Below are 115,343 nucleotides of genomic sequence, written 5' to 3'. Positions count from 1 at the left end.
GGTTTGTTAATAATAAAATACATTGATGGTATTAACTCTCGCTAAAAACAGGGAATTCCCTTTGGTCTAAATGTTTCACTTTACTTGGAAAATTAATGATAAAAAGATCGGTTTACGCCATAGTAATCATTAGCACTTTACTCGTTTTAATACTTACTTTAACTGCAATCAATCAACTTTATAGCAGTAAATTAGTAACTTTAGATAGTAAGCTTAAAGAGATTTCTGGTATTGAAGTCGACAAGGCTGGTAACTTGTGGGGCATTAATGATGGTGGTAATTTAGCGCAAATACATCGTATACAAAGCGATGGTAAAGTGAACAAAACAATCACTATTACTAATGCAAGGAATTTGGACTGGGAAGATATGACCCAAGATGACTTTGGCCATTTTTTCATTGGTGATTTTGGTAATAATGACAACATACGTAAGTGGTTAACTATTTATAAAATTGAAAACCCCATCGATATTAAGGGCACAGAAACTCAAGCAGAAATAATTAAATTCACTTTTCCAGAGCAGTTACACTTCCCACCGAAAGCTTCAGAAAAAAACTTTGATTTAGAGGCCTTTGTTTTTTATAAAAAACACTTATATCTGTTTTCAAAAAATCGTACCGAGCCTTTTGATGGTGATACCAACTTATACAAGATTGGCGACCATGCTGATAATTATCAAGCTGGTTTTATTAGTAATTTTAATACCTGTACCACCCATGAGAAACTCTGCTGGATAACGTCTGCCGCGTTAAGCCCAGATAGAACAAAGTTAGTGTTATTAGATTCAGAGCGATTATGGTTGTTCGAAAACTGGCAAGACGATGATTTCTTCTCTGGTGATGCCTATAAAATTGATTTAGGTATAGTCACTCAAAAAGAAGCCGTAACCTTTTCTGACAATAATACCATCATCTTTACCGATGAAGAATTTAGTGGCATAGGTCGAAACTCTTATATGATTAAACTCGACCAGGTAACTAAAAAGAAAATAACTAAAGAGCGCACAACAAAACGAGCCACAGATAGCAAGCTTAAAGATGTGCCTATAAACTAGCTATATTCTAAGTCTATCCTAACTATGTAGTAAATATTAGGTAGAAAAATACGTTCAGTGACAAGGGATGTAATAGCTTAGTACTATCCCACCCCTTATGTTACTAAGCTACACTTGGTTATTTAGAAATAGTAGCCAACGTTGATGTTAAGACGGGTGTTCCAATCATCATTGTCATTAGCCATTGAACCACCTATAAAAGGTTGATTCTTAGCGGTAATAAGATCGATGTAGCTATAAATCCCTCCAGCACTAACAGCAACACCAACAACGTTCATAACGGTGTCATTATCGTAATCACCCGATTTGTCTGTCATTAAATTAAAGTCATTGTAGAATTTAAGATTAGTTACAGGGCCCATGTCCACATCCATCGAGTATGATAGATTTAAATTATATAGTTTGGCTTCTGCAGGAATGTTGTCACTAAAGCTGTATGCTCCTACTGACACTGTTTCGCTACCATCATCTAAATCATATTCATAATCTGAGAATTGAAACATAACTCCAATATTTTCGATTTGGCTTTTAACATGAACAGCATAAGCGCTGTGACTGCCCAACGAGTCATTTTTACCAGCAAGATCACCATGTTGTAATGAAATACCTACTTCAGTATTGCTAAAGTTGTAAGCATAACGGGCATTGAAAGTATTGCTTTCAGCCATTTCTTCACCATCTGTAATGCCGATAACATCATAAGAATAACGGTCGGTTCTATCACCTACATAACCATCAATGCCGCCTTGTTCATCATTTTTGAAGAAAGCAAGTCGTAAGTCATGATTCCCTGATTTTCTGATAAAAGAAATACCCGCATCAAAATCATCTTCTAAACCGACATAGTAACCTGAGCTAAAGAAAAAGCTATTTGAGTTGTAGTCAAGCACACCAAAAGGTACTTGTGTGATACCTAGCTGTCCCTGCCACTCTTCATCGAATTTGTAGCCAACGTAAGCATGGTGAATAACGTCCATATATTGATACCAACGATATTGGGCTGATACTGATACGTCGCCAATACTGCCATTAACATCAAGGCGAAACACATCAAAATCTAAATCACCAACACGATCTCTATTTTCTTCATTGTAATCTTCATAACTATATTGGAAACGAACAGCCCCACCAATTTTAATATTTGGTTCTGCTGCTTTTTCTGTTTCTTCTTGTGTTTTAACTTGAGTTTTAACTTGAGTTTTTAGCTCAATTAACTGTTGCTCTAATTGAGTGATACGTTGGTTGGTTGCATCATGAGTGTCGGCAAAAACAGCTGGAGAGATGGCAAATAGTAAGCTAGATAATGTTATTGAATATTTCATATTGATACTTAATTTTATTTAATATTAGTTATTAGCTGTCAGAAGGAAAAATTAATCCCGTTTGCAGCTAATGAGAATCGTCGTTTGGATAAATTTTAGCGTCTGACCAACCTTAAGTTACTCGTATGGTTGGTCAGTGCTGAAGGTGTATTATTCTTGTGCGAGCGTATTTTCTACTCGATCAATAAGGTCTGTGATTTTACTTGATGGTGCTTTTGTTAGCAGACTAACCGTTACAATAGTGACACTGGCAAAGACAAAACCAGGGACAATTTCGAACAAGTCGAAAATGCCGCCGCTAAGCTCTTTCCAAATAACAACGGTAATGCCACCAACTAAAATACCTGCAAGAGCGCCATTGCGATTCATACGTTTCCAATAAAGAGAAAGTATTAATGCAGGTCCAAAGGCGGCACCAAATCCAGCCCATGCATAAGATACAAGTCCTAAAACAGAGCTTTCAGGGTTAAAGGCCAATACCAGTGCAATAATTGATAATAAAACTACGCCTATTCGGCCAACCAGCACAACTTCTTCTGGGCTTGCATCAGGACGGTAAAGTTGTTTGTAGAAATCCTCGGCAAGTGCAGATGATGACACAAGCAATTGAGAGTCTGCAGTGCTCATTACAGCAGCTAAAATCGCGGCGAGTAAGATACCTGCAATAACAGGATGGAAAATAGCATTAACTAATAACATGAAGATTGTTTCGCTATCAGCCAATTTTCCACCTAAGTGTTCATCCACATACATCATGCCGACTAGGCCAACTAAAATGGCACCAATCATAGAAATAGTGGTCCAAATAACAGCGATGCGACGAGCTGTTGTTAGGTCTTTGTTTGAACGTGACGCATTAAAACGCGCTAAGATATGAGGCTGACCAAAATAGCCTAAACCCCAAGCTACTAAAGAGATAATAGCAATAATTCCCATGGGCTCACCCGCAGCAGTAGTAAACATATCAAGTAATTCAGGGTTTTTTGAGCCCACTGAATTTGAAAGATCAGCAAAACTACCTTCCATCGCGGCTAATGGCACAAATGCTAGCGCAGCAGCCATTAATAATCCTTGTACTAAGTCAGTCCATGATACCGCCAAAAAGCCACCAAAAAGAGTATAAGAAACCACACAGACTGTTCCAAGAATGACAGCTAGTTCATAATCGAGACCGAATACTGTCTCAAATAACTTACCACCCGCAACTAAACCTGCACTGGTATAAAATAGGAAGAACATAAGAATAAACAAGGCTGAAATAGTTTGTAGTAATTTTGATTTATCGTTGAAACGGCGTGCAAAATATTCTGGTAGGGTCAGTGCATTATCTGCTTCGATACTGAAAGTACGAAGACGCTTTGCACATACTAACCAGTTTAGCCAAGTACCCAAAAGTAGTCCACCGGCTAACCAAAGAGATGAAGCACCAGAGGTGAAGGCAAACCCAGGTAAGCCCAACAATAACCAACCACTCATATCTGAAGCACCAGCTGAAATTGCTGTAGGCCAAGGTCCTAAAGTACGGCCACCGAGGAAATAATCCGTAGAATCTACTGTTCGTTTATAGGCGTAATAACCTATACCCATCATTAAAAGTAAATAAGCGATAAAAGTAGCGCTTATGGTGATGTTATTTTCTATCATGTTTTGTTCACTCCAATCTTAAAAATCAATTTGCCTTAGCAAAATTACGAAGAACCTAACAACTTGCATGGATTTATTTCTTATAGTGTTGAGAATGCAATACGCTGTAGGTAGTCGTTTTGTTATGTTTCTTAACTAATAATCACGTCAATCTGACGGTAAAAAAGTCTATAGAAGTTGTAGCAGAATGTGCTGATGAAATTCCGATAAAAACGAAATTTTATATGGTCAAATAACAGTTATTCCGCATAAAAGAGTAAAATAATAGCAAAAGCTATTTATTTAATACCTAAAAAAAATCTGTACGAATATTATTTTCAAGACAAATGTTGTTTATTAATAATTCACAATTACTCATTAATAATTCATTTAACTAGTGATACCCTGCACCTTAAGTACTTTATTTATGAAAAATTATTCAGTTAAAAAAGCTTCAAAAATAAAAAACGAGCCTATTAGCTCGTTTTTTATTTGTGAAATTTACATAATTTCGATATTAGATAGGCAAAAATAATAGTGAGTCAACAACCTATCATCGATCTAATATAAGTTATTTTATCGGCGCTAATTGATAGAGTATTCATTCATAAAACCCTATTGTGTAGTTCAACAAATTGCTGTGTCACTTGTCTTAGCCGTTCTTGTTCACTCGAAGAAACAAAGCTGGCTTCAATGGCGTTAAAAGTAAATTGAGCAATTTCAGCTTTATTCATCGGGTGTGCATTATTTACCGCTACAAAATTATCTGTCATATAACCACCAAAATAGGCCGGGTCGTCAGAATTAATTGTGACACAAACCCCTTGACGCAGTAGCGTCACAATATTGTGCTGTTCCATACGGTCAAAAACTTTTAGTTTAATATTAGATAGTGGGCAAACGGTAAGAGGAATACGTTCACTGACAAGCTGCTTTACTAGGCTCGCATCTTCTGAACAACGCACGCCATGATCAATGCGAGTAATTTTCAGTAAGCTTAATGCCTCGCTAATATTATCTGCAGGCCCTTCTTCACCGGCGTGAGCGACAGTTAAAAAACCTTGTTCAAGGGCTTGTTTAAAAACTCGTTCAAACTTACTCGCGGGGTTGCCAATTTCTGTGGAGTCTAAACCTACTCCGATAATTTTATCTTTATGCTCTTGTGCTTGCGTTAACGTTTTAAACGCAGATTCTTCATCTAAATGACGTAAGAAACACATAATTAACTTACTGGTGATCCCTAAGTCACTGACACCTTTATTAAGTGCACGATGAATACCATTGACTACCGTATCAAATAAGATGTCGCGTTCTGTGTGTGCTTGGGGGTCAAAAAATATCTCTGTGTGCAGCACATTATCTTCTTGGCAGCGGAGTAAATAAGCCCAGGTCAGATCAAAAAAGTCTTGCTCATGGACCAGTACATCTGCCCCTTGGAAGTAAATATCTAAAAATGATTGTAGATTATGGAAATTGTAAGCATCTCTTATTTCTTCAACTGAATTGAAAGGAATATTTATACTATTGCGCTGTGCTAATTCAAGCATTAATTCAGGCTCAAGCGTTCCTTCAATATGGAGGTGGAGTTCTACTTTAGGTAAAGACTGGATAAATTTATTCATGATGAAGTTCCCAATAATTATAAAAGTTCATTCAGTGCTTTCTTTTGAATGAAAATTATTCGTACAAAGAGAAAGCACTAAAGCACTAAACTCTTCGTAATCAGGATTTATTGGTTCCTGGTAGAGACCCCCAATCCATATCACTGGGGTTATACGAAGTGACGCTAGTTACTGCCATTAAAACAATAATAAGCTATATATTTGATACTGCCTTATTTGATTTAACAAGTCTATAGAATCGACCGACATTATTTGGCTTAACCCTAACGGTTATAACAAGTCCATTAAGTTATTTCCCACTCAGCGAGAACTTAATGGAATTGGTATTAGGCCTTATAACGCGCTAAAAACATTAACACGGTATCATCAGCAATTATTTGCTGCTGTTCAGGTGATGGAAACGTTTGATTCATAAATAATTGTGGCCAAAAAGCACTGGCCTTAATCAAACCTAAAAATTGCTGAGCAGCAAAGTTAGCATCCGATTTTTTGAGTCGACCGTCATTCATCGCCTCATTAATCCAAACATGTAAGCCATCTTTTTGTTGGCCTAGGTGCTCTAAAGTACTCGACGCTAATTCTGGGGAGCGAATACATTCAGAAATAGTTATACGGTTCAAGTTACGAAAGCATTCAGACGCTAACAGTTCAATTTCATTCATAGCAGCAATATGCAACTGCTCATCAAGTGGTTTCTTCGATTCGTATCGAATATTTACCGCTTGGCTAAAGGAGTCACAAAGTTCTTTAACAATATTGTGAAACAAAATTTCTTTACTAGGAAAATGATTATATACGGTACGTTTTGATACTTCGGCTCTTTTGGCCAATGAATCCATGCTAGCGCCGAGAAAACCTTTTTCTTTAAACTCATCTTGTGCAGCCGCTAAAATGTCTAAACGCTTTTTTTCCGTTAGGGTTAATGCTTTTTCCATACTACTTAATTATAAAAAATCGGACCATAGGTAAATACTACACTGTTTAGTTTACTTTTCAATAAAAATAGGTAAACTGCACCGAGTAGTTTACATTTTGTATTATTTTGTACTAAATATGTAATTCTAAGGGTCTGTTGATCCTTCGAGATTATTTTTGCAGCTTTATGTTGAATATTTATACAAGGCAGAGCCTTTGTCATGTGGTTGTTCCACATAAAAAGGCGATAACGCCGTAAAAATGACCAACAAACGCTGTCCGAAGGATTCGACTAAAAGCGTTTTACTCATTGTTGAGTAGTGTGTAGCTTAGAATGACTAAGCTACACACTACTCGCCTCGACTAAAATGCTTTTATCTCGAACAAAATTTAACCGCGAAAGTTCAACAGACCCTAATGTTATTATGTATTTGGTCATTTCCTTATAGGTTTTTTATGTCAACATTTCGTTTTATGTTAAATGGTCAACTAAAGCCATTTTTTAGTCGCCTCTTATTGGTATCATCCAGCGTACTCCTTGCTACAGCACTTACCGGCTGTGAACAAGCACAACAGTCTGCCCCTAAAGGTATGCAACCTGCAGCAGTGTCTGTGATGAGTATGACAACCCAATCAGTTCCTTTTAGTATTGAATTACCTGCCACGTTATCTGGCGCTAAAGAAGTGGAAATTCGTGCTCAAGTATCCGGTATTTTACAAACCCGCAACTTTAGTGAGGGTGATAAAGTCACAGCAGGACAATCATTATTTAGCTTAGACGCTAAAACTTATGCCGCTGAAATGGCCAAAAGCAAAGCAGATTTGAATGCTGCGACGGTCCGTCTAGAACAAGCCCAACGTGAAGTTAATCGCATAAGGCCATTACGTGAGAAAAATTCAATTTCACAACGCGAGTTAGACAATGCCATTTCAAGTGCTGACATTAATTTAGCTGATGTTAAATCAATGCAGGCGGACTTAGAACAAGCGAAATTACGCTTAGATTATACCAAGGTAATATCTCCTGTTACCGGTATTGTTGGTCGTGAATTAGTATCTGAAGGGACTTATGTCTCAGGCCCTGAAGTATTGTTAACACAATTAACCCAAATTGATCCTATTCGTGTGCGTTTTGGCTTATCTGAACGTGAGCAATTACAAATGCGTAATGATGAAGCTGCAGGCTTACTTACTTTGCCAGAAGAAGGCCATTGGAACACCAGAATTAAATTGTTTGATGGTTCACTCCACCCTCAAGTTGGGCAAGTTAACTTCAGCGACATCCGGATAAATAGTCAAACAGGCACAAGTGAATTACAGGCAATTACACCAAATCCAAACTTCTCATTAAGACCCGGACAATTTGTTCGCATCATTTTAGAAGGTGCTGTACGTGAAAATGCCTATGTTGTACCGCAAAGAGCCGTTTTGGATAATGGTCTTGGAAAATTTGTTTATGTTATGGCTAAAAATGACAAAGGTGTGACTGTCGCATTACCTGCTCCCGTTGTTGTCGGCGAATGGGTAACTGAGGTTGCAGGTATAGAAAATGGCTGGATAATTCGTGAAGGTTTAAAAACAGGTGACCAAGTCATTATTGATGGCATGGCGCGTATTTTCTTTCCAGGTATGCCGATACGTTTAGCTGATGATCAGTTACCGTCTGCCGCACAACAATAAGGGGCAGATTAATGTTTTCTCGTTATTTTATTGATCGACCTATCTTTGCTTTTGTCATTTCTATTTTTATTGTTTTGGCTGGGTTGGCTGCTATGCGCAGTTTATCTATCGCACAATATCCAGAAATGTCGCCACCCGTTGTACAAGTTACCGCTGTGTATCCTGGTGCATCTGCTGAAGTATTAGAACAAACCGTTGCTACGCCTTTAGAAAATGCAATTACAGGCGTTGAAGGCATGATGTATATGTCCTCAACATCAACCAGTGCTGGTGCAACAACCATCACGGTTACCTTTGAAATAGGTACAGACCCAGACCAAGCTTCCGTTAATGTTAACAACCGTGTTAAACAAGTAGAAGCACGTTTACCTGAAGAAACACGCCGTCAAGGTGTTGTGGTTGCTAAAGGCTCATCAAGCTTTTTACATGTACATGCTTTTTACTCACCTGATGATAGCCGCGAAGCATTATGGACTTCTAATTATGTAACGTTAAACATTATTGATAAAATCAAACGTATTCCTGGCACGACTAGCGTACAAATTTTTGGCGCAAAAGATTATGCCATGCGTATTTGGTTACGTCCTGATGTGATGAGCCAGCTTGGCGTTACTGTTGAAGAGATTAGCAGTGCAGTACGTGAACAAAACTCTCAATACGCTGCCGGTAGAATTGGTGCGACACCGACTTCCGTGAGTCCACAATCATTGGTATACAGTGTAAAAGTACAAGGGCGATTAAGCACGGCAAAAGAGTTTGAAGATATCATTATTCGGGCAAATAACGATGGTAGTTCGCTGCGTTTGAAAGATATTGCGCGCGTCGAATTAGGCTCAAAAGATTATGACTTTGATGGCCGTATCAACGGTAAAAAAGCAGTACTACTGGGTATATTCTTACAACCCGGTGCTAATGCCCTTGATGTTGCCGACGAAGTTAATGCCACCATTGCTGAATTAGAGACCCGTTTCCCTACTGGGCTCGAGCATTTATTGCCATACGACACCACTCGCTTTGTAAAAGTCTCTATTCGAGAAGTATTGAAAACCCTTGGCGAAGCTATGCTACTGGTATTCTTAGTGGTTTTTATCTTTTTACAAAATTGGCGTGCTACCTTAATTCCTATTATGGCCGTACCAGTTTCTTTGTTAGGCACCTTTGCTGGCCTGTATATGCTGGGTTATTCCATTAATACATTGACCTTGTTTGGTATGGTGTTATCCATTGGTATTGTTGTTGATGATGCAATCGTTGTACTTGAAAACGTAGAACGCATTATGCATGAAGAAGATGTCTCAGTTCGTGATGCAGCTATCAAAGCGATGAAAGAAGTGAGCGGTCCAGTCGTTGCCATCGTATTGGTGTTATGTTCTGTCTTTGTACCTATCGCCTTTTTAGGTGGCTTAACCGGTGAATTATTTCGTCAATTTGCTATCACGATATCTATCTCGGTAAGTTTATCAGGCTTGGTGGCCTTAACCATGACACCTGCCCTATGTGTTTTAGTATTGAAACATGAAGACAAAAAAACCAACTTCTTTTTTAACGGTTTTAATCGCTTTTTCAATAAAGTGACTGGGCACTATGTCACGGGTGTAAGCTTCTTCCTTCGCCGTGGTTTATTAGCCTTGATGCTTGTGCTTGGCATGGTCGTGATCACAGCAAATATGTGGTTAAAAACGCCCAGCTCTTTAGTACCTGATGAAGACCAAGGTTTTTACATTTCTGCGGTATTTTTACCTGATGGTGCCTCATTACAAAGAACCAAAAAAGTAGTCGATGAAGTTATAGCAGCAATAGAGTCAAACCCCGCTAATGAAAATGTTATTTCCTTTACTGGTTTTGACTTTCTAGGTGGTGGTTATAAAAATAATGCTGCCACTATTTTTGTCACCCAAAAACATTGGGATGATAGAGAAATAAGCACTCAACAATTGGTAGGTGAGTTGTTTATGAAAACCGCTAATATCAATGAAGCCTTAGTATTAGCTTTTAATCCACCAGCGATACCTGGTTTAGGTAATACCGGTGGTTTTGAGTTCTATCTGCAGAACCGTGGTGACGGTGGTGTCGCTAAGTTAAAACAAAGTATGCAAGCGATGATGGGCGCTGCTCAGCAAAGTCCAATACTTGCTGGGGTGCAAACATTATGGCGTTCAGACTCACCACAGCTGACGGTAGAAATAGATCGTGAACAAGCGCGCGCTATGGATATTCCTATTAACAATGCTTTTAATGCCTTGGCTGGAACCATGGGAACTTATTATCTAAATGACTTCAATAAATTCGGTCGAACATGGCAGGTACTGATGTCGGCAGAGCCCGAGTTTAGAATGAGTCCTAAAGATATATCGCGTATTTACGTTAAAAGTAATGGCGGTGAAATGGTACCTATCTCTGCCTTTGCCGAAATTAATTACAGCAGTGGTCCTGATAGTTTAGACAGATACAATAACTTGTCTGCGGTGAAATTATTAGGTAGTGCAGCGCCAGGGTATAGCTCAGGCCAAGCGATTGCCGAAATAGAGCGGATTGCCAACGAAGTATTACCATCAGACATGAGTTATGAATGGACTGGGACTGCTTACCAAGAAAAAAGAAGTTCTGGCTCTACCGCCATTGCATTAGGCATGGCCGTGATTATGGTATTTTTGATTCTAGCTGCTCTTTATGAGCGTTGGTCTCTGCCGTTATCAGTGCTGTTGGCTTTACCTTTTGGTATATTTGGTGCGTTAGTTTCTGTTTGGATTGCCGGCATGACCAGTGATGTCTATTTCCAAATTGGCTTAGTCACCTTACTTGGTTTAGCCAGTAAAAATGCCATTTTAATTGTTGAATATGCCTTAATGAAAAAACAAGAAGGCTGGACGACTGGTGCTGCGGCATTAGAAGCCGCCCGCTTACGTTTTAGACCCATAATTATGACATCGCTTGCCTTTATTTTAGGTGTTGTTCCCTTAGCGTTAAGCTCAGGTGCCGGTGCAGGTGCTCGTCATAGTGTTGGTACAGGTGTGATGGGTGGCATGATAGCGGCAACATTTTTAGCCATCTTCTTTGTGCCGTTATTCTTTTATTGGTTAACCGAACGTAAGATATCTGAAAATAGAAAACAGCAAGCCATTACCGATGAAATAGCTCAGCACCATGAACATGAGCTAAATTCTAAGTAATAGTTCTTTGACCTGAAGTAGCGCTAAAGCTGAAACTAAAGTAACCGACAAAAAAAGCCCAAAATCCTTAAGAATTTTGGGCTTTTTATTAACTAACTAAATTTATTTAAATGCTGCTAATACCTCATTAAAGCATTTCGACGGTCGCATTATTTCAATAATCTTTTTAGCATCTGCTTTGTAATAACCACCAATATCAACGGAATGCCATTGATCTGTTGTTAAGTCACTGACGATAGCGGCTTCATTTTCAGTTAATGATTGAGCTAATGGTGCAAAGTGGTATTGAAGTTCAGTATCCTCAGTTTGCTCTGCCAACGCTTTTGCCCAGTAAAGTGCTAAGTAGAAGTGACTGCCACGATTATCAAGCTCTCCGGTTTTACGAGACGGAGATTTGCCATTTTCCAATAGCTCAGCAGTTGCTTGGTCTAATGTTTTTGCCAGTAGTTTTGCTTTAGCGCTGTCTTGTTTGATACCTAAATCTTCAAGAGAAGCACTTATCGCCAAAAATTCACCAAGAGAATCCCATCGTAAATGATTTTCTTCTATTAGCTGCTTAACATGCTTAGGTGCTGATCCGCCTGCCCCTGTTTCAAATAAACCGCCACCCGCCATTAATGGCACTATGGATAACATTTTGGCACTTGTGCCTAACTCTAAGATCGGAAATAAATCGGTTAAGTAATCACGCAGAATATTACCCGTAACAGAGATGGTATCCCCACCACGTAAAATACGCTCTAGCGTATAACGCATCGCTCTAGTTTGTGACATTATTTGAATATCTAATCCGGTCAAATCATGATCTTTCAGGTACAGTTTAACTTTTTTAATCAATTCAGCTTCATGTGGACGGTATTCATCTAACCAGAATACCGCTGGGGTATCAGACAACTTTGCACGGGCAACGGCTAATTTGACCCAATCTTGTATCGGTGCATCTTTTACTTGGCACATCCGCCAAATATCACCCTCTTCAACATCCATGGTTAATAACGTTTTTCCTTCGTCATCAACAATGCGAATACAGCCATCACCCTGTACTTCGAATGTCTTATCATGTGAACCATATTCTTCTGCTTTTTGAGCCATTAATCCTACGTTTGGCACGGTTCCCATGGTTGTAGGATCAAATGCCCCGTGAGTTTTACAAAAGTTAATGATTTCCTGGTAAATTCTTGCAAAAGTACTCTCTGGCATCACCGCCTTAGTATCTTTCAATTTACCATCAGGCCCCCACATTTTTCCGCCCGCTCTAATCATCGCAGGCATTGATGCATCGACAATAACCTCATTTGGGGTATGTAAGTTTGAAATACCTTTAGCTGAGTCGACCATTGCTAATTCAGGACGTTTTTCATAACAAGCATGTAAGTCGGCCAATATTTCTTCACGCCAAGATTCAGGCAGTTGTTTTACTTTTTCATAGATACTACTGACACCATCATTGGCATTAACACCTAACTTTTCAAAGGTTTCAGCGTGCTTAGCAAACAAATCTTTATAATAAACTTTAACCGCGTGGCCAAAAACAATAGGATGCGATACTTTCATCATGGTCGCTTTGACATGGAAAGAGAACATCACCCCGGTTTCTCTCGCATCTTCCATTTCTTGCTCTAAGAATTCACAGAGGATCTTTTTACTCATAAACATACTGTCAATGATTTCACCCGCCTGAAGTGAGGTTTTTTCTTTTAATACCGTCACCGCACCATCATCTTTAGCGACAAACTCAATTTTTACATCACAGGCTTTATCCATAGTCATACACTTTTCACTGGCATAAAAATCGCCTGAATGCATGTGAGATACATGGGTTCTTGATGCTTGGCTCCACTTACCCATAGAATGTGGATTTTTTCTGGCAAAAGCTTTCACCGACGGTGGAGCACGGCGGTCAGAATTACCCTCACGAAGTACTGGATTTACCGCACTGCCTAAGGTTTTTGAATATTTAGCTTCATTTGATCTATCTTCATCTGTTTTTGGCGATTCTGGATAATCAGGAATAGCGTAACCTTGTGCTTGTAATTCACTGATAACGTCTTTTAGTTGAGGAATTGAAGCACTGATATTGGGGAGTTTGATGATATTAGTATCAGGGTGGTGAGTTAAGGCACCTAGTTCGGCTAATGTATCAGGTACTTGTTGATCTGCAGGTAAAATATCGGAGAAGGCAGATAAAACCCTAGACGCAAGAGATATATCTTTTAGTTCAATATCTATGTCTGCAGATGCTGCAAAAGTTTTAATAATCGGCAGTAACGAGCAGGTCGCTAGCAGTGGTGCTTCATCGGTATAGGTGTAAATTATTTTTGAACTCATATTTGTAGCATCCTTTTTATTTAAATTAATTCCAACCGCAACAGTGTTATAACCTACGAAAAAATAATGCTTTTCCAATCAATCAGAAAAGGTCCATTATGATAAAGCGAGGCTAAACTTTTACTCTAGAAAAACGTTATAAGAAAATGTATTTTAGAAGACTTATTAAAATCAACTTGAGGTAATGAGTGCCGCATAAATCTCGTTTTAGCCTGATTTTTTAGTGCACAACAATATTAAGAGAAAGTTAGAACCTCAATGTACTACTGTATAGGGTAACGTCGCGTGTTCAAATTAGACAAAAGTCCATTTTTTGTACTATTTTTTTTCGAGGTTAGTTCAGTGGAGATTATATTAGTTGAGTTAGTACGTACTGAGGTTTTATCTTCATCACACTAAAAGCTTGGTGTACGCAACGTGAAATACAGTGATAATACGATGTATCAGCCAAGCTAATCAGACATTTAGGAATTCAATCATAAGGAAGCCCTTAAAATAAGGTATTGAATTAACCTTAATACAAGAACTAGATATGCTCAAATGACAATAAATACGCTAGTTATTTATTTTTACCCTATCCCCTAGTTTGAGGTTTCCTTGAGTAATTTGAACATTAATATATTGCGATTTGCTAAACCCATTAACAAAAACTTCACCTACTTCTTGGTATGAATACAAAGGGTCACCTTCAAGCACACTATTTGTTGCTCGCAATCTATTGATCTGCAGCAGCTGGCCTTTCACAATAGAATTAGCTGTACCGACGTAAACTTTGGCAGTTTTTCCTTCAAGCTTTACAATTTCCCCTTGTTTAAGATCACTGGCTGAAACAGAAGCGACGCTCATAACAGAAGCGACGCTCATAACAGAAAATAAACCCAAAGCGGCTGCTTTTAACGTTTTATTAAACATATTTTTCTCACTATTTATAAAAATTTAATACTAAACGCCGAAAAATCAGTGTTTTCAAGATAGCCTGACAAAGTACTGCTATTGGAAATTTTTTATTTTCACTCGGTAGGTATTAAGTATTTTTAACTAAAAAGGTTATTACATCTATCGAAGGCAATAACTCGTAAATGTACCGGTTGGTACAAGAGGATGCGGAATGTAGCAATCAGTATATTAATGTTCAAGGGGAAACTTTGGCTTTAAAAGAGGTGAAAAAAAATAAAATAGTATGAAAGAATAATCAGCTTTTTTTTCAGTTTAACTCATTGAATAGCAATAACATGAGCTTTTATATTTTTTGGTAAGATTAGATTTAAATAATATTTTATCAATACTTTTAGTATAAGTAACAGAATGTTACTTATACGTTATGAGATTATAAAATGAAGAAATCAGCTATTGCTGTTTACAATAGCTTCCTCCGTCGTAGGTGATTTGTAGAGAGTAAACTGATAGGGGATGTTGCCATTAGGCTTTAACGTTTAGCTTTTATAAGTTATCAATATTCAAGCTTTGACACCATTCGCTAGCTTTTAAGAACTCTTCCTGTACCACCGTTTGGTCGAGTGAATATTGTTGTAAACTTTCATTTAAATTACCATTCGTCGTTAAGTTTTCATGGCCTAATATATAACTAGTCGTCAGATCCAGTAATTGACCAAGTAACCCAGCATGTTTAACTAACGCACTCTCAATTGGCTGAGCTAATGGCATTGTTTTAACTATTTCAGCCATAGGCATTGACAGCATTACTTCGATTGCACTTAACAACCCAGTGATAAAGGCAAAATCGCTCACTGATTTAAATACGCCTTTATCACTTAAAGCAAACATCATTTTTCCTGTGATAAGTGCTTGTTTACATACTTCATCTGTCGTATCAGACGTAAGTTTAGATAGCGCTAAAATAGATACAAACTGCCTTAACTTATCTTCACCTAAATATGCTGCAGCTTGTTTTAATGAGGTTATTTCTACTCTTGTACCTGTTGCAACATTATTAACCATTTTTAATAAACCAACGGTTAAATTGACATCGTGACTTATTATTTCAGCCACCGTTTCATAATTAAGCGGATAATTAAATGTTTCGCTTAATAGTTGTAACATCTGTGTTTTTACTGGAGCCAGTGCTTGTCCTGCTATGATTTCAGGCTGATGATAAAAATAGCCTTGAAAATAGTTAAATCCAACTTCCACCAGTGTTTGTTTTTGGTGTTTTGTTTCTACTTTTTCAGCAGCTATAGCGACATTAAATAGTTTCATTCGAGTGACAGCAGGCAATAAACGCTTGGTGTTTATTTTGCCTATATCGACTTTCACTATATCAATGTAAGGAAACAATACATCCCAATGTGGTGCTAAGTCATATTCAGTTAACGCAATTTTATAACCCTTGTGGTAATAAAACTTTATTATTTTTAACAATTTCTTAGTAGGTTTTTCATGCCCTACCAATTCAATGACGATAGTGTCTTTATCAAACATTAATGGAAATTTATGAATTAAAGAATTTTCAGTGAAATTAATAAAAGCTAATTTGCCCATACTAATTTTTTGAATATCACCATGAATATGGTTTTGAATAATTAACTTTGAGCTAGCGACATCTTGCTCAATATCAGGAAATTTATTATCCAGACTATCTCTAAATAATAATTCATAGCCTATGGTTTCTAGTTTTTCATTTAAGATAGCTTGTCTAGCTATGTAAGTATTTTTCATTTTATTTTTTATTTTGATAAATTACTTTATAGCCAGATTAGCATTATCGAGTAAAAAAGCTAGCCCAATTTCCCCTTTCGACCTTGTAACTAACTATAGTCCGAGTACATGCTAATACTGATTTACACTTATTCTTTGATTTAGTAATAACAAATATTCTGCGACTAACAAAGTCTAGTAATTTTATTGATTAGCCTAGGATATAATTTGAACACTACTTGTCTAACAAGGACGTCCGTAAAGGACGTAGTTATGTATCATTGAATAGTAATTGAAATAAAAATTTACATTTACACTCTTGATATAATAAATTTATCACTCAATATAGATATGACTAGTCATTTATTTTTGAGGAACGCGTGTACAAATTCATTTTTGCAATACTTATGTTTTTTGCAACCTACTCACATGCTGAGTCGGTCTATAGTATTGCCGATGAAATAAGCTCTAATACCTCAAACCACTTAATATTTGATGCGTTAACTGAAGTCGAAATTGATTCAGAACTAGAATATGATTTATCAATTGCCAACATTGATCATAATAATCGAATTCTCCAACTAACCTATTTATCTAAGTATTCACTTAACAATAACTTCCCATTATTAAATAATAAATTTAAATACTTACGCCCTAGAGCCCCTCCTTTTTTCATCATCTAAATTTCACAACTATAATTACATCAGTCCAAGTATCGATTTCGATGTAATGTCGCCAATTTTTCGTGGAGATTTACTTATGATGGTTACAACCACTTTTCGTCATAAAACTCAGGATTATCAATTGAAATCCTATGTTAATAAAATTGTAGAAAACCTGACTTTTTATACTGATTTGATTAACTGTATACAAGTAACGTTTGAAACTGATAGCTGTAGAAAAGGCAATGCTAAATATGGTTGCCATATATCAATACACTTACTTGGTAAAAAAAACATCGATATAAAAGTAATTTCTAACTATGCAAGAGATGCATTCGATCTGGCATTTAATCAATTAAGTAACAGGTTAAAAAACTCAGTCCGGCATAAAAAAATCGCTGACCATTCGTAGTCATTTTTCCGTTAAAAAAGGTAAACTTTTAAAATTATCAGAGGTTATTATGAAAAATTTACAATTATTTGATTTAGATTTAATAGACAACATTATCTCACCAGAAGATTTTAACCAGACTTCTTTGATGTCCCCAGCAACCGATATTTTTACAGACTTTAAAAAACATAAGGCGTTAATTATTGAAGATGAAACCCCCGCAGGTGAAGCATTAAAATTGATGGTAAAGACTCACGTTCGAATGAAAATTGTGATGTCAAAAGACAATGATTTTATGGGGATAATTAGCACTAAAGAATTAAACGAGCAGACAATAGTTACTGCTATTGCCAAAGGAAGTGAACGACATGAAGTATTGGTGAGTGATTTAATGGTGTTAAGAAGTGACTTACATGCATTTGATTTTAATGAGCTAGAAAATGCAACGGTTAATGATGTTGTTAATGTATTAGAAAATTATGGATTACGTCATTGCTTAGTTTTAGACAGAGAACACCACCATATTCGAGGTGTGATCTCTTCTAGTGATATTGCGAGAAAGTTACATTTACCTATAGATATTTATTCAAAAACGTCATTCAGCCACGTGTTTAAAGTGATTCATGGATAGGTATTATTGAAACTAGTTTGCTGACTTTATCCCAAGAAACATTAGCATTCAAAGTGTGGTGTTTAAGTTGGAATCAACATCATTTTTAGTAAAAATAATCAAAGCATAGTCATTCTATGCTTTGATTATCTAAGATAATAGAAAGTCATTTATAATCACATAAAAGCTGTTTGCACTTTCATCGAGTTCATTCTGTTCTCCACCTCATCCTAGCTAGCCTATTAATTACTCATAATTATTCACAGGCCGTTATTGTTATTCATCCATAAATTCCGTTAATTAGGCGTATTTTCATACCCCAATATTGATAACCTTGCTATGGTGAGTTATAAATTATAATACAAGGAAAATCATGAAATCTTTAATGAAAGTATCTACGCTTATTGGGCTTACCCTCTCCACTTTAGTATCAACTCAACTATCAGCAAAAACCCAAGTAATTCATGCGGGTGAAGTGTTAACAGTGCCTGGACAAGCGCCATTAACTGAACAAACTATTGTCATTAAAGATGGCGTTATCACCTCACTGAAATCAGGCTTTATTCCAGTCAATAAAATAGATAAACAAGCACAGTTAATTGATTTATCTAAGAGCTTTGTTATGCCCGGCCTTATGGATATGCATGTGCATTTACAAGGTGAATTAGGTCCTAAAAATGACAGTGAAAAACTCAGGATGTCAGATGCTGACAAGTTAGTGAAAAGTGCCTACTTTGCTAATAAAACCCTACTGGCTGGCTTTACTACCGTTAGAGATTTAGGTGGCAGCCCAGAGCAAAGCTATGCGTTACGCGATGGTATTGCTAAAGGTTACTTACAAGGCCCAAGAATAATAGCCGCAGGGAGTAATGTTGCCGTAACAGGCGGTCATGGCGATGTTGATGGCATGAACCCCGCGTTGTTAGAAATGCATACGGCTAAAACGGTCTGTGATGGTCCTTACGATTGTCGCCGAGCTACCCGCCGTGCGATAAAATTTGGTGCAGATGTTATTAAAATAACCTCTACAGGCGGTGTCTTATCAGACACTGATACTGGTACAGGTCAACAAATGGCGGATGATGAACTAAGAGAAGTCATTGATTCTGCCCATGCATTAGGTAGAAAAGTAGCCAGTCATGCCCATGCTGCAGCAGGCATAAACGCAGCATTAAGAGCCGGTGTTGATAGCATTGAACATGGCAGTTACGCCAATGAAGAAAGCATTAAACTGTTCAAGAGAACAGGTGCTTACTTAGTACCTACCTTGATGGCTGGCGATACTGTGGTAGCCTTAGCTAAAAATACTAACTTTATGTCGCCAGCGATCAGCGCCAAGGCCATTCGCGTAGGTGGCGATATGATCGAAAACTTTAAACGTTCATACAAGTCAGGTGTAAAAATTGCCTATGGCACTGACAGTGGTGTATCTAAACATGGTGATAATGGTAAAGAAGCAGTACTCATGTTTAACGCCGGTATGACCGCTCAAGATATTTTAAAGTCAGCTACCGTTAATGCTGCTGACTTAATTGGTAAATCTGAGTCGTTAGGCACCATAGAAGCAGGTAAAATCGCCGATATTATTGCCATGGATAACAGTCCATTAAAAGATATGAAAGAATTGCTTGATGTTGATTTTGTTATGAAATCTGGTGTTATCGTTAAACAGCAATAAATTTATTAGCACTTGATTGTTCTAGGGTGAAGTCACCAAATTAAATAATACTAAAGGCATAAAATAGTAAATAGAAAAGCCAGTAACTCTCAACGAATTACTGGCTTTTTATTATAAATGAAGGCGTAAAAACACTTTCAATTTAGCATTTATATTTGATAACTAAAGGTCAGTTTAGCATTACGTTCTTCGCCAGGCATACCACCCAAGAACATTGCTTTGTTATAGTAAACTTCATCGAACAGGTTATTAATGTTCAATTGTAGCTTCCAACTTTCCGCCTGATAACTTACAGCAGAATCAACCACAGTATAACTTTGCACGTAACCATCAGGAATACCAAAGGAGCTAGTATTGGTACTACGATCATCAACATATTTAACCCCCAAACTGAGATCTATTGGGCTAGCAAGTGAAAATAAATCTGCGCTATAAGTTACCCAAGTACTGGCCGTTACATAAGGAACGCCCTTTTGACGAGTATCATAACTACTTCGGTTTGGATCTTTCTTATCGCGAGCATCTTGATAAACACCATTGATATTGATCATCCAACGCTCATTCAGATGAGCATTCATATCTAACTCAACACCGGTCGTTTCTTCTTTACCGTCAAAAAAGTTTTTCGGCACATTTTCCGATGAAACACCGTCCTCATAATCAGGGTTTGAATACTGCAAGTTTGTACGAGAACTTTTGAAGAAAACGATAGAGGTTAACATTTGATCATCAAAGGCTTTAATACGCATACCTAAATCATCACTCATCGATTCAGAGTCTAATCGGTCTGAGCCATCACCTTTCACACCACCTAACATACTGTATGCAGTTCGCCCTTTTGAGTGATTAATGAAAAAAGAGAGGTCGTCGGTAGGCATATAAGTCACACCTAAATTGTAGGTAATACCATCATCATTAGTATCTGCTTCAGATGTCGGCGCTGCGGCACTAGCACGATAGCGTGCATCAACACCAAAATGTTCATAGCTTTGTTTAATTTCGTTAAATGCCACGCCTACGCGGGTAGAGAAACCATAACCAAAGTAACCCACATGTTGAACTCCAACACCCCATGCACTAACTTTTTTATTATAGTTACTGGTCATCAAGGGATCATGATCTTCAAATGAACCTTCAGCCCAATTAGGATTACGAATGTCGTAAATATAAGGTAAAGTGCCTTGGTAAGTCACGTCACCCGCTTTATTTGTAAGTACCTTATCGGCATCATATATTGAATGTTGTTTAAAACGGATATCTCTATCTTCATAGTTGGCGTTTAACAATAATTCATTGTCGATGCCAGCAAACTCGAAGTCATAGCGTAAATCTGCAAAATACTGCCAAGACGTTTCATCCGCTTCAACTTTTCGATATTCTTGTCGGCGAGCAGCAAAGGGATAAAGTACATCATCTTCAACTAAAGGTGCGCGAGGATTGGCATTGATAGTGCCACCACGGTTCCAATAAACATAATTATAAGCACCGGTTTGACGCGCAAAGCCTGAAGTATAATCGCGGTACTGTAATTGCTGATTTAAAAAAAGGTTATCGTTGAAAAAGTAATTATGAGTTAACTTAAACCTTAACTCTTCACCTTCATTATCTTTAGCCATAGGTGAAATGATGCCATTATGACCGAATTCATACGGAGTTAAACCATCACTATCAGCTAAAGACCCCGCTAATTGCTGTCGCTGAGCATCACTAAGTTGAATGCCTTTACCTTCAGGGTCGTTAATCAAATCTTGCCAACTTACTTCGCCAGCAGTTTTACCACCCACCGACTCGGCATTATAAATACGAATAGGATGACCAACAGAATCAACGGCAATAGCATCTTTTATATACGAAGCAGATAACATTAAATCTTGGCGTTCATCAAAAACATATTTGAGTGAACTGTAAATCTCATCACGGTCTGTGCCAATATCGCGATAACCATCACTGCGTGCAGACTTTGCTACAATACGATAAGCCAATTTATCCGTTAATCCGCCAGTGCTATCAATACTTAATGCAAATGTATCCCATTGTCCTAGCTCAGCGGTGATCTCATGGCTGCTAATAAACTCAGGTTTTTTTTCAATTAAATTAATGACACCACCGGCACTACCCATGCCATACAAGCCAGTCGCAGGGCCTTTAAGTACCTCGACAGATTCAACATTAGTTAACGAGCGCGTTGGGTTAAAGGTATTGCCAAGCCCTGCTCCACCGTACATACCATCATAAGTATAGTTAGCACCAAGCCCTCGAATAACTATGTTATCACCAATGCCATAGTTGTTTCCCGCTTGAGTAACACCACTAATATTACGCACTAAGTCTTGTAGGTTATTAACACCTTGCGCGTTAATTAGCTCTTCATCTACGATCACCACAGCCGCTGGTGTTTCCATTAACGACATATTTGACTTGGTTGCTAAGCCTGAATTCATAACCACTTGGTTTTGTCTTCCATAGACAGTGATAAGTTCTACATCCTTGTTTTTCAATTTTTTTTCTTGCACTGCTTCCGCTGATTTATTTTGCTCGTTAGCAGAAATAAAACCAGAAAAAAGTGCTGATGCACATGCGACAGCAAGTAGTGAAAAACGAAATTGTTGCACCTTTGTAACCCTCATTAGTATAATTGCCAGAACTATAAACGTAATGATAATGATTATCAATAACAAATAAAGGCAAGTTTTTACATCTTCATACTAAATCTTCAGCGGTGTAACAAAATTTACACTAACTCTCTCAGCATTTTTGCGGTCAGTTACTGCATTTATTCTTTATCTTTGTCGGCTTTGACAACATTGATCACCATAATAATTGTTCGGGTAATTACACTTAAGCGCCACTTTTCTATAGCCCGTTAAGTGTAAAAGTACTTTTATCGTTTTTATAATATTTTTCATTTTTATTCACCCCATCCATTAAGATAATACAAGTGTGCGCTCAGCTAGTAGTTCAGTAAATCAAATAAAACTGAATAGTTAATTCTATAAAAATGAAGCACAATCGGTATTACTAAGCATAAACATTCGATGGCTAAGCTAAAATAGTTAAGCCAAGCCACACTTTTTAGTCAATTGCTGACTGAAGATATCTTTTAGCAGGGTTAATTCATTAGTCCTGACATAATTAGGCCTAATCACTAAGGCAATCGTTCGATGTGGGCCTGGCTCATTTAAATGAACAGCCCTAAGTTCAGATTCATTATAGGTCAATTGATCTAATGCCATTTGTGGTACAAGAGTGGTGCCAAGCTTACCTGCAACCATTTGAACTAAGGTATGTAGACTCGCTGAATCAAAATCAGAATCTTGTTTTTTATTTTGTAAACTACATGCTGCTAGTGCGTGTTCTTTTAAGCAATGCCCCTCTTTTAACAACATCAACTTATCAATTTCTAGTTCTTCACTGGTAATTTCTTGCAACTTTTTCGGGCACTCATCTTTATGACACACCCAATAAAAGTCCTCTTGCCAAAAATTAAAACTCATCAAACCTTCTATAGGAAAAGGTAAGGCAAGTATCGCGGCATCAATTTCTCCCGTTCGTACCTTTTCAACTAAAATGTGTGATTGTTCTTCAATAATTTTCAATTTAAAACTCGAAAATTGTTTTCTCACCTCAGGTAAGACTTTAGGCAAAAGGTATGGACCAATTGTCGGGATCACCCCGATAGACATAGGGCTATAAAAAGGTTGTTTATTGGTTTGCGCTATCAGTAAAAGCTCATCTAATTCCAACTTAACCCTTTTAGCTTTATCGAGTATCAGCTGACCATTATTGGTGATTAAGACCTGTTTATTATTACGTTCAAAAACGGTAACCCCTAACTGTTTTTCAAGTTCAGTTATCGCGGTACTTAATGCCGATTGAGACACATTGCACGCCTCTGCAGCTTTCTTAAAGTGTAATGTTTTTTCAATGGCCAATGCATAGTGCAGTTGTTTTAAAGAGATCATATTTTAATGATTAATTTTATTGAACGTTAAGTTGATTTTAATCAGAAATACTAAATTAGTCATTATCAAAAAATAGAACGTTATCTTCTAGGTAATCAATTATTCAACCGGCCTTCTTTTTTCTATGCTTTATATGAGATTTTTATCACTAAAAGGGTCTGTTGACCTTTCGAGATTATTTTTGCAGCGGTTTGTTGCGTATTTATACAAGGCAGAGCCTTTGTCATGTGGTTGTTCCACATAAAAAGGCGATAACGCCGTAAAAATGTCCAACAAATGCTGTCCAAAGGATTAGGATAAAAGCGTCTTACTCATTGTTGAGTAGTATTTGCTTAGAGTGACTAGGCTACACACTACTCGCCGCGATTAAAACGCTTTTATCTCTAACAAAATTTAACAGCGAAAGATCAGCACCCCCTAAAATAAGGAATATATAATGTTTAAGAGCACACTCCCTATTGCAGCGGCGATTTCAGTCGCCTTAACTTCAATGGTATTGCCGGCAAAAGCGTTAGCTGCCAATGAAGCAAAAACCAATCAATTTTGGTGGCCAGATCAATTGAGCCTCAGTCCACTGCGTCAACATGGTGCAGAATCTAATCCTTACGGCGAACAATTTAATTATGCCAAAGAATTCGCTAGCCTCGACTTAGCAATACTTAAGAAAGATATTCAAACCACACTGACAGATTCAAAAAGTTGGTGGCCTGCTGATTGGGGGCATTATGGTCCATTAATGATACGCATGGCGTGGCATAGTGCAGGTGTTTACCGTGTTCATGATGGTCGTGGTGGTGCATCTGGCGGTCAACAACGTTTCGCGCCACTTAATAGTTGGCCTGATAATGTTAATTTAGATAAAGCGCGCCGCTTATTATGGCCGGTTAAACAAAAATACGGTCGTAAGATTTCTTGGGCGGATTTAATGGTACTTTCAGGCAATGTTGCCCTTGAATCAATGGGCTTTAAAACCTTCGGTTTTGCCGGAGGTAGAACTGATGACTGGGAACCAGATTTAGTTTATTGGGGACCAGAGACTGCGATGCTGTCCGACAAACGTCGCGACAAAAAGGGCAAATTAAAAGGCCCACTTGCCGCCGTAGAAATGGGGTTGATTTATGTTAATCCTGAAGGTCCACACGGCAAACCTGATCCATTATTAGCAGCAAACGATATCAGAATGTCATTTGGCCGTATGGCAATGAACGACGAAGAGATTGTTGCATTACTTGCCGGTGGTCATACGTTAGGTAAAGCTCATGGTGCAAAAAAACCTAACGGCTGTGTTGGTGCAGAGCCCGCAGCAGCTGACATTGAAGCACAAGGACTTGGCTGGAAGAACAAATGTGGTACTGGTGTTGGTGCTGACACAATCAGCAGTGGTTTGGAAGGTGCTTGGACAGTTACACCAACCCAGTGGTCTTCTAATTACCTAGATAATTTAATGAACTTTAATTGGGTATTAACTAAAAGTCCTGCAGGCGCAAAACAGTGGATCCCTGATAATAAAGCCGCGGCTAATTTAGTGCCTGACGCGCATATTCCAAACAAACGTCATGCGCCTATTATGTTCACCACTGATATTGCATTGAAGGAAGATCCTCAGTTTCGCAAAATTGTCGAGCGTTTTAGAGCAGATCCTACACAATTCGATCTCGCTTTTGCAAAAGCTTGGTTTAAGTTAACTCATAGAGATATGGGACCTCGTGCAAGATATGTTGGCGCGGAAGTGCCAAGTGAAGTGCTGATGTGGCAAGACCCTATACCAGCAATAAATTACCAACTAATTACCGAAAAAGATATCAAACAACTTAAAAAGCAGATTACTAACTCTGGCTTAACCACCTCTGAATTAGTAAGAACAGCTTGGGCAGCGGCTTCGAGTCATCGAGTAACTGATATGCGCGGCGGTGCCAATGGTGCTCGTATCAACCTTGAACCACAAAATAGCTGGGCGGTAAATAACCCCAAAGAATTGGGTAAAGTACTGACTAAACTTGAGGGCATTCAAGCAACATTTAATAAAAAATCGGCTAAAACAAAAGTATCACTCGCTGATGTCATTGTTCTAGGCGGCGCAACCGCAATAGAAAATGCGGCAGCAAAAGCGGGTAATAGAATCGCAGTGCCTTTTTCACCTGGTCGTGCTGATGCTAGCCAAGCGCAAACTAACGTTAAGTCATTTAATTACTTAAAACCAAAAGCAGATGGTTTCCGTAACTTTTACACCGATGATAGCTATAGCTCACCTGCAGAAATGTTAGTGGATAAAGCGAACTCTCTTGGTTTAAACGTTCCTGAAATGACCGTACTTATTGGTGGTATGCGAGCGCTTGATGCTAACTATGATGCCTCTTCCTACGGTGTTCTCACCAACAACCCCGGTGTGTTAACTAATGATTTCTTTGTTAACTTACTGGATATGAAGACGGTATGGAGTAAAGATAAGTCAAATGCCGGAATATATATAGGTCATGACCGCGCTTCAGGTACAGAAAAGTGGCAAGCAACACCTGTTGATTTAATTTTTGGCTCTAGCTCTGAATTAAGAGCCATTGCAGAAGTATATGCCTCAGACGATGCTGATAAAAAGTTCGTTAATGACTTTACTAAAGCATGGGTCAAAGTCATGCAATTAGACCGTTTTGATTTGAAGTGAGATTGAATTAAGTAACTAACATTTAGCTAGTGCTAGTTAATTTTAGTTACTAAAATCTAGCTTAACGTAAGTAACTAATACGCCTAGAGGTGTATTAGTTACTTTATACTTAACTGCCTACATTACGTATTTATAGCCAACTAATGATTAAACCTTTTCTTTCAACGATGCTGACATTGTTATGCTTTATTGGCTTTAGTCAAGGTTATACGCAGCCCTCAACACAGGACATTGTGCTATCGTTCTTTGAACCGCTTCCCCATGTTATGCAAGGAGCTGAACAAGATACCTCAGCATTGATTAGTTTAGGTAAAAAATTATACTTTGAAACCGCGCTATCAATAAACCATTCTCAATCATGTAACTCCTGCCATAACCTCAATAGTGATGCCGCAGGTGTTGATCACTTGAAGGTATCTATAGGTGCATTGGGAAGTATCGGTGAACGTAATGCTCCCACAACATGGAACGCTGGTTTACATGTCGCTCAATTTTGGGATGGGCGAGCGAAAACGTTAGCGCAACAAGCTAAGTTTCCTATTTTCAATGTAAAAGAAATGGCAATGACCTCTGAAAGTCAGGTAATAGAACGCCTTAACAGTAAAGGTTATTTAGCTGATTTTAACAGTGGCTTTCCACAACAATTATCGCCAATAAACCTAGAAAATATTGCCCAAGCACTTGCCGCATTTCAGCGAACATTAATCTCCAAAGATCGGTTTGATGATTACTTAGCAGGTGATAAAGGCGCAATCAATCAAAGTGAAAAAGCAGGTTTACGGGTGTTTATAGAGAAAGGCTGTGTTGCTTGTCACAATGGCGCAGTCCTTGGTGGTCAGCTCTTTATGAAAATGGGTATAGTGCATCCATATCCAAATAAGATAGATAAAGGTAAAGCGCAGGTAACGGGGAATCCCGCTGACAATTATTTTTTTAAAGTACCTTCTTTGCGAAACATACTCAACACCGCCCCCTATTTTCATGACGGTGCCGCGGCAACTATAGAGCAAGCAATTGAAGATACCGGTTGGCATCAACTAGGTATTAAACTCAACGAACAAGAAGTTAAATCGATTAAAATCTTTTTTAAGACCCTTAACAATCAAAAATTATTTAACCGCGTCATTTTGCTAGATGATTAAATTAGTAATAAAAAAAAGCGAACCGAAGTTCGCTTTTTATTTTTTAAATCGACTAATTACCTAACCTTATGAAGTATCGCTACCATCAAGGATAAGTCAATTAAGCAGATAAATTACCTATCGTCTGGCATTAAATAAGCGAGGTCATCTTCATCGTCTGCATGAAAATCATAACCACCCTCAAAATCACCATGTAATTCATTCGCAACAGTAATTGGAAGTTCTAATATTTCTTGAATATGAATGGCAACATCAATTTGTTGATTAATGATGCCTTTAAACTCATAGAAATTTAATAAATCTATTTCTTGTAAGTAACTCTTAGTCAGTATCGACAACTGGCCTGTTAGCTTTAAGATACAAAGTTCTAACTTTTCAAGTAAGTCATCTTTACTGGTGCTAGCAAGGAAAGTATTGAATGTTTGATATAACGAACTGGTAAACACTTTTTTATCAGAGTCGATCATTAATAAAGCAATCGCAGTATTAAGAAATCGTTGCAACTCAAACAACAATATATCTTCATCGTTATCAACTAGGATGGAACTGGCACAATAGCTGGCTGCAATGTTTTTATAAACATCTAATAGCTTCGCACTTTTATAACCTTCTTTGAGTAAACTATCATGCATTACTCTAATATCAGAGGTGTCATTAATTGCTATACCATAGCTGGTGATTGAAATGCTTTCAAAGTATGAAGGAGATATTTTCTTCAATTGCGCATATTTAGCCCAACCCGCTCTAAAGCAATAAACAATACCTTGAGTTTTTATAATCTCTTTTGCTTTAACTTCATCTTTATCACAAAGATCTAATAAACCTAAATTGGTGATGCCCAGAACAATTTCACAGCCTTTATTAATTTGATCTGCATAGATAATAGATAAATTATCAGAGGCTATCCTCAAAGACATATCAACTAGTTGTTGTTTGATTTTATGCACTAACTCCGGAGAAAAATAGCCTTCGCTTTCCCCGTCTTTTAAGACCAAAAGTAGAAACGGATGGTTTCTTAACTCTGCAATTCTCATTAATGAATCCTAATTATATAAAACTGTCATAAAGGCTATAGAAAATTACAGCGGTGCAAACATGTCATCGGTATCAATTTCTACCGAAGTCACTCTTTGTTTATTAGCATTATCTTTCAACGCTTTTTCAACATTTTCTAATGTACCATTGCTGCTTACCACCATAACTTCACGATAGGCTTCTTCATCTAATGTTTTAATTTTCATTAACAGTTCTTCAATACTGCCTGATGTTTGTTCTTCATCTTCTTCTATTTCAGAAAAGTCATGGCCGACAAACGGTAGAGACAAATATAATAAGCCAAAATCATCTTCTACAATGGCTTTTAAAACTTCTAACTGTTTTTCTTCATCATCAGAGGAAAGAAAAATTTGTGACAATAAACTATGTGCTTCTGTTTGTGCGCAAAATACGTGGTCTTCATCCATATTTTGCCAATAAGAAGGTTCAACATTTAGTAACTGTTTAATTGATTCGGCATCCATTAACCAGGTAGCGATTGAAGGAATGGTGGCATCATGTTCTCGAACAATTTTAGCGACGGTCAAAATATCCATCTCAGTTAATACAGCTAACATTGTTTCATCACCTTGCTCAGAAGCGATTGCCTCTAACGAAGTGCCTGCGCGTCTACCGCTTTGTTGTGCTATTTCGATAATATCAGTAGCCAAAATGAGTGCGTTTTTCGTCACGTTTATTCCTTAAAAGTATTTATACCATGTGAAAAAAATAGACTTGCTAATGCGGTCCACAGTAATTCAATTGTTATTATATTTTCCAATAGAAGATCCAATTTAATCAATTAGGACAATCCAGTTGAAAAGCGAGTGTTGAAAGCTAGTAGTTCTCATCAAAGTCGTCAGAGGCATAGTCATCAGCTTGATCAAAATCGTCTGCTTCTGCTTTTAACGGTGTCGCATCATAGCGATTATAAAAATGAATAATTAACACGGCAGTTTTTAAATCCTGCTCTGCATGCTGCATCAATTCGGTGATACAGGCTCTAGCATCCGCATGTACACCAACGAATGGTTTAACATCCGCCCATGACGGCTCTTCTGCTAAATCGATTAAAGCCAAATTTTTACTATCAATTCGAATTTTTGTCGTTATAGCCATGGCTAATTGATCAACCATCCCTGAAAATAACAATGGGGTAGCTTTTAACTGTTCAAATAAATTAGTTAAGTATATTGATAATAATTCAGGGTTTTCTGGATCAGTTAACGAGTCCATATTTTCTAAATACATAGAAAAATCATCGGTTAAATAATCAGGTATATTTTTGTCAGATTGCAAAGATTTTTCCCTAAGTGCGTCTTTTCAAATTAAGAGTATGGAGTATTTTCCAATTGAAATTTTTCTGATTGAACCTTTACTGGTTGAATCTGGTTATTGACGTCTAGCTCAACGCATTGCGCCAAAAAGAATCAGCAACCTCTCGGGGATCAGTAATTACGGTATAGTTACTTTTCAAATATAAAGCGCGCTTTTTAGGATCTAAAATAGCATCGTAAGCTTCTTTAATTAATTGAAATTTTTCTTCAACTTCACTACCACTGTTTTTATCTGGGTGATATTTATTAGCGAGTTTTCGATAGGCTTTTTTGATATCGATGGTGGTCGCATCTCTACTCAAACCTAACTGTTCAAAATGATCCATATAAACAACTACCTCGTGTCGCAGTTTTACCTTAACGACATCATTAAATTTACTTATGGAACTAACTAATATCAATCGTACTAATTTATTGATCCGATTGGTATAAGGAGGGGTAACGTTAAACGTATTTTAAGCTAATCAAAACATTCTTGCTACTTTTTTCAGTTAGTAAGAATGTTCGCTATCGCTGCTTACACGTATGAAAAAAGGAACGAGCATTCCCCTTTTCCATATCAAACTAATTCAAATTAGCTCAATCTAACGCGCAATCACTTATTATTCGTTTATTGCCGCTGCCATTGATTGCTCGGCAACTTGCTCTAACCAGTTAAGATCAACTGTTTGGTGAGCCTCACAAATAAACCAAGGTTCACGTGAGTCTGGCTCTAACATAACGCCATTTTCGATCAAATTAAGGGCAAATTGAGTGTAAAGATCACTATTGGTTTGTTTCCAATCGCGATAATTTTGCGGTACTTTACTACCAAAATGTACACCAAACATGGCATCAGGGCCGGCAAAACAATGCTCAACGCCAAACTTAGTAAACACCCGTGAAAGTAATGCTTGAATTTTTTGACCTACATTCGCGATAGTTTCAAGGGCATCCGTTTCTTTAAGTACGGTTAACGTGGCTTTGGCTGCACTTAAGGCAACCATGTTTGCTGTATAAGTACCGCCGTGTGTCACGCCATCTTTAGCAAAAGAAATGGTATCCATCACTTCAGCTCGCCCACCAAAAGCAGCAACAGGGTAACCGTTACCCATGGCTTTAGCATAGGTGGTTAAATCGGCGAAAATACCATATAGTGCTTGGGCGCCGCCTTTGGCAACACGAAAACCAGTTTTCACTTCATCCATGATCAACAATGAACCGTTGTTATCACAAACGTCACGTAATTTTTGCATATAGGCTTGTGTTGAAGCAATAGAGCCACAGTTGCCCATGATAGGTTCAATTAATATTGCAGCAATGTCATCGCCATATTGCGTAAATACAGCATCTATCGCATCAAAATTATTCAATGGTACGCTTACTTGATGTTCACGAGTACTTTGTGGAATTCCTCCACCAAAAGGTACGATATCAGGCACTTGTTGCGTATTCACATCCCAATTATCAACATCTGACTTCCACATAACTTCATCGTGCAAACCATGAAAACCGCCTTCAACGACAACAATTTTATTTCGTTTGGTAAAACCACGTGCGGTACGGACTGCCCCAATAACGGCCTCTGTTCCTGAGTTGGAAAAACGCATTTTATCGATATTAGGACAAAGTGATTTCACTAATTCAACCACATCAGAATCAAGACCAGTCGAAAAACCAGAAATTGTACCTACCGTAGTAATGGCGCTAATAACTTCGTTATCAATTCGTTCATCACGATAACCTAGAATAATTGGACCATAAGCTAAGCGAAAATCAACGAAGGTTTGCTCGTCACAGTCAGTAATCGTGCAACCTTTCATACTACTTAAAAATACGGTATTTTCTTCCCCCCAATAACGGTAGCTATCAGCCACGCCTAACGGCATATTATCAATGGCTCTTGTAAACATAGCGTTGCTATTAGGTTTGTTTTTCTTGCTCATGGGGTTCTCCATCTTAATAAAGTGTTTTTAACAATGTCTGTAAATTAAAGTACGTGGGCTATAAATTTAATAGCAGTGGCTTAATTGGCGCAGATAATACAGCGCTAGTGCGATGACAGGAAGTGCTATGGGTGTTTTTTTGGGGGTATAGTGACTAAAAACAATCAATTTTGTCTGAATTACACAAAAGTTCACCGTCGGTGAACTAGAGTAATCAACTTTTTCGAAGGTTATAATAAAAGGTTATTACTGCCCTTCTTGGATTTGTCCAACTACCAGTACTGGTGCAGCATCAAGTTCTTCTGCATCCATCATAGAAGCAATTCGCTCAACAGAGGATAATAGCTGACTTTGCTCCCAAGATTCTAGTGCTTGATAACGTTTGATGAAATGTTCTTGCAGTGGTTTTGGCGCACCTTGCAGTAGCGTTTCTCCCGCCAAAGAAAGGTATAGCTCGACTTTGCGCTTATCTAACTGACTACGCTTACGCATAACCAATTCTTTTGCTTCCAAGCGATCAATGATGCTGGTGACCGTTGCTGGGCTCAAATTAATTTCGTTAGCAACTTGTTTTGCCATTGGTGCATCTAACTGAGCAATCTTGGTCATTACCATGAGCTGAGGCCCGGTTAACCCTGATTTTTTATTCAGTTGTTTAGAGTGTATTCCAATCGCCCGGATAACTTGACGTAATGAAATTAAAAGCTGATCGTATTTTTCCATATTTATCTACTCATTTAGCCCCTGAACATTCAGGGACTATCTAAATCGATTATAAACTAAATGTGCGAGAAATTGAAAACACTACACGAGCATCAGCCGTATCAATATCCATATTGGTGTTTTCAAAGGCTAGGTCAAAATCAAATCCTTTCCAATTTGTCATGTATTCAACACGGTAATGATTGTAAGCATCTGTGCCATCCCAAGCCCAAATAGCTTCATCAGCAGATGTTGAGCGGTCAAAACTCACTTTAATGTTATGTCCAGGTGCCACTTCTACTGTGTGAGCAACCATAGCGATGTAATGACTTACATCTAAACCAAAATAATCCCAGCTGTACCAGAAGTTTAATTCACTATCTCCCATAGATGAGCTGTAACCTAATTTTGCATAAGCTTCTGGGTAATTGTAAGTATCAGACGCAGAGTCACCATGATAGGTGTAATACGCAATACCGGTATCTAGCCCAAATTTGTCATTAAGCTGAAAGTATTGTCCAACATAAGCATCCCATTCGATATTGGTGTCTTCACCAGAACCAAAATCAACGTTTGACGCCCAAGTACCTGCATAAAATCCGCTATCATCAGCATAATCCAAGCTGCCTTGTAGCGCTGGATCATTATCTGTTTGGCTAACACCGTTAAAAGTGTAATCTGAAGCTAGGTTAACCGTTGCAGATACATCTGCTAAAGCAGAGGCAGAAAAAGTTAGTAGACCAGTTGTTACCGCTGCAATTATAATTTTATTCATTATTATTTTTCTCATTAAATTTTTTGATATCTGAAACTAATTTATTAGTTCAATTTTATTAAAATCGATTTTATTTTCTTTCGGTGAACACTCTATCTCGCTGACCACTTTAAATTTGGTCAATAAAATATAACCAAAACAAGTGAAGAACAGTCCAATAACTACGGCGCCAACCCATTGGATTTGTAAGAAATCCAACTTGAATAACAACGTAAGTAAGCTCAGCACAATGATATTGCCCAAAAAGTATTTAACTTTGCCCACGCGGTTGACACTCAAATTCAAATTATCGGTATATAAACGAATCAATGAATCGAGAGAGTTGATCACAAAAGTAACGCCGACAATTGCCATCATAATGTTGTAGAAACCAGCGGTTTCAAGACCGTTAGCACTGTAGTAATACAACACAGTGAACCATATCGCGATTGGAATAGATGGGAATATCAACATAGCGCCCAACACTTGATAAGTACGTAAACCACCAACAAAACGGGCAGTAAACTGACCAATCATAATGCTCCATGCAAACCACCAGTAAAGGTAGAACTCATGATAATCATTTAATGGCAGAACGAATTCGTGAATATTGCCAAAGTAGCCGCCAAGTAAGGCAATCGTACTGGCAAATTCACCGATACTTGAACCTTCTGAAAGAAAAGCACCACCCCACATAAGAGCAATCAAGCCAATAAATAACCAAGTAGTCGCGAGGCTTAGCAAACGTACATAACGTATGCTGGTACTAGAATAGACAGCTGCAGCGATAACTAAGAAAACAATCAGATAGAAACTACCAATAATTGATTCACCATCGCCAAGTTCAGGTACATACCACGGCAAGTTAGTTAGCAATAAATACGCAGTAAAAGCACAGGTTCCTATGATGACAACATTGTTAATCAGCTTAATTAAAGGCAATTGAAAAAATTGCACGCGCGGCTCAATAACACAGAAGTAAAAACAAGTTAGAAAGTAAAAACCCCAGATAAGAAACGCCCAAAAGCCAAATTCAATAGACAAAGCGTTAGTGAAGCTATACTCAGGACTTGCTACTAAATCAGCATAACCTGCAAATTCCGTTAACGGGAACATGATAAGTCCAACATCAAGACCTGATGTGAACAAAATAGCGATAAAGGTAAATGTTTTAACGGGTGTTACACCCACACAACGAATATTTCCCCAGCGATATAACACAAAGGCAATGGCAGCAAAGGTAAATAAGATCCCTGCAGATAACCAAGCGGTCATAACGACCTCCCCATAATGGTTTTAATAGATGTAAACACGTATTACTCCTCTTCTTTTTATAGTTAGAGTACTCGGTATCGCCCACGTAAGACTAAGCGAATAGAGTTATTCACTTAGTCTTACCTAGGTTTCAAATGTCAATTGTCGCAGCCATGATTAGTATCTTGACGGCGATAATTAATGCCTGATGGAGTACTCACGATTAAACTTTTATTGGTTTATTTTTATTAGTTTATTGTTATATTTTTCTTTTTGGCTCGTTAGCACGCTGTTGTTGCTGCCAGTTAGGCGCAATCTTTACGGCAGCCTGAGAAGGCGCTAGTGTTTCACGGCCTCGAATAAGATCAGCGGCACGTTCTGCAACCATTATCGTTGGTGCATTAAGATTACCATTTGGAATGGTTGGGAAAATAGACGAGTCAACAACGCGTAATCCCTCAATACCATGTACGCGAGTTTCTGAGTCAACAACGGCTAATTCATCTGTACCCATTTTGCATGAGCACGAAGGATGGTAAGCACTTTCAACAAATTGACGAACAAAGGCATCAATTTCTTCATCACTTTGCACATTGATACCTGGCTGAATTTCTTCACCACGATACTCATCAAGCGCACTTTGGTTGATAATTTCTCGAGTTAAACGCACACAAGCACGGAAACCTTCACGGTCTTCTTCGTGTTCAAGATAATTAAAACGTATTTGTGGATGTGCTTTAGGATCGTTTGATATCGCTTTAATAGAACCGCGACTTTTCGGTTTGTTATGACCTATATGAACTTGAAACCCATGTCCTGCAAAGGCTTCTTTACCATCGTAACGCATTGCTGCAGGTAGAAAATGGTATTGTAAATCTGGCCATTCAACATTAGCTTTAGAACGAATAAAACCACAAGATTCAAAATGATTAGTAGCGCCCAGTCCTTTTTTGGTGAAAAACCAACGGCTGCCAATTAAAAATTTGTTCCACAAGCCAAGTTGGCCATTGAGTGATATTGGTTTTTTACATTTGAACTGGAAGTAAAATTCTAAATGATCTTGTAAGTTTTGACCTACGCCGGGCAAATCATGTTGCACTTCAATACCAGCTTCTTCCAAGTCTTTTTTAGCGCCGATACCAGAGAGTTGTAAAAGGTGTGGTGAACCAACAGGCCCCGCCGATAAAATCACCTCTTTCTCAACACTCACATCGAAAACTTGCCCTTTGCGTTCATAACGTACGCCAACAGTTTTTTTACCGTCTAATAATACTTTATGGACTAACGCATGAGTGATTACCGTTAAATTACTACGCGCCATTGCTGGGCGAAGGTAAGCATTTGCAGTAGAACAGCGCACACCGTTCTTAACGGTCATGTGCATTGGGCCAAACCCTTCCTGTGCTGCAGCGTTATAATCATCCGTTGCAAAATAACCGGCTTCAACACCTGCATCAACAAACGCTTGATACAGCGGGTTTTTCATTTCATTACCGTTATTAACCCCTAATGGTCCGCTTTTACCACGGTATTCGTTACCATCAAATGCCCAAGTTTCAGCTTTTTTAAAATATGGTAAACAATGAGCATAATCCCAGTTTTGGGCACCACTTTGCTGCCATTCATCAAAATCTCTAGCATGTCCGCGAACATAAACCATGCCGTTAATTGATGATGAGCCACCTAATACTTTGCCTCGTGGGCAATGCATACGACGTTCATCAAGAAATGGCTCAGGTTGGGTTTCAAACTGCCAAGCGTATTTTTTGGTATTCATCGGAATTGACAGTGCGGTTGGCATCTGAATAAAAATACTCTTATCACTACCACCGGTTTCAAGTAACAATACGCGATTATTACTGTCTTCACTTAAACGGTTAGCCAGTACACAGCCTGCAGAGCCTGCACCAACAATAATGTAATCAAATTTTTCGCTTTTCATGTAAAACTCTTATTTGTAACTTATTTGCCACTTATCAAACACTTACATTGATATTTTTCTTACTATCAATACAGATTTCGAAACGACTTAGGGTTTCGAAAGTGTCTCTCACGAACGAACGAGTCCCTTTTAAAAAGGACTATCAAGTGGCTGAAGACCAACATAAACGGATTTAATTTGAGTGTAATGGTTTAGTGTAACCAGACCATTTTCACGTCCAATACCTGACTGTTTATAACCACCTACAGGCATTTGCGCAGGTGATGCACCAAAGCTGTTTATCCAGCAAATTCCAGCTTCCATTTTATGGATAACACGGTGAGCACAATTAATATCTTGTGTGAATACCGCCGCTGCCAGCCCATAATCGGTAGCATTGGCTCTAGCAACCACTTCATCTTCATCAATAAATATTAATACTGACATTACTGGCCCAAAAATCTCTTCTCGGCAAATTGTCATGCCATCAGTACAATCGGTAAAAATAGTTGGCGCAATAAAATAGCCATTGGGTGCATTGTCTGGCTGCAGTGATGTGCCGCCATGAAGTAGCGTAGCGCCTTCTTTAATACCGACTTTGATATAATCTGATACCAAATCAAAATGCTTTTTCGAGATGAGAGCACCAAAATTTGTCTCGGGATCCATTGGATCTCCAACGATAATGTTTTGGCGAGTACGTTGCAGTAATTTCTCAATAAATTTCGGGTATGCTGATTCTTGTACGAATACGCGCGTACCATTGGTGCAAACTTCACCTTGCGTATAAAAATTACCTAACATGGCAGCAGAAACAGCATTGTCGATATCTGCATCATCAAAAATAATCAATGGTGATTTTCCACCAAGTTCCATGGTGACATCTTTAAGCGTCGTGGCAGCACCTGCCATGACTTTCTTGCCGGTACCAACTTCACCAGTAAAAGAAACTTTCGCGATATCTGGGTGATGACTTAACCAAGAACCCACTTCACCAGCACCTTGAACAACATTAAATACGCCATCTGGAATGCCTGCTTCAGTGAAAATCTCAGCGAGTTTTAATGCGCCTAATGGTGTTTCTTCTGATGGTTTAAAAATCATCGAGTTACCACACGCCAATGCAGGTGCAGCTTTCCAACAAGCTATCTGTAATGGGTAATTCCACGCACCAATACCGGCGCAAATACCTAATGCTTCACGACGAGTGTAATAAAAATCACCATCGACTTGCTGCTGATTACCTTCAATTCCAGGAGCCAAGCCCGCAAAAAACTCGATAGAATCAGCACCTGACTCAACATCAACGACTGAAGCTTCTTGCCATGGTTTACCGGTATCAAGTACTTCAATCTCTGCCAGTTCATCATTACGCTCGCGTAACAAAGCTACCGCTTTGAGTAGAATTCGACTGCGCTGTATAGCGCTCATTGCCGACCAAGTAGCAAAACCACGCTGAGCACTAGTTATTGCTTCTTGTTTAATTTTTCCATCGGCGACTTCAACTTGATAAATTACTTTTCCCGTAGCTGGGTTAATCACATCGAATGTTTCACCACTGTCGTTTGCCATGTAGGCACCATCGACAAAATTTCTATAACGTACTAACGACAATTGATATCTCCGTACTGCTTAAGCAGATCGTCTATAAACTTTTTACATAATTGTTCGGCCTGTTTAAATTCTTCTTCAGGCCTAGGACTTAAAGCGCTTCGCAACCAAAAACCATCAATCATCGCAGCGGTCTGTTTAGAGGCTATAACTGCGAGGTCATCAGTTAATAACTGACGAAAAGAAAAAAGTAGGTTGCTGTATAAGCGCTTGCTGTTGATATGTTGCAGGCGAGCCAATCCAGGCTGATGCATTGACTGCGCCCAGAAGCTAAGCCAGGTTTTTGTTGCCGGCGCTGAACGTTGTAATTGGGTAAAGTTTGCCTCAATGATCATTCTAAGTCGTTCGGTCGCACTTAGACTCTGCTGACCGATACGATCAAGCAGTGCTGATTTCAATTGATCCAGCAAATGTTTAACTGTTGCTTCAACCAATTCCTGCTTACCACCAAAATAATGACTAATGATCCCTGACGATAAGCCAGCAATTCTACTAATGGTAATAATCGTGGTGTTTTGTAAACCGTATTGCGCCACCGATTCTAAAGTAGCGTTGATTAATTGTTGTTTACGTACGGGTTTCATTCCAACTTTTGGCACAAACTTCTCAAAATTATTTTAATTGAACGTTCAATTAATTATAATTGTAATAGTTTGAACAGAAATGATCAACCCACTATTTAGTTAGTACTAAATTCGTACTAATCAGTGCTAAATTGATATTAATTGCGATTAGTTAATGAAAATTTAGACTTGTTAGCCTAAATCAGACAAAAAGTCATAAAATATATATACAATTTTAAATTCGTACACGAACTATATTCATTAAGTCGCTAAGCTTTAAAAGTACAGCAATAACTAATTTAGCTAAAATTAGCTACGATACGCTGTTGAGTAATCAACTGGGGGAACGCTAGAGTACTTTCTTAGTTTCAGTATCAATATGAAGAGTAAGATATAAAATTATTGGAGACAGATGTTATATTTCAACTACGTATTAAGTAGCTGTTAATGTTATAATTTAAGATAAAAACATTCTTGCTATTCATTTATTTCCACATGATAAATCTATTTAGGAGAATGGTTTGACTACGCTCATCAGAATCTGTTGTGCCATGTTCATTTTATGCGTTTAAATGTTTATGCATTGGCAGAAAAGAATGAGCAACCATTACTCCTCTTTTCAATGGTTATGGCAACCAATGAGCTAAATGAAACGTTAAATTTCGATGTGAGTCTTTGTGTTAAAAGAAGACATATCAATTGAATCGTATAAAAAGAATCTATTACTGATATAAATCAAGACATATAAGCTACTGCTGTGTTCAACTTCATCACACCATTTTAGTAAATTATTTTGTCTTTCAACTGAGACAATCAAGTGTGAAATTTTATGAATAAAACAGCAAAAATATTATTGTTAACCTTGGCCGCCTTCTTTTTATTTCTCGGTATAAAAAGTTCTCAACACTCAAAATCGTACGCTGAATTAACAGATATTCAAACAGTTAAAGGCACTATATTTCAATTACATTGCCCGCCAAAAGGCGCTGCTTCATTAAGCATTGCTGACTCTGATCTTACTTATAATTTATCGGTTAAATTTAGAACCGAATATTGTGATGAAAAAAAATCACCCGTACTTTTAGGTAAAGAAATCACCTTACAATCGGTGCAAGTGAATGGTAAATTCCATCAAGTTTATCAAATAGAAGACAATGGCCGCGTAATTCTTCGTCCTGATGATGTATTGTCAGATCAAACAAGTGCCACATTAGGTTTATTTTTCTTAGCCTTTTTAATCACGGCTTTAGTCCTTTATAAAAGTCGTCCCGTTAAAAATAAATAATTTTTGATAACTTATCTGACAATTACTTCGAGCTATACGCCTATTATGCCATCTCTATTAACGGCATAATAAGCGGTGTAAGAGTCTCTCTCTGTATAGGTGACTTTTCTTATTTACCACTAGAGTCTGTTATCTGATACTTGAGGTTTCATCGATAAGAGCTGATAACATTCAACAAATTGAATTAAAAACATAAGATATTTTATATGAATGCTATGAAAAAGATCATCGCTAGCCTTTTTTTAACAATGACACTAACCGCATGTTGTGGCAGTGATGATGTAGTAAAAAAAACAAATAAGTTTATTACTAAGCAAGCAATTGATAAAACAGATCCAGCTTGGAAGACCAAGTTAAGTCAGCCGCCATTACTTACTTTTGCCCCCGGTAAAGATTATTTTTGGGAGCTGCAAACAACCCAAGGTAATATCACCATTAAGCTGTTGGCCGATTCAGCACCTATGCATGTTTCTAGCACTATTTACTTAACTAAACTGGGTTTCTATGATGACTTGATTTTTCATCGTGTTATTCCTGGTTTTATGGCACAAGGCGGTGACCCTACAGGAACAGGTGCAGGTAACCCTGGTTATAAGTATGATGGAGAATTTGAAGGTGAAATAGGTCATAGCGAAGCGGGAACGTTAAGCATGGCAAATGCTGGTCCCGGCACTGATGGCAGCCAATTTTTCTTAACCTTTATCCCGACACCTTTTTTAGATGGTAAACATACTGTTTTTGGTAAAGTAGTTGCAGATCCAGAAAACAGCTTAGCTAAAATTGAAGCCTTAGGTACTCGCAATGGAAGAACCATGGAAGCGGTTAAAATTAATAAAGCTTCAATTCGTATAACCAACAAAAAATAGACTTGGTTAATCACATGGATGTGATTAGTATTCACCTGAGTATCAGCTCAATTTATACCCGTTACCATTCAAGATGCTTGTTTAAGAGTACTTGAGCAATTTCAATACAAGGCGCGACTTTGTAGTAATGGTTATTCAGGATAATATGCTCCTGCATTCTCTAATAACACCATCAATGTAGCGTCCTTATAAAGAGGTGCAACGATGTAGTGGTGTTGCTCAAGCGCTTCTTCGATGGGGTTAAAAGCGATTTAAGCGGCGTTATTCATTTGAACAAGGGAATAACCATTGTTTAAAATAAATGCCTTGCCTAAATCACTTTTAACTCCCACTTAAATCATGCACTTTGAAAGGTGACGGGTATGAACAGTTATCATCAGTTTTAGTTTACTGTCAAAATCTGCCGATATTCATCCATGAAAGCGGCAGTTCTACCATTGGTGCTGTAGTATCGAATAATCTAAATTCACTCACCCTTCCCAAGTATCAATAATTTCTTTAGCCGCTCTCATTGCTTCAATAGCGGCAGGAAATCCACAATAAACACTCGCATGCATAATCACCGCTCTAATCTCTTCTTTAGTTACCCCATTACGTAATGCACCACGAACATGACCTTTTAATTCATTCGGTGCTTTTAGGGCGATTAACATAGAGATAGTCACTAAACTTCGGGTATCTTTTGGTAAGTCATTTCTATTCCAAGTACTTCCCCACGCATTTTCCATGACTAAATCTTGTAAAGGTTGGTCAAATTCAGTGGCATTATTTAAAGCACGATCAACAAATTCATCTCCCATTACTTCACGACGAACTTGCTCACCATTTTTATAATTCTCGTTTTGTTTTTTACTGCTCATTTTTTATTTCCAATAACATCAAGATGCTTTAATAATAAAAAGAATGACAAACAATAAACAGATAAAAAAGTATATTGCTAACATAAGCAACCGTGATATTTGCTCATCTCTATTTCAAAGTATTATTTATTGCTTGTTAGTCAAAATATTTCACTGAATTAAGGCACATGTTTAGTTAACAGATTAGCGCAATTCCCCCCTGACAATGAATGACTCGGCAGAACACCTCTCTTTGTTAAGCAATATAAGAGATTGAAATAATAAATGAAAATATATATAGTGCACCGAAATTTAAAAGCAACTTTCTGTGTCTTATTCACTATCTTTGCCTAAATTATTTTCTTTTTCTAAAAATTCAATTTAGCCATCAACAATACGATTAAAAGTTTCAGAGCAATATATAAATCCTCGGTAACGGAGAACCACATGTTTTTTCTTAGTGATCACGACACGCTTATCAGCTCAATTGAGGCTATTGGCGCTAGTTTTGCTGTATTTGAGTTCGACCCTCAGTCGGTAGCTTTTGAACTGGTCAGTTGCAATAGTCGCTATGAGGATCTTATGGGATATTCAAGCGCAAAAGCACTTGGTCAGCCACTGACAACAATCTTCCCAAGATACATTCACAACCCCTTAAAAGAAGCATTCATTCATTGTAAAAATGAACGCATTGCTTTGGAAACTGAGATTGTGCTTGACTATAAAGGGCAAGAAAGATGTTGGCGTTCAATAGTATCTCCTATCGTAAACTCAGCCGATGCAAAATTTCGAATTATTCAAACCTGTGTTGAGATCACTGAAAAAAAGGTCTTAGAAAAACAGCTAAACCTCTCAATGAAACGATTCGAAGCGGTAGTTAATAACGCTTATGACGGTATAATTACCATTGATGAACAGCAAAATGTGAAACTTTTCAACGAAGCTGCCCAATCAATGTTTGGCTACAGTGAACAAGAAATAATGGGTCAGCCACTGACCAAGTTATTACCTGAAAAATACCAAACTAAACATCATGGTTATGTCGAAGGGTTCAAAAGATCACAAGTAGATTCTAGACCCATGCAAACTCGAGCAGCCGTGCAAGGCCTTAGAAAAGACGGCAGTGAGTTTGCCATTGAAGTGACCATATCAAAAATTCGTATTGCTGATAATGTTGAATTTACTGCGGTTATCAGAGACATTTCTGAAAAAAATCAATTACTAGAAGAGTTAATCTTATCCTCAAGAAGAGATCCTTTAACGGAACTGTACAACCGCCGATATTTTACCGAATTACTCCATTCAGAAATTACCCGTTCTAGAAGATTCAAACGAGGTTTCTCACTGTTAATGTTAGATATTGACCATTTTAAGTCAATCAACGATAGGTATGGACATGCCTGTGGAGACGCTGCTTTAATCGCCTTTTCAAAAGCTGTGACCAACAGCATTAGGGAAGTAGATACTATTTGCCGATGGGGTGGAGAAGAGTTTTTGGTACTCTTGCCAGAAATACCAAAAGTAACCGCCATGGTTGTCGCTGAGAAAATCAGAAAAAACATTGAAAACCTTGAAACCATCTATGAAGGTGATTTGATAAAAGTTACTGTATCTATTGGTTTAGAGTACTTTTCTGGCGACGCTATTGAAATGAGCAGCATGATCAATAAAGTAGATCAAATATTGTATAGAGCAAAGGACACCGGAAGAAATAAAATATCCACTGAAATTTAGCGCTTTATACTCGATGTCGTCACTACCCAACTCTTTATTGAAATACAACCCAGTGTGATTTCCTGATAACTTAACAATCAATAAATGTTAATCACACTTTGGCTGGTTGAATGAAACAGGCAGCCTAATACGGCGCGTGGCGACATAAGCGATAACAACACAAATTAGCCCCATGGTAATGAGTGTGAAGGGATATCCCATAGACTCGGTAAACACACCGAATAACAAGCCACCTAATGCTCCACCACCAATATTAATGGCGCCCCATAAACTCATGACCCTACCTCTAAAGGCACTTGTCACTGACACCTGGATTAGTGACTGGGTACCGACGCCGCAAACGGTGGCACAAAAACTTAATCCCCCTATGATCACTAAACCTAACTCAAAACTACGGGTATAACTAAAGATTACTAACAATAAACCGGAGCTAATGACTGCTATACGCATTGCTGGTAATAAGCGCCCAGCACTAAAAGATGACAGCAGTAAACCTGCGATAATAGCGCCGATCCCCGCCGCTGAATTCATCCAAGCTAATGCTTCCACGCCGCGCCCGTAAAGTACATCAACCGCTGCTGGTAAAATTTCTAACAATCCCCTACCGAACATAGCAGAGACAGCAATTAACATTAATAAACGCAGAATTAAGTCCGAACGCAGGGCGTAATTCAATCCCGCTTTTATATCCATAAAAAAAGTGAATTGCTTTGCCTCAGCAGTCCTCTGGCTCTCATCAAGTTTTAACAGCAATAATACGATAATTAACGGGATATAACAGGCAGCAACCACGGCAAATGCGACGGCATTGCCCTGATATTTAATCAGGAGTCCGGCAATAACCGGTCCAATAAAACGAGAGGTATTGTATAAAATAGCATTGATTGCCACCGCTTTAGGCATATTAACAGCGCTGACCAATTCAGGTACTAAAGACAGTCGTATCGACTGATAAGCACTATTGGCTATGCCTATTCCTAGGGCAAAAAATAACAACATCATCTCATCAGCTAACTGTTGCCATATCAATAATGACAATAGTAGTGATAACAGCCCCAGTATAATACTGGTAACAACCGCAGCCTGGCGACGGTTAATACGATCTACCATCACCCCAAACAAGGGACCTATAATGACCGATGGGAAGAACATTAAAAAGGCCAACATACCCAACCAGCTTTCAGAATGGGTTTGATCCCACATCATCCAGCCTAGTGTCATACGCTGAATCCAAATACCTTGAGTAGAAAATATACTGCCACACAAATAGGTCAGGTAATTACGTTCTGTAAATATAGAGCGCTGCACTGTCTGTTAATATCCCAATAAAATCGGGCATCATACAGTAAAACCTCTTAAGGAAATATCAAATTAATGTAGGCCTAAACGCGGTGCCTGAGCTGAACACAGCAGCTATATTGAGTCGTTGTGCTATTAAAAATTAAACTTATCAAACCATAAAAAATACTCATAACGAAGACGTCCTCCATGGCTTTACAGCTCTATGTAGTCTCAGTAGCATAGCGGTATGAACTGCACTTAACTGTCCAAGCTAGCAGTTAACTTCTACATAATAAAAGGCACCAACATCATGTCAGATAACATCAATTTAATGACTCAAAAAATTGAAAGTAAATTTAATGAAATAGAAAACGAGATATTTTATGGAAGTCTATTTTCTCAATGGCGAGGCTCCTTTGAAGTAAAAAAGGTCTACCTAAAAAAAGAAAATGACGATATTAAATGTGACCTCGATATTCGTTTAAAAAACTGGCCTGGAGGCGTTTCTATTAAAGTTTACAAACATAAAGCATTGGCAGTGCTTCCTTATGTAAAAGATCAACAAGTTTGCAAAGATCACTTAACGACCCAGCCTAGCCCGTGTAAGTATTGGAAAGATGCCTTCTACTTTTCCAACATGATAGACCTAGATCAAGACCGCTATGTGTTATTAGAAGGTAATGGTATGACTGATGAAGATGCCGATATTTGCTTGAGTAAGCTAAAAACACATATTGAAGAAATCAATGAAATTTTAGCGACCGATTAGCCAAAGAAATTTATACCGCATAAAGAAAACTATTGTTCACAGCTCAAGAGATACCAAAATGAGTAGAAAAAGCGAGACAACCTCCACTCTTTCTACTTTCTTTTTTGGAGGCTACCATCGCAACAAATACCTCCAAAGCAAGCTTACAATTCAAATAAAACATCCGTACGGATTATATACTTAACCCCATCAGTAATAGGTACTGAACTGTGTATACAATGCAATGGGTGCATACCGTGAGGGAAGCATAATATCCCGCCAGCCGGGGTTCGAACATCAACATTTTTAACATTGTCATTCGATGTTGCAGGCTTAGTAGGATCATCAGCATTCACTAAAAATCGCGTTTCACCTCCTTGGAAATCTTCGCTTAAAAATATTAAAAAAGTCATTTGGCTATAACGATCAGGATAAGCATTAGCAATCAACTCGTCATTAATAATGCGGCTACCCGGCCAAGAACCATCAGAATGGGGTTTGAAATAGTCATCGGGATTATAGCGATAGAAACGAAAACGCGCATTGATCCCCAACGCTTTACTGCCACCAAATATAGCCTGTCTATCATCCATTAAATGCGCAATTCTCTGCCAAATAATGCCATCCGTTTGTTCATCAACTATCCAAGTTAAGCTATCATTATGACGAACACTTCGTGGCAAAGAGACAGCGGCATCGGGTAAAAACTCCAACTGTTCACTAATACTAATTAGCTTTTCACACTCATCTTTTGTCAATACATTGAATAATTGAAATGCACCAGGGACCTGAGTCAATTCATGTCGTTCAATTTCACTGATATCAATAGTATCACTTAAGTTTGCAGGATTTACTTGGTGATTACCCCATGCAGGTAAAGCAGGATGCTCTGCTCCGGGCTCTAAAGCGGCGATAAAAAAGTCAGCGGTTTTATCTATTTTTTGATTCATATTTTACTCTATCATTTATACCAATCGGATCAATTTATTGATCCGATTGGTATTATTTATTTGTTAATAATTCGCAGCTGGGAAAATTGACGGTGACCCGCAGCAGTTCCATGAAAGCCGAAGCCACTTTGTTTAGCTCCAACCCAGGGTCCAAGACCGCCAGCACCTTGATTGATAGCCACCATGCCAGCTTCCATTTGCTCTGCAACGGCATTGGCTCCAGCACCACCAAATACTACGGCGCCTAAACCGTATGGACTGGCATTAGCGCGTTCAATTGCCTCAGATAGTTGCTCAAAACGACTGATAGCTACCACAGGACCGAAAGTTTCATCTCGCTCTAAAAGCATATCAGGTGTGATGCCGGTTACGACTGTAGGTTGTATATAAGGTAATGCATAATGGTGTTTTCCTAATAAGAATGAAGCACCTTTTGCTTGAGCATCTTCAAGTTGAGACAACACCTTAGCATGCTGTTTAGGATTAACAATCGGGCCAATATTGACATTATTCTGATCCCAAGCGCCCGCTTGATAGCGACTCGCTAACGCAACTACTTTCTGCTCAAATTCATCGGCTATACGTTCATCTACATAAATACGCTCAGTAGAAGTACACATCTGACCGGTATTTTCAAAAGAGCTAGCCACCGCAAACTGAACTGCTCTATCAATATCAGCGCTTGCCATAACGATAAGTGGATCATTGCCTCCCAACTCCATCACTAAGCGTTTAAGTCCTGACGCGGCACTTGCCATAATATGCTTTCCAGCAGCTAATGAACCAGTGAAAGCCACCATATTGATGTCGGCATTAACCAAAGCTTTACCGGTTTTTGCATCGCCATGTGCTATTTGTAGTACATTCTCAGGTAGCACTTGGTTTAATGTTTTAACAAAAAGATCAGCAACTAAGGGCGTTTCTTCTGATGGTTTTAACACTACACTATTACCTGCAATTAGCGCAGGCAGCAATAAGTTATTCGCCATCGCCAATGGATAATTCCAAGGAGAGATAACGGCGACTATGCCTAATGGCCGATATTGCATCTCAGCATTGCTTCCCATTGACTCCGCTTTTAAGGCTTGCGCTATTTCCTGAGTAAAATAGGCCGCATTTTGGACAGTGCCAGCCACCTCGTAACTTGCTCTACGATAATCTTTACCCATTTCTTTACTGATCAATAATGTTAGTTGCTCTTCTACCTCAGCAAGACGCTCGTAGGCCTTCATTACTTTTTGTTGGCGTTCATCAAGAGATAGAGCCAACCATGGCTTTTGTGCTTTTTTTGCACGCAAAACAAGCGCTGGCATGTCTACTGGCTCCGTAATAGGTACTTCACCCAAAGGCGCTCTATTAATTGGATCATAAGAAATGAGTGTTTGCATAAACTGGCTTCCTAAATTGCACTAAAGTGAATGTGAGCGTTAACTGTTAACGTTAATGCATCTTGATTGGTAACGGATAGTAGTATTATGCTATAGTGGTTAATTAAAGCAACCAGTATACTTTTAGTAACCACTAAGTTTAAAATAGAAATAAAATGAAAAATACAATTAAAACAAATAGTAATGTTAAAAAAATAAATTTAGAAAGTTGTGAAGAACCCTGTCTTATTGAGCGGGGCATGCGGGTTTTAGGGGGTAAATGGAAAGCGTCTATCCTCTGGCATCTAAAAGATGGTCCAGTTCGTTTTAACGAACTATCTCGCATGTTAGGTGGCGCAAGTAAGAAAATGGTCGATCAGCGCTTGAAAGAATTGGAATCACAAGGCCTAGTTACCCGTGAAGTGATCAGCGATCGCCCTATTGCCGTCGCTTATGAAATCACCGCTTTTGGCCGCACGGCATTAGATATTTTAGAAAAACTCAAAGATTGGACCGAAGACAACGGTCTTTAACCCTTAGATTTAGCATACGATATAACGATAAGGAGAATGGCTAATTCCCCTTATTTTCAATCAACAAACCGACTTACTTGGCTGATCAAACAACTTAACGATGACGGTGGACAAATTTCACTGGTTCATTGTTTGTCGTTTGTCCTTCACATACCGCCATCACTCTTGCTGGACCACCCGTGCCACCCACATGGTTTAATGCTCCAACCATCAATGAACAGTCACCTTGCTGTTGAGCTAATAATGAAAGATTTGTCAGATTTTCAACAATTAAGATGTCACGTTGATATAAACGAACATGTGCTGGCCACGCGTTGCTCCATTTGTCGTCACTGCCTTTCGCCCCCTGTCCAGAATCAGTACTAAAACTGTCAGCGGCAATACCCGATATCTTGACCTTTTTTTCTTCCATAATTTTGATAATTTCTTCAATAGCTTCTCTGGTAAACCCAGGGTGGTTTAGGCCATTAACATACTGCGACTTATTCCAGTCTTCGGTACCTGAAAAATAAAATTGTTCCCAACCAACACGACCGACTAACCACGCGCCATCGGTAATTTGATCGGCAACGGCTCGAATATCAGCGGCTCTGATTGTCGCTTGTGATTTATCAGAAAAATCGGTGATATTTAGATCTGTGCTTGGTTTACCATCATTTTTATCCAGTTCGGCTTTTACCCTATTAGATACATCAATTAGCACAATATTTCCGGTTAGTTGCTCGCTGTCCAATTGATGTGCTGCTTTACGATTACTAGCAGGAATTGCCCCTTTCTCTGTACTATTTACATCGTTTTGATAGTGATTAGGGGCATTAAAACTGGTGCCGTTATGCTCTTGAATTAAAATTGCCCGACTATTGAAATGGCCCTGGCTAGTTGCCCATTTATCGATAGGATAGAGTATGGCTTGTTGATAAAACCCCGCAATTGGTGTGCTGTCATCAAGAGGCTGATTTAGATCTGGCTTGGTCGCATCGCTTTTGCTTGGTGCAAATGTTGGGATTGGATGACTAAGATCGATAAACTCCAAACGGTTAGGTTGTGATACCGATGCGCAACCTACATTAAGTAACAGGGTGCAGCCAATAATTAATTTTTTCATTTTATTATTCCTTAAAACATTAAATTCTCTGGCAACATAGTAACCGTCCTTATGATGTGATTAAATATCACTAACTTCATATTACTTGTGACGAAACTTCACCTATGGATAAGTTAAGCTTGCTAAAGCTATTTGTTAACGCGGTTGATCATGGTGGTTTTGCGGCGGCTGCAAATCACTTAGGTTTGTCTGCATCGACCGTGAGTAAAGGAATGGCACGCCTTGAAGATAATCTTAGTATTAAACTATTCAACCGCTCTACCCGTCAGGTTCATTTAACTGATTCAGGTTCTCGTTATCTAATCACGGCAAGGCGAATAGTATTAGAGCTAGAACAATGTGAACAAGACTTAAAAAAAACCAATGATCTGCCATGTGGACAGGTTAAAGTAAACTTGCCAGTGTCTTATGGTCGGCTTTATGTGATGCCGTTATTACAGGAGTTTACTCAGTTATATCCAGACATCACCTTGGACGTTTCGTTTAATGATAGTTATGTTGATATTTTAGAACAGGGCATTGATTTAACCATTCGTACCGGTAAACTCGATGACCAACGGCTGGTTGCACGAATGCTGAGCCCAATTGATTTTATTCTTTGTGCCTCACCTGCCTATATTGCTGCTAATGACTTTCCTACCTGCGCCGCAGAATACTCTCAACATAGTTGGATTCGTTTCAAATACCCTCAGTCTGGACGTTTAATGCCCATCACGGTCGATGAAGGTCATGGGGTTGAGAGTTATGATCCTGGCAGTCAGTATATTGTTAATGATGGTGAAGCCCTGGCTGAGCTATGCGCCCAAGGGCTTGGTTTAACCCAACTACCCCATTTTATTGCCCGCGACTGGCTGAAATCGAAAAGCATTGTCCCTATTTCATCTTTTCTTCGTTCATCAGAAGGCGTTTATTGTGTTTATCCAAAACGCGAGTTTTTACCCACCAAAGTCAAAGTACTCATTGAATATTTACTCATGAAAATTGAACAAAATGGTGAGAATACTTATCACACTTGGGCTGAAACCTTACAACCGGTAGCACATGAAAAAAACGGTGATTAATGATTGTTATCAAGGTAAAATTTAATCATAGAATTGCTACTTATTCTAAACTTTCAGCTTTAGCCAAGGAATGCCCATTCATGCTCTCGTCAAATCGACTTATTAAAAACACACTCAATCTTTTTCATTTTAGAAAATTAATCATGCTATGCGCATTATTTCCTTTACTAGCGAATGCCACAATTGCCGATGAGGATTTTCTCCAGTGCAAAGTAAATTTAGCTAAACGCGCTGAAATCGCAGGGTTTTCATCCTATATAACCCAAACCGTTATTGATAATATTTCCCCCATTAAGCGAGTGATTGCTTTAGATAAAAAACAACCTGAATTTACCCAAACCTTTGAGCAATATATTAAAGCAAGAGTTACCGATTATCATGTGCGAGTGGGAAAAGAGAAACTAAAGAAAAATAAAAAACTGTTTGATACCTTAGAGAAAAAATACGGCGTGCCACGCCAATATTTAGTCTCTTTTTGGGGTTTAGAAACAGTCTTTGGCAAGCATAAAGGTAAAATGTCGGTACTTAACTCTTTAGCCACCTTAGCCTGTGATGAACGTCGTAGTGAGTTTTTTACCCTAGAATTATTAAACTTGTTCACCTTAATTGAAACCAAGCAAGTTGCTGTTGAACAACTGCAAGGCTCTTGGGCTGGTGCGATGGGCCATATGCAATTTATGCCTACTGCCTTCTTAAAATATGCCGTTGATGGTGATAATGATGGCAAAGTCGACATTTGGAAAAGCGAGGTTGATGCCTTAACAACGGCGGCCAATTACTTAAATAAAATCAGTTGGCAGCCTAAAGAACGCTGGGGCCGAGAAGTTAAATTACCAACAAACTTTGCCTTTGATAAAGTGGCTTTTGATCAATATTACCCACTTGATTATTTTAAAGAATTAGGCGTAAAAAAAACAAATAACCATTCATTATCAACTTATGACATTCAGGCTGAGCTATATCTACCTTCAGGCCATAAAGGACCTGCATTTTTACTCTACCCTAATTTTAATGTGATTATGACGTGGAACCTTTCGAAAAGTTATGCACTGTCAGTAGGCCTATTAGCTAATAAATTAGTTGGCGCTAAAGGCATTGAGTTTTCACACAAAGCGCAAACTAACGTGAAACCTTATAGTGTTGCACAGATGAAAAACCTACAAAGCCAACTCAATTCATTAGGCTTTGAAACAGGCGAGCCTGATGGTATCTGGGGACCTAAAAGTAGACAAGCCATTCGATCATTTCAGCTGCAGCATCAACTGATTGCTGATGGATATCCAAATAAAGAAGTTTTTGTCAAAATTAACTTAGTGACTAATAAAACCAAGGATAGTATGTCGAACATCAATCAAGAGAGTTGATTGATGTATGCGTTTACGGGGTTAAGTCATTAACTTTTATTGTGCGTTTAGCTACTCAACTAGGTATTAGAAAAAGGAGCATTAGCTAAATTTTGCGTGTATTTTGCTTCTTTTTCTAATGCTTCTAAATCTTTAATAATGAGTTGATTACGCTTTTTATCAATGACATCTTCTTTTTTCCAGTGTTGTAATTGTTTATTAATCACTTGTCTAACTGAACCAGTCATCCGTGCCAACGTTTCATCGTTTAACCCATTCACTAAATGATGCTGGTGCTCTTCTTCTTTAGTACCCGTATAAAACTTAATTTTATTAATATGCTCTAAAATAATACGGCTTAAACGTGTTGTTACATCGTGTAAAATTAGACTACTTGCCTGTTGTTCTTTTTCACGCATCTTTTTCGCTATGTAAGGCATGAATTGTTGGTTAAATTCAGGATAAGTCCACAGCCAATGTCGCATAGTTGACAGTTTTACTGACAGTAATTTTACCGTTGTTAAAGGTGAAATAATAACTTCATGGGGTTTATCATCTAATAGCACCATTAAATCAAAACAATCGCCAGCATAAAGCATATCTAACGTTGCTTCTCTGCCTGTCTCAGGGTTACTTTGTTTAATTTCTATATTACCTTCAATCACCACAAAAAAGCGTTGTGTTAAAATGTCAGAATTAATGTAATCGCCCTTATTCCATTGATTGAGCTGAAATTCTTGTTGAAAATCTTCAATTAATTTTGTCGGTAAATCGGCAAAAAGGTTAGCTTGTTTAACTAACGCGGGATTCGCTTTTTGAGGTAAATGAGTATCATCTTTATGCATAAATAAAGTAATTTTAGTTGTAACCTAACCAGATGTTTTTATTCTACCGAGTTATGACTATATAGCAAAAGTTAATATTAGCTTTAATCACCTCACACTCCCATCGCCTTAATACATTGATATTTAACTTTAAAAATTAAACATAGAAACTTACGCATACTGTCATATTTATGACAGAAGCACTTCCTTACCTTGAGTATCATAGCCTCATAAACCAAACATCTAACGGTAAACCATCAATCTTCGTCGGTTTATCTCGGATTGTTTTAGGGGCAAAATTACTTACAAGTAATTGCCATACGGTTCATTTTTTATGAACCCCTTTTTATTAGATTCTTTTATTAGATAACAGGTGATTATTATGACTAAGATTATTGGTATAGATTTAGGTACAACAAATTCATGTGTCGCGGTTATGGAAGGTGGCATTGCCAAAATTATTGAAAATGCAGAAGGTAGCCGCACAACCCCATCAATTGTTGCTTATGCAAATAATGAAACGTTAGCGGGTCAACCCGCAAAAAGACAGTCCGTGACCAATTCTACCAACACATTATTTGCGATTAAGCGATTGATTGGTCGTAAATTTGACGATAAAGAAGTGCAAAAAGACATTAAGTTAGCGCCTTATAAAATAGTAAAAGCGGACAACGGTGATGCGTGGGTTGAGGTCGATGGTAAAGCATTGTCTCCACAAGAGGTGTCAGCACAAATTTTACGTAAATTGAAAAAAGATGCTGAAGCCTATTTAGGTGAAACGGTGACAGATGCGGTTATTACCGTGCCGGCATACTTTAATGATTCGCAGCGTCAAGCAACCAAAGATGCAGGTAAAATTGCAGGACTTAATGTTAAACGTATTATTAATGAACCCACTGCCGCAGCATTAGCCTATGGCGTTGATAAAAATAGTAACGCTGATCAAAAAGTGGTGGTTTACGATTTAGGTGGCGGTACTTTTGATGTTTCAATTATTGAAATATCCAATGTAGACGGTGAAAAACAATTTGAAGTATTAGCAACCAATGGTGATACCTTTTTAGGGGGTGAAGATTTTGATTTACGCTTAATTAATTACCTTGCTGATGAATTCAAAAAAGAAAGTGGTATTGATATTCATCAAGATACTTTAGCGTTGCAACGCATTAAAGAAGCGGCTGAAAAAGCGAAGATCGAGTTATCATCGGCACTACAAACAGAGGTGAATTTACCGTACGTTACGGCTGATGCCAGTGGTCCTAAACACTTAAACGTAAAAGTTACTCGAGCAAAATTAGAATCATTAGTTGATGATTTAGTAAAAAGCACCATCGCACCGTGTGAACAAGCATTAAAAGATGCTGGTTTAAGTAAAGCTGATGTTAGCGAGGTAATTTTGGTGGGTGGTCAAACACGTATGCCAAAAGTGCAAGAAGCCGTTAAAACCTTCTTTTCTAAAGAACCACGAAAAGATGTGAACCCAGATGAAGCGGTTGCAATGGGTGCTGCAATTCAAGCGGGGGTGATGTCAGGCGCTGTAGATGATGTGTTATTACTTGATGTAGCACCACTATCACTCGGCATTGAAACGTTAGGTGGTGTAATGACTAAACTTATTGAAAAAAACACCACTATACCAACCCGCGCTTCTGAAACGTTCTCTACGGCTGAAGACAATCAAGCTGCGGTAACAGTACATGTGTTGCAAGGGCAACGTGAAATGGCAACAGATAATAAATCGTTGGGTCAATTTAACTTAACGGATATTAATCCAGGTCCACGAGGCTCAGTACAAGTTGAAGTTGCCTTTGATATTGATGTTAATGGTATTTTGAATGTGTCAGCGAAAGACAAAGCAACAGGCAAGGAGCAAAGCATTAAAATTACCGCCTCAAGTGGCTTAACGGAAGATGAAATTAATCGCATGGTGAAAGAGGCTGAACTGCACGCGAGTGAAGACAAACAAAAGCGTGAGTTAGTTGATCAACGTAACCAAGCAGATCAATTAATTCATACCGTGCAAACGTCAATGACGAGTTTAGCTCAAGATCAACAAACGGAGCTTAAAACATTAATTGAGCAACTGAAAATGGCAGTTAATGGCAGTGATAAAGCTGCAATTGAAATGCGTCAAAGTGCATTACAAGAAGCTTATAGTAAAACCATGCAAACTGAACAAGCGCAATCGCAACAAGCAGCTCAGCATCAAGGTAACGCTGCCAATGATGGCGCTAAGGATGAAGATATAATTGATGCTGATTTTGAAGACGTAAGCAACGGTTAATCATGAAGTGATTACTGATAAGTTAACTTTTAACAAATCTGGCTTATTAATATCATTCTTATAAAGAGTGAAAGTAAAACCCCTAACATTTATTGTTGGGGGTTTTTTATTACTTAACCTGAACTCTGGATAAGCAGCACTTGCTCAACATTCCTCTTCATCCAATTCTCAGCGTTAAAACGTCGATAAATAGCCAGCTATTCATAAGTAACAATCTAAGTTGTTGATTTTACTTAAACATCAAGCACTCATTATCCAGAGTTCAGGTTACTTAAAAAATCTACGCTTTAAAAACTAAATTTAATAACTCAGTTTTAATAAATAACAAAAATGCAACGTTCTCCGGTGAGATACATTCAGCACTGTTACTTTGAATGTACCTGAATATACTTGAATGGATTCTAAAGCGAGCAAAAGAATGTCGAGACAACAGAAAACTGCATTTTATCCTAGGTTACCTAAATGATTCTTTTGCATAAAAACCCATAAAATAGTAATATTTATCTACTTTTATATTATTAATAATTCTTTATGCCTGTCAATTTACCTGAAATAGTCCCTGCTTCACTTACGCCAATTCAAGGCATTCGCCTAGGTTGGGCTGAGTCAAATATTAAAACACAAAACCGTAAAGATTTACTCGTTATAGAAATCTGTGATGGTAGTGCAGTCTCTGGTGTTTTTACCCAAAACCGTTTTTGCGCTGCGCCAGTAACCTTGTGTAAAAAACATTTAGATGCAGTAAAAAATAATGCTATTACGGGAAGCAATGTATCAGGCATCAAGGCATTAGTCGTAAATACAGGCAATGCTAACGCAGGGACAGGCGAGCAAGGCATGTTAGATGCACTAACAACCTGTCAACATTTAGCTGAAATTATGGCTATCCCAGTAGAGTCCATATTACCTTTTTCAACAGGCGTAATTTTAGAACATCTGCCTATGGATAAGCTCTTAGCAGGTTTACCACTTGCGGTGACTAATTTAACTACTGACAACTGGGCTGATGCTGCTTCTGCAATTATGACCACGGACATTGCCCCTAAAGCTTATGCGACTCAGGTAAAGGTTGGTGGTGAAAGCATCAATATTACCGGAATATCCAAAGGCGCTGGCATGATCCATCCTAATATGGCGACCATGTTAGGTTATGTAGCAACCGACGCTAATATAACGCAATCGTTATTAGATAGTATGACTAAAGAAATTGCAGACTTATCATTTAACTGCATCTCTGTTGATGGCGATACTTCAACAAATGACTCCTTTATTGTTATTGCTACCGGGAAAAGTAATGCTGTGGCTATCACAAGCCCTAATGATAAAGGTTACCAAGAAGTTTTTGATGCCTTACTTGAAACCTCTCAGTACCTAGCTAAAGCCATCGTTCGTGACGGCGAAGGCGCAACTAAGTTTATAACGGTCACCGTTAAAGGTGCGTTATCTATTGATGAAGCAAAAACTATCGGTTTTTCTATTGGTAAAAGTCCCTTAGTAAAAACAGCAATGTTTGCTTCTGATCCTAATTTAGGCCGTGTACTTGCTGCTATTGGTTATGCTTCACGTGAGTGTGATTCATTAGCTGATTTAGATACCAACCAATTAGAACTTTATTTTGGTGGTTTATTAGTGGCTGAAAAAGGGGGACGTGCCGCAAGTTATAAGGAAGATGAAGGACAAGCGATAATGAACGAAGCAGAAATTGATATTACCGTGCAACTCCATCGAGGCAATGAAGAGTCAACTATTTGGACCTGTGATTTTAGTTATGATTACGTCAAAATTAATGCAGAGTATCGAACTTAACTGCATTGATAGAACAACATTTCACCACTAGTTATGTCGTGTTTTCTCTAACTGTTCAACGGTTAATATTGTCAACTAACTGTTGAACATGGTCATGGCATTCGCCGCATCGAGGGAATGTATCATTGTATTGCATGATTTCAGCATACTCTTCTTCGCCTTCATGAATAGCCTCTTCAATATTATCGATATATAGCTCATTGCAAGTGCACACTAGCGTTGGGTCTTGCAGTTTTCTTTTTTCATTCATAATAATTGGCTTTATCTGAGTAAAATATTTTTAGGTTAAATTTAACTTCAATGATTATACCTATAACCAAGCAAGATGCATGTTTCAGATTGTTGGAATTAAAATAACTGCGTCAGAATCAATTATCTTACCTGCCCCTTTAGCTTTGTGATCTAATACCAGATGAAATATACTTACTTATCTCAGTGTTTCCAAATTATGAAGTTATCGTGTCTATTCAAACAAAAGCCAAACGCCCTAATAATATCCTGTTAGAAGTCATTTTTAATATTGCTGTTCCATCGATTGTTTTAATGAAGTTATCGGGAGATGAATATTTAGGCTCTATGTATGCTTTGATTTTGGCATTATTATTTCCTATTAGTTATGGTTTGTATGACTTTATTAAAAACAAGTCGATGAACTTTATTTCATTACTTGGCTTTTTAAGTACCTTCTTAACCGGTGGCATTGGTTTATTTGAATTAGATGTGGAATGGTTAGCCATTAAGGAAGCAGCAATACCTTCAGCTATAGGGCTAGTAGTACTTATATCAGGCTTTTGGGGCAAACCGCTTATTGCCAAAATTTTATTAAATCCTATGTTATTTAATTTAGATTTAATCTATGAGTCACTATCAAATAAAAATAAAACAGATAAATTTAAAGCTAAAATTCAGTGGGCAAATCACTTGTTAGCAGCAACATTTGTTTTTTCTGCGACGATGAATTATCTATTAGCAAAATGGATAGTAGTTAGTCCTGCAGGTACCACGCAGTTTAATGAACAGCTTGGAGAAATGACTTTATTAAGTTATCCCGTCATTGCTATACCTTCAACGATAATGTTGATGGCAATCATGTTTTATGTGGTCAAAAGTGTGATGAAGTTAACGGACTTAAAATTAGAGCAAATATTAAACGCTGATAAATAGAGTCCCTTCCCCACAACAACATTACTGGTTTTTAATTAGATAACTTTACTAAATGATGAGGTACAATTATCACTCATCACTTAGGCGAGTTATCATCATCAGCGACAACAATAAAACAGAAATAGATCAATCCCCTTCTTCTGAAACCCTCTCAGTATCTGTAGCAAATACGCAACTTAAAGTTGCTACTTTCAACTTGTTTAATTACCTTGAACCGCCAAATGCTTATTATGAGTTTGAGCGCATTTATAGTGCTGAGCAATGGGCAAAAAAGCAAAAATGGGTTGCTGAATATCTAAGTGAATTTCAGCCTGACATTATTGGTTTTCAAGAAGTTTTTAGTGCCGATTCATTAAAAGAATTAGTTGCCGCACAGGGGTATGCCTATTTTGCAGTGGTTGATCAACCTACTGTTATTGATGACTTTATTTATCGTAGTCCGGTGGTAGCCATCGCCTCTCGTTATCCTATTACTGAGGTGGCTGCAGTAAAAGCAAATACTGAACTAGCGCAAACATTAGGCTTAGCCAATGATTTTTCTTTTAGCCGAAAGGTCATTAGAGCGACTGTTGAACTCCCGCATATGGGCAAGTGTGATTGTTATGTTGTGCACTTTAAATCTAAGCGTTCGATGATTGAAATCGATGAGAAAAAGAACCATTGGTCGCCAGAAAAAACGATTATAGAAAGTCTAAAAGCTAACGTGGCGGGTGGTTGGGGTTCAACCATACAACGCGGCAGTGAAGCGACGTTATTAATGATTGATATGATTGAACGACGCGAGGCTACAGGCAACCCTATGGTATTAATGGGGGATTTTAATAATACCTTAGACGATGGTGTGTTAAGTCATTTGCTGACAAATACTTTACGTTTTGTTTCTGCCATTGACCGTGATGCTTATCTTGCTAAGTATTGTTTAAATGACGCTTGGGATTTACTTCAAACAGCAATCAAGAATGAACAAGATGAAGCGAGTAAAGCTGATGAAGATAGTAAAAATACAACAGATATAGTAGATATAGTAGAAAAAACTGATACTGCTGATACTGCTGATACTGCTGATACTAAAAATAGTAGTGCTCGCGAAGAGCAAATTGTGCGTACGCCAACACATTATTTTGGTGCTGGTAGCTCGGTACTCGATTACATTTTATTATCGTGTGAATTTGATGCCAGTTACCACGACAGTCTTTATCAAGTCAGCGCTTACGATACTTACGATCGACACTTAATTAATCCTATTTTCGAGCGTGATGGCGAAAGTACAGATCATGGCATTGCGTTAGTGACATTAACGTTAAGATCCTAACACCAGTAAAATATTTAGGGTGAAGTGTTCATATCAAGCTTTAACGTCATTCATTATCTAATGCTTAAAATTGTTGGATATAAGCTAAGCCATTATTGAATTGCTCTATTTTTATTGGCGTAAAACATAACGAGCGCTTTACCTTTCCAGCAGCTAACACCACGCTATCTTGCTGCTCATCATGCCATAAGATTTCACTTGATACAGCGATCTTCAAAACATGCCCTGTCTGCCAATCACAGAATAATAAGCTCGCGATAGGGTTTTCAAGTAGATTACCTAAAGTATTAAAAAAACCATTACCCACATAATCATCAACCAATAATTGTCCGGCTGCATTAATCGAAACAAAGCCAACTTCACCTCCTCGGTGAGAAACATCAACACCTCGGTTCCTAAACTTCTGTCCATCATCAAAACTACTAGCAATAAAGAAAGTATCTGCGCTAGAGATTATCTCTCTATATTTTTGACTAAGTTGATCGAGGCTCACAGTGGTAAATTCACTATAAGATCTATTCGGAGCAAACTCTTTTGGTTGAATATATTTTGGGCAATTACCGTAGCTTTGTAACACCTTAACCTTAATATTTTTTTGATTGATATCAGTAATAATACCATTAATACGGTTACGTCTTTTAGTATCAAATTCAATCCCTACTAGCCCAATATGGTCACCTTCCCTTAGATCCTCAATGATAAAATCGCCTATAGTGCTTTGAGTATTCATCACTAACTCCGTTTCAGTCGGTGATTGAATAAATCCTGGCGCACCAAATAAAACACTGGCATAAGCGTTTGAACAATGACCGGTATAACCTACAAATATCATCGACAGTGACTGAAAAAAATCACGGTGTTGTTGTGGCATAAATTCACGAATAAATTTAGGGCCAATTTCTGCCATACGTTCATCAGTGCCTGCTCGTTGCTGAACAGCTAACTCACCTTGGTGCCAACTAGAGACTATTTCATTGTCCATTACTGTTCCTTAGGCACTAATCAATTCAAGTCTAATACCACCTGGAATAACACACATCATGTGCTGAAAAGGTGATTGTCCTAATGGCTCCGGTGCAAATTCAATATCAACATTATCAAGCGTAGCAAATTGCTGATGTAAATATTGTAAGTGCTCAATATTAGCCACCTTAAGTGCAAAGTGATGTAAACCAATATTGTTTTTACGGTCGAATTCAACTGAATTTTCTGAGTCGTTAACTTGCCATAGTGTCAACATCACAGTGCCATCAGAAATAAAAATTGACGGATATTCTTCTTGTCCACCAACGTGATGAAAATTCATCTGTTCAATGAAGAAAGTGGATGTTTGCTTAATATCTGGCACAGTAAGTCCCAGATGATGAATACCTAACGTATTAGTGGTAGCGATATTAGCATTGGAGTCAGTTGTGGTCTTGCACATAAATAATGGCCTTTCTTTGGTATGATTAATTAAAATTCACACTAGGTGAACAGATCTGTACATAAGCATAGGTGAACAGAACTGTTTACGTCAAGCGAAAAATTGGTATAATTTAACAATAACTACAAAAGCAATGATGAAATCACATGCAACCAAGAAGACAACACCTGATCGATACGGCGTTAACATTATTCAATCAGCAGGGATATCACGCGACCGGTATTGATTTAATTTTGTCTCAAGCCAAGGTATCAAAAGCCACCTTGTATAAACATTTTCGCAGTAAAGATGAATTGATACTTGCCGTATTAGAGCAACGACATCACCAAGTATTATCGATGCTATCGTCTAAGATAGACGATCTAGAAAAAGAGAGTTCTCTTGGCATATTCGCTATATTCGATGCGTTGCACGAGTGGTTTAATAGCGATACTTTTTACGGCTGTAATTTTATTAATGCCAGTGCCGAATATTCTGACGCCCAACATCCAATCTTTTTATTCTCACAAAAACACAAACAACAGGTTGTAGAACTTATTAAAACTAAGTTACCTGCTGGAAATGAAAGTAAAGCAGATCAAATTGACTTATTGATTGAAGGGGCTATCGTGATGGCGCACACCAGGGGCATGAAAAAATCAGCATTAATGGCAAAAGAAATGGCAAAAAAACTGATCCTGCCAAGTGATTGATAAATAATACTTAAATACTAATCAGTATAAGATTTTAGAGATAAATAGCTGATTTATATCGTGAAAACTAATTAAAGCTTCGGTATTAATTTATAAATCCCTTGGCCATCCACCGCAACATAAACATAGCCGTCTGGTCCCTGTTTAATGTTGCGTACTCGTGTAAGTTCATCTTTAACGACTTCCGCCTTAACAGCTTTATTTTCTGCTAAAGTAACCATAACTATCTGGCCAAACTTTAATGAGCCTACCAGTATATTACCCTGCCAATGAGGATATTTATTACTGGTTACAAATGCCATACCTGAAGGTGCTATCGAAGGATCCCAATACCATAACGGTTGTTCCATGCCTTTCTTTTGAGTTAAGTCGGTAATCTCAGTGCCTGAGTAGTTAATACCATAACTAATGATTGGCCAACCGTAGTTTTTACCTTTGCCGATAAGATTAACTTCATCACCACCACGTGGACCATGTTCATGAGTCCAAATATCGCCAGTTATTGGGTGTTTAACCATACCTTGAGGATTACGGTGACCATAGGAATAGATAGCCTTTTTAGCTTTATCATTATTAACAAAGGGATTGTCATCAGGTATACGGCCATCATCATGTAATCGATAAACTTTGCCTGCATCGCGTGTAATGTCTTGAGGGTTAACATCTCTTTGACCTCGGTCACCAATAGAGAAATACAAATACCCTTGGTTATCAAAAACTAACCGACTACCAAAATGAACACCTTTTCTATCATAAGCTTGAGCGACATAAATATCTTCTTGGTCGGTTAGCATCTTGTCATTGAGTTTAGCTCGCATTATCGCCGTGCTTTTATTACCTTTGTTATCTTCTTTTGCGTAAGAAAAATATATCCAACCATTGTTGGCATAATCTGGATGTACTGCGATATCAAGTAAACCACCTTGGCTGCCAACCGCTATCTCTGGCAAGTCGGAAATTGTGTCAGCAATGCTTTGTCCTTTTTGCAGTCTCTTTAATTCGCCGTCACGCAGGGTAATTAATAAATCACCATTAGGTAACCACGCCATTCCCCAAGGTATTCCGGTATCAGCAAAGTGTAATTTAGCCGTGATATTTTCATTAAATTGACTAAGGCTGGCCAGTAACGTTTCATTGCTATTTGCAACAAAAGGAACAAGTGTACAACAGGCTATTATGGATAACGTTTTTCGGGCTAACTTTATCTTGAGCTTGATATTACGGAATAGTGACATAGTGGTTATACCAATCGGATTAATCATGATGAGTCGATATTTCATCATAATCAATTTAGCAGTAATTTAAAGCGAAACTTGTTACAAGTAATGTCAACGGAGTAACATAGGCTTTTCTGTGGGTGTGTATTGGTTGAATTATTCGCGTGAAGGATCTTTGACTAACTTTTACTCTGGCTCACCTAATGTCGAAGCGCAAGCCTGCACAAAACAGGCATTATACCCATCGGATTAAATGCCTCTCCTGTGAATCAACTTGTGAAAAGGCTTTATTTTATTCAGCTATATATTTTAAGACTTGGTTACTACTTCTTTGACACCTAAATCTTGCATAGCAATTGAGGTTATCAAGTTGCTAACTCTGAGCGGTAAACCTCTAATAGATTGGTTTTGGGCGTGTAGTCCTTCAACTAATGCAGTGCAGCTATCAACTAATGCATCACTATAAGCAAACCCTATCAGGGCAACTAACTTAACCATAGCTACTTCATCAAGCATTTTGCTACTTTCGTCTTGCTGTTCATACACGATATTAACCAATTCGATAGTGCTGACCAGTTTTTCCATTCTAGGGTTTAACCTGAGTAACGCTGCTGCTCTATTACTTGCTGCTCTATCAACAAGTTCCTTGCTGGCAACCAACCCATCCCGAGGTTTTCTGCGAATAACAGGTGCTCTTTTCTTGACAACCTTACGCTCGATTGATTCATTGTAGGTGAACTCGCCATCAACAAATTGACCTATATTGGTTACGCTCAATCGTTCAGCCATTATCGCTGCAGATTTCGAAGTTTTACGAGTAAAATCTCTAAGATCCTCAGCAAAACCATGGGTAGAAATACATTGTGCTAAATCGAGTATTAATGCACTAGTCTTGCCCTTTGACGCACGCAAACACCTGCCGATAATCTGCAAGTACAATCTTAATATCTTGGTCGGTCTCGCTAAAACAACGCAATCAGTGGTGGGATCATCAAAGCCAATCGTTAGCATAGACATATTGATTATTAGCCTAACTTCGTTTGACTTATATCTACGGATGCTTTCATCATTTTCATCAGACGAACGCTGAGAATGAACACGCTCATGTTCAATACCAAGTAAATCAAAAGCCTCAGACAGTGACTCTACATGATTAATAGAGTTAGCAAACAGCATTACTTTACGACCATGAGATAGTGCATCATCAACGGTCTGTTGTGCCACTAAAGAGCAATGTTCCAGTAATATATTATCTAAACCAGAGACACTAAAGTCACCTCGATACATTTTGACAGCACTGTAATCTATCTCTTGAGATAGACTAGGTACTTTGTAAACCGGCTTGGCTAATTCACCCGCTTCAATCAGCATCTTAGTAGTCGTTTCTTCAATCAATTGCATCGACTTATCAATATAAACGCCTAATCTATCAATGGGCGTGGCAGTTAGGCCTATAATTAAGTCAGGAGATAACTCTTCACGCATCGCGATATAAACGCCGCCCATGCATCCCACATGATACTCATCACGTAAAAGCACATCGCACTGTATGTTTAGGTGTTTTCTTCTGCCAAATGACTGCTCCATTACCAAAGTAACATCACCGCCAGCTATATACTTATAACCTGACTTAACAACACTAACAGACAAGCCATTAATAGTGAGGGTGTGCAATAATTGAGGAACCAATGCCGCATTACGTAAACTAATGACGACTTTCTTGTCCGGCATTGCTTGGCACAATTTAAGTATACAGATACTCTTACCGCCCCCCGTAGGTAATGCAATAATGGAGTTAGCTCCAGCGTCAATAGCCTTACGGACGCTGTTAATCTGATAATCTTTTTCTAATACCTTCATGCCATACTACTCGGGCTTAATTCTAGTGTTTATCTGGTAAAATCCAGTAAGTGTTACGTCTTCGTTTTTTACAACGAAACCTCTCTTCAATAAGATTCAGGCCTGATTTAACACAAGTCTTTTCAAGAGGGGGCATCATTATATACCTAAACTACTGCAAGATGCAGAATTGAGCGTGACTAAAGAAGTATTTAACTACAGATCAAGATCAAGATCATAGATAGTTGACTGCTTGAGTTGAGTTTTTTGCTCTTTTTCATCCAAAAAATAGAGCGTTATTATATATTCAAATTACTTTAAAATGCAGGATTCAGCAGGAATGAGAAAGACATCAAGACAAGGCATTGATTGAATAGAGTGGTTATTGAGGAAAATATGCTCAATATAATTACGTCTGCATTCTCTAATAAGCTGTATTCGTGCCGTGTCCTTCCCGAAACCAATAACATAACATAAAGCATCGAAACTAGCCCTTGGGAGGATACTGAATCAGAGTACAATGGCGTAGATTCAGCTTATCAATTAACAAGAGTACCCTTGCTAATTCCACGAAATTATCTAGGGGTTACTCTTCTTCTGTCTGACTAAAAGAATCAACGAAAGACTGTAATCCTTGTTGCACTAATTCATAGGTTTTATCAATATTAGTAGCAATATCTCCCTCTAATACTTTTAAACTACCAAGTATATCTTTGGCTTCGCTAAAACCTTGCTCAATACCGCCACCAATAATATCAACAAAACTCGCTAACGATTCTTCTGCATCCATTTCCGGGTGCTGCTCTCGATAAGAGCCCAATAACTGAGTACTAAACGAAACAATACGCTCCGCAGTCGCTTCGGGACTAAAATCAATGCCTGACTCATAAGCATCTTCAACGCTACTTTCAACCCCGCGTTCTTTAAGCGCTTCGTTGATTCCCTGTAAGGCGGTTTTTAACAACAGTGACAGCGGTTGATCACCGACTGTGTTACTAAATTTCAATGTCGACTCTATAATTGCAGCATTAAGTTGTTTTTTATTACTGACAGAAATAGGCTCTTGTACTTCCCCTATTTTTTTCTCATGGGCAAGATCCGATACTTGTTGACCCATGGGTCCATTTTCTTTTTTATCCTGCGCTTTTGCTAAAGATCGAACATCTTGGCTAAAGGTAGCATTGGGTTTAATTGATGAGTCCATAATATCTATCTCTATTTATCAAAGCATTTATTAAAGCATTTATTAAAACATGTATAAGAGTATCGGCACGGTGAAGTATAACTTAAGCACCAAGTCCTAGAAGTTAGGACAGCTAATTATTTTATTCATTATCGGAAGCATAATCGTCATGTCGCCCGCTCAAATCATAACGTTATTAAGATAAGCCCAATAAACACTAGATTAAGAAATGATAAGCTTGTGATAGTATTTAAGCTACCTCATCACCCACAGTACTATTTTCTCATCAACCTTTGCCTTAAGCCGAGTAACATTTCATGTTCAGCCAGATATCGTCAAAAATTTCAGCTATCCCTACTACCCTCATTACCGGTTTTTTAGGGGTAGGAAAAACGACAGCAATATTGCAATTACTTGCCAATAAACCCAACAATGAAAACTGGGCTGTGCTTGTTAATGAATTTGGCGAAATAGGGATAGATTCTGCATTACTCGCTGGTAGCAGTAATGAACAAGGGGTATTTATTCGTGAAGTTCCGGGGGGTTGTATGTGCTGTGCCTCTGGTGTGCCTATGCAAGTCGCGTTAAACCAACTCATTACTAAAGCCAAACCTGACAGACTACTTATAGAGCCGACAGGTTTAGGTCACCCAAAAGAAGTGGTTGAAGTATTAACCAAGGGAAAATTTCAAGAAACAATATCACTGCAGTCAATTCTCTGTTTAGTCGATGCTCGAAATCTTATCGATAAGCGCTATACAGAGCATCCATCATTTGTTCAGCAACTCAACGTGGCAGACACCATCTTAGCGGCAAAAGCAGACACCTACTCAGAGCAAGATGAGGAAAACTTAGCACTATTTATTACCGAAAATGAGCTAACCGATAAGCCATTACACCTAATGCAGCACGGTAACATTGCCCCTAGTTGGTTAGCGCAACAACCTAAAACAGTAATAGTAACTAAACCAATGATTGGTATTGCGGTCCCTTCTTTACACGAGAGTTCACATACGATTGAACTCGGTTATAAAAAAGAGCGTGAGCAGAGCCAAGCGCTACAAACAAGACTAGCACAAGAGGGATTTATTGAACTCAATAATCATGGTGAGGGTTATTTCAGTAAAGGTTGGATTTTTTCCGACAAGTACCAATTTAACTATAAACAATTATTCGCATTCATAACCGCATTAAAGGTTTCGCGTGCAAAAGGTGTGATACTTACCGAACAAGGGAGTTACGCCTTCAATAAGGCAGGGAGTGAATTTAGCTGCAACAAAGTCACTGATTCAAAAGATAGCCGTATTGAGCTAATTGATACCAATGAAAATGCTTTAAATATTGTTAAAAGCGGAGACTTATTATTGCTAACGAAAAACGCCCGATAGTTATTCACCACGAACACTATGCTGTAACACTTTATAAAAGCACTGACTCATAATTGCTATTTATGGCTGGTAATGGCTGGCCCAATGGTGGTGTTACCCTGAACTAAGCAAACCATTACAGGTACTTAGTTCAGCTTTAAATTCTTATTCTGCCTTGCTTACCTAAGCCCTTTTCACAAACTTGGCGGTAACCATCATTTCACCTGCTCCATCTACTTTACAATCGAGTTGATGATCTTTACCTTCTACTATTCTCCTGATAACAGCTTTAGTACCCACTTTAAGTACTTGAGAACTACTTTTAATTTTAAGGTCTTTAATCATAGTAACTTTGTCGCCTTCATTTAACAGGGTTCCATTGAAGTCTTTAACGGTAAAAAGTTCTATTTCAGCAAGCTGTTCTGATGGATCCCATTCATGTGCACACTCAGGGCAGATCAACAGGCTTTGATCTTGGTAAATAAATTTTGAATTACATTTGGGGCATGGTGGAAGTGACATAAATTTCTGCTTTAATAATTTTATTTTAATCATATCTCAAATACTAGATTTCATCGACATTCCTTTTGGTAGCGCCAGCTAGCCTACTATGGGGATTACTAAGAAGTGTCATTTAGCACGGCATGAACATTAATAACTCAAATACCCTCTACTTAACCGACACCTTAACTAGCACTTTCATGAAGGTTCATTGATCCGTATCAACTCCCCGTTCGAATAATTAATCAAGAGATATAAATCAGGTGAAGATCAATATTTCTAAGCAGCACACACGCTACAGTAGCCCTATCAATAAGAGACTTAACTACAATAAAAAGACGAATGAATTCCAGATTTTATTCGTCAATGAGAGCTTACTAATGAGTATGGATAATTCACAACAGCGCATAAATCCTGACAACGTTGCTTTTGGTAATGTTTATATAATGACCCATTCAATTTTCTCAAATGTGATTAAAATTGGCTGCACTCCTGATGATACTGAGGAGTATGCAAAATCACTTTCGGCGAAAGGTCCTGGTGATTATAAATTGTATTTTTCTTTGCCATGCAATAACCCATGTCAGATTAAAAAACAGTTAAGAAAACATTTCGATGCTGAACAATACGTTAATGAGTTTTATGAAGTTTCTCCAGAAATAGCAAAAAGTGTATTAAAAAGAGAACTGATGAAAATACCTGTTTTAAGCATCCATTAAAAGGCTTTAATGCAAACAAAACACCTTAGTTAACTCAATACTGATCCCAATAAGGATCGTTACCAAAGCGTTCAACCAAAAAATCGATCAAACTACGCACTTTAAGCGGTAAGTGTCTATTCGGCGGATAAACAGCGTAGGCATGCATACTTTCTATTTTATAATCTGCTAATACTGGAACAAGTTTTTTAGTGGCTAAAGACTGCCAGACAATGAAACTAGGTAAGTAGGTGATACCGTGATTTGATTCCGCCAAAGACTTAAGAAAATCGCCATTATTGGCAATAATATGTGGCTCAAAATGCACAATATGTTCTTCACCCTCTTTATTCAATAATTTCAGACCACCTTGGTCTAAATTGCCATATTTAATCACTTTATGTTTTTTTAAATCATTTGGCGTTTTTGGCTCTCCCTGTAATTTAAAATACTCAGGACTCGCACATAACACATGTTTTATCGGCGCTATTTTTCGGGCTTGCAAGCTCGAATTATCTAACTGGCCAATGCGAAAAGCTAAATCGACACCCTGCTCAACAATATCTATTTTTTGATCGGAGAAATTAATGTTCAACTTTAAATCGCTATGCTGCTGCAAAAACAAATCAAGCGCCGGTGCCAAGTGAGTCAGCCCAAACGATAACGGCACTGCAATATTTAGTGTGCCCTCTAATGCTCTTTTACTGCTAGAAGTTTGGCAGTTCAATTCATCCACTTCATCAATAATGAGTTTACTGCGTTGGTAATAACGCTGACCTGCTTCGGTAATACTGGACTTTCGAGTGGTACGATTGATTAACTTAATACCCAGCTTTTGCTCTAACAAAGATAAGCGCTTACTTACCGCAGACTTAGCGATATTCATCTGTTCTGCTGCTTTGGTAATACTGCCCGTTTCAACAACACGCAGAAAAATATACATATCTTCAAGTTGTCCCATATCATCTCCAAAATGATCAAGAAAGATTGTTTCCATTTAGTTAACTATGTTTTCAGTTAACTAATGTTTATTCTCATAATGTAAACAATTAATATTTGTTCATCAAGTTTCAATCACAATCTAATGGTTGAACAGACTATTTTTAAGATAAACGTAGAGCATAAAGATGGCTCAAACGACGAACAACAATTTATTAGAGAGCTGTATATTATGATCAAACATTATCCCTATAAAAGTCTTGGTGGCGCTAATCACGGTTGGCTCAAATCTAAGCATCACTTTAGTTTTGCTAATTACTATAATCCTACCCGCATGGGTTTTGGAAAGTTACGTGTAATCAATGATGACTGGGTTGAGCCAGGTATGGGCTTTCCTTCGCACCCACACCGAAATATGGAAATTATTAGTTTTATTCGTTCAGGTGAAATTACCCATCAAGATAGTACGGGTAATAAAGGCATAACTAAAACAGGTGAGGTGCAAGTGATGAGTTCCGGAAAAGGTATTGTGCATTCAGAATATAACCGCACCAAAGATCCGTTAACCTTTTATCAAATTTGGATTGAAACCAATAAAAATAACGTGACGCCTCGTTGGGAAAGCAAAAAGTTCCCCACTAAGCAGGCAGCTGTACTTACTTTATTAGCATCAGGTTATCCAGAAGATAAGGATAAAGCCCTTTTTATCAACCAAGAAGCACGCATCTATGGTGGTAAATTAGCTAAAGGTACTCTGATTGAGCAAGACATTAGACATCAAGCTTACATATTAGCCTCTGATGGTATGTTCAAAGTTGAGGACAGCTCCGCAAATATAACGATGAACAAAGGTGATGGTGCCGAAATCAGTCAATCAAGTTCAATACGATTGAGAGCAACTACAGATTGTGAAATTATTATTATCGACACCATAAAATAGACACTAATTGCTGCGATGAATGCAAAATGACTACAAAAAATGACAGTGTTCATTTTTGTTCATCAGGGATGATGAACAAAGGTAGATACTCTTTGAGCAGCAATTCAAGGAACTTTAACCACAGTAACAATCAGTTAACTTACCCTTGAAAAAACTGAGTAAATTAAGGCTTACACAACAGCGAAAATTCCCCATAAACATTACGCATAAAATTCCGATAAAGAGTCACTTTAAACCTAACGAAGCTAGGTTAATAAATAAAATACGGTTAAAATAGACAGAAGTCACACTCAACAGACGTTTTCCCTTGAATCTACTTTCACCGTCACCAATGATAAGCTCCTTCATTAGTCTTGCACTTTTTATTGGCACACTGTTTAGCGCTCCTGCGCAAAGTGATCATGTGCATGAACAAGGCAGCAAGAAAAAAATAATTTGGCTAGTCGAAGACAAACTTGAAAACATAGATCTATTAGCTAAAACCTCTGCGGAAACATCAACTGCTTCTTATATTGAAAATTTAATTATTCAGCAATTAACCCAATACAATATTAAAATAGAGCGAGTGACCGCAAGTCGCATGAATCGAGTACTGCAGACAAAGGAAAATGCCTGTGTAGCCAATAGAGCAAGTACACCAGAGCGTAGGGAATATTCGCTCTTTTCAGATCCTCAAAGCTTTTACCTAACTCATAAACTTTACCGCTTTGATCCAAAATCAGCGTTACCAAAACAATTATTTAATGCTGAGGGAGAAATTAAAGATCTTCCCAAGGTATTTAAGTTATTACCTGAAAAAACCATAGGTCTTGCACAGGATGTTTCCTTTGGTAATTTTCTTGACCAGCAAATACACAAAATAAAACCCGAAAACATCTATTACCGTGGCGGCAATAAACGTGTTGTCGCACTATCGTCCATGTTATATAAATCACGCGTCGACTTTGTACTTGCCTTACCCGTGGATATAACCCCAAATGAAGCCCAAGAGCAGCTGATAGAACAATATACTATTGCTGGAGCGCCTCCTTATCTCATTGCCCATTTCAACTGTTCAAATAGCCCATTGGGCCAACGTGTTATTAACGATATTAATGACATATTAGCCAAGGTTTATAAAACTAAAGACTATTATCAAGCACACAAAAAATGGTTCTCAGACAAACAACTGGCTGATTTACAAATTTTTCTAGCTGAAAATTTCGCTGAAAAACACTACATCAACCCAACGCAATAAGACTCACTGTGGGCTCCCTCAGCCCTACTCTGTTTACTGAATTCATAGTTAACGTGAGTTTATGTAGAAGCTAAATAAAGATCGAAACAAAAATCCCATGCAAGCCGACTTATGCCGTTGAGCAAAAATGTGCTTTTGTGAATAAAGATAGAAACAAATGTGGCAGTAAGTTTTATTTATTAAAAAAGTACCAAAAAACACTCCAAATAAAGTTGGAACCTGACTTCAACTGGTATAAGTGAACCTTAATAATCATTCGAAACACATTATGAAATAACTATGTTAACGTCTTCTGCGCATTGCTGACGTTGGCTGTTCTTTAGGTCAACTGATAGCCAATTGCGGAAGTTAGCTTTTGAGTTAATAACAGCAGAGCAGAGATTCTAAAACTTCCTTTTTCATTCAAAATTCCATCCATTCACAATTGAGATTGTGCCGAAAAGTTTTGCACGGAATTGGATCTAAATCCCCAAAGCGGACATTGAAATATGTAAGTGTTAAATGAATTTAGAATGTTAACTCTAACTCGCTTCCGCCCCCAAAGTTAAATAGAAAGTATTAATGATTTGATGCTGATATTTAGATCCGTATTAAATGCTGCAATAATCGACTACCCAAACTTGACTAAAAAAGCTAACTTAATTATACGTGGCAATGAACTTTAGTCAGGAGCTCATTGATAACATCATCTTCGGAGTCTATTGTCGAAGGTCAATTTTATTTTAGCTTGGATTCGAACCTAAAATACCACTGGAATGACGTTTTCGATCAATTTTTAATTGTGCCTGATTGATATACATAGGCATGTAAAGATATTATCGTTTAGGTGATTAACTATCTAAAGTATTTCTCATACCTGTAAAAATTTTATCAAACACAATAAATTTTTTTTGCACATGATATTGTTTACTTTGTAAACAACCGCAAGCTGCTAATCAGTTTACGGATTGACATTTTTCATAGATTGATAGTAATTTATCAACTCTTTCGTTGAACTGTCATGCGCCGGATTAATTGTTCCGCTGCAAAGCTCAGCCTCTATTTTATTGGCCAGTCCTTTACCTAGTTCTACGCCCCATTGATCAAAAGAACAAATTTGCAAAATAATGCCTTGAACAAATATCTTATGCTCATACAGCGCGATTAAGCTGCCAATAGTTCTTGGTGAAATACGTTTCATCAAAATAGTATTGGTTGGCCGGTTACCTTTATGCACTTTATGCGGCGCTACTTTATCAATATAATCCGCTGTTCGACCCTTGGCTTTTAAATCTTCCCTTACTTGTTGCTCATCTACGCCATTCATCAAGGCTTGCGTTTGTGCGAAAAAATTCGCCATTAGGGTTTCATGATGCCCTTTCACCGGAGTAACACTCTCGACAGAGCCGATAAAATCGGCTGGAACAACATTGTTACTTTGGTGAAGATATTGATAAAAAGCATGTTGACCATTGATACCCAGTTCGCCCCAAATAGAGGGCACGGTTGAGTAATCTACTTCGACACCATCCCAAGTAACCGACTTGCCGTTACTTTCCATCTCAGCTTGTTGCATATAAGCAGATAACATATGTAAGGATTGATCATAGGGCAATATTGCTTGTGATTGTGCCCCTAAAAAGGTGCAATTCCATACACTAATTAAAGCCAAAATCACCGGTGCATTCTCAGCTAATGGCGTATTTTGAAAATGCTGATCAAGTTCTTGAGCACCTTCAAGTAACTCGATAAATTTATCAAAACCTAAATCTAGGGCAATAGGTAAGCCAATAGCCGACCAAAGAGAGAAGCGTCCACCAACCCAATCCCACATATCAAAAATATTGTGCTCGCTAATACCAAATTCGGTGGCATTTTCTTTATTAGCACTCACGGCAACGAAGTGTTTTTCCACTGCCATGTCATCAAAAGAAGAGCTGACTAACCATTTTCGCGCAGTATTCGCATTGGTCATGGTTTCTGTGGTGGTAAACGTTTTGCTAGAAATAATAAACAAGACATTTTCAGGGTTAAGTGGCCTAAGTACTTCAGCTATTTGTGTGCCGTCAACATTAGAAACATAATGAACATTCAAGCTATTATCACTGTATTGCTTTAAAGCTTCAGTAACCATTTGTGGACCTAGGTTTGAGCCACCAACGCCAATATTAACCACATCAGTAATACGCTTGCCTGAGTAACCTTTCCAATGCCCTTCCCTAATGCTAAGACTAAAAGTTCGCATTTTTTCTAACGTATCTTCAACTTGATCGGTAATATTTTCACCATCAAGCAAAATGGCATGCTGGTCTCGATTACGTAATGCAATGTGTAATACGGCGCGATCTTCAGTACTGTTAATTCGTTCTCCTGAAAACATTTTGTCGCGCCATGACTCAACATCACACTCTTTAGCTAACGTAACCAGTTTAGCCAGGGTTTCTTCAGTGACTAAATTCTTTGAATAATCTAATAACAGAGAAGATAGTTTTATTGAAAATTTATTGAACCGTAGGTTATCGTTATCAAATAATTGATTAAGATGTGCTTGCTTAATTTCATCAGCATGACTAAGTAATGCTTTCCAACTAGGTAGTGAGGTTCTGCTCATAAGGGATCCTACTAATAATAGACTAAATAAATGACGTCACTTGTTAAACGGTTGTAATTTTAATTCTGTTGAGAGTGGATGAAATTATTAAAGATTTTTTCATCGATAATGGCCCCTCTATGTTGAATAACAATTTCTGAAAGTCTACATGCTTGCGCTATCGCTTCTACAGCGTTATAACAACTCATTTTTGCGCTTAAGAAACCACTATTAAATGCATCGCCTGCTGACGTTGTGTCAATAACATTATCAACAGGATTAATATCAAAAATAAACTGTTCTGTTGTTGAGCGATAAAAAACACCATCAGCGCCATTCTTGATGATTAATTCATCTATTGAAAAATCACAGAGAAAATTATCAAGCTCGGTAAAAGAATGTAACTGATAAAGTAAATAAAAGTCCTCAGTACCCGCAAAAACAATATCACTTAGCGAAAAGGCCTTAGAAAATTGCCGCTTAGCCTCATCATGATTAGACCATAAGCGACTACGAAAATTGGAATCAAAAGCAATTTTGATGCCCGCGTTGCGTAAATCAGTAACAAGCCTCCAAAACTCAGTTAGTTCATTTTTATCAAGAATAGCAATAGAGATACCCGAAAAATAGAAAAGGTCACACTGTTCAATAAGCTTAATTTTTTCATGCTTACTAAGTTGTGAAATGGTAACTTTTGCAGCAGAAGTATCACGCCAATAAACAAAATTTCGTTCACCGTCATCTGAGGTTTGAATGAGATATGCCCCTGGTTGCTTATCACTTACACGCTTTACCAAGTGTGTATTAATATCATTCATTCGAAAGTCGTTCACCATACTTTCACTCATAAAATCGTTGCCAATAGCGGTTAAAAAAGAAACATCTGTGTCGCCTTTTAATAATCTCTTTATATAAACAGCTGTATTGTAAACATCGCCAGCAAACGATTGTTTATAAGTATTTTCTGCATCAGGTGAAAATTCAACCATGCATTCCCCCATAACAACAACATTTTTCATTTTTATGAAATTCCTTGAAAACACAACCTAAGTTATATGATATCATACAACCTAAGTTACTCAAGTAGAATCTATCACATTGAATAATAATTCAATGAAATTGCAGATTTTGTTAAATAAATCATAAAAATCCTGTAATATCATGATCAGATAACATTAAAATACATTAAAGGAGATTTGCTGTGACATCAGAAGCATTTAATATTGGACAACTACAAAGCTCTCGCAGCTTAACCAATGATTTAGTTGAATCACTAAGGAGCAAAATCTTAGGTGGCAACATGGCTGCAGGTACCAAACTTCCTCCGGCAAAAGATATCGAAGAACAAGCTGGCGTAAGCCGTAGTGTCGTGCGTGAAGCAGTCGCCGCATTGAAAGCAGAAGGGTTAATTATTAGCCGCCAAGGTGTTGGTATGTTTGTCGCCAATAAGTCACAAATACAACGATTCGAAATAGACAGTAAAGAGTTTAGCTCAATAGAAGATGCTGTTAAAATACTCGAATTAAGAATGGCTGTTGAATTAGAAATGACCTCTATGGCAGCAAAAAATCGCACCAATGAGCAAATGGCTCATATTTGGGATTGTCTTGCTAAATTTGATAAAAAGCTAGCTCAAGGAGATGACGCAGTAAAAGAAGATCTAGCGATTCATTTGGCTATTGCAAACGCGTCTGGAAATCCTTACTTCGCAAGATTTATTAAGTTTATTGGTGAAGGAGTCATTCCTGCCAGAGAAATTATTACTGATAATGAAACAAGCGTGGATTCAATTGAATATTTAAAACTTATTCAAGCTGAGCATAAAAAAATAGCCGAAGCGATTGAAGCACAAGAGCCAGAAGTTGCACGCTATGCAACATTAGAACACTTAGGTAATAGTCGTAAACGCCATTTAAAAATCATCAGCAACATGAAAAATCAGTAACAACAGAAAAAATTTAGCCTAACCATTAATAAAAATTAATAGTTAGGCTTTTTTTTCCTAAAAAACACTGAGGAACACAAATTTACAACCTCATCCCCCTACTTTATCAAACCAAAATATCTAGGTAAAAACTCTGTAATTTCAGGGATATAAGTCACCAACATTAACGCAACAAACATAGCCAAATATAGCGGTAACATGGGTCTAATTATTTTTTCAATCGAGGTTTTTGCCACTGAGCAACTAACGAATAGTACCGCACCAACGGGTGGGGAACACAAACCAATAGATAAATTCAACACTAACATAATACCAAAATGAATTGGTGACATACCGATACTTTCAGCCACAGGCAGAAAAATAGGAGTAAAAATAAGTACTGCTGGCGTCATATCCATAAAGGCACCAACTAAAATTAGCGTTAAGTTAATAATCAATAGAATGATTAAAGGGTTTTCACTTATTGTTAATAAGAACTCGCTAATAATTTGTGGGATGTTCTCATAAGATAAAATCCAAGACATTGCCGATGATGCTGCAATTAAAAACATAACAATTGCAGTAATTCCGCCTGCACGTAAAACTAAATCAGATAATTCACTTAGTTTTATTTCACGATAAACCACAACGGCTAAAAATAGTGAATAAAGTACCGCTATAGCGCCCGCTTCTGTTGCAGTAAACACGCCTCCAATAATTCCACCAATAACAATAAACAATAGTAATAAACTGGGCAACGCCGCAGCAATTTTATTAATCACGGTTCGTAGTGGTAAAACATGACCTCTTGGATAACCTTTTTTAACAGAGTAGACAGAACAAACTAGCATCAAGGAAAAAGCCACTAATAAGCCAGGTAAGTAACCGGCAATAAATAATGCCGATATTGATACCCCGCCACTTGCAATAGCATATATGATCAATATATTACTTGGAGGTATAATCATCCCTGTTGTTGCTGCCGTAGCAGTTACTGCTGTTGCAAAGTTTCGATCATACCCCTGCTTTTCCATCTCAGGGATCATAAAGCTACCAATGGCACTGGTTGCTGCAACAGCTGAGCCAGAAATACCACCAAATAAAGTACATGATAAAACGTTAACTAATGCTAATCCGCCGGGGAGCATGCCAATTAATGCCATCGCACATTCAATTAGCCGTTTTGCCACGCCACCACTGCCCATAATCAAACCTGACAAAATAAAAAAGGGGATGGCAAGTAAGGCAAAAGTATTAACACCGCCAATCATACGTTGTGCAATAGTGGTAACCGCAGGAACAAAATCAATACTGAATAACATAGTGACTAAAGTCGCGATGCCAATACTAAAAGAGATGGGAACGTTTAAAAATAATAAAACAAAAAAGATAACGATTAATACTAAGCCACTGATTTCCATTAACGAATCTCCTTATTTAGTGATATTTCATTTATCGAACGCGTATTATCATCACTAGCTCCGACTAACTCTACACACTCTACTACTGCATAAAAGCATAACAATAGGCCCGAAATTGGTAATGCCAAGTAAATCAGTCCCATGGGGAAATTCAACGCAGGTGAAACTTGTACCGGGTGATAACTCAAATTAACTAATTTGCAGCCACCAATAACTAATACAAGCGCTGAAAAAATAAAAACGGCAAAATGCGAAAAAAATTCAGCCTTTTTTTGCTGTTTCGGGGCTAGTTTGTTTGTAAAAATATTTAACCCTAAATGCGCTTTGGTTCGATAACAATAAACTGAACCAATCATGCTAATCCATATCAATAAAAAACGCGCAATCTCTTCTGAAGTAGAACTCGGCGCTTGTAATAAATAACGAGAGAAAACTTGCCACGATACCGTTATAACAATAAGTGCCATAAGTACCATTAATAATTTTTCAATAAGAAGATCGATCCCTTTAATGAACTTATTCATGAGTTACTCCTGTTGAACTATAATTATTTACCTGTTTTATTTTTTGTAATAAATTACCAATCTCAGTATTTTTAAACGTGGCATGAAACGGTGCTACAGCATCAAAAAATGGTTGTTTATCAGGATATATCACTTCAACGCCAGCTGCTTTTATCGCGGCTAAGGCACTTTCTTCTGCATTCATCCAAAGTGATTTTTGAAACTCAACGGCGTCACTCATCGCTAACTTTAGCCATTTTTGTTGTTCAACGTTGAGAGAATCAAAGATATGTTTACTTGCGATGATCACATCAGGCACGGAAGTATGTTCATTCAGAGAATAATACGGACATATTTCATAGTGATGGGATAAATAATAGCTTGGCGGATTATTCTCTGCACCATCAACTACACCTTGCTGTAGTGCTGCATATAATTCTCCCCATGAAATAGGTGTTGCCGCACCACCAAAAGCATCGACCATTTTAATCGCGGTCTGACTACTCATCACTCTAATTTTTTTACCTATCACATCTTTTGGTGAACGTATCATGCTTTCACATGTATAAAAACTTCGACTACCTGCATCAAAATACCCTAGCCCCGTTAAGTTTGCTTTTTCTGCACTTGATAAAATACCTTGACCAACTTCACCTTGTAATACACGCCAACGATGCGTTCTACTACTAAATATATATGGCAAACTATATATTTTCATTGCAGGTACAAAACCTTCCATGGCTGCCGCAGATACTTTAGTCATCGCTAAACTGCCAATTTGTAATAGCTCAACCATTTCTCGCTCTGAGCCAAGTTGACCATTAGCATACAGTTTGAGCGACATTGTCCCTTTAGAATAATGTGTAAGACGTTCAGATAGGTGAACAAGTGATTTATGAACAACATGCTCTGTATCTAATGTATGCCCAACTCTTAAAACATGGCCATTTTTTGATTGACCACAACTCGTCAAAAGTAATATTGACAGCAAAAAATATATCAACTTAACCAAACTAAATACCACCTCAGAAACAACATGAGCTGACTAAATAGCCAGCTCAATTATTTATATAACTTATTCAAACATACAATATGCCAATTATCTTAACTCATTCGGCATGTACTTATCCATGTCGTCATAATCTAAGTTTTCACCCGCCATACCCCAAATAAAAGAGTAGTTTGAAGTACCTGCACCACTATGAATTGACCACGCTGGTGAAATAACAGCCTGCTCATTGCCAGTCCAAATAAGGCGAGTTTCTTTCGGCTCTCCCATAAAATGAGAAACGGCTTGATCTTCAGCCAAGTCAAAATACAAATAAGCTTCCATACGACGGTCATGTTGATGAGCTGGCATGGTATTCCACACACTACCCGGCTTTAAACAGGTCATGCCCATTTGTAATTGGCAAGTTTCAACTACGCCATTAATAATCAACTGGTAAATTGTACGCTCATTAGAGGTTTCCAATGATCCTAGCTCCAAGACATTAGCATCTTTACGAGTGATCTTTTTTGTTGGATAACTTTTATGCGCTGGTGCAGAGTTTAAGTAAAAGCGTGCCGGTGAGTTTTTATTTACACTCGTAAAAGTGACGAGCTTATTACCAGCACCAACATATAATGCTTCTTTATTGTGCAGAAGATACTCTTCACCATCGACAGTAACTACACCAGTTTCACCTATATTGATAATGCCCAATTCACGACGATCTAAAAAATTTTGTGCTTTTAGCGGATCAATCGCGTTGAGTTCCAATGCTTGATTAATTGGTACAACACCACCAACAATGTAACGCTCGTAATGTGTGTATACTAATTTTATTTTATCTTGTTGAAAGAGGTCGTCAGCAAGAAAGCTATCACGTAATTGCTGGGTATTAAAAGTTTTTGCTTCGTTATGCCCAACGGCGTATCTGTTTTCGTAATCAATAGTCATAATTTATCCCTTATTTTATCTAGCTAACCAACCGCCATCTACAGCCAATACATGACCATTCACGTAATCACTCGCTTGTGTTGCAAGAAAAGTTACTGCTCCCACTATCTGTGAAGGCTCGCCCCACTTCCCTGCAGGTATTCTCTTTTCTATATCTTTATTTCTTTCAGGGTTAGCTTGTAGAGCCTTAGTATTGTCGGTTCTAAAATACCCTGGAGCGATAGCATTTACTTGCACATTATCAGCCGCCCATTCATTCGCTAATGCTTTGGTTATCCCTACAACACCATGTTTACTCGCGGTGTATGCTGGCACCGTAATACCACCTTGGAAAGACAACATTGAGGCGATGTTTATAATTTTTCCCTGTTTGTTTTCCAGCATTTTTTTACCTACTAATTGGCATAATAAAAAGACAGAATTTAAATTTACATCAATAACTTTATTCCATTCATCTAATGGAAAATCTACCGCAGGATGTCGAGCAATAGTACCGCCATTGTTAACCAATACATCAATGGTGCTCACTTTCTCATACGCCTGTATGACTAAAGATCGCACCGCTTCAGGTTGTGACAAATCAGCCGCTAAACAATAGGCTTTTCGCCCTAACTGCTCAATAAGTGCAGCAGTTTCATCTGTACCGCCAACACGCGAACTACAGCAAATAACATCAGCCCCTGCTTGAGCAAAACCTACTGCAATCGATTGGCCTAACCCCCTACTTGCGCCAGTTACTAGTGCGGTTTTTCCCTTCAAAGAAAAAATATTTTGATCTGAATTTGTTGTCATAATCTCTTTCACCAAACAATTATATAAATCTACAATAAAGATATCAGTCCTCATGTTATCATACAAGTTGATATTTACATATTTATTAAACGTATTTAAATTATTGCTTCACGTTATATTACTTTTATTAGATGTAGTTTAGTAAATATCAGTCTCAGACTATTATCAAACCATTCGTAGTATGATATCTTACAAGTAATAATCGTTTAATTATAATTTAGGCAAGACTAATGAAAGCTTCTAAACTAATATTGCTAGGCATAACCACCCTATTAACGACTAGCTGTACTCAGCAAGTCGTTGTCAAATCATCACAAAAAAATCAACAAACAGCTATTACAGGTAGCGAATTAGTCGCTAAAGAAAAGCAAAAAGTAAAAGCTTACGCGAAATTTGTGCCTATAAGAGAAGACGATTTTGCTTGGGAAAATGACCTTGTTGCATTTCGCATGTATGGACCTTCCTCTTTAGCGACTCCAACCAAAGCGGCTAGCGGTATTGATTGCTGGCTAAAACGCGTGGACTACTCTGTGATTGATAAATGGTATGACAATTATCAAAATAATATTAGCTACCATACCGATTGGGGTGAAGGCCATGATCCATATCATACAGGCACTTCTCGTGGCACAGGTGGAACAGCTGTATGGATAGATAATCAACCTTACCCCTCAGGTACATTTAGCGCATCACGCATAATTGACGATAACCCAAAAAAAGTAATTTTTGAACTTGATTATGTTTGGAAAACCAAACTCGGTGAAGTATCAGAAACTAAACAAATTAGTCTTGCGTTAAACTCCCAGTTATTTGAAGTTACTTCAAGCTTTCTCCTTAATGGACAACCGGCAAAAAATCTCAGTATTGCGATTGGCGTTGCGACTCACGACGAAGCTGCAAAGGTCAGTAAAAGTCAAAATGCTGGCTGGATAGCCGCTTGGGAGAACATCAAAGGTTACCACTTAGGTACAGGCGTTGTTGTTAACCCTAAGTATATCGATAGCATTATCCACCTACCATCTACCAAAAAAGATCAAAGCCATATTTGGCTCATTTCACATACCGATGAAAAAGGAAAATTACATTATGCCGCAGGCTATGGATGGGAACGTGCAGAGAAAATCACATCAGAATCACAATGGCAAAAATATTTAAATAACTATTCATTTAAATAAATACTGCAAGCCTCAATGGTCGTAATACCGAATTCAGTATTACGACCATTGAGGGTAAAACATAAAGAAATAGATAAGTTATGCCACGTAGTAGGGCTTACTGTTATCAGTACCTTCACGTTAACTACACAAATTCATCTTCCTGTAACGTCTGCAGTATTAATAAACCTTCGCCCCTTAAATTTTAAACTTTTAATAGGCGAAGGTTAAGCCTATGTCATTTAAATAATTACCTTTATAAAACGCTATAAGTTCGTAGCTAAAAATACACATTTTAATATATTGCCTACTTATAGATATTATTATAATCTAATCAGGTTATATGACAACGCCTCTTTAATAACCACAATAGAAATAGATCTATAAATTTTATTAGAGGTTATTAAAACAACTAAACATATAAAGCGAGCTGTTACCAATAACAAATCATAATACAACTTCCTTGCTATCAAGGAAGGTAATTTGGGGACAATATATGAAAAATTTAATACCACAAGTATCAATACCAAAGATATTTACAAGCAATACAATCAGGGTACTAACGCCTATAGTCGCAGGTGCCTTCTTGCTGACATCAAACTCATCTTTCGCGCAATGCACTATTGATACTAATAAGTTTAATGGCTTTACTAAAATCGGTGCTGTTGAACTAACACAAGTAACCAATGATGATGACAATACTGACGGCGAAAACGATGGCGCACTGTTAGTAAATGGCACATCAACAGAAGCCGGCCAAGGAAGTGCATACGCCTTTGAGTGTGACCTAAGTAACGCAGAAACCTTAACCATAGCGAGTCATGTTTATAACCCTAATGCTTCTTTTGTAAAATTAAGAGTTGCCTTACACAACACAACTGATGATGTTGAATTAGCAACAACACCAGCTTTAGCCTTAACTTCATCGTCGCCTGTGCATAATTATGCCTTATCTTACGATGTTCAAAACACCGATTTAACTGATACGTTAGAACTACGCTATATTCGCGTTGATGATGGAAACCCAGCTCGTGATTTTGCTGTCGATAATACCTCAATCAATGGCCAAGTATTATCAATGCAAGCTTATGTGCCACCACCCGTGGCAACATGCTTTGTTGACCCTCAAAACCAAATTGGCTTTGCACCAATAGGTGATATTGCTTTATTAGCCGTCACTGATGATGAAGATAATACTGATGGTGTTGGCGATGGCGCATTACTGTTTAATGGCCAATCAAAAGTTATTGGTCAAGGCGGAGCCTATTCTTTCGATTGTCCTATGACAGAAGGAGAAACATTGGCAATATCGAGCTATGTTTATAATCCAAGAAGTTCTTATGTTCAGTTAAAAGTTGCACTGCACAATGTCACTGACGATATCGAGCTAGCAACAACATCAGCTGTAGCAATTGTTCCTGCCAACCCAGTAGTTAACTTTAACTTTAACTACACAACTCAAAATACGGATGAAGGCGATGAGCTAGAGATACGGTATATTCGTACCGATGATGGTAATACTGCTCGTGATTTTTCAGTTGATAATGTCAGTCTCAACAACACCCAATTGCAAATTAAAAAAGCGCCACCGCCGTCGAACCCTGCTTGTACAATGCCAATTAACTTTAATACAGATATTGCTTTAACACCGGCGACATCTGAGCAAATTATTCAAATAGACAATATTTATCGAACTTTATCTGATATTCATATTGGTACTAACGAAACCGTCGATTTCGAGGAGCTAAATATTGAATTTAACGAAGCATTAGCCGCCTATGACAACTTAAATATTGTTGTATCAGAGGGTGAGATTGTGGGTGAAACCATTTCTTTTGGCGGTGCAGGTAAAATTCTTAAAGCTTTTGCCCAGCATTTAAAGCTTGTTGCTCCCGCAGATACTGCTATTGCGGAGAAAGCATCAAACCTTGTTTGGTTAGTATCACAAAAGCTTTGTACACTTGATATCACCAGAGACTATAACTCCTATGGATACCGTGAGTTTGCAAGACACACAATTCATTTGAAAGACTACTTATCTGACAGTGTCAAAGACAGATTTGGTTACACACTGTTAGTACAATCTGAAAACTTCGAAAATTTCTGGGGCGAATATACATCAGGCAAAGGTTACAACACTGACTGGATGTACAATATGGGTGATACTCTTACTTTATTTGGTTTGTGGAAAGATGTTACCACTAACGATGAACGCGTGCAGTGGTTAAAAGCCGCCAAACGTTACGTTGAACGCTTCTTAGTTTATTCTGATGCAACTAGTGACGGTATTAAACCTGACGGCTCAGGCTTTCATCATTGGTCCGCGTATGAGGGCTATATGTATTCATTAAGAAATGTCATTTATATTGTTTCTGCCCTTGATGATACCGACTTCCAAATAGACGCTGCTTCATATTTACGCTTAAGAAATGCTATTTATGCACAACGTATGAAAAGTAATGATGTCGGCTATATTGCATTATCTACCATTGGCAGAAATCCGAGCAGTAGAGGAATTACAACCCTGCCAGAGCACCTTAAAATATTGGCCATTAGTGGTGGTAAAATTTTAGGCCTTGATAGTGCTGACCCACTATTAGCTGGGTATTACAACCGTACTACAGGTGTTGATGCCGACTTTAACTATGATAAAATTGCCAAGTTTGACAACGGTTTTTTCCAGTTTAACCATGGTAATACTGGGGTATTAAGACATCGCAGTAAAAAAGGTGACTGGTTAGCTGTTATGAAAGGCTTTACCGACAATATGTGGGGTGCTGAACTGTATACTACAAGTAATCGTTATGGCCGTTATCAAAGTTACGGTGCCTTAGAAATTATTTATCCAGGCGATAATAGTGTTGGTAATAATGGTTTTGATGTCAACACTTGGAACTGGAACTATAACCCAGGAACCACAAGCATAGTACTACCTTGGGACAAGCTTCACGGCGAAAAATCACGTATCGATGAACGTCAACAAAAACGTTTTGTTGGTAGCTTAGCATTTATAAATAAAGGCAAAAAACGTGGTGTGCTTGAAGAAACTCATGGTAAATACGGCATATTTGCTATGGACTTCCAAGAACGTGAAAACGGTGGTGGTTTTGGCGAAACTTATGGCCCTAATACGCATAACACAAGCTTCACCTTTAAGAAGTCTAACTTTGCCTTTAAAAACATGATTGTGTCTTTAGGCTCAACTATCACTAACGATGATATTAACCACCCAACCGTAACCACTTTATACCAACGTTTAGCAACGGATGACAGTAGCGTTATTGTCGATAAAAAAGGCTATGGTGACCTTGGTGCAACAAGTTTTTCTGATAATAAAAACCATTGGCTTATTGATGATTACCAAACTGGCTTTTACCTTGTTGCTGGCAGCGGCGAATTAAAAGTATGGAAAGGTAACCAACAAACGCCAAACAAAGACCAACGTTGGCCTGTCGATATTTCACAAAACCCTATTGAGCAATACACTATCGGTTATCTTGATCACGGTATCGCGCCAGACAATCACGGTTATGAATATGTAACGGTACCTAATGCAAACGTTGGTAAAATGAAAAAACTCGCTAAGCACAAGCCGTATGTTGTTCATGAAAAAACATCACAACGACACGTGATTGAGCATTTAAGCAAGAATATTTGGGGCTATGCGTTATTTGAAGCAGCTAGCGATATGTCTCACACCAATGGTCTGCTAAAAGCAAGCGATACCCCAAGCTTAGTTATGCTTAAACACGCTAAACGTAACAAAGTCAGATTATCGGTTACTGATCCCGATATGGGCTTTACGTCCAGAGGAGTTGAGCCTATAGCGCCAAGAAAAGTGACATTAACTTTACATGGTAACTGGTCAATCAAGAAACAGCACCCGCGTGCTACGTTAATTAGCGCAGATACCACAGAAACAGTTATCGAATTTACCATTGTTGATGGCTTACCTGTTGAACTTAAACTAAGAGCCGTTAAATAAAAAGCTCATAGGATAATATAATTAACGGCATTCAATACTTTATTGCATGCCGTTTTTTTTATGTTGCATCAATATTTCAATAACCATCAACCTAAATTAAAATTAGTTACATTCATTCGCTGGAATAAAATATCACCACTGTTTTTGTCATTATCAATGATAATACCCCCCCCATACCTTTGCACTTAATTACGAAGATAGCGTATTTAAAGTTGACGCCATTACAAGGTATCATGGTGGCAATTACTCCGCTTATGCCCTAAGTGCTTTTGAATTACCCCCAAGCCTTATGTACTTATTGGCACGAAGCAGTTTTCATGTAGGCTCAGCATAAACTTCTGGTTATTACCAATTTGATTAAATTGGAGCTAGATTAGCGAGCTTAGAACAAACTAAATAGTTTAAACATAGTTGTTCTATATTTCATTTATTTGGTGACGCTATCAGCTTGGTAATTAGCTCCCAAAGGGCGAGTTTAAATGGTCAATTAATTAATCAACTTGGTATAACACAACAAAATAGATGAAACCGTTGCACAAGCCAACTTGCTTCTGTGGCCTGAAACCAACTTTGCAAGCGAGCTAAAACACAAGGGTTAAATGCACAAAATTCGGTTTTTTTTACACTTTTCCTTGTGACCCAACAGCAATAAAACGACAAGATAACTGGCCGGTACTCATCAAAGGTTATAGTGATTATGTTTGGGCTTCCTAAATTTAACGCGTCTCAAATCGCTATAGTCGTTATTCTGCCAACGCCACCGTGTAATTTAATTAATGATCAAGGCGAGCAAGCCAGTGGCTTTAATCAAGCAGTAAGGATTGGAATCGTTTCCCTGGTACTACTGGCATTTACTTACCTTAGGAGCGATTAGAAATCCCTCTCAAACACAGTATTGATCTGACTAAGTATAGCGCGTAGCACTACTTTGGACGCTTACCAATCAATACTGCAGAATCAGGTTACGGTTAGTTATATACTTCTAATTTCCAATAGCTTCTTTTTGCTCGTCGAGTTTTTCAGCTTCGCTGGGCAAACAAAAAACCCCATCATGAGTTAATCATATGGGGCTTAGTAATTTTCTACTTAAGGTTTACGATTTCAAATTTAATTATTCATTAAGCATGCGATAAATTTCAGTACCTGTTAGTAAAAAGCCACTTGTACCATAAAGTTGTGTATCGTCTGCAGAAACTGTATCTGGTGATGCACCAATAGGCTGTACCCAACCAATTTTACCACTTGGTTGGACAACACTAACCAATGCAACCCAAGCCTTTTTAACAACAGGTAAATAGGTTTTTTTATCCAAAATCCCCTGATTAATGCCTGACGCATAAGCGAAAGCCATAAGCCCCGTGCCACTTGATTCCTTAAATGGTTGCGATTCTGGCGCTAATACTGACGGGCGCCAAAAACCATCATCTTGTTGTGCAGATGCGAGACGTTTCATAACCTTCTTAAAAATATCTTCATAGTCTGCACGTTGTGGATGATCATGTGGAAAATGTTCTAGCATACGTGCCAAACCGGCAACTACCCAGCCAACACCACGCGCCCAAATAATTTTTTGACCATTTTTTTCACGTTTATCAAAATAACTACTGTCACGGAAAAATAAGTGATCTTCTTTATCCCACAAAAAATTAGCCGTTTCCCAAAATTCTTTATTAGCAAAGTCCAAATATTTTTTCTCTCCCGTTATTTTCGCTAAATGAATCCATACTGGCGGTCCCATAAATAATGCATCTGCCCAACACCAGCGATTCTTACAAGGAGTTATCCCTAATTCTCGACCACCATAGTAGTCTTTTGCTTCGGCGTTATGAAATTTGTCAGCTTTAACATCCACTTGAATATGTTTATATTCAAGTGATACCGTAGAAGGAGTATTTAAAATAATATCAAATACGGTTTTAATTGGTACCAGGGCTTCTGGTATTTTATATTTATCGTACAAATCTAAATACAGCTGTCCAATAGCATAATCGTCAGCATTATATATACGCGGTGCAATCAAATATTGATTACGTTCGGCAATAGATTTAAGTTTGAGGTAATAGCTTTCATCCCCATGAGCATCAGCTAGCTTTGCCCATTTCGCCATACCAACATGAAATGCTGCATATACCCAACCTTGAGGGTGTGTATCCCAAGATGTTGGATCCATATAAGCGGCTTTATCATAACCTTCAAACATGTTTGTTTTGACATTAAATTGCTGCCATTGCCAATCGGAAACAAACTTCATTGCTTGGTAAACATCTTTTTTATTCATCGCATCAGAGAACTTAACGTCATTGGCGTTTGCACTTGCAGATACGACGCTGATAGTTACCAATGCTAAAGTAATAAATCTCTTAATTTTTTTGAGGTGCATTTTACCAAAATATATTGTATTCAAGTACATGGTTATCCTTAATCAAATGTTTCTAAGCAAACCTGCCGCGCCTAAATAAAACTAAACGGAAGAAAGTTATGTGATGAAACAAAGTAATAATCACTAGTTATCATATAAGCATACAAGTATTGAAAAAATTACACAATAGCTAATACTGATAAATATCGAATACTAAAAATGTCATTTTAATACAGAGATAGATATTTAAAACAAATGGTGTATGATATCTTACAACCAAGTACTCTTCGAATTTAATAGTTAGGAAATAAAATGCGAAAATATGCAATAAAAACCCTCATTATCAACATATTACTTGCATTAATAATGAACAACTCATTAGCAAGCCCTATCCAACCCCCTGCGATAGAGTCTTTCGAAAGTAACTCAGTACTCGAGTATTATCAGTATAGTGATCGCAGTAACATTTCAATATCCAATAAACATTATAAATTCGGTCGACACTCTTTAAAATGGCAATGGCAAGGTAAAAGCACCTTATCTACCCAGCACTTTCGGACCCTAACCCACAGCCAAAGCCCGTTAAAATATGGTGATTATTTTCCATCAAGTCCAACTGTTATTATGTCGATATATAGTGAACATAAACAATCAACCTCGCTAAAAATAAGTTTTTCTCAACAAAATAATACGCAAAATAAAAATATCGTATCGTTTGATTTTCCTTTAAATTTTTATGGCTGGCGTACTATCCAGATCCCTTTTTATGAAATGGATGGTCATGCCCCCCCAAAAAATACTCCCGTGATTTATGATACGTTTTCGATTAGCACAAACGGCAATGGAGAAGCCTTTATTGATGATATTATTTTTTCTCAATTTCAAGACGATCGTTTTCCCTACCCTAGTCTACAAGCCCCATTTATACAGCAAGAGGCTCAAATAACAGCCAGTGATCATTGGATGCCCTTACAGAAAGATTTACAACGTATAAAAAATATGACCATTGTTCCGATAAAAGATAGTCAGCAAACACAACTCATCAAAATTGAAGAAAAAATAACCTCGCTATTAACAATCGAAAATACAGTACAAAATCTTGCTTCATTAAAACAAGATTTTGAACGGCTTGAACTCATTGATGATGGCAAAACTATTCAAGGGCCGCCATTAACTTATGCATTATCTGAGTTCTATTTCAACGAACATCAACAAGGTAAAAAACGTCATACAAAATTGAAAGATTTCGGCAAGTTGCTAAAAAGGCTGGCACAATACTATGTTAGTGACACCAAACAGATTGATAATATAAACAAAAATAAAATCGATATTGAAAAAATGTTTATCCAAGCCGCTCGCTACTATTTAGATCAAGGTTGGCAATCAGGCACATCGATGGGCACTCTGCATCATATTGGTTATAGTACTGGAGAGCTTACCGAAGCATTTTATCTGATGCGCAAATCTTTACAAAAAGCAGGTATCCTCAACGAGATTGGCGCAAGTTTGCAATGGATATTTAATCTAGGTAAATTGTTAGGTGATGAAGAGAGTTTTCACGCTAATATCGACTACATGAATACGCAGTCATTTTATCATTTATTAATCATATTTTTAAGCGACGAACGAGGAATGCAGGCTTCTCTGTTACAGTATTTCTCAAATTATATTTCTATTATCTTGGCACAAGATGATAGCCATGGTGTATTTAAAATAGACGGAACAGCATGGCATCATGGTGGCCATTATCCTGCTTATGCATTAGGCGCTTTTGAAAAAATACCACAACTCATCTATATATTGTCAGCTAGCCGTTTTAAAATCAGCCAAGCAGGTCACGCAAACTTTAAAAAATCGTTTTTAGCGAGTCGAATTTACAGCCAGCCCTTCGATTTTGGTTTTGGTAATGCTGGTCGACACCCTTTTGATGGTTCATTTTCAGGATTACAACAGCAATACATCCAACTCGCTTTGGCCGGTGATCCACAACATAATAATGCTATTGATAAAGATGTTGCTGCCGCCTATTTACGATTATGGAACAACGATGAAGAGCATAAGGCGCTATTCAAGCAGCACGACATTAGTGCTGAAGAATTAACGGGCTATTACAGCTTCCCTTATGCAGCAACAGCTGTACATCGCAATCAAAACTGGGCCGCACTGATTAAAGGTTATAGCAAGTACGTTTGGGCATCTGAAATTTATGTAGCATCAAACCGTTATGGTCGCTACCCAGCTAACGGAACAGTTCAGTTGATAAATGAAGAAGGTGAAAAAGCCAGTGGCTTTGTTCAAGCCGGTTGGGATTGGAATCGATTTCCTGCAGCAACGGTCATTAATCTACCAATTAAGCAATTAGAAACAAAAGAACCGCTATTAATGTTTCGTTCAAATGAATCACTTACTGGCAGCGTCGCACTTAATGGCAACGGCTTATTTGCAATGATACTAAATGAAAATAAGGGTTTTAATCATGAGGGAAACGAAGAATACCCTCAGATTTTAGCTGGCGGACTAAAAGCCAAAAAGTCCGTATTCTCTTTTAATGACAAATTGATATTCATTGGCACTGATATCAGTAGCAAAGATCCAAAAAATCCTGTTCAAACAAGTTTATTTCAATCTTATTTAACTGATAAAAACCTACCATTAGCAACATCAGTATCAGGAAAAGTTCACGAATTTCCTTATCAAGCAACACTGCCATTAAAAACAACGCTATTATCAAATAAAGAACATAATAAAAATCACTTAAGCAATTGGATCATTGATCCATATGGTAATGGTTACCATCTATTATCAGATAATGAAGTAACCATAAATCGAAGCCATCAACACTCTTTACACAATAAATTTTCATTACACAGTGGAAAAATGAACTCAAAAGGTAAAGGCGTCACTCGGACGTCTGGCGATTTTGCTAGTGCTTGGATAGACCACGGAGTAGCCCCTAAAAAAGGTGGTTATCAATACGTCGTCTATCCCTTTATTAGTAAAGTGATGAATCAAAAACACATTAACAACTTTGCAAAAATTACAAATACACAGAGCACTTATAATGTTCTACAAGCAAACAGTCACGCACATATTGTGACTGATAACATTACTAACACGACTGGCTATGCTATTTTTTCATCAGCAGAGCCCATAAAACATGGCTTGTTATCATCTACTTCAGCGCCTGCTTTAGTCATGATCCAAAAACTTGATAAGCAAACAGCAACATTAAGTGTAGTACAACCTGACCTTAACTTTGCTCAGTTAAAACCAATTAAAGGTTATAGCCAGCCTGTACCACTGACTATAATACTCAAGGGCAAGTGGCAAGTGCCTGAGCACACGCAGATAACCTCGGTAGCATATTCTCAAGGAAACACCGAAATAAATTTGGTTTGCCAACATGGTTTACCGGTTGCCTTTGAAGTACAAAAGAGAGCAAGTGTAACCATCCGGTAAAATCAGAATCGCTTTATTAGAGTTTTCCGTTTAACTGAAACCAACGAAGAATAACAAGGAATAAGAACAAGGAGAACAAAATCCCAAACGCTGTTAATAGAAGGTGAATCAGAGGCGATGGCTGCCCCTGATTTATGTCGGCAATATGGCGTGGGTCAAAGCACTTGTTATATATCACGTCAGGTCTGCTTAAGCCGAGTACTTTTCTAAGCAGCCTCCATTAGGATGTCGACAATGCTTTGCTTTGGCATTCATATTTTTACGAGCCCTAGTCACCAAATCAACGTCTGTTTCAGATAAATTTTAGTTTAATTTCTTTCTGATATACCCTTTACCAGTATAAGTTTTTTCATAGAAATGTTTACATAACTCTAGTATCGGGGTTCTATCATTAGTATTACGGAGTGTGATCTTCAAAGCAATAATTTCTCCTACATGATCAATCAATGAAGCTTAAAAGCCATAAAACCAACCCATTGTTCCCTTACCTCGTATTGCGACACCATCAAACAGTCGAATACGTGGAAGACGAGTGTTATGACACACTTTAAGGCTTATAGAGTCGACAAAAGAAACGCCCGCAGGTTTGCTTTTAACGATTTGAAAATAAGTACGCATAGGAATAAGTAGTGCTGACATTTTGTGCAAAAAATGCGTATAACTGATTAGGCTTGGAAAACTTTCCTGCTAGTATTTTGAACTAAACTACTATAAAAACACTTGAAATTACGATGATGGGATTGATGAAAAGCAAGTACGATAATCAGTATTCACTAGTAGGTATCTTTGATAGACGTTTTATCTTATTACCCATATGAGTTCATTTTCCCATATGGGCAATAATTTAGGGAAAAAAGTACCGACATCGCAAAATATATCGGTTAACTTATCCACCTGCTCACCTTAGTTATTTTCAAATCGTTTTTAGTTATTAAGGCGAGTTAGTCCCACTTTGTATAACTTAAACGACGACAAGCTATCACCAAACGCTTTAAATTTAAATACCAACTGTTCATGGCTCTGATCTATTTTAATAGGACGAGTAAACGAAACGGTTTGTTTGCCACCAGACATATTACAAGGAAACTCTTTACTTACAGAACCGCTCAAACTCCAGTCTTCTAATTGCGTTTTGAATTCACCTATACCTGCAAGTCCTTTGCCTTGGCAAGCGTAGGTAACATTGACTTGGTAATACCCCTTAATGGAGCCATATGGATACCACCATAATTCACTTTCAAAATTAGCCGATTCACGTTTAAAACCTTGCTTAGTAATATCAATAAAATTTGAGACACTATTAGATTGCCAATCAAACGTCATTTCTGGACTACGAAAACGTGCTGCCCATCCAAATAGGTCTATTAATTTTGGTTGAATTGAATGATGCTGATTTGCTGCTATTTTTACTTGATTATCAGCCAGTGACAACTCAATAACATCAACATGATCACGTAAACCAACTTGAGGTAAAGTAATAGTTACTTGCTCTCCTTGCTGTTTATAATTTAATTTTCCATAACCAAGCAAACGAGCACTTTTTACGCTATTTTTTAAACCTGATAACTTAAATTCACTATCACTTTGACGTAGTAAATGCACATACAATTTTCCCTTTTTCGTCGTACAACGCCAATCAACATTGTGATAATAAAATGGACAAGCATCAGTACCATAAATAGCTTCACCATTAATTTTCATCCAGCGGCCAATCTCCTTTAATATTATTTTGCTTGGCTCAGGTACTACACCATCACCCGTTGGGCCTATATTTAATAAATAATTACCACCTTTTGATACTATATCCACTAATTTAGCGAGTAAGTCTTTTGGATCTCGCCAGAAATGATCATCCTTTTTATAACCCCATGAATGATTAATAGTTGCAGGCACTTCCCATTTCTTATTCGGCCAAACTTGTAAAGGGATAGCATTATCACCCGTTTGCTCAAAGTCGCCCAAACCATGGCCAATGCGGCTATTAATCAACGCTTGCGGTTGTAGTTGGGTCACTCTATTGCGTAACGAAGAAGCTTGCTGTTTTGATAATAGACCTGGAGTGTCAAACCATATCAAGCCTAAATCACCATAATTTTTTAATATTTCATCAATTTGAGGTAAGGCTTTATTGTCAATATAAACTTGAGGCTGACGTTTACTTGCATCAAAATCCCAATCATTACCACGTGCATTAGGATCAGCCCAATCCTGATCTTGTGAATAGTAAAAGCCAAACTTTATATCACGTTTACGCGCTTCATTGGCTAACGCCACCATAGGATCTTTGCCGTAGGCTGTACGTTCGACTATATTATAATCTGATACTTTACTGTTATACATAGCAAAGCCGTCATGATGTTTTGACGTTATCACCATGTATTTCATCCCTGCATCCTGAGCCAATTGTGCCCAATCTTCAGCACTATAGTGTTTTCCAGTAAAGTCATTTGCTAATTTCGCATAATTATTTACAGGAATTTTCATCCTATTTTGGATCCATTCAGAAATACCACGTATTTTTTTACCTTGGTATTCGCCGCCTGCAACAGAATAAATTCCCCAATGAATAAACATACCAAACTTACGCTGATCATAATCAATTAATGCTGCTTTATTAGTCTCATTTGCCATCAGCGAACTGCCAAATATAGGGCTAAGCCCTAAAATGACCAATGCACTTTTACAAAAGTTATTCATCTATATTTCCTTAATTATAATTTAACGGGTGATGAGTTTATTTCTACGCTACCAAACTTTGTTAGCAATAATTTCAATCAATCGTTATATGACATCATACAACATGACAATAACAAGTACCTGATATTAAAGTCCAGGGGATTTTCTGTGAAAATATTAATAGGAAGTATATCTTGTTGAAAAATATGCTTATATAAAGCCAAAGCGAGATAACTCTACGCTACTAAAGCGTGAATTATTATTGAGGAGCTAGGCTTAGTCTAATTGATCAACTCATAGTTACAATAGCGATCATAGAGCAAGAAATAAGCAGGGATGTTAATCCTCTCGGTCTTACACCATACTCTTTTATATACCCGTAACCATTCGAAATACATGTTTCAGTGGGAGAAACAAAACGATTTAGGCACAGGTTATACGTTCCAAACATAACCTAAGTACCTACATCCGTGTAAGCAAGGTATTTGTACTATGGAATGGTGGTTCCTTTTCAATTCCATAACGACGTATAAATCGTTTTTAGCCTCATCAAAGAAACGCTTGATCAACATCACTGCAAAGGTACGTCTTGTATTGAAATTACTCAAGCGCTCTGAAACAGGCATATTAATTAGTAACGGGTAAAAGTCTCTAAATTCCCTATTTAGGATTTCAGTAACAATCAAACGCTAATCTTTAATAATTTCAGTGGTCATATTCGTCTCATTTTTAGTAATTAACACCACCTCACCTCTAACGACAACGTCGTTAACGACTAAAAATGGGTTCGCTGGCGCTGAAGAATTATGCACAACTAAGAGGGTATATTCATTTTTCTGATCTGAAATTTGAATTGCTTCAGCATCTGCGCTCGATACCTTTTCACCTTTTAACGTATACACGGGAATGAGTTTGGCTACTATTTTTTGAGCCGGAGTAAAATGTAATAAGGTAATTAAAGAGGTGAATCCCTCACTTTTAATCGATAGCTCAGCGCGCTTTGCTATAACTTTAGTATTGTATTCCGGTGAATACCAAGAATCTTTCAACGATATGTTGACAGGTTTCAATGGCGTTATATTAAGGTCACCATTTTTATATGTTGTTAATACAGTATTATTCTCTTGTTTTACGAGTGTATTTGGAAAATTAAAATTTTGTTGATAAGTGTGTACTGAATTAGATGAGAAGCTATCAATAAGTAGCCAAGTAGAAGGTTTTAAAAATAACATTCTACGTTTAGCAAGCACGGGGCTTGGTAAGCGTAAATAAGCAATATTCTCTGCCTCAGCATAGTCGTAGTTTGCTGCTAGTTGTGTAAATACCCCTTGTGATCTGGCTTCAAAACTATTTGTCCAGGCATCTTGGTAAATAGAATTATTTTTATTATCAACCTCAATACCATTGTGGCTTTGACTACTTTTAAAATAGTCTCGCCATGGACCATCAACATAAGTATAACGCCCAGAATCAACTAAATAATCCCGTTGATTTGCAAACAGGCTAAAATGAAAAATATTATCATGTCCATGCCCACCGCCTAGTTTTTTTAAATGTAAACTGGCATAAGCTGCATCTTCCTGCCAAGAGCTTCTCATAAAAAGATCTCCAGCACTTTCCATATAAGCAGAAAGGTACTTAGGCGGCTTCGCTGCTAAATTTTGCAAACGCTCAGCTCCTTTTTCTGCAAAAATCAAATAATTTTCTAGATCAATTTCACTATATGCCCGTGACTTAATTTCACTATCGTTAAAGAGTAAAGCTGCAAAGGTTAGTATATCGCGGGTATCTGTATCATCACTATCGCCTAACAAAGGTTGATGATAATTAGGTTTTTGCCATTGAATATTTGCTTGTGCCATTAATAAGGTTCGTTTAACTATGGCATCGGTTAGTGGGTAGTTCATCCGTTTCGCCGTTAAAATAACATTCATATAACTTTGAAAAACATGATTATGATACATAGGAGACTGCTCCCAATGAGAGCCATCTTCAAGTACTTGCAACTGTATCATTTCATCTAACTTTGCAACGGCTGACTTAACCCACTGCGAAGACATAGCGTTATTATCTAAAAACTGACTTAAATAAAATAACCCCGTAAATTCAATAACTCCCCAATTGCTTGTTTTCGAGAATAGGCTGTATTGTGAATTCAAGTAATGTGCATGTTGATTGAGTGAAATCATCATTTTTTTAAACAATTTCGGTGTCATTACTGGTGAGTGTTTAAAGTACTCAAAAGCTTTTATCCAGTTCTCAGCTCTAAAACCTGCTTCTATACGGCGCCAAGAGCTTTGCTTCATAGTATCATTTAAAGGGTTTTGATCTATCCAATGCTCTAATTGCTTAGCAAATGTTTGAGCATATTTTTCGTCACTGGTAAATAAATAGGCTTTACCGAGATCTAACCAATAATGATGCCTATTAAGCATAAACGTCCACTCGGGGTCATCCCATGGTTGAGCTTGCCAATTTATTTCATTGGAAAAAGTATAAGGTTTAGCTGTTTTCTCCATATCCCATGAATGCCGAAATATAAATGTATTTCTTTGCAGGCGGTCAGCTGCATCAATAATACTTTGTATCTCTTGATTAAATTTTGCTTTAGTCAGAGATATATCATATTGCTTAACTTTTAAAAATAGATTTGGCTTTTGTTTATATTGAGCTAACGTCGAATTGAGCCCAGTTGTAACCTGATGCTTATAAATATCTGCATGTGATGCAGCAACATTAAACATGAGTATTGTAATTAATAAATAAATTTTTCGTAACATAGTGCTCTCCAATACAACAACTTATGATGTTATGACTGGTTATACTTAACCACCATAGCTTAAAGACTAGAGTTTAAATCAATTTCTTTAGATAATTTAAATACTAAAAACAAATCATCTTACGTAACATCCAAGAGGATATTTTCTCTTAATTTGACTTAGTTCAGAATAAAACTAAAAAGGCTTAACAAATATTTTGTTAAGCCTTTTTTAAAATTAATTACGACTAAGACAAAATAGAAATTCTATTTAAAATGTCGCCCGAACACCAAGTGAGTATCTTGTGCCAGTGTCAGTAATACTTAAAATATTGCTTTTACGAAGAGTATACTCTAATGGATCTTCACCAGTCAGGTTGATAACTTCAGCAAAAACAACAAGGTTATCACTTATATCATAACTTACTGATGCATCAACTTGACCATAATCATCAATAGACTTAGAAGCACTTATACCACCGATAGCAGTATCAACACAGTAGCTACACGTTGTATAGCCTTCACGCCAGTTGTACGCTATACGAGCTTGTAAAGGTCCTTTTTCATAGAAACCAATAATATTGTACGAACTTTCAGATAAACCGTGTAAGTTAACTCTTGACTCACTAACAGAGTCTGCTGCACCTGTGGTATCTAACATGGTGTAGTTAGCTTGTATACCAAAACCACTATCAAAGTTATGTAACATCGCAAGTTCTAAACCAGAAACTTTCGCTGATTCGGCGTTAAATGGTGATGTTTGTTGAAAGACTCTATCAACGTTTTGAATAGGATCAGGTAGAGTAACGTTTTGTGTTTCTGTTGTAATCCAATCAGTTAAATCTTTGCGGAAATAAGTACCGCCAACATAACTTTCAGGCGCATAATACCACTCTAACGCTAAATCTATATTGGTTGATGTGAATGGTTTCAAATCACTGTTCTTGGATGCAATTTTACCTTCAAAACCATCTTCTTCTAAGAAGGGAACAACAGTAATTTTACTAGCCGCAGTTAAGTCTTCTAATGGTGGTCTAGTTAATGACTTAGAATAAGCAAAACGAGCGACCAAATCATCATTGATATTATACTTAATATTGAGGCTTGGTAATAACTTAGTATAACTACCTTCTGAGTGTATATCACCTTTGTCTCCCTCGATAAGTTTCTCGGTTAATATATCATTACCAGCAGTAATGCGATGAGTTCCAAGAAATTCTTGACCGGCAGAAATAGCAGAAGTATTGGTTTTAACATAACGCAAACCAATGTTAGCTGACCATGCATCGCCCGCTAAATTAGCTTCTACATATGCAGCAAAGGTTTCTTCGTTAACTTGCCATTTTCTATCAGCTCGTGAATCAGCTATTTTGTTATAAAGGCCAAGATTACCTTCTGTTGGCGTTGAGGACAAGTAGCCATTAATGCTGTCTATTTTATCAGTAACCGCAGTATCTGCCGCAGTTTGTGCTTCTTCTAAAGAAGCATAGTCAGTACCACCATTTTCATAATCATTGATAATTTGGTCACCAATAAAGCTTGCGCTTTCTATTGCTGCAGGGCTATTAAAGTAATCAAATAGAGCGGCTGTATCCCAATCGAACCAACTACTGACAAAACCACCTTTATCGTGATCTTCTAAAAAGTCCAGCTGCGCTGTTTTAAATAGTGATGCTGGTATGGGGAAATTACCAAAAACTTTAGCCGCTGCAGTCCAACGTGATTGAGTAAGTGATTTATTTTTTTGTCTATCAGAGTAGTATAGTCCTGATCTAATGGAGGTTAAATAATCAGTTCCTTCAAATTCCCATTCAGTGTCAAGGCGAGCTTCAGTAATGTCATCTTTACTAGCTGGAGAAAAGTAATAAAGGTTACCTGCCCTAAAACTTGAGGGATCACCATTAAAAGCATTATCATTTGACCAACTAAATGAACTACCTGTGTTTTCAAAATGAACATCAGTTAAGCTAGGTGCTGATACTGTTTGAAGAGGATTGTTTTCTGAACTACCTTTTGCGGTTGAACTTTGTATATCAATTATTGCAGTAAAATTATCCGTTACTAACCAATCAATAGTAAGGCCGACCATGGTTGTAGTACTAACACGGTTTCTAGCATTAGCATGTATACTATTACCTTGACCACGGTCTAGTTTTATACCATTTTCATATTGTTTAAAAACACCAGGAGCAACGACTTCACGTCCCGCTGGGCGGTCAAAAGAAGTGACTGTACCAAAATCATCAAATCTTGCATTATAAATTGGGCTGACACCATAGCTGTTTGATAATGTTTTATTATTTTTAATGGCCGTTAATTCAGAATATAAACCATCGGCTGTAACTAAAACATTATCGGCTGCTTGCCATTGACCAACTAAAGTAGCACCAATACGCTCACGATCTGATCTTTCTACAATTTGTTGCGCACCTGTTGGACGAAGGTGGCTTACTGATGATAGAGTATCTGAGCCTTCTGGGCCTGTGTATGTTCTATCTAAAGGGGCTGTTTTATAGCCATTAATCTTAGCTTTATCTAGTCGGGAATCACGTTGCTGATAAGCAAATGAGGCTAAAACACCAAAGTCCTCATCAAAGTTTTGGCTTACTAAGGCAGAAATAAAAGGGTTAGTGCTTTCTGCTAGCGTGTCATAAACACCTTTTACTGATGCAACTGCGTTAAACCCCTCATAGGAAAAAGGTTTAGCCGTTTTGACGTTAACTGTACCGCCTAAACCACCCTCAAGGGTGTCAGCACGCAATGTTTTATAAACATCAGCACCACTAATTAGCTCAGAAGCAACTAAATCAAATGAAAAACCACGTTGATCATTATCTGATGGCATAGTACGGCCATTAAACAAAACGTTGTTAAAGTTTGGGCCGAAACCACGAATAGAGATTTGCTGACCTTCACCTGATTCTCCACGGTCTATTGTCACCCCCGTAATACGTTGTAATGATTCTGCAACGTTTTGATCTGGAAATTTACCGATATCTTCTGCTGATATACCATCAACAATATTATCAGCTGAGCGCTTATCAAATAATGAACGGACTAAGCTACCTTTAATGCCAGTAACTGTAATAACTTCGACATCATCTACTTTCTCTTTCAGTGCTTCTTCTGCAACAACGGATAGGCTTGTTATAGCCGTAAGTATTGCTAAAGTTAAGCTACTCATTTTAATATTCATATTGTTCACCCTCTACTCTTAAAGTTTCAGTTTATGTTTTATGCAGTGCTAAAGCTCAAACTTCAGAGTATCTAGTCTCAATCTGCAACATTTTTTGTATTTGGTAATTAATACAACTTGTCAGTTGTCATACAACCATACAAGATGAATAGAAGATGTACAATGTTTTCCTACAAATACTTTCATAATATAGATTTGATTAAGTACTTCATATTGTATGTAGTGAATTTTCAAGTAAAAGTAGAAAACACTATGCTGACGATAATAACCTGAAAAATAGGTATAAAATATCCATCGTGGTTTGATAAGCTTAAAAAAAAGGATGTTTTGAAGTCATATTAAACGATAAAATAACTTGCTATATCTCGTAATATTTTCTATTTTAAATAAATTGAAATGGTCTAATCTTCGCCAGTTACCCGGTTCACAGGCCATTGAACATTCATAGTTAATAGCTCTTTTTTTAACTTAACAGCTAAAGATTTTAGCTTATTGGGGAAGCTTTCAGCCAAATTAAACTGCTCACTTAAGTCATTATCCTAATCGTACAATAGCCATGACCGGCTGTTATACAGATAAATAATTTTTCAATTATTCATACGTAAAGCACTATGTGGGTCATAATCTGGCCCATCAGGCCCACATATGTGGAGATAATGAAATACAACTGGCCGTTGAACATTAAGCATTGTATCACACCACAACTGACGAAAATCAATACTATCAAGCTGATGATCTGCAAGAATACTTCTTTCTCCCTGCGCCACAGCCAGCAAAGTAGGAAAGAGATCTTCTATCATTACTTGTTGGTTTGACACTTTATTGATCTCGATGATTATCAGCTTGAGGTTTAGCCCAAGTAACAATGTAAGGCACACACGTTCCTTTTTCATATGTCGAGTCTTTACCTGAATTTAACGGCTGATTATGGCTGTTAAACTCTGTACCTCGTGGTGCGGTTTCTCTTTTATGCCCAGATAAACCGCCATTGTCAGAAGTAAAAACCACCAAGGTATTCCCTGCGCCCCCAAATCATCAAGGTGATTCATTAACGCACCTAAGCTGTCATCTATTACCTTCAACTAAGAAAGTAAAGTTTTCTTCAACCTCGGGTCCCCGAATGATCTCTATCTGGTAGTTTTGTCCAATTGCTAACATGATGACATGTTGGATTTTGCCCTGTCATAAGAGAAACACAACTCGGCGAACATGTAATATGTGAATAGGCTCGGGTAAATTTAACACCTTGATGAGCCAGTGCTTCCATATTTGGTGTTCTAAAGTGTTTATTTGCTGGCACTTCATCTTCTGATAAACAAGAGGCGTATATTGCCAGCCCATATCATCAACCAAAAACAGTAAAACAGAATAATAAACAGCTAAATGTTGTTACTTTAAGTGTGTTAATCATCTTACTATCTAACATTACTTAGTCCACGATTTAATTTTATGCCCATGTAATGCATACCATAAAATAATCAAATAACAGGGCAGCATGATCCAATAGGCACTTTGTGAATTACCACTTGATTCAACTAAGTAGCCATAAATCATCGGCATAAGTGCGCCACCGGAAATACCCATTATAAGTAGAGCCGAGCCCGTACTGGTATGTTTTCCTAAACCATCTAATGCCATCGGCCATATTGCTGGCCAAACTAAAGCATTAGCAAAACCTAATAATGCAACATACAGCACCACATTAGGTATCTCAGGGACACCTGTCCAAGAAAATAAATTTTGCCAAACATCTGCACTTTCAACCGATGATGTTAATAAGAGAATTGTTAAAATAATACCTAACGCTCCAGATAGCGCCAAAGCTGTTTCTTGGCTAATAAAGCGAGGAATAACCGCCATACCCGTTAGGTATGCCACGACCATAAAAGCCATTGTATAAGAGGTAAGTTGACCAAAATTAGTTACGCCCATCTCTTGACCAAATAACCCGATGGTATCACCAGCAATTACTTCAACACCGATATAAAAAAACAAAGTTAACGCACCAAAGATCAACTGCGGAAAACGTAAAATAGCCCATTTATCATCACTGTCGTCTTTATCATCTTCAAGTACAGGCTCTGGCAGAGGGGAGAATTTAATCATAACAGCCAATATTGCAAGCATAATAGCCATAACGATATATGGCATAACCAAGCGACTAGATAAATCTAAAAGTGCAGCATTTCGTTCCACTTCATCTAACATCGCTAAGCGAGTTTCATCAAACTGAGAAATATCACTCAAGACGAAAGCAGTAAAAACAATCGGCGCAATAATACCTGCACTCTTATTGAGTAATCCCATAATACTAATTCGTACTGCTGCGGTTTCTTTTGGGCCAAGTAATACAATATATGGGTTAGCCGCGGTTTGTAGCATAGTTAAGCCAGAAGCAAGAATAAAAAGCGCCAATAAAAATACGCTATACATCCGTGCTTGGGCGGCAGGAATAAATATCACCGCACCAATCGCCATCACCAACAAACCGTATACCATGCCATTTTTATAACCTACGCGCTTTAACACCGCTGCTACGGGCAAAGCCATAATAGTGTATGCAATGTAGAATGCCATAGTCACTAAATACGCTTCCATATGGTTAAGTTCACAAGCAATTTTTAGAAATGGTATTAACGAACCATTTAGCCAAGTAACAAAACCAAAAACAAAAAATAGCCCCCCTACTATTACCATAGGAATAAAACTCGATTGCTTTGAGTTATTTTTTTCAATTGCTGTACTCATAGTTGTCCCCATTACTGTTAATTACGATAAAAACAAATCATTACCGACTTCTGCAGCTTAAAATTGAGTTGATAGTGATTTCGAAAGTTTCATTTTTAAATAGAAAGCCTTTCAAACTTTCAAATCATCTGTTAGCATGTTATCAGATAACATGACAAGATTACAATATTAAGTATCAAAAAGAGACATTTTATGATCAGTACTATTGAAAGGCACAGTCAAATTGTTCAGCAAGTAGAAGAAATGGGCAAAGTATCCGTTGATGCGTTATCGCACCAATACGATGTATCTACTGTAACCATTCGCAATGATCTCAATAATCTAGATAAAAGAGGCTTGATTGTTCGTTTTCATGGTGGTGCTACGGTGAGTAACGGCTTAACTAAAGAGTTATCAATCTCGCAAAAGCATCACCAGCACAACCACATTAAGCAATTACTTGCACAAGCCACAGCAAAATTGGTTAATGATCGAGAGTCTATAATTCTTGATTCAGGCTCAACCACTGAGGAAGTTGCTTTAAGTCTATATTCTCATAAACAACTTAAGGTGATGACAAACGGCCTTAATGTCGCAGCTAAATTGGCTGAAAACAATAATATTGAAGTGATGGTGACTGGCGGTACTTTGCGACAAAAATCATTGTCCTTTTTCGACGCTAAGGCAGAAGAAAGTTTAACCAACCTCCACTTTGACAAAGTAATTCTTGGTGTTGATGGCTTTGATTTAGAAGCAGGTATTACAACGCACTTTAGCCAAGAAGCCAGTTTAAATAGATTAATGTGCAATATTTCCTCAGAAATTATCGCCGTAACTGATTCGTCCAAATTCGGCAAACGAGGCTGTCACATTATTAGTGCCTACAACAAAATCACCACTTTAGTTACCGATAGCGGCATACCTGATGATTATGCTGAAAAACTAACCAAAGCAGGTGTGCAATTGTGCATTGTTAACGAAGCGTAACTTCTTCGACATTGCTCCATACAAGTTAACAACAAGAGAACTCCAATATGAATGAAATAATAGCAGTCATTAATGCTAACCGTAATGGTGAAAAGAAAGGCATTTATGCAATATGCTCTGCACATCCTTTAGTTATTGAGGCCGCAATAGAGCAGGCTCTTCAAGACGATACCCCTGTACTCATAGAAGCAACCGCTAATCAAGTAAACCAATTCGGTGGTTATACTGGCATGCTACCCGCTGACTTTTTAGAGTTTATAGGAAAAATAGCTGACAGCAAGGGTTACCCTAGGGAGCGTATTATTCCGGGAGGTGATCATCTGGGCCCAGTCTGTTGGGTTGATGAACCTGCTTCTCAGGCTATGGAAAAAGCTGAGGCATTAATAAAGACTTATGTTGCTGCTGGTTTTAAAAAAATTCACTTAGATACCAGCATGGCTTGTGCTGATGATCCGACATGTTTACCCGATGAAATAGTTGCTCAACGTGCTGCTCTGCTTTGTGATGTCGCAGAAAAAACTGCCATTGATACTTTCGGAAAATCAGATTTAGTTTATGTCGTTGGTACTGAAGTACCACCACCGGGTGGTGCTACAGAAGAAATAGAAACATTAGAATTAACACCAGTTTCACGTGTTAAACAAACCATTCAATTACATCAAGATGCTTTTAACAAACTCGATTTAAGTGACGCTTGGCAGCGCGTTATTGGCTTGGTCGTTCAACCTGGTGTTGAATTTGACCATACTAGTATCATTGATTATCAATCAGAAAAATCACAAGCATTAAAAGAGTACATTAGTGAAGTACCTAACATTGCTTATGAAGCACATTCTTCTGATTATCAAAATGATGAAGCTTATGTTTCATTAATTAAAGATCACTTTGCCATTTTAAAAGTAGGCCCTCAATTAACACTGGCATTGCGTGAAGCACTTTTTGCTTTGTCATATATAGAAGAAGAACTTATTCCGGTAGAGCAACGATCTTTTTTACGCGATGTTTGTGAACAAGAAATGTTAGAAGCCCCAAAAAATTGGCAACGTTTTTACCCAGTACCTGCCAGCAAAGGTACTTTATACCGTCGATTTAGTTACAGTGATCGTATTCGCTATTATTGGCATATGCCTCGTATTCAAGCTGCCGTTGAATGCTTATTTAATAATTTAAACCAACGATCGATCCCTTTGCCGTTAATTAGCCAATTTTTACCTGAGCAATATCGCGCAATACGAAACGAAGTATTATCGACAACACCGCAAGCCTTAGTGAAAGCGAAAATAAAACAAGTAACCGAGTCTTATGCCAAAGCCTGTTGGAAACAATAACACATCGTTTGTTTAGTATTTATTTTTTTAATCACCATAAATTTTGTAACTTAGGAAAAACCATGTCAGCATATTTAACGTACAGTGAAGACTTTTTAAAAGAACACAATGGCTATTGGACAGCAAGAGAAATCAGCCAGCAACCACGTATTTGGCGAGAAGCTGCCGAAAACGTAAAAAATGAAAATAGCGCTATTCAAGCGTGGTTATTACCTTTATTAGCGAATACTAACTTACGTATTATCTTAACAGGCGCTGGTACTTCAGCTTATGTTGGTAATGCTATTGCTCCTCATTTAAGCACAAAAACAGGTCGTTTATTTGAAGCAATCAGTACTACTGATTTAGTAAGTAACCCGCTACAGTACCTAATTAAAGATATTCCTACATTAGTTGTATCTTACGGCCGTTCAGGCAATAGCCCTGAAAGTGTTGCCGCTGTTAAATTAGTTGATCAAGTCGTAGATGACAGTTACCACCTAATTTTAACGTGTAACCCTGAAGGTGAATTAGCCGTAAATGCTAAAACACAAGACAATGTATATTCGATAATTATGCCTGAAGGTACATTAGATCAAAGTTTTGCTATGACAAGTAGCTTTTCTTCAATGCTAGTTTCGACCCTTTCTATTTTTGCACCAGAGGCAAGTCAACTTGAGTTAGCTGCTCAAGCAACTGAAAATTTATTGAGCAACGGTATTGAAAAATTAAAAGCTCAAGCGAAAAAGCCAACTGAACGTTTAGTATTTTTAGGTGCTGGTGGGTTTCAAGGTATCGCCAAAGAAGCAGCACTAAAGTGTTTAGAATTAACTGCTGGTCAAGTTCTCAGTTACTTTGAAAGTCCATTAGGTTTTAGACATGGACCAAAATCACTTATGGACGCTACGACAGAAGTGGTTATTTTCGCTTCAAGTAATGATTACACCAAATTATATGATGCTGATTTAATAGCAGAGCTTAAACGTGATGATCAGGCCCTTGATATAACCATATTAAGTGCAGAAACTTTTAATCAAAAGCAAGATATTGAAGACGTTTGGGCAGGCCTACCTTATATCGTTTATTGCCAAATACTCGCCTTTTACAAATCGATTGACGCTGATATTACGCCTGATAATCCATGCCCTACTGGCGAAGTGAATCGTGTAGTTCAAGGGGTTACACTTTACGCACTCAAGCAACAATAGAGGTTGTAGCTATGTTACCAACAACTAAGAAAATAAATTATCCTGTTCATTACGGTATCGACATAGGTGGTACAAAAATTGAGATAGGGATATTTTCTTCAGACCTTGAATTGCTAGACAAATGGCGCATTAAAACACCAACAACTTGTTATGATGAATTCTTAAAAGCGATTCAATATTTAATTCTAGACGCCGATGAACGTAGTGCTCAACAAGGTAGTATTGGTATTGGCATGCCCGGTATTATTGACAACGAAAATAAGGTGAAATCAGCCAATGTCCCTTGCGCAACAGGGAAATTCATCATTCAAGATTTAAAGAACTTACTCGACCGAGAATTCGCTGTCGCCAACGATTGTCGCTTATTCGCACTATCTGAATGTATTGGTGGTGCGGGTGACAAGCAAGCCATCGTTTATGGTGCAATAATAGGAACAGGCGCTGGTGGTGGGCTATGTATTAATCGCAAACTATTGAAAACCGTTAATAATGTTGCTGGTGAATATGGCCATGTTGCTGCTTCTGGCATGTTATTACAGCGATATAACTTGCCAGTGAAAACCTGTGGTTGTGGGTTGTCTGGTTGTATAGAAAGTTATATCGCCGGTCCAGGTCTTGGTTGGCTATATAAGTTCTTTGGTGGCAATAATGAAAGTACCACAGAATTTGTTGCACAATTACGTTTGGAAAACCCGATTGCGGAGCAAACATTTACTTGTTACATGGACTTATTGGGATCATCATTTGCCTCATTAGTACTATCTTATGATCCACATGTCATTGTTGTTGGTGGTGGCCTTTCAAAAATTGATGAGATCATCGCAGGCTTGCCCAAAGCAATCGAGCAACACCTATTTAACGGAGTAAACGCTCCCCCCATTAAACGTGCGGTATTTGGCGATGCTAGTGGCGTACGTGGCGCTGCAATTTTAGGAAAACAAAATGAAACTTCCTGAGCAATATTACATACAGGCTAAACAAGTATTTAGCCAAGATGCCATTTTAGATGATCATTATGTTTTAATTGAAAATGGCATAATCAAATCAATTGATAAAGCTGCTGAAAAATCATTACCTGTTATTTCATTAGATCAGTGTAAGTTACTACCGGGCTTTCTTGATTTGCATATTCATGGCCGTGAAGGATGCGACATCATGGATGCCAAACGAGATTCAATTGAAACTATTTCTTCTTCATTGGCAAAACATGGTGTCGTTGGTTTTCTTGGTACAACAGTTACCTCTACTTGGGAAAATACCTTAGCTGCATTTACAGCTATTGGTGAGGCGTATCATAACCAACCGAGTGGCGCGCAGGTATTAGGGGCCTATAACGAGGGGTTGTTTTTCACCGAAGATCATAAAGGTGCTCATGATGAAAAGTACTTTTTACCGCTAAGTAAAGAAAATATAGATGCCATTATTGAAGCTTCCCAAGGCGCTTTAAAAGTTGTTGCCTTAGCTCCTGAATTGTCCGACTCTGAAGCTATCATTAAATATCTAACCGCCAATGGTGTTAAAGCTATGCTTGGCCATACTAATGCCAATTATCAACAGGCCTGTGACGCATTACATTCTGGTGCTTGCGGTGGTGTGCATGTATTTAATGGCATGAAAGGCATTCATCATCGCGACCCTGGCTGTGCTGGCGCTGTACTATTAGAGAAAGATGCTTATGTCGAAGTGATTGCTGATGGTGTTCATCTTCATCCCGCCATTTTACAATTGATTTATCGAATGAAAGGCGCTAATAAAATGGGCTTGATCAGTGACTGTATTGTTGCTGGAGGTATGAAAGACGGTACTTACAAATTAGGCATGTTAGACGTTAACGTATTTAATGGTGTTGCTCGCACTGAGAGTGGTTCGTTAGCGGGTAGTACCTTAACCCTTGAAAAAGCAGTTAAAAATATAATTAATTTAGCTAATATCCCACCTTTAGAAGCTGTACATATGGCCAGTTTGATCCCATCCGAATTTTTAGGTGTCAGTGATACATTGGGCAGTATTTCTGTAGGAAAAAGAGCATGTCTGACAATTGTTGATAGCCAGTTTAATGTTATGGCAACACTTATCGATGGCATGGCTGTTTATTTAAATGAAAAAGTTAAAAATAAGTTTAATATTAATGTCTAATAAATGGAAAGACATTAAATTGGGATTGTTTCTATTAACCAGTAAACAGGTTTATCAAAATTTCTATCTCGGCTTGTACCCCAAACCGCCATAGAAACCTCGAAACAGGTGACTAAATTAACAATGCCACAACATATACCTATTTATTGCTATTCAAATTTTAAAACTTTAAATTGATAAAACGAAGTATAAGAAAAGTTATTATATATTTTGATGATTTTTGTCGTCTTTGTGATAATAGTGAATATTGGCAAAGCGATTCAGTCTTATTATTCGTCGCATATCATTATTTATGACAAAGTTATTTATTGGCTTTATAGTAATACAGCTAACTTTTTTTGGAAAAATAAACAAGATTTAAAGCTGTCGTGAAATTATTTGGAGAATAGTTATGTCGCACGTCAACCGTAAAGCTAAAATATTTGTTAATGGCGTTTTATCTGGTACTTTGGAAGAGCGAATAAATGAAAAAGTAAGTGCCTTTGTATTTCAATACGCGATTGATTACCTTAAGGATGGCTCACCTATTGGCTTCCATTTTCCATTAACAGGTACGCCTTATGAGTTTAATGAATTACCGCCTTTTTTTTCGAATCTAGCGAGTGAGGGCTGGTTAAAAGAAATTCAATGTAAACAAGGAGGAGTAGATCGAGACGATATTTTTGGTTTATTACTAGCAAATGGTAAAGAGCTTATTGGTGCCTTATCTATAGTTCCCGATTATTGAACACCACTTGGCTCAGCCGTAACTTAGTTAAACTCTATTTTTAGCTAATAAAAGCAGATAAGCTAATTTGGAGTGAACTCAAATCTGAACTGACATTTTTCAATATTGTTTAGGCCTACCCTACAGTTGATTAGGTAAACTCATGCCACTAGACGTTCTAAATTAGTCTGAAAATCTATGGGGCTAAGTGCCCCATAACGAGATAGCTTGCCTTTGGAGAATAGAAATATCTTATCTCTATAGGAGTGCCAACAGTTATATTTTCTAGCTCTAGGCTTGACTTGTATCTGTTTATTTCAGGGACAATGATATGAGCTAAGCTCAAAGGGTGGTATGAATATTAATAAACGGGTTATTAGTCTAGTTTTGGACCGACCATAAGTTACTCCTAGATCTGGTTTACTTTAATATTTTTACTCAGAATAAACATATTCCCATTATTTGTCTAATTAAGTTTTTTATTTGCCATGAAAAACCTAGAATTGCTTTGTGCCCCTTTGCGCCATAGAAATTTGTGAAATAAAAAGTTTTCTAGGCTATACACTCTATTGCGCAATCGCCCTGAGCGCCATAGAAAGGTAACAATTTATTGCACTTAAAAGTTGATACTAAGTGCAAATTTCAATATTGCCCTTTTAGCCACCTTTTACTGCGCGTTTTTCAAGTTTTCTCCTGTATTTCTTGGGAGAAAACTCTTCTGTATTTCCTTTCATAACATCAAAAATATCTTCTGATATTATTGCACCAATTGCATGAATAGTTTCATGCCGATTTAACCCTTGCCTTGTAAGTTTTGCAATTGTTTCAAGAATTAAATCCCCCCCCATGTAAGCTTACAGGGAACGGCACCTAGCTGCGTTCAACATTCCATGGTTATAAAATATTATATTTTTGCAACCTTTTAACATTAATATCGTATATATGGTTAGACTTATAAATTTTATTGAAAGTCCTCTATCATAAATAAAATGATTTAGCGTGTGAGAATATTAAACTTTAAATTCGTAATTATTTTGCACGATGAATACATTATATTTAAACGAATAAACTAAGACTAGCGCAGACTCTACAGCTAAATATACTAATACTCAGTATTTAAATTGGTTATTGGTTGAAAGTAGGTTTTGGCAAACATCTTCTTTTTTCAATCATGGGTAATGATATAATGACACCAATAACTGATACACTAATAACTGATACACTAATAACTGATACACTAATAACTGATACACTAATAACTGATATTAGGAAAGTAAAAGAGTTCTCAGATAACAATTTAGTGCATTTTGATATTCTAATGAACCTGCGCCGTGATTGTAGTTATCCACATCAATGGGTATTAAAGCGCTATTTGAATATTCAACCAGGTATCAGAATGATATACGTCGTTGAGAAAAAACAATCAAAAAAAACTAAATACTTGATATGTATACAATATTTACCGAATCTTATTATTGAAGAACAGCTACTAAAACGTATTCAACATGAATTTGGTTTTAATTCAAAGAGTGTATACCTTTCATTTTATGATAATGTTGAATACTTAAAATGTAAGGATAATGAATTATTGCTAAATTTAAAAATTCATTAAGTCTTTGCTTTCCCACCAAATCGCCGATTGAAACGACAGTAGAAAGCACCTGTAGTGGTCAACTAATTTTACCACGGATTTGTATTCAACCCAGTACCTTTTCTCTGACTCATTTGGTGTTAATCCACTGTTATAGATGTGAGGCCTAACCTGGCAGTAATATCCAATAATATAGTTAACAACTGCATTTTCAGTTTCAATAAATGAACAATAATCTGTTGTTGGTACCCATTATGTTTTTAAACTCTAAAGAAAAGCTCCATCGGACTATTGTCCCAACAATTATCAGATCGACTCATGCTTTGTTCTATCTGGTAGCGCCACAACAACTGCGGTAGTTTCGACTCGTATAGGCACTGCCTTGATCTAAGTGAAACATTACGACTTTGGGTTGCTCTTAATTCAATGCCATCGTTAATGCTTTCGATGCTAACTTCGTATCAGACGAATTAGACATTGCCCAACCAACTGGCTTACGTGCAACTAAATCCATAAGCGCCAGATAAGCCCACCGATTTCCTGCCAAAATAAACGTGATATCACCACAAAAAAATCGAACTTGGTCCGGTTGAGTTACTGAAAATTGACGTTCAAGTGTATTATATATCGCAGTATGCCCCTGCTTGCTTTATTATATTAATGATTTGGAAGCTGATAGTTCACTAAGCCTTCCACTTTCCTTAAACGAGTTGCTACATAACGACTCAATGGAAAATTTCTAGTAGTAGCAATACCTGCAATTGTTCTAGTACCAGGAGAGCTATTACTTTCTGCGTAAATGCTTTTTACCATAGATAACGCCTCAACCTCTTCAGATTTAATGCTTCTCCCTTGCTTTGCCCTATATTTATAGTTCCTGCGATGAATCTCGAATACCTCACAGCAACGTTTAACAGTATGAGTCACTTTAAGGGCTTTAATTATAGTGAGCTGTTCAGCGAGTCCGACATCAAGAGAGACATTGTAGCCTTTGTTAGAATTTCCTTTTCCTCATCGATACGTGTAATACGCTTTTTTAGTTCACCAATTTCAAGTTGGCCTGGTGTAAATTGGGGCTTGCTCTTCTTTTCAGAGTGTCACCTAAAGTTTGATAAGGTGCGTGATAACATCTCTAATTAGGTGGCCAAATATACCATGCCATACAAACTAAAAAAGCGTTAAGGTAACTTGGTTAACTAGTATTATCCATGGATAATTCAAATGTTAGCCAAATAACCTTAACGCCTATAATCAAGAGTTCTTACTCTATTTTAAATAATTAAATTTTCTCTTCAACGATATTTATCACTTTAAATACAACCCGACGATTTAACGCTCTACCTTTACTCGTTTTATTAGAAGCAACAGGCATCAGTTCTCCATACCATTTTAACGTAAATCTATCTTTATCAATTCCTTTTTTAATTAAATAGTTGCTTATAGATTTGGCCCTATGCTCAGATAACCACAAATTGTAGGCTGACGTAAAGACACTATCTGTATGTCCCTGAATATCCAGTTGTATCATAGGATATTTTATTAATGCTTCTACGACTTTGTCTAAAGCGGCAAACGAATTAGTATTTAGTAAAGTAGAATTTGTTGTAAAGGTTACGTTTCTTAAGATACCCTGAAATACTGCGCAGCCCTTACTATTTACTTGGATACCGACCGGAGTATCTGAGCAAAGATCCTGTGAGTTTTGGACCCCGTCACGATCTGAATCAACCTTAGTCACTAAAGTGGGTTTTAATCTAACTTTCAAAGGCTTAACTACTTCAAGTGGACTTCCAAATCTATATACTACAGATAAACTGATAAAAGCTGCATCGCGATCAAAAGACTCAATATCTCCCTGCAACATCCAGTTATCGGCAAACGCATACTCTAGCCCTGTACCTAACGCTAATTGAGCCTTGCTTTCTTTTTTAAACTGAATAAATGCGCCATCAGTAGAGTTACTGATCGCAGAGATACCAGCCTTAAAATAAAAGTTAAAAGGCATGTCAACATTGAACCACCGATCAAACGGCACATAATAACCTGCATATAAGGTTGATACATTGTAGTTAATTCCATTTTGCCCCAAATTAGGATTTATGTTTTGATATTTCACCTTGCCCAAATCAACAAATTGCAACTCTCCGAACCAGTCTTCAGAAAAACGGAAACCGCCAAAAACTTTATACCCTATATCATTTTGGCCTGATTCAAACCAGTTAGTATCATTTTCATTAGGATCAAGATATGAAACTCCAGCACCTAAACCAATGTAAAAACAAGGATCCAACTTACTCTCCTTCAAAGACATATCGTTGTAGTATCGACATTGCCACTGATCTTCAGCCGCAGAACCGAATGCGGACATCAATGTAATAACGATCACCAATAAACTTTTTAGATGTCTATTAATAATAAAATTCTTCATGCTTTCATTTTCCTTCTAATTAGTAACAAGCCCATTAATATTAATAATTGTATGTGAAATGACCCTGCCCCTTTAACAGCAGTACTAACTTCGCCTTCGGCTTCTAGACGCTCAACAGTACCATTATTGTTATAATCTTCATTTTCTAGACCATCTGGTATTTTGTCATTGTCACTATCTACCTCTAGAAAATTAAATATACCGTCACCATCCGTATCAATTAATGGCACTGCATCATCATCACTACCATCACCATTAACATCAACACCCAGTGTTTGGTCAACGTCATAAGCATCATCTAAGCCGTCACCATCCGTGTCCTCATTTGTTAACGGTATATTTGACGTTTCTTCATTGTCTGTCACGCCATCGTTATCGCTATCAAGATCCAGATAATCAAAAATCAAGTCAGCGTCGGTATCCACCGGTTCAAACGCATCATCAAACCCGTCATTGTTCACATCCAACCCTCCGGTAAACGAGATATCCATAACATCATCAATACCGTTACCGTCGCTATCGCCAATAAACACTGGTATTTGAGCTTCGACATAATCACTAATTCCATCATTATCACTGTCGATATCCAAACGGTCTGGAATGCCATCTTTGTCCGTATCGCCTTCGCCTTCAAAGATATCACTGATGCCATCGTTATCATCGTCAGGATCAAACTCGTCAGAAATCCCATCACCATCGGTATCTATGCTCTTCAGGCCATAGGTGTTCACCGCAGTATCAACGGTGTCGTCAATGCCATCATTATCCTTATCGTTTATAACATCGACTTGACCATCGTTATTACTATCAAAGTTGCCATTTTCTGTGCCTTCAATATCAAATGTGCCGTCATCGTCGCTATCCACTTCGAGATAATCTGCAATACCATCATTATCAGCATCGGGCAGCGGCAATGACGTTAAGGTATAATTATCAACTAAGCCGTCACCATTAAAATCAATCTCACCCGACTCATTTATATCTGGGATGGTATCGTTATCCGAATCCAAATCCCGATAGTCAGCTGAGTTATCTTGGTCATTATTTGGTAAACTGTCTTCGACAATACCGTCATTATTGTCATCCGTGCCTTGTGCATTATCACTATCAAAATGATTATCAATTCCGTCACCATCATCATCAATTCCTGAGCTTTGCCCCTCAATTTCATCACTTAGGCCATCATCATCACTATCAGTATCTTGATAATCAGGTCTGCCATCTCCGTCGGTGTCAAGCGGTATTACAGCATCATCGATACCGTCATTATTTCTGTCATTACCACCTGTGATGTTAATGTCATACGTATCATCAATGCCGTCACCATCACTGTCTGAACTAGTTGTTGCTTCCAGCGTATCTGGAATACCATCATTATCCGAATCCAGATCGAGGTAATCACCATGATCGTCGTCATCAGAATTCAGCGCTGAAGCAGCATCATCAATGCCATCACCATTTATATCGTTACCTCCAATAATGTCGATATCGTAGCTATCATCGATACCATCGCTATCAGTATCAATTCCACTACTACCCGATTCGATAATATCCGGTACGCCATCACCATCACTGTCAGGATCAAGGTAATTAGGATGAGTATCAGGGGTAAATTCACTATCATTATCACCTTCAACCACATCAGGAAGACTATCATTATCACTATCAATATCAGCATGGTTAGGTATACCATCCTGATCATAATCGAATACCGGGTCCAGTGGTTCACCGTTATCACAAACGCCTATACCCGCTAGCACATCGATACAAGCAGCTGCCGTGCCATCTCCCTTATCATCGGCATCAAGGTAATCGGGTATGCCATCATTATCATTATCGCCGTAAGGGTCATTGCCTGAGTCTTCGGTATCATCGTAAATACCATCATTGTCACTGTCCAAATCGTGTTCAATCGCATCAGGACTAATATCTCCATCAGTATTCTTAAAATCGTTGATGTCAAATGGATCGGTGTTTTCCGCTATTTCTATGGTGTCAAATACACCATCACCATCTGAGTCCAATGGAATAAAGGTAACTGAGGAGGTTTTACCCGTGGATAAACCAGGTAAACTTTCGTTCGATATACTAAGTCCACTCAAGGTAAAACCAACATCAAATGTCTCTACCTTTAAATTGGCCATGCTAATATATACCTGACCATTAATATCAGTCTGAGTCGCTACATCACCTATGATTGAAGCTCTTGTGTTATTTAATGATATCGAAACTTGTGTATTGATTATTAGGTTATTGTGATCATCAAGTACAGTAATCCTTATTACATTAACCTCTCTCCCATTGGCCGCAGCATTATTGATTATGGTTTCAATAATAGACTCACTACGACTCGCTTCGCCCGCTATTAAATTAATAACTGCTCTATCAAAAATAACCA

The 115,343-nt window shown here is 37.7% G+C and carries 87 protein-coding genes, 3 pseudogenes and 1 riboswitch; of the genes and pseudogenes, 37 read left to right on the top strand and 53 right to left on the bottom strand.

Features of this window, described 5'->3' with window-relative positions; all coding sequences use genetic code 11:
- Positions 1–95: 95 nt before the first annotated feature.
- Positions 96–1,055 carry a hypothetical protein gene (locus tag CXF79_RS04285; protein ID WP_101154095.1) on the top strand — a complete coding sequence of 320 codons (960 nt, stop codon included), beginning with the start codon at positions 96–98 and terminating at the stop codon, positions 1,053–1,055.
- A 122-nt stretch (positions 1,056–1,177) separates the two neighbouring features.
- Here CXF79_RS04285 and CXF79_RS04280 read toward each other — a convergent pair whose 3' ends face one another.
- The 4 genes from CXF79_RS04280 to CXF79_RS04265 all read right to left on the bottom strand — a co-directional run bounded on the left by CXF79_RS04280 (position 1,178) and on the right by CXF79_RS04265 (position 6,557).
- The gene (locus CXF79_RS04280; RefSeq protein WP_101154094.1) at positions 1,178–2,377 is read right to left on the bottom strand and encodes a porin; all 1,200 of its coding nucleotides are present in this window, start codon (positions 2,375–2,377) and stop codon (positions 1,178–1,180) included.
- A gap of 150 nt (positions 2,378–2,527) precedes the next feature.
- Positions 2,528–4,021, bottom strand: coding sequence for a sodium/proline symporter PutP (gene putP / locus CXF79_RS04275; RefSeq protein WP_101154093.1), 1,494 nt, complete (start codon positions 4,019–4,021; stop codon positions 2,528–2,530).
- 584 nt (positions 4,022–4,605) lie between these two features.
- Positions 4,606–5,622, bottom strand: coding sequence for an adenosine deaminase (locus tag CXF79_RS04270; RefSeq protein WP_101154092.1), 1,017 nt, complete (start codon positions 5,620–5,622; stop codon positions 4,606–4,608).
- 77 nt (positions 5,623–5,699) lie between these two features.
- A riboswitch (purine riboswitch) is annotated at positions 5,700–5,799 on the bottom strand.
- A 149-nt stretch (positions 5,800–5,948) separates the two neighbouring features.
- Positions 5,949–6,557 carry a TetR/AcrR family transcriptional regulator gene (locus CXF79_RS04265; RefSeq protein ID WP_011042195.1) on the bottom strand — a complete coding sequence of 203 codons (609 nt, stop codon included), beginning with the start codon at positions 6,555–6,557 and terminating at the stop codon, positions 5,949–5,951.
- Positions 6,558–6,993: 436 nt separating this feature from the next.
- Here CXF79_RS04265 and CXF79_RS04260 point away from each other — a divergent pair, with 436 nt between their 5' ends.
- Positions 6,994–8,217 carry an efflux RND transporter periplasmic adaptor subunit gene (locus tag CXF79_RS04260; RefSeq protein WP_101154091.1) on the top strand — a complete coding sequence of 408 codons (1,224 nt, stop codon included), beginning with the start codon at positions 6,994–6,996 and terminating at the stop codon, positions 8,215–8,217.
- 11 nt (positions 8,218–8,228) lie between these two features.
- Entirely contained in the window at positions 8,229–11,387 is a 3,159-nt protein-coding gene (locus CXF79_RS04255) for an efflux RND transporter permease subunit (protein WP_011042192.1), read from the top strand.
- Between the two features lie 102 nt (positions 11,388–11,489).
- Here CXF79_RS04255 and CXF79_RS04250 read toward each other — a convergent pair whose 3' ends face one another.
- From CXF79_RS04250 to CXF79_RS04240, 3 genes are all read right to left on the bottom strand, one after another.
- A complete protein-coding gene (locus CXF79_RS04250; RefSeq protein ID WP_101154090.1) occupies positions 11,490–13,715 on the bottom strand; it encodes an NADP-dependent isocitrate dehydrogenase in 2,226 nt (741 codons plus the stop codon).
- 555 nt (positions 13,716–14,270) lie between these two features.
- A complete protein-coding gene (locus CXF79_RS04245; RefSeq protein ID WP_101154089.1) occupies positions 14,271–14,627 on the bottom strand; it encodes a hypothetical protein in 357 nt (118 codons plus the stop codon).
- Positions 14,628–15,155: 528 nt separating this feature from the next.
- The gene (locus CXF79_RS04240) at positions 15,156–16,391 is read right to left on the bottom strand and encodes an EAL and HDOD domain-containing protein (protein WP_011042189.1); all 1,236 of its coding nucleotides are present in this window, start codon (positions 16,389–16,391) and stop codon (positions 15,156–15,158) included.
- Positions 16,392–16,750: 359 nt separating this feature from the next.
- Between CXF79_RS04240 and CXF79_RS04235 the strand changes: the two genes are divergently transcribed.
- The 4 genes from CXF79_RS04235 (at position 16,751) to CXF79_RS04220 (ending at position 19,711) form a co-directional block, all read left to right on the top strand.
- Positions 16,751–17,053 (top strand): hypothetical protein, encoded by a 303-nt coding sequence (locus CXF79_RS04235; RefSeq protein WP_157825838.1) that lies wholly within the window; start codon positions 16,751–16,753, stop codon positions 17,051–17,053.
- 76 nt (positions 17,054–17,129) lie between these two features.
- Positions 17,130–17,444, top strand: a complete 315-nt coding sequence (locus tag CXF79_RS04230) for an HPF/RaiA family ribosome-associated protein (RefSeq protein WP_011042187.1) — start codon at positions 17,130–17,132, stop codon at positions 17,442–17,444.
- A gap of 49 nt (positions 17,445–17,493) precedes the next feature.
- A complete protein-coding gene (locus CXF79_RS04225) occupies positions 17,494–18,054 on the top strand; it encodes a CBS domain-containing protein (RefSeq protein WP_011042186.1) in 561 nt (186 codons plus the stop codon).
- Positions 18,055–18,418: 364 nt separating this feature from the next.
- Positions 18,419–19,711 carry a metal-dependent hydrolase family protein gene (locus CXF79_RS04220; RefSeq protein ID WP_232769081.1) on the top strand — a complete coding sequence of 431 codons (1,293 nt, stop codon included), beginning with the start codon at positions 18,419–18,421 and terminating at the stop codon, positions 19,709–19,711.
- 149 nt (positions 19,712–19,860) lie between these two features.
- Here the strand turns inward: CXF79_RS04220 and CXF79_RS04215 are convergent, their stop codons facing one another.
- From CXF79_RS04215 to CXF79_RS23575, 3 genes and pseudogenes are all read right to left on the bottom strand, one after another.
- The gene (locus CXF79_RS04215) at positions 19,861–22,323 is read right to left on the bottom strand and encodes a TonB-dependent receptor (protein ID WP_198560034.1); all 2,463 of its coding nucleotides are present in this window, start codon (positions 22,321–22,323) and stop codon (positions 19,861–19,863) included.
- A gap of 441 nt (positions 22,324–22,764) precedes the next feature.
- The gene (locus CXF79_RS04210; protein WP_101154085.1) at positions 22,765–23,673 is read right to left on the bottom strand and encodes a hydrogen peroxide-inducible genes activator; all 909 of its coding nucleotides are present in this window, start codon (positions 23,671–23,673) and stop codon (positions 22,765–22,767) included.
- Positions 23,674–23,802: 129 nt separating this feature from the next.
- Positions 23,803–24,027 (bottom strand): annotated as a pseudogene (locus tag CXF79_RS23575) (hypothetical protein).
- An 82-nt stretch (positions 24,028–24,109) separates the two neighbouring features.
- On the opposite strand from CXF79_RS23575, the gene katG reads away from it, so the two are divergent.
- Positions 24,110–26,332 carry a catalase/peroxidase HPI gene (gene katG, locus CXF79_RS04205; protein ID WP_101154084.1) on the top strand — a complete coding sequence of 741 codons (2,223 nt, stop codon included), beginning with the start codon at positions 24,110–24,112 and terminating at the stop codon, positions 26,330–26,332.
- A 143-nt stretch (positions 26,333–26,475) separates the two neighbouring features.
- Positions 26,476–27,474, top strand: a complete 999-nt coding sequence (locus CXF79_RS04200) for a cytochrome-c peroxidase (RefSeq protein WP_101154083.1) — start codon at positions 26,476–26,478, stop codon at positions 27,472–27,474.
- Between the two features lie 113 nt (positions 27,475–27,587).
- Here the strand turns inward: CXF79_RS04200 and CXF79_RS04195 are convergent, their stop codons facing one another.
- The 11 genes from CXF79_RS04195 to betI form a co-directional block, all read right to left on the bottom strand.
- On the bottom strand, positions 27,588–28,508 hold the full coding sequence (locus CXF79_RS04195) for a hypothetical protein (protein ID WP_011042179.1): 921 nt from the start codon (positions 28,506–28,508) through the stop codon (positions 27,588–27,590).
- Positions 28,509–28,553: 45 nt separating this feature from the next.
- Positions 28,554–29,201 carry a hypothetical protein gene (locus tag CXF79_RS04190; RefSeq protein WP_101154082.1) on the bottom strand — a complete coding sequence of 216 codons (648 nt, stop codon included), beginning with the start codon at positions 29,199–29,201 and terminating at the stop codon, positions 28,554–28,556.
- Positions 29,202–29,346: 145 nt separating this feature from the next.
- Positions 29,347–29,808 carry a hypothetical protein gene (locus CXF79_RS04185; protein ID WP_101154081.1) on the bottom strand — a complete coding sequence of 154 codons (462 nt, stop codon included), beginning with the start codon at positions 29,806–29,808 and terminating at the stop codon, positions 29,347–29,349.
- A gap of 103 nt (positions 29,809–29,911) precedes the next feature.
- Complete coding sequence (locus CXF79_RS04180) at positions 29,912–30,172, bottom strand: DnaJ domain-containing protein (RefSeq protein ID WP_011042176.1); 261 nt, start codon at positions 30,170–30,172, stop codon at positions 29,912–29,914.
- 276 nt (positions 30,173–30,448) lie between these two features.
- Positions 30,449–31,771, bottom strand: coding sequence for an aspartate aminotransferase family protein (locus CXF79_RS04175; RefSeq protein WP_101154080.1), 1,323 nt, complete (start codon positions 31,769–31,771; stop codon positions 30,449–30,451).
- Between the two features lie 246 nt (positions 31,772–32,017).
- The gene (locus CXF79_RS04170; RefSeq protein ID WP_011042174.1) at positions 32,018–32,494 is read right to left on the bottom strand and encodes a MarR family winged helix-turn-helix transcriptional regulator; all 477 of its coding nucleotides are present in this window, start codon (positions 32,492–32,494) and stop codon (positions 32,018–32,020) included.
- A 49-nt stretch (positions 32,495–32,543) separates the two neighbouring features.
- Positions 32,544–33,248: a TorF family putative porin gene (locus CXF79_RS04165; protein ID WP_101154079.1), complete on the bottom strand. Its 705-nt coding sequence runs from the start codon at positions 33,246–33,248 to the stop codon at positions 32,544–32,546.
- Between the two features lie 36 nt (positions 33,249–33,284).
- Complete coding sequence (locus tag CXF79_RS04160) at positions 33,285–34,502, bottom strand: choline transporter (RefSeq protein WP_011042172.1); 1,218 nt, start codon at positions 34,500–34,502, stop codon at positions 33,285–33,287.
- Positions 34,503–34,740: 238 nt separating this feature from the next.
- Positions 34,741–36,423 (bottom strand): choline dehydrogenase, encoded by a 1,683-nt coding sequence (gene betA, locus CXF79_RS04155; RefSeq protein WP_101154078.1) that lies wholly within the window; start codon positions 36,421–36,423, stop codon positions 34,741–34,743.
- Between the two features lie 129 nt (positions 36,424–36,552).
- Complete coding sequence (gene betB, locus CXF79_RS04150; RefSeq protein ID WP_101154077.1) at positions 36,553–38,016, bottom strand: betaine-aldehyde dehydrogenase; 1,464 nt, start codon at positions 38,014–38,016, stop codon at positions 36,553–36,555.
- Positions 38,007–38,612: a transcriptional regulator BetI gene (betI, locus tag CXF79_RS04145; RefSeq protein WP_041736724.1), complete on the bottom strand. Its 606-nt coding sequence runs from the start codon at positions 38,610–38,612 to the stop codon at positions 38,007–38,009. The genes betB and betI overlap by 10 nt, the downstream gene beginning before the upstream one ends.
- Before the next feature lie 793 nt (positions 38,613–39,405).
- Between betI and CXF79_RS04140 the strand changes: the two genes are divergently transcribed.
- Together CXF79_RS04140 and CXF79_RS04135 are read left to right on the top strand one after the other, a co-directional pair.
- Positions 39,406–39,861 carry a hypothetical protein gene (locus CXF79_RS04140; RefSeq protein ID WP_011042167.1) on the top strand — a complete coding sequence of 152 codons (456 nt, stop codon included), beginning with the start codon at positions 39,406–39,408 and terminating at the stop codon, positions 39,859–39,861.
- A 215-nt stretch (positions 39,862–40,076) separates the two neighbouring features.
- The gene (locus CXF79_RS04135; RefSeq protein ID WP_232769074.1) at positions 40,077–40,727 is read left to right on the top strand and encodes a peptidylprolyl isomerase; all 651 of its coding nucleotides are present in this window, start codon (positions 40,077–40,079) and stop codon (positions 40,725–40,727) included.
- A 470-nt stretch (positions 40,728–41,197) separates the two neighbouring features.
- On the opposite strand, the gene CXF79_RS04130 is transcribed toward CXF79_RS04135, so the two are convergent.
- Positions 41,198–41,587, bottom strand: a complete 390-nt coding sequence (locus CXF79_RS04130) for a carboxymuconolactone decarboxylase family protein (RefSeq protein ID WP_101154075.1) — start codon at positions 41,585–41,587, stop codon at positions 41,198–41,200.
- 426 nt (positions 41,588–42,013) lie between these two features.
- Between CXF79_RS04130 and CXF79_RS04125 the strand changes: the two genes are divergently transcribed.
- Positions 42,014–43,300, top strand: a complete 1,287-nt coding sequence (locus CXF79_RS04125) for a sensor domain-containing diguanylate cyclase (protein ID WP_101154074.1) — start codon at positions 42,014–42,016, stop codon at positions 43,298–43,300.
- Positions 43,301–43,387: 87 nt separating this feature from the next.
- Here CXF79_RS04125 and CXF79_RS04120 read toward each other — a convergent pair whose 3' ends face one another.
- Positions 43,388–44,608 (bottom strand): MFS transporter, encoded by a 1,221-nt coding sequence (locus tag CXF79_RS04120; RefSeq protein WP_101154073.1) that lies wholly within the window; start codon positions 44,606–44,608, stop codon positions 43,388–43,390.
- A 283-nt stretch (positions 44,609–44,891) separates the two neighbouring features.
- Between CXF79_RS04120 and CXF79_RS04115 the strand changes: the two genes are divergently transcribed.
- Positions 44,892–45,350 (top strand): hypothetical protein, encoded by a 459-nt coding sequence (locus CXF79_RS04115; RefSeq protein WP_011042160.1) that lies wholly within the window; start codon positions 44,892–44,894, stop codon positions 45,348–45,350.
- 143 nt (positions 45,351–45,493) lie between these two features.
- Here the strand turns inward: CXF79_RS04115 and CXF79_RS04110 are convergent, their stop codons facing one another.
- Entirely contained in the window at positions 45,494–46,279 is a 786-nt protein-coding gene (locus tag CXF79_RS04110; protein WP_101154072.1) for a prolyl hydroxylase family protein, read from the bottom strand.
- Between the two features lie 56 nt (positions 46,280–46,335).
- A complete protein-coding gene (locus tag CXF79_RS04105) occupies positions 46,336–47,667 on the bottom strand; it encodes an aldehyde dehydrogenase family protein (protein WP_101154071.1) in 1,332 nt (443 codons plus the stop codon).
- A 155-nt stretch (positions 47,668–47,822) separates the two neighbouring features.
- On the opposite strand from CXF79_RS04105, the gene CXF79_RS04100 reads away from it, so the two are divergent.
- Positions 47,823–48,179 carry a winged helix-turn-helix transcriptional regulator gene (locus tag CXF79_RS04100; RefSeq protein WP_101154070.1) on the top strand — a complete coding sequence of 119 codons (357 nt, stop codon included), beginning with the start codon at positions 47,823–47,825 and terminating at the stop codon, positions 48,177–48,179.
- Between the two features lie 94 nt (positions 48,180–48,273).
- Here the strand turns inward: CXF79_RS04100 and CXF79_RS04095 are convergent, their stop codons facing one another.
- On the bottom strand, positions 48,274–49,284 hold the full coding sequence (locus CXF79_RS04095) for a cyclase family protein (protein WP_101154069.1): 1,011 nt from the start codon (positions 49,282–49,284) through the stop codon (positions 48,274–48,276).
- A 104-nt stretch (positions 49,285–49,388) separates the two neighbouring features.
- On the opposite strand from CXF79_RS04095, the gene CXF79_RS04090 reads away from it, so the two are divergent.
- Together CXF79_RS04090 and CXF79_RS04085 are read left to right on the top strand one after the other, a co-directional pair.
- A complete protein-coding gene (locus CXF79_RS04090; RefSeq protein WP_101154068.1) occupies positions 49,389–50,345 on the top strand; it encodes a LysR family transcriptional regulator in 957 nt (318 codons plus the stop codon).
- 80 nt (positions 50,346–50,425) lie between these two features.
- Positions 50,426–51,709, top strand: coding sequence for a lytic murein transglycosylase (locus CXF79_RS04085; RefSeq protein WP_101154257.1), 1,284 nt, complete (start codon positions 50,426–50,428; stop codon positions 51,707–51,709).
- A 59-nt stretch (positions 51,710–51,768) separates the two neighbouring features.
- Here the strand turns inward: CXF79_RS04085 and CXF79_RS04080 are convergent, their stop codons facing one another.
- Positions 51,769–52,533 (bottom strand): Crp/Fnr family transcriptional regulator, encoded by a 765-nt coding sequence (locus CXF79_RS04080; RefSeq protein ID WP_101154067.1) that lies wholly within the window; start codon positions 52,531–52,533, stop codon positions 51,769–51,771.
- A gap of 361 nt (positions 52,534–52,894) precedes the next feature.
- On the opposite strand from CXF79_RS04080, the gene dnaK reads away from it, so the two are divergent.
- Positions 52,895–54,796, top strand: coding sequence for a molecular chaperone DnaK (gene dnaK, locus CXF79_RS04075; protein WP_101154066.1), 1,902 nt, complete (start codon positions 52,895–52,897; stop codon positions 54,794–54,796).
- A gap of 531 nt (positions 54,797–55,327) precedes the next feature.
- Positions 55,328–56,602: a bifunctional glutamate N-acetyltransferase/amino-acid acetyltransferase ArgJ gene (gene argJ, locus CXF79_RS04070; protein ID WP_101154065.1), complete on the top strand. Its 1,275-nt coding sequence runs from the start codon at positions 55,328–55,330 to the stop codon at positions 56,600–56,602.
- A gap of 55 nt (positions 56,603–56,657) precedes the next feature.
- Here argJ and CXF79_RS04065 read toward each other — a convergent pair whose 3' ends face one another.
- Positions 56,658–56,852: a (2Fe-2S)-binding protein gene (locus CXF79_RS04065; protein WP_011042148.1), complete on the bottom strand. Its 195-nt coding sequence runs from the start codon at positions 56,850–56,852 to the stop codon at positions 56,658–56,660.
- 209 nt (positions 56,853–57,061) lie between these two features.
- Here CXF79_RS04065 and CXF79_RS04060 point away from each other — a divergent pair, with 209 nt between their 5' ends.
- Both CXF79_RS04060 and CXF79_RS04055 read left to right on the top strand, forming a co-directional pair.
- Positions 57,062–57,766, top strand: a complete 705-nt coding sequence (locus tag CXF79_RS04060) for a VC0807 family protein (RefSeq protein ID WP_011042147.1) — start codon at positions 57,062–57,064, stop codon at positions 57,764–57,766.
- 52 nt (positions 57,767–57,818) lie between these two features.
- Positions 57,819–59,078, top strand: a complete 1,260-nt coding sequence (locus tag CXF79_RS04055; RefSeq protein ID WP_232769073.1) for an endonuclease/exonuclease/phosphatase family protein — start codon at positions 57,819–57,821, stop codon at positions 59,076–59,078.
- 64 nt (positions 59,079–59,142) lie between these two features.
- On the opposite strand, the gene CXF79_RS04050 is transcribed toward CXF79_RS04055, so the two are convergent.
- Positions 59,143–60,060 carry a pyridoxamine 5'-phosphate oxidase family protein gene (locus tag CXF79_RS04050; protein ID WP_101154064.1) on the bottom strand — a complete coding sequence of 306 codons (918 nt, stop codon included), beginning with the start codon at positions 60,058–60,060 and terminating at the stop codon, positions 59,143–59,145.
- A gap of 9 nt (positions 60,061–60,069) precedes the next feature.
- On the bottom strand, positions 60,070–60,504 hold the full coding sequence (locus tag CXF79_RS04045) for a VOC family protein (protein WP_011042143.1): 435 nt from the start codon (positions 60,502–60,504) through the stop codon (positions 60,070–60,072).
- Positions 60,505–60,650: 146 nt separating this feature from the next.
- Here CXF79_RS04045 and CXF79_RS04040 point away from each other — a divergent pair, with 146 nt between their 5' ends.
- Complete coding sequence (locus tag CXF79_RS04040) at positions 60,651–61,196, top strand: TetR/AcrR family transcriptional regulator (RefSeq protein WP_011042142.1); 546 nt, start codon at positions 60,651–60,653, stop codon at positions 61,194–61,196.
- 71 nt (positions 61,197–61,267) lie between these two features.
- Here the strand turns inward: CXF79_RS04040 and CXF79_RS04035 are convergent, their stop codons facing one another.
- From CXF79_RS04035 to CXF79_RS04025, 3 genes are all read right to left on the bottom strand, one after another.
- Positions 61,268–62,431, bottom strand: a complete 1,164-nt coding sequence (locus CXF79_RS04035; protein ID WP_232769072.1) for a PQQ-dependent sugar dehydrogenase — start codon at positions 62,429–62,431, stop codon at positions 61,268–61,270.
- Positions 62,432–62,722: 291 nt separating this feature from the next.
- On the bottom strand, positions 62,723–64,273 hold the full coding sequence (locus CXF79_RS04030; protein WP_011042139.1) for a DEAD/DEAH box helicase: 1,551 nt from the start codon (positions 64,271–64,273) through the stop codon (positions 62,723–62,725).
- A gap of 565 nt (positions 64,274–64,838) precedes the next feature.
- Positions 64,839–65,456, bottom strand: coding sequence for a DUF5610 domain-containing protein (locus CXF79_RS04025; protein WP_011042138.1), 618 nt, complete (start codon positions 65,454–65,456; stop codon positions 64,839–64,841).
- Between the two features lie 296 nt (positions 65,457–65,752).
- Between CXF79_RS04025 and CXF79_RS04020 the strand changes: the two genes are divergently transcribed.
- Positions 65,753–66,823, top strand: a complete 1,071-nt coding sequence (locus tag CXF79_RS04020) for a CobW family GTP-binding protein (RefSeq protein ID WP_101154062.1) — start codon at positions 65,753–65,755, stop codon at positions 66,821–66,823.
- A gap of 162 nt (positions 66,824–66,985) precedes the next feature.
- On the opposite strand, the gene CXF79_RS04015 is transcribed toward CXF79_RS04020, so the two are convergent.
- A complete protein-coding gene (locus tag CXF79_RS04015; protein ID WP_101154254.1) occupies positions 66,986–67,324 on the bottom strand; it encodes a zinc ribbon domain-containing protein YjdM in 339 nt (112 codons plus the stop codon).
- A gap of 359 nt (positions 67,325–67,683) precedes the next feature.
- Between CXF79_RS04015 and CXF79_RS04010 the strand changes: the two genes are divergently transcribed.
- Positions 67,684–68,022 (top strand): GIY-YIG nuclease family protein, encoded by a 339-nt coding sequence (locus tag CXF79_RS04010; RefSeq protein ID WP_101154061.1) that lies wholly within the window; start codon positions 67,684–67,686, stop codon positions 68,020–68,022.
- Between the two features lie 34 nt (positions 68,023–68,056).
- Here the strand turns inward: CXF79_RS04010 and CXF79_RS04005 are convergent, their stop codons facing one another.
- On the bottom strand, positions 68,057–68,998 hold the full coding sequence (locus tag CXF79_RS04005) for a LysR family transcriptional regulator (RefSeq protein WP_232769071.1): 942 nt from the start codon (positions 68,996–68,998) through the stop codon (positions 68,057–68,059).
- A 174-nt stretch (positions 68,999–69,172) separates the two neighbouring features.
- Between CXF79_RS04005 and CXF79_RS04000 the strand changes: the two genes are divergently transcribed.
- Positions 69,173–69,880: a pirin family protein gene (locus CXF79_RS04000; protein ID WP_101154252.1), complete on the top strand. Its 708-nt coding sequence runs from the start codon at positions 69,173–69,175 to the stop codon at positions 69,878–69,880.
- 307 nt (positions 69,881–70,187) lie between these two features.
- A complete protein-coding gene (locus CXF79_RS03995; RefSeq protein ID WP_101154060.1) occupies positions 70,188–71,117 on the top strand; it encodes a transporter substrate-binding domain-containing protein in 930 nt (309 codons plus the stop codon).
- A gap of 940 nt (positions 71,118–72,057) precedes the next feature.
- On the opposite strand, the gene pgi is transcribed toward CXF79_RS03995, so the two are convergent.
- Both pgi and CXF79_RS03985 read right to left on the bottom strand, forming a co-directional pair.
- Complete coding sequence (gene pgi, locus CXF79_RS03990) at positions 72,058–73,707, bottom strand: glucose-6-phosphate isomerase (protein ID WP_101154059.1); 1,650 nt, start codon at positions 73,705–73,707, stop codon at positions 72,058–72,060.
- 59 nt (positions 73,708–73,766) lie between these two features.
- Complete coding sequence (locus tag CXF79_RS03985; protein WP_101154058.1) at positions 73,767–74,705, bottom strand: sugar kinase; 939 nt, start codon at positions 74,703–74,705, stop codon at positions 73,767–73,769.
- 182 nt (positions 74,706–74,887) lie between these two features.
- On the opposite strand from CXF79_RS03985, the gene CXF79_RS03980 reads away from it, so the two are divergent.
- Entirely contained in the window at positions 74,888–75,631 is a 744-nt protein-coding gene (locus CXF79_RS03980) for a FadR/GntR family transcriptional regulator (RefSeq protein WP_101154057.1), read from the top strand.
- 98 nt (positions 75,632–75,729) lie between these two features.
- On the opposite strand, the gene CXF79_RS03975 is transcribed toward CXF79_RS03980, so the two are convergent.
- The 5 genes from CXF79_RS03975 to kduD form a co-directional block, all read right to left on the bottom strand.
- Entirely contained in the window at positions 75,730–77,031 is a 1,302-nt protein-coding gene (locus CXF79_RS03975) for a TRAP transporter large permease (RefSeq protein ID WP_101154056.1), read from the bottom strand.
- Positions 77,031–77,555 carry a TRAP transporter small permease gene (locus tag CXF79_RS03970; RefSeq protein ID WP_101154055.1) on the bottom strand — a complete coding sequence of 175 codons (525 nt, stop codon included), beginning with the start codon at positions 77,553–77,555 and terminating at the stop codon, positions 77,031–77,033. Before CXF79_RS03970 ends, CXF79_RS03975 begins: the two co-directional genes overlap by 1 nt.
- Complete coding sequence (locus CXF79_RS03965; protein ID WP_101154054.1) at positions 77,548–78,558, bottom strand: TRAP transporter substrate-binding protein; 1,011 nt, start codon at positions 78,556–78,558, stop codon at positions 77,548–77,550. The genes CXF79_RS03970 and CXF79_RS03965 overlap by 8 nt, the downstream gene beginning before the upstream one ends.
- A 75-nt stretch (positions 78,559–78,633) precedes the next feature.
- Positions 78,634–79,476: a 5-dehydro-4-deoxy-D-glucuronate isomerase gene (gene kduI / locus CXF79_RS03960; protein ID WP_101154053.1), complete on the bottom strand. Its 843-nt coding sequence runs from the start codon at positions 79,474–79,476 to the stop codon at positions 78,634–78,636.
- Between the two features lie 15 nt (positions 79,477–79,491).
- On the bottom strand, positions 79,492–80,268 hold the full coding sequence (gene kduD / locus CXF79_RS03955) for a 2-dehydro-3-deoxy-D-gluconate 5-dehydrogenase KduD (RefSeq protein ID WP_101154052.1): 777 nt from the start codon (positions 80,266–80,268) through the stop codon (positions 79,492–79,494).
- Positions 80,269–80,498: 230 nt separating this feature from the next.
- On the opposite strand from kduD, the gene CXF79_RS03950 reads away from it, so the two are divergent.
- The 3 genes and pseudogenes from CXF79_RS03950 to CXF79_RS23910 form a co-directional block, all read left to right on the top strand.
- The gene (locus CXF79_RS03950) at positions 80,499–81,443 is read left to right on the top strand and encodes a DUF4861 family protein (protein ID WP_101154051.1); all 945 of its coding nucleotides are present in this window, start codon (positions 80,499–80,501) and stop codon (positions 81,441–81,443) included.
- 475 nt (positions 81,444–81,918) lie between these two features.
- On the top strand, positions 81,919–85,407 hold the full coding sequence (locus tag CXF79_RS03945; RefSeq protein WP_101154050.1) for a polysaccharide lyase family 8 super-sandwich domain-containing protein: 3,489 nt from the start codon (positions 81,919–81,921) through the stop codon (positions 85,405–85,407).
- A 214-nt stretch (positions 85,408–85,621) separates the two neighbouring features.
- Positions 85,622–85,741: pseudogene (locus tag CXF79_RS23910) on the top strand (hypothetical protein); the annotation flags it as partial.
- A 777-nt stretch (positions 85,742–86,518) separates the two neighbouring features.
- On the opposite strand, the gene CXF79_RS03940 reads toward CXF79_RS23910, so the two are convergent.
- Positions 86,519–87,817 carry a glycoside hydrolase family 88/105 protein gene (locus tag CXF79_RS03940; RefSeq protein ID WP_101154049.1) on the bottom strand — a complete coding sequence of 433 codons (1,299 nt, stop codon included), beginning with the start codon at positions 87,815–87,817 and terminating at the stop codon, positions 86,519–86,521.
- Between the two features lie 261 nt (positions 87,818–88,078).
- Here CXF79_RS03940 and CXF79_RS03935 point away from each other — a divergent pair, with 261 nt between their 5' ends.
- Positions 88,079–91,225, top strand: a complete 3,147-nt coding sequence (locus CXF79_RS03935; RefSeq protein WP_101154048.1) for a chondroitinase family polysaccharide lyase — start codon at positions 88,079–88,081, stop codon at positions 91,223–91,225.
- 303 nt (positions 91,226–91,528) lie between these two features.
- On the opposite strand, the pseudogene CXF79_RS23570 reads toward CXF79_RS03935, so the two are convergent.
- From CXF79_RS23570 to CXF79_RS03890, 7 genes and pseudogenes are all read right to left on the bottom strand, one after another.
- Positions 91,529–91,843: pseudogene (locus CXF79_RS23570) on the bottom strand (transposase).
- 306 nt (positions 91,844–92,149) lie between these two features.
- Positions 92,150–93,922 carry an alpha-L-fucosidase gene (locus CXF79_RS03920; RefSeq protein WP_101154045.1) on the bottom strand — a complete coding sequence of 591 codons (1,773 nt, stop codon included), beginning with the start codon at positions 93,920–93,922 and terminating at the stop codon, positions 92,150–92,152.
- Between the two features lie 668 nt (positions 93,923–94,590).
- Positions 94,591–96,681 carry an alginate lyase family protein gene (locus CXF79_RS03915; protein ID WP_101154044.1) on the bottom strand — a complete coding sequence of 697 codons (2,091 nt, stop codon included), beginning with the start codon at positions 96,679–96,681 and terminating at the stop codon, positions 94,591–94,593.
- Positions 96,682–96,930: 249 nt separating this feature from the next.
- The gene (locus CXF79_RS03910) at positions 96,931–99,855 is read right to left on the bottom strand and encodes a TonB-dependent receptor (RefSeq protein ID WP_101154043.1); all 2,925 of its coding nucleotides are present in this window, start codon (positions 99,853–99,855) and stop codon (positions 96,931–96,933) included.
- Positions 99,856–100,674: 819 nt separating this feature from the next.
- The gene (locus CXF79_RS03900; RefSeq protein ID WP_101154041.1) at positions 100,675–100,863 is read right to left on the bottom strand and encodes a hypothetical protein; all 189 of its coding nucleotides are present in this window, start codon (positions 100,861–100,863) and stop codon (positions 100,675–100,677) included.
- 94 nt (positions 100,864–100,957) lie between these two features.
- A complete protein-coding gene (locus tag CXF79_RS23905; protein WP_101154040.1) occupies positions 100,958–101,122 on the bottom strand; it encodes a sulfatase-like hydrolase/transferase in 165 nt (54 codons plus the stop codon).
- Positions 101,123–101,280: 158 nt separating this feature from the next.
- Positions 101,281–102,603: a sugar MFS transporter gene (locus tag CXF79_RS03890; RefSeq protein WP_101154039.1), complete on the bottom strand. Its 1,323-nt coding sequence runs from the start codon at positions 102,601–102,603 to the stop codon at positions 101,281–101,283.
- 192 nt (positions 102,604–102,795) lie between these two features.
- On the opposite strand from CXF79_RS03890, the gene agaR reads away from it, so the two are divergent.
- From agaR to CXF79_RS03860, 6 genes are all read left to right on the top strand, one after another.
- Entirely contained in the window at positions 102,796–103,569 is a 774-nt protein-coding gene (gene agaR / locus CXF79_RS03885) for a transcriptional repressor AgaR (RefSeq protein ID WP_101154038.1), read from the top strand.
- Between the two features lie 47 nt (positions 103,570–103,616).
- The gene (locus tag CXF79_RS03880; protein ID WP_101154037.1) at positions 103,617–104,897 is read left to right on the top strand and encodes a D-tagatose-bisphosphate aldolase, class II, non-catalytic subunit; all 1,281 of its coding nucleotides are present in this window, start codon (positions 103,617–103,619) and stop codon (positions 104,895–104,897) included.
- Positions 104,898–104,959: 62 nt separating this feature from the next.
- Positions 104,960–106,084: an SIS domain-containing protein gene (locus tag CXF79_RS03875; protein ID WP_101154036.1), complete on the top strand. Its 1,125-nt coding sequence runs from the start codon at positions 104,960–104,962 to the stop codon at positions 106,082–106,084.
- Positions 106,085–106,095: 11 nt separating this feature from the next.
- Complete coding sequence (locus CXF79_RS03870; RefSeq protein ID WP_101154035.1) at positions 106,096–107,040, top strand: ROK family protein; 945 nt, start codon at positions 106,096–106,098, stop codon at positions 107,038–107,040.
- Entirely contained in the window at positions 107,027–108,220 is a 1,194-nt protein-coding gene (gene nagA, locus CXF79_RS03865; protein ID WP_101154034.1) for an N-acetylglucosamine-6-phosphate deacetylase, read from the top strand. Before CXF79_RS03870 ends, nagA begins: the two co-directional genes overlap by 14 nt.
- 391 nt (positions 108,221–108,611) lie before the next feature.
- A complete protein-coding gene (locus CXF79_RS03860) occupies positions 108,612–108,947 on the top strand; it encodes a HipA N-terminal domain-containing protein (protein ID WP_033093170.1) in 336 nt (111 codons plus the stop codon).
- A gap of 635 nt (positions 108,948–109,582) precedes the next feature.
- Here the strand turns inward: CXF79_RS03860 and CXF79_RS03855 are convergent.
- Complete coding sequence (locus CXF79_RS03855) at positions 109,583–109,774, bottom strand: hypothetical protein (protein ID WP_101154033.1); 192 nt, start codon at positions 109,772–109,774, stop codon at positions 109,583–109,585.
- Between the two features lie 284 nt (positions 109,775–110,058).
- Between CXF79_RS03855 and CXF79_RS03850 the strand changes: the two genes are divergently transcribed.
- Positions 110,059–110,538 carry a hypothetical protein gene (locus tag CXF79_RS03850; RefSeq protein WP_101154032.1) on the top strand — a complete coding sequence of 160 codons (480 nt, stop codon included), beginning with the start codon at positions 110,059–110,061 and terminating at the stop codon, positions 110,536–110,538.
- 1,258 nt (positions 110,539–111,796) lie between these two features.
- On the opposite strand, the gene CXF79_RS03845 is transcribed toward CXF79_RS03850, so the two are convergent.
- Positions 111,797–112,945: an OmpA family protein gene (locus CXF79_RS03845; RefSeq protein WP_101154031.1), complete on the bottom strand. Its 1,149-nt coding sequence runs from the start codon at positions 112,943–112,945 to the stop codon at positions 111,797–111,799.
- A partial coding sequence (locus CXF79_RS03840; protein ID WP_198560032.1) for an Ig-like domain-containing protein occupies positions 112,942–115,343 on the bottom strand: 2,402 nt, incomplete at its 5' end. The genes CXF79_RS03845 and CXF79_RS03840, both read right to left, overlap by 4 nt.

The sequence above is a fragment of the Colwellia sp. Bg11-28 genome, assembly GCF_002836245.1.
GTDB lineage: Bacteria > Pseudomonadota > Gammaproteobacteria > Enterobacterales > Alteromonadaceae > Colwellia > Colwellia psychrerythraea_A.
The sequence above is the reverse complement of the archived record's forward strand: the minus strand, read 5'-3'. Positions and strand labels throughout refer to the sequence as shown.

Bases quoted from the DNA above. Each gene is read 5' to 3' on its own strand.
- CXF79_RS04285 (WP_101154095.1), top strand. From the start codon at position 96: ATGATAAAAAGATCGGTTTACGCCATAGTAATCATTAGCACTTTACTC.
- CXF79_RS04280 (WP_101154094.1), bottom strand. From the start codon at position 2,377: ATGAAATATTCAATAACATTATCTAGCTTACTATTTGCCATCTCTCCA.
- putP (WP_101154093.1), bottom strand. From the start codon at position 4,021: ATGATAGAAAATAACATCACCATAAGCGCTACTTTTATCGCTTATTTA.
- CXF79_RS04270 (WP_101154092.1), bottom strand. From the start codon at position 5,622: ATGAATAAATTTATCCAGTCTTTACCTAAAGTAGAACTCCACCTCCAT.
- CXF79_RS04265 (WP_011042195.1), bottom strand. From the start codon at position 6,557: ATGGAAAAAGCATTAACCCTAACGGAAAAAAAGCGTTTAGACATTTTA.
- CXF79_RS04260 (WP_101154091.1), top strand. From the start codon at position 6,994: ATGTCAACATTTCGTTTTATGTTAAATGGTCAACTAAAGCCATTTTTT.
- CXF79_RS04255 (WP_011042192.1), top strand. From the start codon at position 8,229: ATGTTTTCTCGTTATTTTATTGATCGACCTATCTTTGCTTTTGTCATT.
- CXF79_RS04250 (WP_101154090.1), bottom strand. From the start codon at position 13,715: ATGAGTTCAAAAATAATTTACACCTATACCGATGAAGCACCACTGCTA.
- CXF79_RS04245 (WP_101154089.1), bottom strand. From the start codon at position 14,627: ATGTTTAATAAAACGTTAAAAGCAGCCGCTTTGGGTTTATTTTCTGTT.
- CXF79_RS04240 (WP_011042189.1), bottom strand. From the start codon at position 16,391: ATGAAAAATACTTACATAGCTAGACAAGCTATCTTAAATGAAAAACTA.
- CXF79_RS04230 (WP_011042187.1), top strand. From the start codon at position 17,130: ATGATGGTTACAACCACTTTTCGTCATAAAACTCAGGATTATCAATTG.
- CXF79_RS04225 (WP_011042186.1), top strand. From the start codon at position 17,494: ATGAAAAATTTACAATTATTTGATTTAGATTTAATAGACAACATTATC.
- CXF79_RS04220 (WP_232769081.1), top strand. From the start codon at position 18,419: ATGAAAGTATCTACGCTTATTGGGCTTACCCTCTCCACTTTAGTATCA.
- CXF79_RS04210 (WP_101154085.1), bottom strand. From the start codon at position 23,673: ATGATCTCTTTAAAACAACTGCACTATGCATTGGCCATTGAAAAAACA.
- katG (WP_101154084.1), top strand. From the start codon at position 24,110: ATGTTTAAGAGCACACTCCCTATTGCAGCGGCGATTTCAGTCGCCTTA.
- CXF79_RS04200 (WP_101154083.1), top strand. From the start codon at position 26,476: ATGATTAAACCTTTTCTTTCAACGATGCTGACATTGTTATGCTTTATT.
- CXF79_RS04195 (WP_011042179.1), bottom strand. From the start codon at position 28,508: ATGAGAATTGCAGAGTTAAGAAACCATCCGTTTCTACTTTTGGTCTTA.
- CXF79_RS04180 (WP_011042176.1), bottom strand. From the start codon at position 30,172: ATGGATCATTTTGAACAGTTAGGTTTGAGTAGAGATGCGACCACCATC.
- CXF79_RS04175 (WP_101154080.1), bottom strand. From the start codon at position 31,771: ATGAGCAAGAAAAACAAACCTAATAGCAACGCTATGTTTACAAGAGCC.
- CXF79_RS04170 (WP_011042174.1), bottom strand. From the start codon at position 32,494: ATGGAAAAATACGATCAGCTTTTAATTTCATTACGTCAAGTTATCCGG.
- CXF79_RS04165 (WP_101154079.1), bottom strand. From the start codon at position 33,248: ATGAATAAAATTATAATTGCAGCGGTAACAACTGGTCTACTAACTTTT.
- CXF79_RS04160 (WP_011042172.1), bottom strand. From the start codon at position 34,502: ATGACCGCTTGGTTATCTGCAGGGATCTTATTTACCTTTGCTGCCATT.
- betA (WP_101154078.1), bottom strand. From the start codon at position 36,423: ATGAAAAGCGAAAAATTTGATTACATTATTGTTGGTGCAGGCTCTGCA.
- CXF79_RS04140 (WP_011042167.1), top strand. From the start codon at position 39,406: ATGAATAAAACAGCAAAAATATTATTGTTAACCTTGGCCGCCTTCTTT.
- CXF79_RS04135 (WP_232769074.1), top strand. From the start codon at position 40,077: ATGAAAAAGATCATCGCTAGCCTTTTTTTAACAATGACACTAACCGCA.
- CXF79_RS04130 (WP_101154075.1), bottom strand. From the start codon at position 41,587: ATGAGCAGTAAAAAACAAAACGAGAATTATAAAAATGGTGAGCAAGTT.
- CXF79_RS04125 (WP_101154074.1), top strand. From the start codon at position 42,014: ATGTTTTTTCTTAGTGATCACGACACGCTTATCAGCTCAATTGAGGCT.
- CXF79_RS04115 (WP_011042160.1), top strand. From the start codon at position 44,892: ATGTCAGATAACATCAATTTAATGACTCAAAAAATTGAAAGTAAATTT.
- CXF79_RS04110 (WP_101154072.1), bottom strand. From the start codon at position 46,279: ATGAATCAAAAAATAGATAAAACCGCTGACTTTTTTATCGCCGCTTTA.
- CXF79_RS04105 (WP_101154071.1), bottom strand. From the start codon at position 47,667: ATGCAAACACTCATTTCTTATGATCCAATTAATAGAGCGCCTTTGGGT.
- CXF79_RS04100 (WP_101154070.1), top strand. From the start codon at position 47,823: ATGAAAAATACAATTAAAACAAATAGTAATGTTAAAAAAATAAATTTA.
- CXF79_RS04095 (WP_101154069.1), bottom strand. From the start codon at position 49,284: ATGAAAAAATTAATTATTGGCTGCACCCTGTTACTTAATGTAGGTTGC.
- CXF79_RS04090 (WP_101154068.1), top strand. From the start codon at position 49,389: ATGGATAAGTTAAGCTTGCTAAAGCTATTTGTTAACGCGGTTGATCAT.
- CXF79_RS04085 (WP_101154257.1), top strand. From the start codon at position 50,426: ATGCTCTCGTCAAATCGACTTATTAAAAACACACTCAATCTTTTTCAT.
- CXF79_RS04080 (WP_101154067.1), bottom strand. From the start codon at position 52,533: ATGCATAAAGATGATACTCATTTACCTCAAAAAGCGAATCCCGCGTTA.
- dnaK (WP_101154066.1), top strand. From the start codon at position 52,895: ATGACTAAGATTATTGGTATAGATTTAGGTACAACAAATTCATGTGTC.
- argJ (WP_101154065.1), top strand. From the start codon at position 55,328: ATGCCTGTCAATTTACCTGAAATAGTCCCTGCTTCACTTACGCCAATT.
- CXF79_RS04065 (WP_011042148.1), bottom strand. From the start codon at position 56,852: ATGAATGAAAAAAGAAAACTGCAAGACCCAACGCTAGTGTGCACTTGC.
- CXF79_RS04055 (WP_232769073.1), top strand. From the start codon at position 57,819: ATGATGAGGTACAATTATCACTCATCACTTAGGCGAGTTATCATCATC.
- CXF79_RS04050 (WP_101154064.1), bottom strand. From the start codon at position 60,060: ATGGACAATGAAATAGTCTCTAGTTGGCACCAAGGTGAGTTAGCTGTT.
- CXF79_RS04045 (WP_011042143.1), bottom strand. From the start codon at position 60,504: ATGTGCAAGACCACAACTGACTCCAATGCTAATATCGCTACCACTAAT.
- CXF79_RS04040 (WP_011042142.1), top strand. From the start codon at position 60,651: ATGCAACCAAGAAGACAACACCTGATCGATACGGCGTTAACATTATTC.
- CXF79_RS04035 (WP_232769072.1), bottom strand. From the start codon at position 62,431: ATGTCACTATTCCGTAATATCAAGCTCAAGATAAAGTTAGCCCGAAAA.
- CXF79_RS04030 (WP_011042139.1), bottom strand. From the start codon at position 64,273: ATGAAGGTATTAGAAAAAGATTATCAGATTAACAGCGTCCGTAAGGCT.
- CXF79_RS04025 (WP_011042138.1), bottom strand. From the start codon at position 65,456: ATGGACTCATCAATTAAACCCAATGCTACCTTTAGCCAAGATGTTCGA.
- CXF79_RS04020 (WP_101154062.1), top strand. From the start codon at position 65,753: ATGTTCAGCCAGATATCGTCAAAAATTTCAGCTATCCCTACTACCCTC.
- CXF79_RS04015 (WP_101154254.1), bottom strand. From the start codon at position 67,324: ATGTCACTTCCACCATGCCCCAAATGTAATTCAAAATTTATTTACCAA.
- CXF79_RS04010 (WP_101154061.1), top strand. From the start codon at position 67,684: ATGAGTATGGATAATTCACAACAGCGCATAAATCCTGACAACGTTGCT.
- CXF79_RS04005 (WP_232769071.1), bottom strand. From the start codon at position 68,998: ATGGAAACAATCTTTCTTGATCATTTTGGAGATGATATGGGACAACTT.
- CXF79_RS04000 (WP_101154252.1), top strand. From the start codon at position 69,173: ATGATCAAACATTATCCCTATAAAAGTCTTGGTGGCGCTAATCACGGT.
- pgi (WP_101154059.1), bottom strand. From the start codon at position 73,707: ATGAGCAGAACCTCACTACCTAGTTGGAAAGCATTACTTAGTCATGCT.
- CXF79_RS03985 (WP_101154058.1), bottom strand. From the start codon at position 74,705: ATGAAAAATGTTGTTGTTATGGGGGAATGCATGGTTGAATTTTCACCT.
- CXF79_RS03975 (WP_101154056.1), bottom strand. From the start codon at position 77,031: ATGGAAATCAGTGGCTTAGTATTAATCGTTATCTTTTTTGTTTTATTA.
- CXF79_RS03970 (WP_101154055.1), bottom strand. From the start codon at position 77,555: ATGAATAAGTTCATTAAAGGGATCGATCTTCTTATTGAAAAATTATTA.
- kduI (WP_101154053.1), bottom strand. From the start codon at position 79,476: ATGACTATTGATTACGAAAACAGATACGCCGTTGGGCATAACGAAGCA.
- kduD (WP_101154052.1), bottom strand. From the start codon at position 80,268: ATGACAACAAATTCAGATCAAAATATTTTTTCTTTGAAGGGAAAAACC.
- CXF79_RS03950 (WP_101154051.1), top strand. From the start codon at position 80,499: ATGAAAGCTTCTAAACTAATATTGCTAGGCATAACCACCCTATTAACG.
- CXF79_RS03945 (WP_101154050.1), top strand. From the start codon at position 81,919: ATGAAAAATTTAATACCACAAGTATCAATACCAAAGATATTTACAAGC.
- CXF79_RS03940 (WP_101154049.1), bottom strand. From the start codon at position 87,817: ATGTACTTGAATACAATATATTTTGGTAAAATGCACCTCAAAAAAATT.
- CXF79_RS03935 (WP_101154048.1), top strand. From the start codon at position 88,079: ATGCGAAAATATGCAATAAAAACCCTCATTATCAACATATTACTTGCA.
- CXF79_RS03920 (WP_101154045.1), bottom strand. From the start codon at position 93,922: ATGAATAACTTTTGTAAAAGTGCATTGGTCATTTTAGGGCTTAGCCCT.
- CXF79_RS03915 (WP_101154044.1), bottom strand. From the start codon at position 96,681: ATGTTACGAAAAATTTATTTATTAATTACAATACTCATGTTTAATGTT.
- CXF79_RS03910 (WP_101154043.1), bottom strand. From the start codon at position 99,855: ATGAATATTAAAATGAGTAGCTTAACTTTAGCAATACTTACGGCTATA.
- CXF79_RS23905 (WP_101154040.1), bottom strand. From the start codon at position 101,122: ATGGAAGCACTGGCTCATCAAGGTGTTAAATTTACCCGAGCCTATTCA.
- CXF79_RS03890 (WP_101154039.1), bottom strand. From the start codon at position 102,603: ATGAGTACAGCAATTGAAAAAAATAACTCAAAGCAATCGAGTTTTATT.
- agaR (WP_101154038.1), top strand. From the start codon at position 102,796: ATGATCAGTACTATTGAAAGGCACAGTCAAATTGTTCAGCAAGTAGAA.
- CXF79_RS03880 (WP_101154037.1), top strand. From the start codon at position 103,617: ATGAATGAAATAATAGCAGTCATTAATGCTAACCGTAATGGTGAAAAG.
- CXF79_RS03875 (WP_101154036.1), top strand. From the start codon at position 104,960: ATGTCAGCATATTTAACGTACAGTGAAGACTTTTTAAAAGAACACAAT.
- CXF79_RS03870 (WP_101154035.1), top strand. From the start codon at position 106,096: ATGTTACCAACAACTAAGAAAATAAATTATCCTGTTCATTACGGTATC.
- nagA (WP_101154034.1), top strand. From the start codon at position 107,027: ATGAAACTTCCTGAGCAATATTACATACAGGCTAAACAAGTATTTAGC.
- CXF79_RS03860 (WP_033093170.1), top strand. From the start codon at position 108,612: ATGTCGCACGTCAACCGTAAAGCTAAAATATTTGTTAATGGCGTTTTA.
- CXF79_RS03855 (WP_101154033.1), bottom strand. From the start codon at position 109,774: ATGGGGGGGGATTTAATTCTTGAAACAATTGCAAAACTTACAAGGCAA.
- CXF79_RS03845 (WP_101154031.1), bottom strand. From the start codon at position 112,945: ATGAAGAATTTTATTATTAATAGACATCTAAAAAGTTTATTGGTGATC.